Raw genomic sequence first — 87982 nt, forward strand, 5'->3', positions numbered from 1 at the left:
GGGTGCCGGGCGGGGAGCGCTGATCAGCGCTTCTCGAAGGCCCGGGGGCTCTCGGCGTGGTCCACGTCCCCCGGCTTCGGCTGCTTCGGCCACAGCGTGTAGCTCAGCGCGATGACGACGTTGATGCCGATCACGGCGAGCATCTTGGTCTGCCAGGCGCGCAGCGAGCTGACGTCACCGGAGTCGCCGACGTACCAGGTGGCCGCCTGGAGCAGGCCGATCGCGACGGCGGAGGCCAGCACCCAGCGGGCGGCCACCTTCCACTCGTGGACCGTGCGGGCCATGCCGTACTTCGGTGGCTTCACGGGCGGCGGGCCGCCCGCGAAGCGGTGGGCGAAGCGCTGGTCGACCCAGGTGATGGTGGAGTGGCCGAGACCCACCGAGTAGCCGATGTAGACGGCGGCCAGGCCGTGCTTCCAGTCGGCCTGCGCGCCGTTCTTCAGGTCGACGGCGGTGGCGATCAGCAGGACGAGTTCCAGTACGGGTTCCAGCAGGAGGACCGCCGCCCCCGTGCGCGGCATCCGGGCCAGGTAGCGCAGGCTCAGGCCGCCGGCCAACAGCACCCAGAAGCCCACCTCGCAGATGACGATCAGCGTGACGATCACGGATCTCTCCTTCCCTCACCTCCAGCCTCCCGGCGCCGACCGGCCATTTCTTCGTCGCCGGTGACGATCCACGACTGCATCCTTCGATGTAGCGCACGCCGTCTCGAAGCTCCCCGGAGCGGACGACCGCACAGCCTCCCACGTGCTGTGATGGATCCATGCCCGTCCGCCTGCCCCACCGCCCCGACCGCGAGGCCGTCCTCATCGCGGCCGCCGGGCTGATCGGCGGCCTCACCCTGTGGTTCCTCGGCCTGCGCAACAACCTCCCGCTGCTCGGGCTGCCCAAGTGGCTGACCCTCGTCGCGCTGGTCGTGATGTGCGGCGCCGAGCTGCTGCGGCGCAGCGCCCCGCTGACGGCGGTCGCGATCGGCACGCTCACCATCTGCCTCGACATCTGTACGGGCTCGCTCATCGCGACGATCGCCATGTACACGGACCTGGTGTACGCGGCGGTGCTGTACGGCAGACCGTCCGTCGCCTGGCGCATTCCGCGCGTCTGCGAGGTCCTCACCGCGCTGGCGACGCTGCTGGCCCTGGCGATCATCCGGGAGCCGGAGGGGCTGCTCGTCGGCTTCGGCTTCGGGGTGCTCCTGGTGGCCCCGGCCTGGACCGGGGTGGGCATCCGCCGGCACCGCGACGCGGCGCACGCGGCCCGGCTGGAGGCCGAGCGGACGACGCTGCTGGCCGAAATGGACCGCCGGCAGGCCGTCGGCGCCGAGCGCGCCCGGATGGCGCGCGAGCTGCACGACATGGTGGCGAACCACCTGTCGGCCATCGCGATCCACTCCACCGCGGCGCTCTCGATAGGCGACCCCAAGGCGTCCGAGGAGGCGCTCGGCGTCATCCGGGAGAACAGCGTTCAGGGGCTCGCCGAGATGCGCCGCCTCATCGGGCTGCTGCGGCAGGCGGGCGTCGAGGAGGAGCCCGCGGCCACGCCCCGGCTCGACGGCGTGGACGCGCTGCTCGCCCATGCCCGTACCGCCGTGCGCGACGAGCGCTTCCGCTTCGTCCTGTGCGACGAGCGGGGTCCGGGTCCGCTGCCGGCGCCGGTCGAGCTGGCGGCGTACCGCATTGTGCAGGAGTCGCTGACTAACGCCGTCAAGCACGCGGCGCCGGGCCCGGTCACCGTGCGGCTGGCGCGCTCCACCGGGAGCCCGCTGGTGGCCGAGGTGACCAGCGCGTTCGGCGCGGGCCCCATGCCACGCGCGCCCGGCTCGGGGGCGGGGCTGGTGGGCATGAGCGAGCGGGTGGCCCTGCTGGACGGGGAGTTCGAGGCGGGGCCGGTGGACGGCCCCGACGGCAAGCAATGGCGCGTACGGGCCGCACTGCCCGTACCGGAGGAAGGCAGAGGAACACCGTGACCACGACATCGCCCGCGCCCGGCCCCGGCACGCCGGAGGGGATCCGCGTCGTCGTCGCGGAGGACCAGGCGGCCGTCCGCTCCGGGCTGGTCCTCATCCTGCGCTCGGCGCCCGGCATCGAGGTGGTCGGGGAGGCCGCCGACGGCGAGGAGGCCGTGCGGCTGGCCCGCGAACTGCGGCCGGATGTGGTGCTGATGGACGTGCAGATGCCGCGCCTGGACGGTGTGTCGGCGACCCGGCGGGTCGTGGCGGAGCAGCTCGCCGACGTCCTGGTGCTGACCACCTTCGACCTCGACGAATATGTCTTCGGGGCGCTGCGCGCGGGAGCCTCGGGCTTCCTGCTCAAGGACAGCGACGCGGCCGACCTGATCGCGGCGGTACGAACGGTCGCGGGCGGCGAGGGCCTGATCTCCCCGGCGGTGACCCGCCGGCTGATCGCGGAGTTCGCCCGCCCCGCGCCCGTACGGTCGGCGAACGCTCCCGACCCCGCGATCCTGGACGCCCTCACCCGCCGTGAGCGCGAGGTGCTCACCTGCCTGGGCGAGGGGCTGTCGAACGCGGAGGTCGCCCGGCGGCTGAGCATGGCGGAGGCGACGGTCAAGACGCATGTCAGCCGGTTGCTGAGCAAACTGGAGCTGCGCAGCAGGGTGCAAGCGGCGGTGCTGGCCCAGGAGTTGGGTCTGGTCCAGACCTCTTGACCGTTGGTACGGACCTTTTTACTCTCCCCACCACGGCCCCGGTGCGGGTGTCCGGACAGCGCACGCGCACCGGGCGACACCCCCCACTCGAGGAGCACCCTTGAGAACAGGAACCTCACCAGGCACCGGACGCCACATATTCAGAGCCGTGGCGGCGCTCTCCGCGCTGCTGCTTCCGGCCGCCGCGCTGGTCGGCCTCGCCTCCCCCGCACCGGCCGCGCCCCGGGCCGCCTCCGCGACCGCCACCTTCGCCAAGACCTCCGACTGGGGCTCCGGCTTCCAGGCCGAGTGGACGGTCAGGAACACCGGCACCACCACGATCAACTCCTGGACCGTGGAGTGGGACTTCCCCGCCACGACCACGGTCGGCGCCTACTGGGACGCCTTGATCACCAGCTCGGGCTCGCACTACACGGCGAAGAACCGCGAGTACAACGGCACGATCGCGCCGGGCGCCGCCGTCACCTTCGGCTTCGTCGGCGCGGGCGACGGCGACCCGGCCGGCTGCAAGCTCGACGGCGGGCCCTGCGAGGGCTCCCCCGCCGACACCCCGCCCAGCGCCCCCGGCGCCCCCGCCTCCACCGGCGTGACCGCCGACAGCATCGGCCTGAGCTGGGCCGCGGCCACGGACGACAAGGGCGTCAAGAACTACGACGTGTACCGCGGTGAGACCGTCGTCGGCACGGTCTCCACCACCACGTTCACCGACACCGGCCTGACCGCCGACACCGCGTACACCTACAAGGTCGTCGCCCGGGACTCCGCCGGCCAGACCGGCCCCGCGAGCCCGGCCACCACCGTCCGTACGGGCACCGGCGACGGCACCGACAAGCCGCCGTCCGCCCCCGGCACCCCCAAGGCGACGACCATCACGGACACGTCCGTCGCCCTGACGTGGCCCGCCGCCACCGACGACAAGGGCATCAAGAACTACGACGTCCACCGCGGCACCGTGAAGGTCGCCACGGTCACCAAACCGGCCTACAACGACACCGGACTGACGGCCGGCACCGACTACACGTACACCGTCATCGCCCGGGACACCGCCGACCAGACCAGCAAGGCGAGCCCGCCGCTGACCGTACGCACCACCGGAGGCGGGACCGAGCCGACCGTCGACCGCGCCAAGGTCGGCTACTTCGTCCAGTGGGGCATCTACGGGCGCGGCTACACCGTGAAGTCCCTGGAGAACACGGGCGCCGCCGGCAAGCTCACCCACATCAACTACTCGTTCTCCAACATCGACCCCACCAACCTCACCTGTCTCAATGGCGTCACCAAGGCCACGACGCCCAACCCCCAGGACCCCAGCCAGGGTGACGGCGCGGGCGACGCCTGGGCCGACTACGAGAAGGGCTTCTCGGCGGGCGAGTCCGTCGACGGCGTCGGCGACACCTGGGACCAGCCGCTCGCCGGCAACTTCAACCAGCTCAAGAAGCTCAAGGCCAAGCACCCCAACCTCAAGATCAATATGTCGATCGGCGGCTGGACCTACAGCAAGTACTTCTCGGACGTCGCCCGCACCGACGCCTCCCGGCAGAAGTTCGTGAAGTCCTGCATCGACATGTACATCAAGGGCAACCTGCCGCCCACCGGCGGCCGCGGCGGCACGGGCGCCGCCGCCGGGATCTTCGACGGCTTCGACATCGACTGGGAGTGGCCCGGCTCCGAGGGCCACGCCGGAAACCACGTCTCCAAGGACGACAAGGCCAACAACACGCTGCTCTTCGCGGAATTCCGCAGGCAGCTGGACGCACTGAGCTCCACCACGGGCAGGAAGTACCTGCTCACCGCCTTCACCCCGGCCGACCCCGGCAAGATCGAGGCGGGCTGGGACATCACCACGAAGGACGGCACGCCCAGCGTGTTCGACTACATGGACTTCGCGAACGTCCAGGGCTACGACTTCCACGGCTCCGGCAGCGACAACAGCTGGGAACCCAACCGCACGGGCCACCAGGGCAATCTCCACGCCGACGCGCAGGACCCGTACACGACGAAGTTCAGCGTGGAGTCGACCGTCCAGGCGTACCTCGACGCGGGCGTCGACCCGCGCAAGGTCGTCCTCGGCCTCGCCTTCTACGGGCGCGGCTGGCAGCAGGTCGCGGACGGCGGCGCGCACGGCGAGTGGCAGAGCGCGGGCGGCGCGGCACCGGGCCAGTTCCCGGAGGAGGCGGGGACGCGTGGCTACGACAACCTGCTCGCGTCCGTACCGAATCTTGTCGTGTATCACGACGAGCAGTCGGTGGCGACCTACGGCTACACCGGTGCCGGTGGGCAGTGGTGGACCTTCGACGACGTCTGGTCCATCAACAAGAAGACCGCCTGGCTCAAGGAGAAGAAGCTGGGCGGCGTGATGATCTGGGAGATGTCGGGTGACAGTGGGACGCTGATGACCGCGGTCGACAACGGGCTCCGCTGACCACCCGCACGAAAAAGCCGGCCGGGCTCACAAAAGCCCGGCCGGCGTTCGAGGCCACAGAAAGCCAAGCCGCATTCACGCTCCCCCAGACTTCGTCCGGGGGACCCCCAACCAACGAGACACCCCATTTAAGCCACATTGACTCTCCCCCAGACTTCGTCCGGGGGGACCCCCAACCAACGAGACACCCCATTTAAGCCACATTGACTCGTTGCCCGGGCGGCGCCGCTTCCAGCCACGCCAGGAACCCCGTCAGAGCGTCCTCGCTCATCGCCAATTCCAGGCGCGTGCCCTGATGCGAACAGATCAGCACCACCGCGTCGGACAGCAGGGCCAGCTCCTCGTCCCCCAGCGGCGGACGCCGCTCCAGCACCTCGATGGAAGCGCGCTCCAGCAACCGGCGGGGCCGATACGCGTAGGAGAAGACCCGGAACCACTCGATCCGGTCACTGTTGTAGCGGGCGACGCCGTACACCCACCCCTTGCCGTCCGGGGCGGGGTCCTTCTCGGGCACATCCCACCGCAGACTGCAGTCGAACGTCCCGCCGGACCGCTGGATCAGCCGCCTGCGCAGCCCGAAGACGAAGAGTCCCACCAGCACCAGCAAGACGACGATGCCGCTCACGAGCAGAGCGAGGACCATCTCCACCGACCTCCTCGCATCATCTAGAGCAACCGCACCTGTATTGCCTCAGCCGCGAACCGCCCTGGAGTGGCTCCAGTGCGGTCCGCGGCTGAGGGACGATCTCTGTGGGTCGCGGGCTAGTGAACGCCCGTGACCGCACGCAGCCGGACATCCGCGCGACGCTCGGCGGCCGCGTCGGCCGCCGACTTCGCACGCTCCAGCGCACGCTCGGCGCGCTGGACATCGATCTCGTCGGCGAGCTCCGCGATCTCGGCGAGAAGCGAGAGCTTGTCGTCCGCGAACGAGATGAACCCACCGTGCACCGCGGCGACGACATTGCCATCGGCGGTCTTGATGGTCACCGGGCCGGACTCCAGCACACCGAGCAGCGGCTGGTGGCCGGGCATGACGCCGATGTCACCCGATGTGGTACGCGCGATGACCAGAGTGGCCTCGCCGGACCAGACGCTTCGGTCCGCCGCGACCAGCTCGACGTGCAGCTCAGCAGCCAACGTGGCTCCTCGGGTCTCCACCCGCCGGGTGCGGCGGGTGTTGGGTCAAAGAATAGGGGACGTGACGACCGGGGGCGGGAGCGCCCCGCCCCCGGTCGAAGAGCACGGGGCTCAGGAGACGCCCAGCTCCTTGGCGTTGGCCTTGAGGTCCTCGATGCCACCGCACATGAAGAACGCCTGCTCGGGGAAGTGGTCGTAGTCGCCGTCGCAGATCGCGTTGAACGCGGTGATCGACTCGTCGAGCGACACGTCCGAACCGTCCACGCCGGTGAACTGCTTCGCCACGTGGGTGTTCTGCGACAGGAAGCGCTCGACGCGACGGGCACGGTGGACAACGAGCTTGTCCTCCTCGCCCAGCTCGTCGATACCGAGGATCGCGATGATGTCCTGGAGGTCCTTGTACTTCTGCAGGATCGTCTTGACGCGCATGGCGCAGTCGTAGTGCTCCTGCGCGATGTAGCGCGGGTCCAGGATGCGGGACGTCGAGTCCAGCGGGTCGACCGCCGGGTAGATGCCCTTCTCCGAGATCGGGCGCGACAGAACGGTCGTCGCGTCCAGGTGGGCGAAGGTGGTCGCCGGGGCCGGGTCGGTCAGGTCGTCCGCGGGGACGTAGATCGCCTGCATCGACGTGATCGAGTGGCCACGGGTCGAGGTGATGCGCTCCTGGAGGAGGCCCATCTCGTCGGCCAGGTTCGGCTGGTAACCCACCGCGGACGGCATGCGGCCGAGCAGGGTGGACACCTCGGAACCGGCCTGGGTGTACCGGAAGATGTTGTCGATGAAGAAGAGGACGTCCTGCTTCTGCACATCGCGGAAGTACTCCGCCATGGTCAGACCGGCCAGGGCGACGCGCAGGCGGGTGCCCGGCGGCTCGTCCATCTGACCGAAGACGAGCGCCGTCTTGTCGATGACACCCGAGTCGGTCATTTCCTCGATGAGGTCGTTGCCCTCACGGGTGCGCTCACCGACACCGGCGAACACCGACACACCGTCGTGGTTGTTGGCCACGCGGTAGATCATTTCCTGGATCAGCACGGTCTTGCCGACACCGGCACCACCGAACAGACCGATCTTGCCGCCCTTGACGTACGGGGTCAGCAGGTCGATGACCTTGACGCCGGTCTCGAACATCTCGGTCTTGGACTCGAGCTGGTCGAAGCTGGGCGCCTTGCGGTGGATCGGCCAGCGCTCGGTGACCTCGGACTCGGCCTCGGGCTTGTTCAGGATCTCACCGAGGGTGTTGAACACCTTGCCCTTGGTGACGTCGCCGACGGGGACGGTGATGCCCGCGCCCGTGTCGGTGACGGCGGCCTGGCGGACCAGACCGTCGGTGGGCTGCATCGAGATGGCGCGGACCAGGCCCTCGCCCAGGTGCTGCGCGACCTCGAGGGTCAGCGTCTTGAGCTTGCCGTCCTCGGCCGGGTCGGCGACCTGGACGTGCAGCGCGTTGTAGATCTCCGGCATCGCGTCGACGGGGAACTCCACGTCGACGACCGGGCCGATGACCCGCGCGACGCGGCCGGTGGCCGTGGCGGTTTCAACAGTCGTGGTCATAGTGGTCAGTCACTCCCCGCGTTAGCGTCGGCCAGGGCACTGGAGCCACCGACGATCTCGCTGATTTCCTGGGTGATTTCGGCCTGGCGGGCCGCATTGGCAAGCCGCGACAGCGACTTGATGAGTTCGCCGGCGTTGTCGGTCGCCGACTTCATCGCGCGGCGGCGGGCGGCGTGCTCGGAAGCGGCCGACTGCAGCAGCGCGTTGTAGATCCGGCTCTCGACGTACCGCGGCAGCAGCGCGTCGAGGACGTCCTCGGCCGACGGCTCGAAGTCGAAGAGGGGAAGGATCTTGCCCTTCGTCTCCTCGGGCTCCTCCGCCTTCTCGAGGCTGAGCGGCAGCAGCCGCTTCTCGATCGGCGACTGCGTCATCATCGAGACGAACTCGGTGAAGACGATGTGCAGCTCGTCGACGCCGCCCTCGGCCGTGTCCAGCTGGACGGCCTCGATCAGCGGGCCCGCGACCTTCTTGGCGTCCGCGTAGGTCGGGCTGTCGGTGAAGCCGGTCCACGACTCCACCACCGGGCGCTCCCGGAAGCCGTAGTACGCCACGCCCTTGCGGCCGATGATGTACGTCACGACCTCCTTGCCCTCCGAGCGCAGGCGCTCGGTGAGGCGGTCCGCGGCCTTGATGGCGTTGGAGGAGTAGCCGCCGGCCAGACCGCGGTCGCTCGTGATGAGCAGGACCGCGGCCCGTACGGGGCTGTCGACCTCGGTGGTCAGGGCGTGCTTGGTGTTCGAGCCGGTCGCCACCGCCGTCACCGCGCGAGTGAGCTCACTCGCGTACGGCGTCGATGCCGCCACCTGGCGCTGCGCCTTGACGATGCGCGAGGCGGCGATCATCTCCATCGCCTTGGTGATCTTCTTGGTCGCGGTGACGGAGCGGATGCGACGCTTGTAGACCCGGAGCTGGGCTCCCATGGATCAGGTCCCTTCCGTCGTCGTCACTTCGCGGCCGTGGCGTCGTCACCGAGAAGCTTGCCGTCCGAGGTCTCGAACTGCTTCTTGAAGGTGGCGATGGCGTCGGCGAGCGCCTGGAGGGTGTCGTCGGACATCTTGCCGCCCTCGACAATGCTGTCCATCAGACCCTTGTGCTCACGGCCCAGGTAGTCGAGCATCTCGCGCTCGAAGCGCTGGATGTCCTCGACCGGGACGTCGTCCATCTTGCCGGTGGTACCGGCCCAGACGGAGACGACCTGGTTCTCGACCGAGTACGGGGCGTACTGGCCCTGCTTCAGCAGCTCGACCATGCGCTTGCCGCGCTCCAGCTGCGACTTCGAGGCCGCGTCCAGGTCGGAACCGAAGGCGGCGAACGCCTCCAGCTCGCGGTACTGGGCGAGGTCGACACGAAGGCGGCCGGAGACCTGCTTCATGGCCTTGTGCTGGGCGGAGCCACCGACACGCGAGACCGAGATACCGACGTTCAGCGCCGGGCGCTGGCCCGCGTTGAACAGGTCGGACTCCAGGAAGCACTGGCCGTCGGTGATGGAGATGACGTTGGTCGGGATGAACGCCGAGACGTCGTTGGCCTTCGTCTCGACGATCGGCAGACCGGTCATCGAACCGGCACCCATCTCGTCGGAGAGCTTGGCGCAGCGCTCCAGCAGACGCGAGTGCAGGTAGAAGACGTCACCCGGGTAGGCCTCACGGCCCGGCGGGCGGCGCAGCAGCAGGGACACGGCGCGGTAGGCGTCGGCCTGCTTCGAGAGGTCGTCGAAGACGATCAGGACGTGCTTGCCCTGGTACATCCAGTGCTGGCCGATGGCCGAGCCGGTGTACGGGGCGAGGTACTTGAAGCCGGCCGGGTCGGACGCGGGAGCGGCGACGATCGTCGTGTACTCCAGGGCGCCGGCCTCCTCCAGCGCACCGCGCACGGACGCGATGGTGGAGCCCTTCTGGCCGATGGCGACGTAGATGCAGCGGACCTGCTTCTTCGGGTCGCCGGAGCGCCAGTTGTCGCGCTGGTTGATGATCGTGTCGACGGCCAGCGCGGTCTTGCCGGTCTGGCGGTCGCCGATGATCAGCTGTCGCTGGCCACGGCCGATCGGCACCATCGCGTCGACGGCCTTGAGGCCGGTCTGCATCGGCTCGTGGACCGACTTGCGGACCATGACGCCGGGAGCCTGAAGCTCCAGCGCGCGGCGTCCTTCGGTCGCGATCTCGCCGAGGCCGTCGATCGGGTTGCCCAGCGGGTCGACGACGCGGCCGAGGTAGCCCTCGCCGACCGCGACGGAGAGCACCTCACCGGTGCGCTGCACCGGCTGGCCCTCCTCGATGCCGCTGAACTCGCCGAGGACGACCGCACCGATCTCGCGCTCCTCGAGGTTGAGGGCGAGACCGAGGGTTCCGTCCTCGAACTTCAGCAGCTCGTTCGCCATGGCCGAGGGAAGACCCTCGACCTTCGCGATGCCGTCGCCGGCAACGCTGACCGTACCGACCTCCTCGCGCGAGGCCGCGTCCGGCTTGTACGCCTGGACAAAGTTCTCCAGCGCGTCCCGGATCTCCTCCGGCCGGATCGTGAGCTCCGCCATCTGGGTTCCCTGCTCTCCTTGTTGGGCCCGAAGTATTTCTTCTCCGGGGGCCGGTTTCCGCAGCGGTCGTGCTGCGGGCCCCCGGAGGACACCGTCGGCCCAACTCGGGCCGTCAGTCATGCTCTTGAGTTGGTGGCTGGTCAGCCGGCCATCCGCCGGTCCGCCTCGGCGAGGCGGTCCGCGATGCTGCCGTTGATGACCTCGTCGCCGATCCGCACCTGGACACCACCGAGGATCTCGGGGTCCACGTCCAGGTTGAGGTGGACACGCCGCCCGTACAGCTTGGCGAGCGCGTCACCGAGGCGCTGCTTCTGGGCATCGCTCATCGGCACCGCGGACGTCACCACCGCGACCATCCGGTCCCGGCGGTCGGCGGCCAGCTTGGAGAGGGCGTTGAGCCCCGCTTCCAGGCTACGACCACGCGGCTGTGCCACCAGACGGACCACGAGCCGCTCGGTGACCGGGTTGGCCCGGCCGCCCAGCAGTTCGCGCACCAGACCGGCCTTGGCGGCCCGGTCGGCGACCTTGTCCGTCAGCGCGGACCGCAGGTCGGCGTTGGCACCGACGATCCGGCCGAAGCGGAACAGCTCGTCCTCGACGTCGTCCAGATCACCGGCGCGCTCGGCGGCGACCAGGTCGGCACTGGAGGCCAGCTCCTCGGCCGCGTCCACCAGGTCGCGCGAGCGCGACCAGCGGGAGCGGACCATGCCGGCCAGCAGGTCGGCGGCCTCGCCGCCCACCTGGCCACCGAACAGGCGCTGGGCCAGCTCGGCCTTGGCCTCGCCGCCCTGCGCCGGGTCGGTCAGGACCCGGCGCAGCGAGACCTCGCGGTCGAGCAGCGCGGTGACCGCGGCGAGGTCCTCGGCGAGCTTCGCCGCGTCCACGGACGTGTTGTCCGCCAGCGCGTCGAGGCGCTCACGTGCGGAGGCCAGTGCCTCCCGGCTCGCTCCGCTCATCGGGTCGCCTCGGCCTTCGTCGTGTCGGCCGCCTTGACCTCGAGCTCGTCGAGGAAGCGGTCGATGGCACGGCTCTGCCGGGCGGTGTCCGCGAGGGACTCACCGACGATCTTGCCGGCCAGGTCGGTGGCGAGCTTGCCCACGTCCTGGCGCAGCGTCGCCGAGGCGGCCTTGCGGTCGGCCTCGATCTGGGCGTGGCCGGCAGCGATGATCTCCTCGCGCTGACGCTGTCCCTCGGCGCGCATCTCGGCGATCACCGCGACGCCCTGCTCCTGCGCGTCCTGGCGCATGCGAGCGGCCTCGTGGCGGGCATCGGCGAGCTGGGCCCGGTAGTCCTCGAGCACCTGCTGAGCCTCGGCCTGGGCGGCCTCGGCCTTCTCCATGCCGCCTTCGATGGCCTCGCGACGCTCGTCCAGAGTCGTGTTGATCTTCGGGAGGAGCTTCTTGGCCAGGAAGAAGAAGACGATGGCGAAGGCGATCAGACCGATGACGAGCTCTGGGATCGGCGGGAGGAGGGGGTTTTCCAGCTCCCCCTCGTTCGCCATCATCAGGGCGTTCACATCAATGCCTTCCGTCGAAAACAGTGGTCGTCAGGCCGCGATCAGGCAGACGGGTAGACGAACGGCATGACCAGACCGATCAGGGCGAGCGCCTCACAGAAGGCGAAGCCGAGGATCTGGTTGGCGCGGATCAGGCCGGCGGCCTCGGGCTGGCGGGCCAGCGCCTGGGTGCCGTTACCGAAGACGATGCCGACGCCGACGCCGGGGCCGATCGCGGCGAGGCCGTAGCCGATCGAGCCGAGGTTGCCCTTGATCTCGACACCAGCGGCGATGGTCTGGAGAGCAGCAGACATGCTCGTTCTTCCTTCTCTTTCACGGACCGGTGGGGGTTGGCCACCGGACGATTGTTGGTCTGGGGAGCGGGGGTGCTCAGTGGTGCTCGGCGAGCGCGCCCTGGACGTAGTTGGTGGCCAGCAGCACGAAGACGTACGCCTGGACGGCCTGGATGAACAGCTCGAAGGCGGTCATCACGATGGTCATCACGAACGAGACACCGGCGTAGGCGATGCCGATGCCGTTCAGCAGGTACCAGCTGGCGATGGTGAACATCAGGATCAGCAGGTGACCGGCGAACATGTTGGCGAAGAGTCGGACCGCGTGGGTGAACGGCCGGACCAGCACGTTGGAGAAGAACTCCAGGGTCACGGCCAGCGGGAGGACGCCACCGAGCGACTTGTCATAGCCGGTGATGTTCTTCAGACCGCCGACGAAGCCGTGCTTCTTGAACGTCAGGTACATCCACAGGACGTAGACGATCAGGGCGAGAGCCGCCGGGAAGGCGATGATCGAGGTCACGGGGAACGCGGCGACCGGAATGATCGACCACAGGTTCATGATCCAGACGAAGAAGAACAGCGAGACCATGAAGGGGACGTACTTCTCGCCCTCCTTCTTGCCGAGCGCCTCGTAGACGATGCCGCGGCGTACGAAGTCGTAACCCGCCTCACCGACCATCTGGAGCTTGCCGGGAACGACCTTGGCCCGGCCGAACGCCGCCCAGAAGAAACCGATGATCAGGACCGTGCTGAGCACGGCCAGCAGCATCGGCTTGTTGAAGTCGAAGCCACCAATGCTGAAGATCGGTTCGAACAGGAACGAGTGGAGGCCTGGGGCTGGGAACCCGCACCCATCGAAGATGTGGCAATCGGTCTCGAAGGCGAGCATCTGGTCAGCACTCACCGCGAGCTCCTTCAGCGTGGCGCATAGGTACGGCAACCTCGTTGTGTCGGCGCGGCGCACAGCCGCGGAACGGCACTGGACTGGTCTTACGGATGGGGGGGCAGGTGATCGGCGCGGGGCCGGTCCGGGTATTCGGCATCAGCAGCATGGACTGCCGATTCCGTCCCGGGAAACTCGGGTGTTCAGCCGCCTGCGCCCACTGTGCCTCAGATGGCACCGGACGATAGCAGGTGAGCGCCGGCACCTTTATCGCGGCCCTACCGGTCACGACGGAGACCCGGCGGGCGCGGACTTCTTCGCCTCGGCGGATTCCGGTTCCACATAAAGGATCTTGGCCTTCATGTACGCGCGCGTCTGCGCCGCGGTCCACACGAGGACGGCGGCGAGCAGGGCGAAGGCGAAGGCCCGCGTGTTGAAGAGCGACGTGTCCCGGAAGACCGCGAGAACGACCGCGGAGATCAGGAACTGGGTCACATAGAGCACCAGACCCATGGCCTGGAACAAATGCGGGAAAGACCTGGCGGTGCGCTGGAGAACGTAGAGGCCCAGGGCCATGACGCCACCCGCGACCAACGTGCCGACGGCGGCGCCGACCGCGCCCTTGCCACCGGCGAGCACACCGCTGACGGCGACAGCGACGACACCGGCCACGGCTGTCGGGACGGCGCACTGCAGGAGTGTTCGGGCGTCGTTGGACTGCATGAAGGGTTTCTCCGGCGATCGGTCGGAAGCAACGATTCGTCGTGAACGAGCGTATCCCCGGGAGTGAGACATGACTCGCGACGAAGGGCCGCCGCACTACGGTCCTTCGGCTTCAGCACCGGGTTTCGTGAACGGTATCACAAACTATTTGATGAGGTCTTTACCTACATCGTGTGCTCGACGTCACACGGAAGGGTTAAGTGGCCGGTCATAGCACTGACGGAGCCTGTGGATCTCTGGTAGAGCCCGGCCCTCAGCGGGGGCTGCTGATCTTCCTGGGGTGGCTGAACCGGGAGCGGTCGCCGATGGCCGTCGCGCCGTGCAGACCCGCGGGCACCGGCTCGCGCCCGGCCTCCGCGTCGGCCGCTTCCTCCCCGCTCACGGCGGTCGCGCCGTGCAGGCCCGCCGTGCTCTCCCCGGTGGCGGCCGCCGGCACCGCCCGGCGGCGGCGGTAGCGCGGCGGTACGAACGCCTCGGCCCAGCGGGGCGCGCGCGGCTTGACGCGCGGCAGCAGCAGGAGCACCAGGCCGACCGCGCTCAGGGTGACGATCAGCAGCAGGATCCACACGCTCGCCGAGTGCACGGAGTAGGCCACGGTGCCGAAGCCGATGAGCGCCGACCAGAAGTACATGATCAGCACGGCCCGGCTGTGCGAGTGGCCGAGCTCCAGCAGCCGGTGGTGCAGGTGGCCGCGGTCCGCGGCGAAGGGCGACTGGCCGTTCCAGGTCCGCCGCACGATCGCCAGCAGCAGGTCGGCGACCGGCACCGCGATCACCGTGAGCGGGAGCAGCAGCGGGATGTAGACCGGCACCATCGTCTGCACGGCGTTCCGCTCGCCGCCGACCTGCTGGTAGAGCAGGTCGGGGTCGACCTGGCCGGTGATGGAGATCGCGCCCGCGGCCAGCACCAGGCCGATGAGCATCGAGCCGGAGTCGCCCATGAAGATCCGGGCGGGGTGCATGTTGTGCGGCAGGAAGCCCAGGCACATGCCCATCAGGACCGCCGCGAACAGCGTCGCGGGCGCGGCCGCCTCCACGTTGTGGCCGAACCAGAGCCGGTAGGCGTAGAGGAAGAACGCCGCGGCGGCGATGCACACCATGCCGGAGGCCAGGCCGTCCAGGCCGTCGACGAAGTTGACCGCGTTGATGGTGATCACGACCAGCGCGACGGTGAGCAGCGTGCCCTGCATGGAGGTCAGCGAGACCGTGCCGACGCCGGGCACCGGGATCCACAGGATGGTCAGGCCCTGGAGGACCATCACACCGGCGGCGATCATCTGGCCGCCGAGCTTCACCAGGGCGTCCACGCCCCACTTGTCGTCCAGGACGCCGAGGATCCAGATCAGGCCGGCGCCCGAGAGCAGCGCTCTGGGTTCGTTGCCCAGCTCGAAGACCTTGCCGAGGTTCGACAGATGGGCGGCCACCAGCAGCCCCGCGCACAGTCCGCCGAACATCGCGATGCCGCCGAGGCGGGGGGTGGGTTCGCGGTGGACGTCGCGCGCGCGGATCTCCGGCATGGCACCGGCCACGATCGCGAACTTCCGCACCGGCCCCGTCAGGAGATAGGTGACCGCGGCGGTGACGCACAACGTCAGCAGGTATTCACGCACGGGCTGCCCCAGGGTTCGCGCTGGCCATCACAGCCCCACACCATATTCGCGTCCGCCCCCGATCGGTGAATGCGGCCATGGACGCGGCTATAGACGATCCGCCGTCCCGCGATGGTTGCAGCTACCGGATGTGGGCGGGATAAGGAGGGAACCCGGCTGCCAGCTCGGCCACCGCCGCGCGCAGCCCGCCTCGGCCGTCGCCCCGCAGCGCGGCCCCCAGCAGCACCGCGATCCGGGCCATCTCCGCCTCGCGCATGCCCTGGGTGGTGACCGCCGCGGTGCCCAGGCGCAGGCCGTGGAGGGTGCGGCCGGTGCCGTGCGGCAGACCGCAGGTGTCCAGGGCGACACCGGAGGCCGCGAGCCTGCCGCGGGCCGTGACGGCGTCCAGGGCGAGCCCGGAGACGTCGGTGGTCATCATGTGGGTGTCGGTGCCGCCTGTGGTCACCACGAGGCCCTCAGCGGCCAGCGCGGCGGCAAGGACGCGGGCGTTGGCCACGACCTGGTGCGCGTACGCGGTGAAGGCCGGGGTGGCGGCCTCGCCGAAGGCCACGGCCTTGGCCGCGATGGTGTGCATCTGGGCGCCGCCCTGGGTGAACGGGAAGACCGCCCGGTCGACGCGGCCCGCCAGCTCGGCCCGGCACAGGATCAGCCCGCCGCGCGGTCCGCGCAGCACCTTGTGCGTGGTGGCGCACACCACATCGGCGTACGGGACGGGGCTGGGCGCCGCTCCCCCGGCGATCAGCCCTATCGGGTGGGCCACGTCCGCGATGAGGTAGGCGCCCGACTCGTCGGCGATGTCGCGGAAGGCGGCGTAGTCGGGGTGGCGGGAATAGGAGATCGAGCCGCAGACGATGGCCTTCGGCCGGTGCCTACGGGCCAGGGCGCGCACCTCGTCGTAGTCGATCAGCCCGGTGTCGCGGCGGACGCCGTAGCCGGCGAAGTCGAACCAGCGGCCGGAGAAGTTCGCCGGGGAGCCGTGGGTGAGGTGGCCGCCGTGCGGCAGGCCCATGGCGAGCACGGTGTCGCCGGGGCGCAGCAGGGCGGCGTAGGCGGCCAGCACGGCGGAGGAGCCGGAGTGCGGCTGGACGTTGGCGTGGTCGGCGCCGAAGAGGGCCTTGGCGCGGTCCGTGGCGATCCGCTCGGCGAGGTCGACGAGCTCGCAGCCGCCGTGGTGGCGGGCGCCGGGATAGCCCTCGGCGTACTTGTTGGCGAGCGGCGAGCCGAGGGCGGCGAGGACGGCGGGCGAGGTGAAGTTCTCGGCGGCGATGAGCTGGAGGCCGCTCGCCTGCCGCTCCGCCTCGCCGAGGAGGAGGCCGGCGAGCTCGGGGTCCTGGCGCAGCAGCGCCTCGAAGCCGTGTCCCCACACGGGCTCCGGCCGGCGCCGGTCCTCGGGGACGCTCTCGGGTGCGGCGGCGTCCCGGCGGGGCGCGGGGGTGACGGGGGTCGCGGACATCGCCGGCTCCGGGCTGTGGGACGGGTGCGATGGGCTCACCACCCAATGTAGGCCCCGGGCCGTACGGCCGCTGCTCAGGAGCGGGACGCCACTCCGGTGAGCGCGGTGAGGACCGGGTCGAGCGCCTGGTTGATCTCGTCGCCGATGGAGCGGAAGAAGGTGATGGGGGCGCCGTAGGGGTCGTGGACCTCGTCGGCCTCCGCGTTCGGCGCCAGCAGCCAGCCGCGCAGCGCGGCGGCGGCCTGCACCAGGGCGCGGGCGCGGTCGACGACCCCGCCGGCCGGTGCGGGGTCCGGGAGGGTCGTGGGGTCTATGGCCCGTACGAGCCGGGTGAACTCCTTGAGCGTGAAGGTGCGCAGGCCCGCGGAGTGGCCCATGGAGATGACCTGGGCGCGGTGGTCGCGGGTGGCGGTCAGGACCAGGTCGGCGCGGATGACGTGCTCGTCGAGGAGCTCCCGGCCGATGAATCCGTCCGGGTCGGCGCCGAGGTCGGCCAGGACGGTGGCGGCGTGCGCCTCCATGGGCGCGCCCTCGTGGCCCCAGGTGCCGGCGCTCTCCACCACCAGGCCGCCGGCGAAGGGGTCGCCGAGGCGGTCGGTGAGGGCATGGCGGGTCAGCCGCTCGGTGATGGGCGAGCGGCAGACGTTGCCGGTGCTGACGTGGAGGATGCGGAAGGTGTCGGTGGAACTGTCCGTGTCCGGTCCCGCTATGCCACGCCCCTGCGGGGCGATCAATTCGCCACCTCGAGGTCGGGCACTACCTCGCGGAGCTGCTCGGCGCTGATCGCACCGGCGCGCAGCAGGACGGGCCTCTTGCCGGTGACGTCCACGATGGAGGAGGGCACGTCGGCGGGGGTGGGGCCGCCGTCGAGGTAGACGGAGACGGAGTCGCCGAGCATCTCCTGGGCGGCGTCGCAGTCCTGCGGCGCCGGGTGGCCGGTGAGGTTGGCGCTGGAGACGGCCATCGGGCCGAACTCGGTGAGCAGCTCGATGGCGACCGGGTGCAGCGGCATCCGGACGGCGACGGTGCCGTGGGTCTCGCCCAGGTCCCAGGTCAGGGACGGCTGGTGGTTGGCCACGAGGGTGAGCCCGCCGGGCCAGAAGGCGTCGACGAGCTCCCACGCCTGCTCGGAGAAGTCCGTGACGAGGCCGTGCAGGGTGTTCGGGGAGCCGATCAGGACGGGCGTGGGCATGCCCCGGCCGCGGCCCTTGGCGGCCAGGAGGTCGCTGACGGCTTCGGGGCCGAAGGCGTCCGCGCCGATGCCGTAGACGGTGTCGGTGGGGAGCACGACCAGCTCACCGCGGCGCACCGCGGCGACGGCCTCGCGCAGACCGGTCTGGCGGTCGGTCGCGTCGCTGCAGTCGTATCGCCGTGCCATTAACGGACCTCCTCGTACAGGGCGAATGTCTGATGTGCCGTGCTCACGGCATCGCCTTTCGCGCGGTGGCGAAGCGGGGGCGATTGTTGAGGTCGGGGTGGTCGGCCGCGTCGGCCCAGCCCCGCTCCTCGGTGAAGATCCACGGCACCTGCCCGCCCTGGGTGTCGGCGTGCTCGATGACGACGACGCCGCCCGGGCGCAGCAGCCGGTGGGCGGTGCGCTCGATGCCGCGGATGGTGTCGAGGCCGTCCTCGCCGGAGAAGAGCGCCAGCTCGGGGTCGTGGTCGCGGGCCTCGGGCGCCACGTACTCCCACTCGGTCAGCGGGATGTACGGGGGGTTGCTGATCACCAGGTCGACCTGGCCGTCGAGCTCGGGGAGCGCGGTCAGGGCGTTGCCGTGGTGCAGGGTGACACGGGAGCCCTCGACGTTCTTGCGGGCCCAGCTCAGGGCGCCCTCGTCCAGCTCCACGGCGTGCACCCGGGAGCGGGGCACTTCCTGCGCGAGGGCCAGGGCGATGGCCCCGGAGCCGGTGCACAGGTCGACGATCAGGGGTTCGACGACGTCCATGGCCCGGACGGCGTCTATGGCCCAGCCGACGACCGACTCGGTCTCGGGGCGGGGCACGAAGACGCCGGGGCCGACCTGAAGTTCGAGGTAGCGGAAGAAGGCGCGGCCGGTGATGTGCTGGAGGGGTTCGCGGGCCTCGCGGCGGGCGATGGCCTCCCAGTAGCGGGCGTCGAAGTCGGCGTCCGGCACGTTGTGCAGCTCACCCCGCTTGACGCCGTGCACGAACGCGGCGAGCTCCTCCGCGTCGAAGCGCGGAGAAGGTACGCCGGCGTCGGCCAGCCGCTGGGTGGCTTGCGCCACCTCTGCGAGCAGCAGGTTCACGTTGATCCTCTCGCGCTTTCGTCACCACTGTCGTCCGTGATCGCCGGACCGGCCTGCTGGGGATCCGCCCGGCGATCGGGGACGGAGCCTACGGGTGTGCCGGTCAGTTGGCGGCGGCCAGCTTCGCCGCCGAGTCGGCGTCGACACACGCCTGGATCACCGGGTCCAGCTCGCCGTCGAGCACCTGGTCCAAGTTGTACGCCTTGAAGCCGACGCGGTGGTCCGAGATGCGGTTTTCCGGGAAGTTGTACGTCCGGATCTTCTCGGAGCGGTCGACGGTGCGGACCTGGCTGCGGCGGGCGTCCGCGGCGTTGCGCTCGGCCTCCTCCTGGGCGGCGGCGAGCAGCCGGGACCGCAGGATGCGCAGGGCCTGCTCCTTGTTCTGGAGCTGGCTCTTCTCGTTCTGGCAGGAGGCGACGATGCCGGTCGGCAGGTGGGTGATGCGGACCGCGGAGTCGGTGGTGTTGACGGACTGGCCGCCGGGGCCCGACGAGCGGTAGACGTCGATGCGCAGGTCGTTCTGGTGGATCTCGACGTCGATCTCCTCGGCCTCGGGCGTGACGAGCACGCCGGCGGCGGAGGTGTGGATCCGGCCCTGGGACTCGGTGGCGGGCACGCGCTGGACGCGGTGCACCCCGCCCTCGTACTTCAGCCGCGCCCAGACGCCCTGGCCGGGCTCGGTGGCGCCGTTGCCGCCCTTGGTCTTCACGGCGACCTGGACGTCCTTGTAGCCGCCCAGCTCGGACTCGGTGGCGTCGATGATCTCGGTCTTCCAGCCCACGCGCTCGGCGTAGCGCAGGTACATCCGCAGCAGGTCGCCGGCGAAGAGCGCCGACTCGTCGCCGCCGGCGCCCGCCTTGACCTCGAGGATCACGTCCTTGTCGTCACTGGGGTCGCGGGGCACGAGCAGCAGGCGCAGCTTCTCGGTGAGCGCCTCGCGCTCCTTCTCCAGGTCCTTGACCTCGGCGGCGAAGTCGGGGTCGTCGGCCGCGAACTCGCGCGCGGTCTCGATGTCGTCGCCGGTCTGCTTCCAGGAGCGGTACGTGCCGACGATCGGGGTCAGCTCGGCGTAGCGCTTGTTGAGCTTGCGGGCGTTGGCCTGATCCGCGTGTACGGCGGGGTCGGCGAGCCGCTTCTCGAGGTCGGCGTGCTCACCGATGAGTTCCTCGACTGCCTCGAACATCAAGTTTCCCTAGCTGGAAGTGACGGGCCTGCTGACGACAAAACGCCGGTCCGGTCGCCCCTCGCACGCGAAGGGCGACCGAGGACCGGCGCCTGCGGGTCGCTACTTCTTGGCGGACCCGGCGGTCTTGCCGAAGCGGGCCTCGAACCGCGCCACGCGGCCACCGGTGTCGAGGATCTTCTGCTTGCCCGTGTAGAACGGGTGGCACTCGGAGCAGACGTCGGCACGGATGGTGCCGTCCGCGACGGTGCTACGGGTGGTGAACGAGGCGCCACAGGTGCAGCTGACCTGCGTCTCGACGTACTCCGGGTGGATGTCGCGCTTCAAGGGGATCTCCTAGGTTCGGGAGAGCACCGGGTCGCAGAGGCGGGATTGCCTTGCGTGAACCGGGGCCGACGTACCAGTTTGCCAGGACTGGCCGTATCCCCCAAAACGAGAGGTGGCAGCCGGTTATTCCCGGGCCCGTCCGACGGTGGACGGACGGTGGACGGGCTACTTCACGACGTCGTCGGCGCCGGTCCTGCTGCCCGCGCCGTCCTTGATCGCGGACTCCGGGATCGGCTTGTCGTCGCGGAGCGCCGACCAGATCTGCCCGCTGGCCTCGGTCAGCGGGATCACCCGGTTGGGGTCCTGGGGGTCGTCGCCGACCGGCAGCGTCACCATGTGCATGTCCTCGGAGCCGATGCCCTTGAGGCCGCTGGTGAACGCGTACAGCTTGTCGACCGAGGCCAGCTCGCGGTCGGTGGTCAGCGCCTTGGTGGCGGTGTCGGCGAGCCCGTAGAGCTTGGTGGGGCTGGTGAACAGGCCGACCTGCTTGACCTGGTCCAGCAGGGCCTTGATGAACGCCTGCTGGAGCTTGATCCGGCCGAGGTCGCTGCCGTCGCCGACGCCGTGCCGGGTCCGTACGAGACCGAGGGACTGTTCGCCGTTGAGGGTGTGCTTGCCCGCGGGGAGGTCGAGGTGGCTCCACTTGTCGCGGATGGGCTTGGTGGTGGTGACCTCGACCCCGCCGAGCTTGTCGATCAGCTTCTGGAAGCCGGCGAAGTCGACCTCCAGGTAGTGATCCATCCGGATGTCGGTCATCGCCTCGACGGTCTTGACGGCGCAGGCCGCGCCCCCGACCGTGTACGCCTCGTTGAACTGCGCGTGCTTGACGGCCGGACTGACCTTGCCCTTCGGGGTCTTGCACTCGGGGCGGGCGACGATCGTGTCGCGGGGGATGCTCACGACGCTGGCCTGCTTGTGGCCCGCGTAGACGTGGACGATCATCGCGGTGTCGGAGCGGGAGCTGCCCTCGTCCCTGCCGTAGGCGCTGTTGGCGCCGGCCCGGGAGTCGGAGCCGAGGACGAGGATGTCCTGGGAGCCGTTGTCGACGTTGACGGGGCGGTTCTTGCCCAGGGCGGCGTTGATGTCGACGCTGTGGAGGTTGCCGTTGAACTTGAAGTAGAGGAATCCGGCCCCGGCTCCGCCGACGAGGACCACACCGGTGGCGGTCCAGGCGGCTATTCGCCAGCCCTTACGAGGGGGACGGGCCTTGCGGCGCCGGCCACCGGAGCCACGGACTCGGCGTCGGTGCGCTCCCGCCCGCTCGCTCTTGATCTCGTCAGCCATGCGTTCCTCTGTCCTCCGCTGGGTTATCGGCTACCCCCTGCCCGCTCGGTGCTCTCGGTGCCAGGCCGGTCTTCCGTCATCTGTCATGACGGGGAAGCCTGCGTCAGGGTTGCACAGGCCGTTATGAGGACCGTCTTAGAAATTTTCCGGACGGCGGGCCGGTTACGGATCTCCCCCGCCTGCCGTGACCTGCGCTTTCGGCCAACCGAAGGGGGCCGGTTCCGGCCAATTCCGAACGGCCGCGCTGTGGCGCACATCTCAAGAGGTCACGGGTCGGTAACGCAAAGCGCGGGGCCTCCCCGCCACGGCTGTGGCGGGGAGGCCCCGGTGGTGCGTGAGCGCCGCGCGGATCAGTCGTTGCCGTTGCCCGAGGAGGGCGTCGTCTTCGCGATCTGCATCAGGAACTCGGCGTTGGACTTCGTCTGCTTCATCTTGTCGAGAAGCAGCTCGATGGCCTGCTGCGAGTCGAGCGCGTGCAGCACCCGGCGGAGCTTCCAGACGATGCCCAACTCCTCGCCACCCAGGAGGATCTCCTCCTTGCGGGTGCCGGACGGGTCGACGTCGACGGCCGGGAAGATGCGCTTGTCGGCGAGCTTCCGGTCGAGCTTGAGCTCCATGTTGCCGGTGCCCTTGAACTCCTCGAAGATCACCTCGTCCATGCGCGAGCCGGTCTCGACGAGCGCGGTGGCCAGGATGGTCAGCGAGCCGCCGTCCTCGATGTTGCGCGCGGCGCCGAAGAACTTCTTCGGCGGGTAGAGCGCGGTCGAGTCGACACCACCGGACAGGATGCGGCCCGAGGCCGGGGCGGCCAGGTTGTAGGCGCGGCCCAGACGGGTGATCGAGTCCAGCAGGACGACCACGTCGTGACCCAGCTCGACGAGGCGCTTGGCGCGCTCGATGGCCAGCTCGGCGACGGTGGTGTGGTCCTCGGCCGGGCGGTCGAAGGTCGAGGAGATGACCTCGCCCTTGACCGACCGCTGCATGTCGGTGACCTCTTCCGGACGCTCGTCGACCAGGACGACCATCAGGTGGCACTCGGGGTTGTTGGTGGTGATCGCGTTGGCGATCGCCTGCATGATCATGGTCTTACCGGTCTTCGGCGGGGCCACGATCAGACCGCGCTGGCCCTTGCCGATGGGGGCGACCAGGTCGATGATGCGGGTCGTCAGCACGCCCGGGTCCGTCTCCAACCGCAGGCGGTCCTGCGGGTAGAGCGGGGTGAGCTTGCCGAACTCCGGGCGGCCACGGCCGGTTTCGGGCGCCATGCCGTTCACCGAGTCGAGGCGCACGAGGGCGTTGAACTTCTCGCGCCGCTCGCCGTCCTTCGGCTGCCGCACCGCGCCGGTGACGTGGTCACCCTTGCGCAGGCCGTTCTTACGGACCTGGGCGAGGGAGACGTAGACGTCGTTCGGGCCCGGGAGGTAGCCGGAGGTCCGGATGAACGCGTAGTTGTCGAGGATGTCCAGAATGCCCGCGACGGGGATCAGGACGTCGTCCTCGGAGACCTGCGGCTCGTTGCCGAAGCCGGCCTCGTCACGGCCACGACGGCCACGGCGGTCGCGGTAGCGGCCGCGGCGGCCGCGACGGCCGCCCTCGAAGTCGTCGTCGTCCTGCGGGCCGCCCTGGGGGCCGCCCTGCGGCGCGCCACGGCCGTCGCGCTGCTGACGGTTGCCGCCCTGCTGGCCGGCGTCGTCACCGCGGTTGCCACGGCGGTCACGGTCACGCTCACCGCGCTCACCGCGCTCGCCACGCTGGCCGCGCTCACCGCGGTCGCCACGCTCACCGCGGTCGCGCTCGCCGCGGTCGCGGCGGTCGGCCTTCTGGCCGCGCTCGGCGCGGTCCTGGCGGTCGGCGCCCTTGGCGCCCTTGCCCTCGGCGGTGTCCAGCGCGGTCTCGGCCTTGGCCTCGACCCGCTCCTCGGTCCGCACCTCGGCCTTGGCCTCGGCGGTGACCTCGGGGCTGCCGGTGGGCGCGGTGGCCCGACGGCGGCGGCGCTCGCCGGCCGGCAGCTCGTCACTGCTCGGCTGGCCCGGGATCTCGATCTGCTGCTGGGCAGCGGCCTTCTCGGCGGGCTTCTCGGCCTTCTCGGCCTTGTCCGCCTTGTCCACGGCCGCCTCACCCGTACGGGCCTTGGAGGTGGCGCGGCGCTTCGGCTTGGTCTCGGCGGCCTCGGCCGTCCCGTCGCTCTTGGCGGGCGCGGCGGAACCGCCGGCCTGCCGTTCCTTGATGACCTCGATCAGCTGGCCTTTGCGCATCCGCGCGGTGCCCTTGATGCCGAGGCTGGAGGCGAGCTGCTGGAGCTCCGCCAGGACCATGGCGTCGAGGCCCGTGCCCGAGCGTCGCCGCTTGGGGGCGGTGGCAGCACCGGTGGCAGGCGCGGCGGGAGCGTCCGTGGCGGGCGCGGAGGCATTGCCGGCGGCGCCGGCGTTCACGCCCATCAGATCGGTGGTGTCGCTCACGAAGGGGTCCTTCCCTGGAGCGGGCGTCGGCCTGTCTTGGCTCGGCGACCGGTTGTGCTGTCCGGCTGCGGTCTGGCTTTGCGGACCGGGCCGGGGCGGTGGTCCGCCGGTACGGCGGAAGAATCAGTTCATTGGTTCCGGCGTGAAGAAATGTGGTGAAGACATGACGTACCAACTTCACTCATGTCACCCACGCCGATTCCGGAGCGTGCTCGAATCTGCTCAGGCAGGCTGCTCAGGCAGTTTGGGAGGCTCCCGGAAGAAAAGCGGTCCCTGATCGGGACACAGAGCACCGAGCCGATGTGGCTTCGAGTGCAGACTTGAGGTTAACACTACCGGATCCCACAAACATTCCCCCTCTCCAAGACCGGCAACCGCTATTTTCCGCGGGGCCGGGGTCACCCCGGGCCCCGCGGCGATCAGGCGAGCGGCAGCACGCTCGTCCCCCCGGCGTCAAGGGCCAGCCGGTTGGCCGCCCACCCCTCTCCCGCCAGTCGTGCGACCTTGTCGGCCGCACCGTTCTCGACCAGTGCGAGGACCGTGGGGCCCGCACCGGAGATGACCGCGGGGACGCCGTCCGCGCGCAGTCGGTTGACCAGGGCCACGCTCTCCGGCATCGCCGGGGCGCGGTAGTCCTGGTGGAGCCGGTCCTCGGTGGCCGGCAGCAGCAGCTCGGGGCGCCTGGTCAGGGCCTCTACGAGCAGGGCCGCACGCCCGGCGTTGGCCGCCGCGTCCACATGGGGGACGCTGCGCGGCAGCAGCCCCCGGGCGGTCTCGGTCAGGACCGGCTTCGCGGGTACGAAGACCACCGGAACGATGGAATCCGCAGGGTTCATCCGAATGGCCCGCGCCACTCCGGACTCCATCCACGCCAGGGTGAAGCCGCCGAGCAGACAGGCCGCGACGTTGTCGGGGTGGCCCTCGATCTCCGTGGCGAGCTCCAGCAGCGCCGCGTCGTCGAGCTTCTCGGCCCCGCCTATGGTCACGGCGCGGGCGGCGACTATGCCCGCGCAGATGGCGGCGGAGGAGGAGCCGAGGCCCCGGCCGTGCGGGATGCGGTTGGCGCAGACGACCTCCAGGCCGCGCGGCTGGCCGCCGAGCAGGTCGAAAGCGGTGCGCAGGGCTCGTACGAGCAGGTGGTTCTCGTCACGCGGCAGGCTCTCGGCACCCTCACCCGCGATGTCGATGTGCAGGCCGGACTCGGCCACCCGGACGACGACGTCGTCGTACAGCCCCAGGGACAGGCCCAGGGCGTCGAAGCCCGGGCCGAGATTTGCGCTGGTCGCGGGGGTGCGCACGCGGACAGCGGCGGCGCGGAAGGCGGGACCGGCCATCGCTCGATGACTCTCCTTGGTGTGGCCTCGGTGGGGCGTGCAACGTCCGCAAGGGCCGCGACGGCGATGCCGCGTGGGGGGCGGCAGGGGTCTGCGACGGGGCGGAGTGAGTACAGCCTATCGAAGGAAGGTTCTGCGGCGACATAGGGCGCACGGGAGGCGCACGATGCGTGTCGCCTGCGGCGCGCCGGATATGTGGCGGCGTGGGGTGGATGTGCCGGTTACGGCGTGTCCACAATCTCCCCCAGCTACCGCTGGGAGGTGCCCCCGGACGGGCTGAATCCAGCCCGTCCGGCGATGGGACCGGGGTCCGGGGCGGAGCCCCGGGAACGTACCGTCAGACGAGGCCGAGCCGCTGCGCGGCAACCGCGGCGTCCACCGGGACGACGACCGGCTGCGGCGTGCCCGCCACCGCCCAGTCGGGGTCCTTCAGGCCGTTGCCGGTGACCGTGCAGACGATCCGCTGGCCCGGGTCGACCAGGCCCAGCTCCGCGGCCTTGAGCAGACCCGCGACGCTCGCCGCCGAGGCGGGCTCGACGAAGACGCCCTCCTGGGAGGCCAACAGCCGGTAGGCGGCCAGGATCTGTCGGTCGGTCACCTCGTCGATGAGACCGCCGGACTCGTCCCGCGCCTCCTCGGCGAACCGCCAGGACGCGGGGTTGCCGATGCGGATCGCGGTGGCGATGGTGTGCGGGTCCTTCACCGGCTCGCCGCGCACGATCGGCGCCGAACCGGACGCCTGGAAGCCCCACATGCGGGGCTTGCGGGTGGCGATCCCGTCGGTGGCGTACTCGCGGTAGCCGCGCCAGTAGGCGGTGATGTTGCCCGCGTTGCCGACCGGCAGGACGTGGATGTCGGGCGCGTCGCCGAGGGCGTCGACGATCTCGAAGGCCGCGGTCTTCTGGCCCTCGATGCGCACCGGGTTGACCGAGTTGACCAGCGCGACCGGGTACTGCTCGGACAGGCCGCGGGCCAGCGTGAGGCAGTCGTCGAAGTTGCCGTCGACCTGGAGGATGCGGGCGCCGTGGACCAGCGCCTGGCCCATCTTGCCGAGCGCGATCTTGCCCTGCGGCACCAGGACGGCGCAGACCATTCCGGCGCGTACGGCGTAGGCGGCGGCCGAGGCGGAGGTGTTGCCGGTGGAGGCGCAGATGACGGCCTTGGCGCCCTCCTCCTTCGCCCGGGTGATGGCCATCGTCATGCCGCGGTCCTTGAAGGACCCGGTGGGGTTGGCGCCCTCGACCTTGAGGTGCACCTCGCAGCCGGTGCGCTCGGAGAGCACCTGGGCGGGGACGAGCGGCGTGCCGCCCTCGCGCAGGGTGACGACGGGCGTGTCGGCCGTGACCGGCAGCCGGTCGCGGTACTCCTCGATGATGCCGCGCCACTGGTGGGTACGCGGCGCCTGGCGGCTGTTGTTGGCAGACATTGCTTTCGTAACTCCCCTTATTCGCCTTCGACGCGCATGATGCTCGCGACCCCGCGGACCGTGTCCAGACCCCGCAGCGCCTCGACGGTCGCCGAGAGGGCGGCGTCGGGGGCCCGGTGGGTGACCACGACGAGGGACGCCTTGCCGTCCTTGCCCGTCTGGCGGACGGTGTCGATGGAGACGTCGTGCTCGGCGAAGACGGTCGCGACCTGGGCCAGGACACCGGGCTTGTCGGCGACGTCGAGGCTGATGTGGTAGCGCGTGACCACCTCGCCCATCGGGCTGACCGGCAGGCGGGTGTAAGCGGACTCACCCGGTCCGGTGGACTCGGCGAGCTTGTTGCGGCAGACGGCCACCAGGTCGCCGAGGACCGCGGAGGCGGTCGGCGAGCCGCCCGCGCCGGGCCCGTAGAACATCAGCTGGCCGGCGGCCTCGGCCTCGACGAAGACGGCGTTGTACGCCTCGCGCACGGAGGCGAGCGGGTGGCTGAGCGGGATCATCGCGGGGTGCACCCGAGCGGTGACCGACTGCCCGTCCGCGGCGCGCTCGCAGATCGCCAGCAGCTTGATGGTGCAGCCCATCTGCTTCGCGGAAGCGAAGTCGGAGGCGGTGACCTCCGTCATGCCCTCGCGATAGACGTCATCGAGGCGTACGCGCGTGTGGAAGGCGATCCCGGCGAGGATCGCGGCCTTGGCGGCGGCGTCGAAGCCCTCGACGTCGGCGGTCGGGTCGGCCTCGGCGTAGCCCAGGGCGGTGGCCTCGTCGAGCGCCTCGGAGTAGCCGGCGCCGCTGGAGTCCATCTTGTCGAGGATGAAGTTGGTCGTGCCGTTGACGATGCCGAGCACCCGGTTGACCTTGTCACCGGCCAGGGACTCGCGCAGCGGCCGGACCAGCGGGATGGCGCCCGCGACGGCGGCCTCGTAGTACAGGTCGGCGCCGTGCTCCTCCGCCTTGGCGTGCAGGGCCGCGCCGTCGCCGGCGAGCAGGGCCTTGTTCGCGGAGACGACGCTCGCGCCGTGCTCGAAGGCGGTGGTGATCAGGGCGCGGGCCGGCTCGATGCCGCCGATGACCTCGACGACCACGTCGATGTCACCGCGTTTGACGAGCGCGGTGGCATCGGTGGTGATCAGCTCCTCCGGCACACCCGCCCGTACCCGGCCGGGCCGGCGGACGGCGATGCCCGCGAGCTCGACCGGCGCCCCGATGCGGGCCGTGAGGTCGGCGGCGTGCGTCGTCATGATGCGCGCCACCTCTGAGCCGACCACACCACAGCCCAGCAGCGCCACCTTCAGCGGACGCGTACGCATCATCCGACCCCTGCTCTTCATCGACACAGCCTCATACATCTTGGGTAGTGCACCAGTCTCACTCACCGAACGGGGGATTCCGCCCCCCGTCCAGTATCCGAGATCTATATTTCCGTATTTCCGTCGGCCGACGTGATTCCCGCGGGCCGACGCCGGGTCGGCCGGCCCGGAAGGGGCCGGCCGGCATCGCGTCCGTCAGCCGACGTCGAGCCGGAGAAGGTCCTCCTCCGTCTCGCGGCGGACGATCACCCGCGCCGCGCCGTCCCGCACCGCCACGACCGGCGGGCGCAGCGCGTGGTTGTAGTTGCTGGCCATGGAGCGGCAGTACGCGCCGGTCGCGGGCACGGCGAGCAGGTCGCCGGGCGCGATGTCGGCGGGCAGGAAGGCGTCGCGTACGACGATGTCGCCGGACTCACAGTGCTTGCCGACGACGCGGGAGAGCATCGGCTGGGCGGTGGACGTCCGGGAGGCCAGCGCGACGCTGTACTCGGCGTCGTAGAGCGCGGTGCGGATGTTGTCGGACATGCCGCCGTCCACGCTCACGTACGTCCGCAGGCCCGGCAGTTCCTTGACGGTGCCCACCTCGTACAGCGTGAAGGCCGTCGGCCCGACGATGGCGCGCCCCGGCTCCACGGAGATCCGCGGCACGGCGAGCCCGGCGGTCGCGCACTCGCGGGTGACGATGTCGCGCAGGGCCGTGGCGATCTCGCGCGGCTCGCGCGGGTCGTCGTCGGAGGTGTAGGCGATGCCGAGGCCGCCGCCGAGGTCGATCTCGGGCAGCTCGACGCCGTGCTCGTCGCGGATCTCCTTCAGCAGCCCGATGACGCGGTGGGCGGCGACCTCGAAGCCGGAGGTGTCGAAGATCTGCGAACCGATGTGGGAGTGGATGCCGATGAGCTCCAGCCCGTCGAGCTTGAGCGCGCGGCGGACGGCCTCGGCGGCCTGGCCGCCGGCGAGCGCGAGGCCGAACTTCTGGTCCTCGTGGGCGGTGGCGATGAACTCGTGGGTGTGCGCCTCGACGCCGACGGTCACCCGGATCTGTACGCGCTGCCGCTTGCCGAGCCGGTCGGCGATGTGCGCGACGCGGACGATCTCCTGGAAGGAGTCGAGGACGATCCGCCCGACGCCGGCCTCGACGGCGCGGGTGATCTCCTGGACCGACTTGTTGTTGCCGTGCAGCGCGATGCGCTCGGCGGGCATCCCGGCGGCGAGCGCGGTGGCCAGCTCGCCCTCGGAGCAGACGTCGAGGTTGAGCCCTTCCTCGTGCAGCCAGCGCACGACGGCGCGGGAGAGGAACGCCTTGCCGGCGTAGAAGACGTCGGCGTCCGCGCCGAACGCGTCGCGCCAGGCGCGGCAGCGGGCCCGGAAGTCGTCCTCGTCGAGGAAGTACGCGGGCGTCCCGAACTCCGCGGCGAGCTCGGTGACGCTGCGGCCGCCGACGGTGATCGTCCCGTCCTCGGCGCGGCCGACGGTACGGGCCCACACGTGCGGGTCGAGGGCGTTGAGGTCGGCGGGCGGGGCGGTGTAATGCCCCTCGGGAAGGACGTCGGCGTAGCGGGGCCCGGCGGGGTGGGCGGAGCGGCTCATGGTCTCTGAATCCCCTCAGAGGTGTGCGGGTGCGGTGATGCCGAGCTGGTGGAGGCCGTCTGCCAGCACCTTGCCCGCGGCCTCGGCGAGGGCCAGACGGGCGCGGTGAACGGCCAAGGGTTTCTCGTCACCGCGGGGCAGCGTGGGGCACGTGGCCGTCCAGCGGAGGAAGGCGTCGGCGAGACGTTCGAGGTGCCGGGCGAGGCGCTCGGGGGCGCGGGCGGCGGTGACGCGGGCGTGGTCGGCGAGGGCGGCGAGGAGCGCGGTGGCGTCCCCGTCGATCTCCCCGGCCTCGGACGCGAAGCCCAGGTCATGGGCGTTGCGGAGGAGCGCCTGGCTACGGGCGTGGGCGTAGCGGACGCGGAAGAGGGGGTTGCTCTCGCGCTGGACGAGCAGCTCGGCGCGGTCGAGGCCGGGCGGGCAGAGCAGGCTCCAGCGGGCGGCGTCGGGGCCGAGCCGGTGGAGGAGCTCGGGGGAGGGCGGGGGCAGCGGGAGGACGGGCGCGGGCGGACGCTCGCGGAGCAGTTCCCGCACCAGGTCTCTGGAGGGGTCGTCCAAGGTGATGTTGAGGAATCCGGGACCGGCGATGTCCACCCGGGCGATACCGGGCTCGGCGGCGAGCCGGCGGCGCAGCACCTCGGCGATCTCGGGGACGGGCCGGCCGGTGTCCTGGGCGACGCGCAGGGCGACGTTGGTGGCGTAGTCGCCACACCCGGGCCGGGGAGGGACCCGCACGGTGACCCGCTCCGGCACGACGGCGGGCAGCTCGGCCGCCTCGACGGCGCGGCGCACGGTGTGCAACACGGTGCGGGTGAGATCGGCGGGGGTCACAGGGTCAAGCCTAGGGGAGAAGGGGGGCGGCTCGGCGAACAGGTTTCACGAGCTGGGACGGCGGCGGCCGGGCCCGCACCCCTCTCCTGCTCTCCCCTACTCTCCCCCGAAGATGAACTCGACCCCGCGCACGGCCTCCACGTCCCCTGGGGCGGAGGCCCCGGGGGACGGGTCGTCGCCCTCTCCCTTGCACCGCCGCATCAGTCTCCGGACGAGCCGCACCATCTCGGTCGGCTCGAACGGCTTCGCCAGGAACGCGTCGACGCCGGCGGACCGGCCGCTGTCGACCTCGAGCTGGGTGCACGCGCTGATGATCGCGATCGGTATGTCACGGGTCCGCGCGTCGGCCCGCAGCCGCGCGGCCGTATGCAGCCCGTCGAGCCGGGGCATGACGACGTCCAGGGTCACCACGTCGGGACGTACGCGATGCACGATCTCCAGGCACTCGGCACCATCGGCCGCGGTCACGACCTCGAAACCTTCAAGTTCGAGGTTGACCCTGATCAGCTGCCGGATGACCTTGTTGTCGTCGACGACAAGGACCCGGCCGGACAAGCCAGGCACACCCCGAGAGTAAGCGCGCCCGCCACGCTGCGTCCGGGTTTTCCCCACTTCCACCCCGTGCGGGCGAGCTTTCCCCGACACCCCCCGGGACCCCCACGCCCTGCGCCACTCCCCCGACCCCACCACCAGCCCGAATACCGTTGCGGCGCACCCTTCCGGAGCTGGTAGTGTTCTACCCGTCACCGCGACAAGCGGCCGACACGCCCCCGTAGCTCAGGGGATAGAGCAACGGCCTCCGGAGCCGTGTGCGCAGGTTCGAATCCTGCCGGGGGCACTTCGCAGGAAGTGCCCGAAGACCCCGCCATCAGCGGTAACGCTGAGAGCGGGGTCTTGGCGTATGTGGGCTCCCCTGGCGGAGCGTTCCGTGTTCTTCGGGCGCCCATACCGCCTGGCCGCTCGCGGCTCGGCCCCCGCGGCCGCGGATCGTGGAAGCCGCGGGCCGACCGCTCGCGTCACCCCCTGCCGGGAGCACGCCGGCCAAGCCGCCCCGCCCCAGTTGCCTCACCCGTTACCCCTCCATCGATCGCTCGTGCGGGGTAGGGTGCCGCCGTCGGGGGCGGGCGTGTGTTCGTGGTTCGTCAAGTCTGGCCATGTGCTGCCTAATTGATTGAACGTCAATACAGGAAGTTGGCCGTCGTATGAGGTTCCGGCGGGGGGCCGGGGAGCGGGTTGATCCGCATCCTGCTCGGGATGATCTGCCGTTGCGGGCCGTGCTCGAGGATGCCTCGATGGGGCGGTGGGACGGGCCGCGGGATCTGCTCGCCGCGACCGGGCGGGACTGGGACCGGCGGATCTTCCGGCTCCAGGTGCTGGCGCGGGCCGGGGCGCGGTTGCGGTTCGCCGATACGTGGGTGCGGGCCGAGCCGCGGTCGGCGGACGCGTTGGCGCTGCTCGCGCATGTGCAGGCCCTGCGTTCCATGGTCAGCGGGGCGGGCGCCGGGCGCGGGGAGATGGAGCGGGCCTGGGCCACCTGTCTGGCCGTCGCCGACGCCGAGCCCGCCGACCCCTCCCCCTGGGTCGTCCTGCTCGCCCTCATCCGCGTCCACGCCCCGGGGCGGAAGGTCCTGCGGCAGGTCTGGGCCGAGGTGGTGCAGCGCGATCCGTACAACCGCGAGGCGCATCTGGAAGTCCTCACGTATCTCTTCTCGCGCAACCACGGCTCCGGCGCCGAGATGTACCACTGGGCCCAGGAGCGGGCCGACACCGCGCCCAAGGGGCAGCCCATCGCCGTGCTGCCGCTGGTGGCCCTCGCGGAGTCCCACCGGCACCGGATGGAGACCGAGGCCGGTACGTACGGGCTCAGCATCCACCCGTGGATCGACTGCCCGCACCTCGACCAGGTGCTGGACAGCTGGTGGCGCCACCGGCCCCCGCGCCCGCACGCCCAGTTCATGGACGACGCCAACTACCTCGCCCACGCCCTGTCGTTCGCCGGGCGGCACGCCGAGGCGTACGAGGTGTTCCAGGCCATCGGGCCGTACGCCTCCGATGTCCCCTGGTCCTACTGCGGGGACGCCCGGGAGATCTTCCTGCGGCATCGGGAGTGGGCCCTCCGGGCCGTCCGCCACAAGTGAAACCACACGTAAAAAACGAATACCGAACCGAGTACCGCCGCACATTCCCTTGCCGTCATCCCACGAGAAAGAGAATCGCGTGCCACTCGATGTCCCCGGCGTCTCCGACGAGGAGCGCCTCCAACAGCTCGGCTACACCCAGGTCCTGGCCCGGCGCATGTCCGGGTTCGCCAACTTCGCGGTGTCGTTCACCATCATCTCCGTCCTCTCCGGCTGCATGACGATGTACGGGTTCGGCATGCGCACCGGCGGGCCGGCGATGCTCACCTGGGGCTGGGTGGTCGTCGGCGCGATGACCCTGGTCGTGGGGCTGGCGATGGCGGAGGTGTGCTCCTCGTACCCGACCTCCGCGGGGCTGTACTTCTGGGCGCACCAGATGGCCCCGGAGCGGTCGCGGGCGGCGTGGGCCTGGTTCACCGGGTGGTTCAACGTGCTGGGGCAGGTCGCGGTGACCGCCGGGATCGACTTCGGGGCGGCGTCGTTCCTCAACGCCTATCTGGATCTCCAGTTCGGCTTCGCCGCCACCCCCGGCCACACCATCGCGCTCTTCGGCGCCGTGCTCGTGCTGCACGCCGTGCTGAACACCTTCGGCGTCCGACTGGTGGCGTTCCTGAACTCGGTGAGCGTGTGGTGGCACCTGATCGGTGTGGTGCTCATCGTCGGGGCCCTGCTCCTGGTGCCCGGCCACCACCAGTCCACGTCCTTCGTCTTCTCCCACTTCGTCAACGACACCGGCTGGAGCTCGGGGCTGTACGTGGGGCTGCTGTCGCTGCTGGTCGCGCAGTACACCTTCACCGGCTACGACGCCTCCGCGCACATGACCGAGGAGACGAACGACGCCGCCGTGGCCGGTCCGCGCGGGATCGTCCGGTCGATCTGGGTGTCGTGGATCGCGGGGTTCGTGCTGCTGGCGGGGCTGACGTACGCCATCCAGGACTGGACCGGCTCGGTCGGCACCGCGACGAACGTGCCCCCCGCGCAGATCTTCATGGACGCGCTCGGCGCCTCGGCCGGGAAACTGCTGCTGCTCGTCGTGATCGTCGCCCAGCTCTTCTGCGGGATGGCCTCGGTCACCGCCAACTCCCGGATGATCTACGCCTTCTCCCGCGACGGCGCACTGCCCTTCTCGCGCGTCTGGCACCGGATCAACCCGCAGACGCGCACGCCCACCAACGCCGTCTGGCTGGCCGCCGGCGGCGCGTTCGTCCTCGGCCTGCCCTACCTGATCAACTCCACGGCGTACGCGGCCGTCACCTCCATCGCCACGATCGGCCTCTACCTCGCCTACGCCGCCCCGACGCTGCTGCGGCTGCGCAAGGGCGACTCCTTCGAACGCGGGCCCTGGCACCTGGGGCGCTGGTCGAAGCCGATCGGGATCGTGGCCATCTCCTGGGTCGCGCTGATCACGGTGCTGTTCATGCTGCCGCAGTCCAGCCCCGTCACCGTGGACACGTTCAATTACGCGCCGATCGCCGTCGTGGCCGTGCTCGGCTTCGCCGGGGTCTGGTGGCTGGCCTCCGCCCGCCGCTGGTTCCTCAACCCCCACCACCCCCGTAACACCGCTCAGCTCCGGGAGCCCGCCGTCGCCGCGCCGGCCGACGAGATGTTCCGCTGGTAGAGCCATAGGGCCACGTGGTGGAGCCATGGAGCCACGCGGAAGGGCCCGCCCCCGGTGTTCGGGTGGCGGGCCCGTCGTAGCGCCTGGGTGTCAGATCTTCGGGTAGGCGAACGCGTAGCCCTGTTCCTTCATCCAGGGCAGCAGTTCCTCCAGGGCCGCCACGGTCTGGCCGCGGTTGCCGCCGCCGTCGTGGAAGAGGACCGTGGGGCCCTCCTTCAGTCCGCGTTTGACCGACTCGACGATGCGCGCCGAGCCGGGGTTCTGCCAGTCGTGGGTGTCGACGCTCCAGCCGAGCGGCCGCATCCCGTGGGAGGCCGCGACCTCCCGGCTGTACGGGGTGAACGCGCCGCCCGGAGCACGGTAGTACCGGACGTCGACGCCCGGGCCGGCCGCGTCCTGGATCATCTTCAGCGCGTCGAGCACCTGCTGCTTCTGGTAGGACTCGGAGCGCTTGTCCATGGCCGTGTTGTGGTCGACGGAGTGGTCGCAGAGCCGGTGCCCGGCCGCGACGACCTTCTTGACGAGGGCGGGGTACTCCTTCGCCCGGGAACCGATGACGCAGAAGGTGGCCTTGGCGTCGTTCTTCTTCAGTACGTCCAGCACCTTCTCCGTCCAGCCCGGCTCGGGACCGTCGTCGATGGTGAGGTTGACCACCTTGCCCGCGCTCTCGCTCTCGTGCGAGATCTCGGCGGATACGCGGGGCGGCGGGGTGCTGCTCCCGCCGGACGCCCCCGAGGGACCGGGCTCCGTAGCCCCCGGCTTCCCCTTGCCGTCACCGCCGCTCCGCCCCGCCTGTTGGTTCTGCCGTGGTGCCCCCGAGTCCTCCGTGGCCATGGCCACGCAACCCTGTATCGTCGCGACGAGTGCCAGAATCGATGCCGCCGCGATCGCGATACGCCGCCTACGGGTGGTCGATCGTGCCATGAACGTCCCCTCCCTCGATGAGAGTTGTCCGGGCCCCCGCGTAGCTATGCGCCCGCTCTCATGCGCACGTACTTCTGGGTGCACCCGAAGACGTCCATGACGAAGGGAAGGTTCCAAGGCGGCGCGAGACGTTCCGCGATACGTGACAGGTGTTGTTGATGGGGCGTCAGCCCACTCTCCGCCGCCCCCGTCGACCCTCCCGCCCCCACGCTCTCACCCCTCCCGGAGGCCCTCCTCGATCACCTCCGCCACCTCCGCCTTCCGTGCCGCCTCCTCCGCCGCGAAGCGCTCCGCGTCCAGCTTCTCGGCGGCTTCCTCGTCCTGGGCCATGAGCAGGTCGAGGCCGGCGTCGCCCAGCTCCAGGACGCCCATGTCGACGTACGCCCGCTGGAGGCGCTCGCCCCACAGGCCGATGTCCTTCACGCACGGGACGATGCGGCTGAACAGCAGCTTGCGGAAGAGCTGGAGGTACTCGGCGCCCTCGCTGAGCTCGGCGGCCTCGGCGGCGGGGATGCCGAAGTCGGTCAGCACCACCTCGCCGCGCAGCCGGTCGCGCATCAGGTAGCACCCCTCGATGACGAACTCCTCGCGCTCGCGCAGCTCCGCGTCGCTCAGCTCGCGGTAGTAGTCGCGCAGCGCCATGCGCCCGAAGGCGACGTGGCGGGCCTCGTCCTGCATGACGTACGCCAGGATCTGCCGGGGCAGCGGCTTGTCGGTGGTGTCGCGCAGCATGCCGAAGGCGGCCAGGGCGAGACCTTCGATGAGGACCTGCATACCGAGGTAGGGCATGTCCCAGCGGGAGTCGCGCAGGGTGTCGCCGAGCAGCGACTGGAGGTTGTCGTCGATCGGGTAGGTCAGCTGGATCTTCTCGCGCAGGAAGCGTTCGAAGATCTCGGTGTGCCGGGCCTCGTCCATGGTCTGGGTGGCGGAGTAGAACTTCGCGTCCAGGTCGGGTACGGACTCCACGATGCGGGCCGCGCAGACCATCGCGCCCTGTTCACCGTGGAGGAACTGGCTGAACTGCCAGGAGGCGAAGAGGCGGCGCAGCTCGCCCTTGTCGCGCTCGGACATCCGGTTCCAGTAGGGCGTGCCGTAGAGGGTGAGGTTCTCGTCGGGGACGCCGAGGGGGTCGTACGGGTCGACGGGCAGGTCCCAGTCGATGCGGGTGACGGCGTCCCACTGCTTGTCCTTGCCCTTTTGGTAGAGGGACAGCAGCCGGTCGCGGCCCTGGTCGTACTGCCAGCTGAAGCGGGCGGCGCCGGTGGCCGGTACCTCCCAGCCGCGCTCGGCGGGGTCGTGCTCACCGGGGTCGTGCGCGGAGAACGTGCGCGTCGTCATGACGCCTCCTGTCCCTCACTGTCCTGCATGTGCCGTTCGCGCCCTGACAGTTGGCAGGCTCACACGACGGTCGTCATCGGGTCAATGCGGGGGTACGGGTGTTCCCCCAGGGGATTGACGGGCTTGCTGACAAGTAGTCTCATAATCTCGTACCGCGGGTAACCCCATCAATGAGGTGTCCTCAGCCATGACCCCTGTGACCACCGAGAACGCCGGCACGGCCGGACTCCGGGACGCGCTCGGCCTGCTCAAGGACCGTGAGAAGGTCGCCGAGCGGCTGCTGGAGTCCTCGGCCAAGCACTCCTTCGACCCGGACACCGAGCTGGACTGGGACGCCCCGCTCGAAGAGGGCAAGTGGTTCTGGCCACCGGAGCTGCTCTCCCTCTACGACACCCCGCTGTGGCGGCGGATGACGGAGGAACAGCGCCTCGAACTGTCCCGCCACGAGGCCGCCTCGCTCGCCTCGCTCGGCATCTGGTTCGAGATCATCCTCATGCAGCTGCTGGTCCGGCACATCTACGACAAGCCCATGACCGGCGCGCACGTCCGCTACGCCCTCACCGAGATCGCCGACGAGTGCCGGCACTCGAAGATGTTCGCCCGGATGATCCACAAGTCCGACGCGCCGACGTACCCGGTCTCCGGCCTCCACCACAACCTCGCCCGCGTCCTCAAGACCGTCTCCACCACGCCCGGTTCCTTCGCCTGCACCCTCCTCGGCGAGGAGATCCTCGACTACATGCAGCGGCTGACCTTCCCGGACGAGCGGATCCAGCCCCTCGTCCGCGGCGTCACCCGCATCCACGTGGTGGAGGAGGCACGCCACGTGCGGTACGCGCGGGAGGAGCTGCGCCGTCAGATGGTGAACTGCCCGCGTTGGGAGAGAGGGCTCACCCGGCTCAGCGCCGGTGAGGCGGCCCGCGTCTTCTCCATCGCCTTCGTCAATCCGGCCGTCTACACGAACGTCGGCCTCGACCGCCGCGAGGCCGTGGCCCAGGTGAAGGCGAGCGGCCACCGCCGCGACGTGATGCAGGCGGGCGCCAAGCGGCTCACCGACTTCCTGGACGACATCGGGCTCATGCGGGGCGCGGGCCGGCGGCTGTGGCGCAGCTCCGGGCTGCTCGCCTGACCCGTCACCGCCCGTCCGAACCGGCCGTTCCGCACCGTGCCGGGTTGTCCCGCCTGTTTCCGGCCGGTCGCCGCCGGGCGGTTACGCTGCGGTGCATGAACGGCAGCGGAACGGCCCCGGCAGCACCGACTCCGTCCCCCCGCGCCGGCTACCGCAGGCTCGGCGTCGAGGAGCGCCGCACCCAGCTGATCGCCGCCGCGCTGACGCTCTTCGCGCACCGCGCCCCCGAGGAGATCTCCCTCGACGACGTCGCGGCCGCGGCCGCGGTGTCCCGGCCGCTGGTGTACCGCTATTTCCCCGGTGGCAAGCCCCAGCTCTACGAGGCCGCGCTGCGCAGCGCGGCCGACGACCTCCAGCTGTGCTTCGCCGAGCCGCAGACCGGCCCCCTCACCGGCCGGCTGTCCGCCGCCCTCGACCGCTATCTGGCCTTCGTCGACGAGCACGACGCCGGCTTCAGCGCGCTGCTCCAGGGCGGCAGCGTCGCCGAGACCTCCCGTACGGGCGCGATCGTGGACGAGGTGCGGCGGGCGGCCGCCGCGCAGATCCTCAAGCACCTGGGCGTGCCGGAGCCCCGGCCCCGGCTGCGGATGATGGTCCGTACGTGGATCACGGCCGTGGAGGCGGCGTCGCTGATCTGGCTGGACGAGGGCAAGCAGCCGCCGGTGGCCGAGCTGCGCGACTGGCTGGTCGACCACTTCACGGCCCTGCTCACCGCCACGGCGGCCGGTGACGAGCAGACCGCCGAGGCCGCCCGGGCGGCGCTCGCCCTGGAACCGGCGGACGGGCCGGTGGGGCGGCTGGCGCGGAGGGTGGCGCCGGTCGTGGCGGGAGCGGGGCACCTGCTGCGGGCCGAGGAGGCCGAGGACGCCGGTGAGGTCGGCACGCCCGCCGAGGCCGACGTGGCGATGGAGACGGGCCGGGCTACGGACGTGGACGCGGCCCGTATCTGACGGAGACTGGTGGGGTGAGAAGCGAAAATACGCCTTTTGAGGGCGGTCCCCTGGACGGGCGCGTACTGCCGGTACTCCTGGGCGTCACCGGACACCCCCCGAAGACCTACGAGGTCCCCGTGCCGGCCGAGTCCGGCGGGGCTCCCACCGTGCATGTCTACCGGCGGGTCCAGGCGGGCACGACCCGGCGGCTGGGGCTGCCGAGGGGCTGGAAGTACGTGTACGACCCGGAGGGCGCGCCGGGCGACGGCAGGCTCAAGTGGCCATGGACGCGTCCCGGGGCGTGACGCCCACGCGGAGGCGCGTGTCGGATAACGGGCGCCCCTCCGAACGGGTGATGAAAGACCACCCAAGGAGTGAGCGGATTAGGCGAATTCGCCCATACCCACTGCCATGAGCGCGACCGGCCGTGCCAGGATCCTCCGTGGGCAAACGATCACGTCACCACCCCGGAGGTGAGTCCGTGCCAGGACGGTTCGTGCGTTCTGTCCGCACGGCGGCGCTGGTGGCCGGCGCCGTGTCGCTCGTGCTGCCGGCGCCCCCGGCGTCGGCGGCCCCCGCCGACCCGCCCGACCAGCCCGTCAGCGCCCTCCTCGCCCGGCTCCAGGCCCTCTACCGCAAGGCCGAGGAGGCCACGGAGAGCTACAACGCGACCGAGGAGAAGCTCAAGAGACAGCGCGGCCGGGTCACCGAGATCGACCACGACCTCGCCGCCGCCCGGACCGCGCTCTCCGACAGCCGCGACGCCGCCGGTCGGCTCGCCCGCGAGCAGTACCAGGGCACCAGCGGCGTCCTCTCCCCCTCCATGGGCTTCCTGCTCAGCCGGGACCCCGAGCACGCCCTCGACCTCGGCCACCAGCTGAACCACGCGGCCGGTCAGCGCGCCGCGACGCTCGGCCGCCTCGCCGTCAACGTCAAGCGGCGCGAGGAGCTCGCCACCAAGGCGCGCGACGCCCTCACGGTGCGGGAGGCGCTCGCCGCCAAGCAGAAGAAGGAACGCGACGCCGTACGCAAGAGCCTGGCCCAGGTCGAGCGGATGCTGGCGTCCCTGAGCGGCGCACAACTCGCCGAGCTGTGGAAGCTGGAGCAGCGCTACATATCCCGGGCCCAGCGCGAGCTGCTCGACTCCGGCCGGCTCGGCGGCGCCGGCGCGCCCTCCGAGGCGGGCGGCAAGGCGCTGGCGTACGCGTACGAGCAGATAGGCAAGCCCTACGTCTGGGGCGCGGAGGGGCCGAACTCCTTCGACTGCTCCGGCCTCACCTCGCAGGCGTGGGCCCACGCGGGCGACGCCATCCCGCGCACGAGCCAGGAGCAGTGGAGGTCGCTGCCGAAGGTCCCCCTGAACCGGCTGCGCCCCGGTGACCTGGTCGTCTACTTCCAGGGCGCCACCCATGTGGCGCTCTACATCGGCAACGGCCTGGTCATCCAGGCACCCCGGCCGGGCGCGTATGTGAAGGTCTCGCCGATCGCGGCGAACCCGCTGCTGGGCGCCGTCCGCCCGGACGCGGGCCGGGCGCCGCAGCGCGGCTATGTGCCGCCGAGACTCCCGGACGGCGCCGCGGACGGCCCGGACACCGGCTACGGACCGGCGGCCGCGCCCACCAGGACATGAGCGCCGGCCCCGTCCCGCTCACCCCGCCGCCTCGGCCGCCACCTCCGCCAGATACGCGGCCGTCCGCTCCGGTTCGTAGAAGAAGCCCTCGAAGTCCGACGGGTCGTCGAAGCCGCGCGCCATGCGGTCGGCGATCGGCTGGAGGCCGGCGGCCGCGCCCATGAGCTCCATGACATGCGCGGCGGGCGGCGCGAGCATCGCGTTGGTCCATCGGGTGGTGTGCCGCGCCCGTTCCCAGTGGCGGTCGAAGGTCGTCGTCATCCACTCCTCGTCGAAGGGCAGCTCGCCGCGCTCGGTGATCGAGGCGAGGTAGGAAGCCGCGCACTTGGCGGCCGAGTTGGCGCCCTGGACGGTCAGCGGGTCGTCGGCGACGACGCTGTCGCCCATGCCGAGGACCAGGCCGCCCGACGGCAGCCGCCCCACCGGCCGGCGGACGGTGGGGGCGTAGCCGCCGGCGAGGGTGGCGCCCGCGTCGGTCAACTCGACATCGGTGGCGCGCGCGTACTCCCACGGCACGAACCGCTCCAGCAGCTCCAGCGTCGTCGCCAGGTGCTCGCTCGGGCTCCGCAGACCGGCGAAGACGTCGAGCGGCCCGCCGGGCACGCTCTCCCAGAAGAGGATGTCGGCGCGGCCGGACAGGGTGAGCGTCGGGACGACGAGGAACTCGCCGACGCCGGGCACGAGATTGCAGCGCACGGCCTCGGACTGCGGGTGCTCGGGGCGCGGCCCGAGCCCGTGCACATACGCCACCGCCAGGGCGCGCTGCGGTGTGGCGTACGGGGAGCGGGCGGGGTCCCGGCCGAAGAGCTCCGCGAGTTCGCCCTTGCCCGCCGCGACGAGCACGAGGTCGTAGCGGCTCACGAGGAAGTCCAGGTCGGAGACCGTCGCGCCGTGGATGACGAGCCGGCCGCCCCGGTCGGCGAAGGCGTCCAGCCAGCCGGCCAGCTTCAGCCGCTGGTCGACCGAGCGGGCGCAGCCGTCGAGCCGGCCCACCCAGTCGATCGCGCGGCGGCCGCCGTCCGGCCCGTCGGCCGGGCCGGCCACCGAGACGCCGACGCCCTCGATGCGCGGGGCGGCGCCGGCCCACTGGTCGAGGCCCAGGGCACGTTCGTGCCGCAGCGCCGTGGGAAAGAGGCACTGCGCGGACGTCACCCGGCCGGAACGTATCTCCTCGGAGGTGCGGTGCGACATCAGGGTCACGTCGTACCCCTGACCCTGGAGTCCGAGGGCGAGCTGGAGTCCGGCCTGGCCGGCTCCGACGATGAGGATGCGCCGCACGGGGCCGCTCCTCCTCCTGTAGGTCTCATCCGGGTGTGGCGTCGAGGGCCCGGCCGACGAGGATCAGCAGGGTGTCGACGACCGCGATGCGTCTGCGGGCGTCCATGGTCACGAGCGGCACCTGCCGGGGCAGGGAGAGCGCCTCGCGCACCTCTTCCCCTTCGTAGCGTTCGGTGCCCTCGAAGTGGTTCACGGCGACGATGTAGGGCAGGCCGGAGGTCTCGAAGTAGTCGAGCGCCGGGAAGCACTCCTCCAGCCGCCGGGTGTCGGCCATGACGACCGCGCCGATCGCGCCGCGGACGAGGTCGTCCCACATGAACCAGAATCGTTTCTGGCCAGGTGTGCCGAAGAGGTACAGCACGAGGTCGGCGTCGAGGGTGATCCGGCCGAAGTCCATGGCGACGGTGGTCGTCGCCTTCTCCGGGGTGGCGGAGACGTCGTCCACGGGCTCGGCCGCGGTCGTCATGACCGCCTCGGTCCGCAGCGGCGTGATCTCGGAGACGGCACCGACGAAGGTCGTCTTGCCGACGCCGAAGCCACCGGCCACGACGATCTTCGTGGCGTGCGGCGCGCGCATCGGGTCGGCCTGCCAGCCGTGGGCGCCGCCCTCGTCGTGGTCCGGGGCCGGCGCGTCGCACACGGCCAGGGCCGTCGTCTCGGTGCCGGTGTCAGAGCCTGTGGAGTCCACCTCGCACCCTTTCGAGGAGTGCCCGGTCGGGCCGGCCGGTGCCGTGCGCGGTGTCGAAGACGCGGATGCTGCCCTGGTCGGCCAGTTCGAGCAGCAGCAGCCGGGCCACGCCGAGCGGCATCTTCAGCAGCGCGGCGACCTCGGCGACCGTGCGCAGCCGACGGCACAGCTCCACGACGGCGCGTGCCTCGGGCATGACCTTCGCGGTGAGACCACCGGCGGCCGGGGCGCGCTTCTCGCCGCCCGCCGGCTCGGCGCCGGCGTCGGCCGCGGCCACGAAGGTCTCGACGAGCAGCACCCCGCGCCGGCGCGGGCGACTGCCGTTGACCGAGTACGGGCGGACGCGCGCCGGCTTGGGGCGGAGCGCGGCGCGGTTCATTCGACCGCCTCCGCCGTCTGGCGCAGCTCCCTGCGCAGGGAGGGGGTGAGGACGTGGCCGGCCCGGCCGACGAAGAGGGCCATGTGGTAGGCGACGACGCTCATGTCGCACTCGGGCGCGGCGTGCACGCCCAGCAGGGAGCCGTCGCTGATGGTCATCACGAAGAGGCTGCCCTCCTCCATCGCGACCATGGTCTGCTTGACGAAGCCGCCGTCCATCAGGCAGGCGGCGCCCGTCGTCAGGCTGCCCAGGCCGGCCACGATGGTGGCGAGGTCGCCGGTCGAGCCACGGGGTCCGGCGTGCCGGTCGGCGCCGGTGTACGGGGACCGTTCGGGGTCGGAGGAGAGCAGCAGCAGGCCGTCGGAGGAGACCACGGCCACCGACCGGATGCCGGGGACCTCCTCGACCAGACCGGACAACAGCCAGTGGAGATTGCGGGCTTCATGGCTCAGCCCGAACACGGCGGGGCCGGCGGGGGTGACGGGGGTCGCCCCCCGGGAAATCGCAGTCAACCGCGTGCCTCCTCGACAGTGCCGCCCGTGGCCGGCAACCCCGCTTGGTTCCGATCAGTGTCGCGTCCGGCCGCCTCCGCCTCGGCGGCCCGCCGTCCCTCGGTCGCGCCCCGCTGGAACCCCGACAGCTTGCGCCGCAGGGCCTCCGCGTCGACGCCCTTGCGCACCGGCGGCGGGGCGGGCGACTGCGGCACGGCCTTCGGTGTGCGCTTGGGCAGGCCGTTGCCGACGACCGCGCCGCCGGGCCGCGACGGGCGGGCGTGGCGGCCCACGGCGGAGCCCGGCGCGCCGGGCGGACCGGTGACCCGTATCGGGCTGCCGGAGGGCGGGTCGGCGGGATGTACGGGCGGGGGCGCGGGGATGGCCCGTACGTCGGCCGTGCGGCGCGGACGGCCCGGCAGGGCGTGGGAGTTGGCCTCGGCGATCGAGCCCGGCAGGTGGACCGGTGACGCCGCGGCGGCGCCGGGCACCGGCGGGGTGTCGGCGAGGCCGGTGACGGTCGGCGAGCCGTCCGCCAGGACCGGCAGGGGCAGGACGACGACCGCGGCGGTCCCGCCGGTCATCTGCTCGCGCAGCTGGACCCGCACCCCGTGGCGGCCGGCGAGCCGTGCGACCACGTACAGGCCGAGGCCGCGGCCCGGTTCGCCCTGCTGCTCGGGGTGGCCGCTCCGGTCGGTGCGACCCGGCGCGCCCGGGGCCGGCGGGCCCTCCGGGTCGGGGTCGGCCAGCAGGGCGTTGAGCTCCGCGAGCCGGTCGGTGGCGACGCCGATGCCCTCGTCCTGGACGGAGAGCACGATCTCGCCGCTCTCCAGCGCCCAGCCGGAGAGCTGCACATGGGAGTCGGCCGGGGAGAACGCCGTGGCGTTCTCCAGGAGTTCGGCGATCAGGTGGCTCACGTCGTCCGAGGCGTATCCGGCGAGGCGGGCGTGCGGCGGCAGGGACTGGATGCGCACCCTCTGATACCGCTCGATCTCGCCCGCGGACGCCCGCAGGACGTCCAGCAGCGGTACGGGGTCGACGCGGCCCGTGCCGCTCTCGGTGCCGGCGATGGCCAGGAGGTTCTCGCTGTTGCGGCGCATGCGGGTGGCGAGGTGGTCGAGCGTGAAGAGGGTCTCCAGGCGCTCGGGGTCGGTCTCGTGGGCCTCCAGGCCCTCGATGACGGCCAATTGCCGCTCGACCAGGCCGAGGGTGCGCATCGAGAGGCCGACGAGGAGGCCGTGCGACCGCCCGGCGCGGCCGTCCTCGGGCCCGGCCACCGGCTCGGCGAGCTCGTGGGCCAGCCGGTCGGTGAGCTCCTGGTGGCGGTCGCGCAACGCTTCGCGCTCCTCGGCGAGGATCTGCCGGGACGCCACGAGGCGGGTGCGCTCGCCTTCGAGGACGGCGATGCGCTCCTGCTGGCGGTGGGCGGTGTCCCGCAGGACGTTGACGGCGCGCACGATCTCGGCGATCTCGTCGTCGCGGCCGGTCAGGGAGACGGGCTGTTCCGACGCCGGGTCGGTGCAGACGCGGCGGGCGCCGAGCCGCAGCCTGTCGAGTGGCCGGGTGAGGGAGCGGCTCGTCCCGACGCCGACGCCGAGCGTGATCAGCAGGCACAGGGCGGTGGCCGCGCCGCGCAGCTCCACGTCCGTGCGGGCGTCCTCGCGCAGCCGCAGCAGGCGTCGCGCCTCGTCGGCCACGAGGACGGATTCGACGCCGCGCATCCGGTCGAGGCGGGCGGTGAGCTCGGCGCGTACGGGCTTGGCGGACTGCTCGGCGAGGTCGGCGGCGCTCGGCTGGGCGCGGGCGAGGCGGGCGAGGCGGCTCTCGGCGGCGGTGACCTCGGCTCCACCGACCCTCTCGGCGTAGGTGTCGCGGGCGTCGGCGCCGGCGAGCCGGCGGAAGTCGGCGAGGGCGTCCTGCTCGCGCAGGGCGGTGCGCTGGGCGGCGGCGGCGAGCTCGGACTGGCCGCCGTGCGCGGCGAGGGCGCCGAGGTAAAGGGCCCGGGTGGCGGACGCCTCCTCGACGGCGCGGCCCAGCGGCAGCAGGGCCGCCGGGCCGCCGCCGGCCGGGCCCGTGGTGACCGCCGGGCCCGCGGCGGTGTCGGCCGCGTCGTGCAGCGCCCGCACGGTGCCGGTGTAGGCGGTGAAGGCGGCCAGGGCGTCGCCGGTGCCGGTGAGGGCCTGGTCGCGCGTCTCGGGGACCGCGTCGAGCAGGCGGCGCACGGAGGCGGGCGCGGTGGAGCGGTACTCCTCGATCTGCCGGTCCACGCGGGCGCGTTGGTCCTCGGACAGGGCGGCCGCCGCGCCGCCGGAGCGGCCGGCCGCCACGTACCGCGTCAGGGCGTCGCGCTCGTCCGCGAGGGCGTGGGCGAGGCCGAGGGCCGGGCCGGCGTCCTCGGTGAGGGCCACGAGCCGCTGGGCGTCGGACAGTTCGCGGGTGGCGTCCACGACGCCGAGGGCACCCGCCCCGAGAACCGTGAGGGCGGTGACCGCGACCGAGGCGGTCAGCCGGTTACGTACGCGGGCGGTGCGCTCTCGCACCACCGTGGACCGCTGCTCTCGCTCGCCGCCCCCAAGCCGCTTCTTCCGCACCGGTGCTCTCAATCTTCTCTCGTCCCACCCCTGGTACTGATTTGACCCTTTCAGCACCTCTGCGGGGCAGGTGCCCTTCGACCACCCGGCCACTCGAAGGAGTGAACATCAATTTGAAATTGACCAACGACATATGCCATGGGTCGCATTCGGGCCGATCAGTACGTCACTTCAAGAACGCCGGGGCCGCCGTCAGGATGCGCGCCCGCACACGTAGATTTCCGACATCCGGCACACTGACCTCATGCGCATCGAACTCGCCACCCAACCGGGGGAACCGCACCACCCGAACGAGGACTTCGTGTCCGTGGCGCTGCCGGCCTCGGGCCGGGGTGGCGCGCTGGTCCTGCTGGACGGGGTGACCCCGCCACCCTCGGGCGACACGGGGTGTACGCACGGCGTTCCATGGTTCACCGCCCAGTTGGGCGGCGCGCTGCTCGAACTGGCCGCGTCCCGGCGCGATCTGACACTGGCGCGGTGCCTGTCCGAGGCCGTCTCGCGGACGGCATCGGCCCATCGCGACACCTGCGACCTCACCCACCGCCGCACCCCGCAGGCCACGGTCGTCGCGGCGCGCTGGGACGACGAGGTCGTGGAACACCTGGTGCTCTCCGACTCCGCCCTGCTCGTCGAGGGCCGGGACGGCACGGTCACGGCCGTCCTGGACGACCGCATCGACCGGCTGGCCGCGCTGGGCCCGGTCACGGACGCGCAGCGCAACGCGGAGGGCGGCTTCTTCACGGCCGCGGCGGATCCGGCGGTCGCCGGGCGCGCGGTGACGGGTGCGCTCGCGCGGGCGGAGGTACGGGCGCTGGCGGCGCTCACGGACGGGGCGGGGCGGTGGGTGGAGGTGTTCCGGGAGGGGGACTGGGGCGCGTGTTTCGCGGTGCTGGGCAAGGAGGGGCCGCGGGGGTTGATCGACCGGGTCCGCGAGCGAGAGACCGCCGCCGGGGCCGGCCGGGGGAAGCGGCACGACGACGCGGCGGTGGTTTACGCGGAGCTCTGACGGGCGGCCCTCTCGGGGCTCCGCCCCGGCCCCCGGTCCTCAATCGCCGGACGGGCTGATTTCGGCCCGCCCTGCGATCGAGCGCGAAGCGGTCCTAGCTCTCCGCGCTCACGTTCAGCTGGTGGAGCAGGCGGGCCAGTTCCGCGATCTCGCCGCGGTCCCAGTCCGCCAGCTTGCGTACGTACTGGGCCCGGCGGGCGTCGCGGACGCGGGTGAAGCGGGCGCGGCCCTCCTCCGTGATGCGGACCAGGGACGCGCGGCCGTCGGCCGGGTCCGGTTCGCGGGCGACGAGGCCGAGGTCGCACAGGGCGCGCAGCTGGCGGCTCATCGTGGCCTTGCCGACGCCGAAGTAGCCGGCGAGGTCGGTGGCGCGCTGCTGTCCGGCGTCCTCCAGCCGGACCAGCAGGCCGTAGGCCGCGGCCTCCAGCTCGGGGTGGACCGCGCGGGCCATCTCGCCCGAGGAGGCGCGGGCGCGGCGCAGGAAGACGGCCAACTCCCGTTCCAGGGAGAGATAGGCCTGGTCCATACCACTGCCGTCCTCGGCGCGCGGCCCGCTCCCCTCGGGGAACGCAGGTGTCGTCTCGTGCACGTCAGGGCCCTCTCCGGCTTTTCCGCTGCTGAAAACTTTCCTTCACGGCGGCCTGTCGCCGCAGCTCCGCCAGTATTTCGCAGGAGTAGACCAACGGCAGCACCGCGTCCCCCTGTGCCGGACGCGTCCGCCCCCGTAATTTTGGGTATGACATGGCCATACCAATGGCGTCATGTCCGGCTCGACGCTCCCCCACTCCCCCCATGAGCTCCACCCGCTTCACCCGCTTCACCCGCTCCACCCGTGTTCCCCCCTCACTCCCCCCACGAGTTCCTCCGGAGATCCCGCATGCCCGCGCTCAGACACCGCACGGCCCACCGCGTACCGTCCCCTTTACTCGTCCTGCTCTCCCTCCTCGCCGCGCTGGCTCTCCTCCTCACCCTGGCCGGCGCCGCCTCGGCGGGCGGCAAGCGGCCCGCGCACCCGGAGCGGGACTGGATGGGCTCCACCCTCCGGGCCCATGAGCGGCACGGCCCCGGGAACCCCGGTCCCATCCCGCCGCTGACCGCTTCCGTGGAGGGTGTGGACGTCAGCAGCCACAACGGCAACGTCCCCTGGTCGACCCTGTGGAACAGCGGCGTGCGGTTCGCGTACACCAAGGCCACCGAGGGGACGAGCTACACCAACCCCTACTTCGCCCAGCAGTACAACGGCTCGTTCAACGCCGGGATGATCCGCGGGGCGTACCACTTCGCGCTGCCGGACCATTCCAGCGGCGCCGAGCAGGCCGCCTACTTCGCCTCCCACGGCGGCGGCTGGTCCCGCGACGGCAAGACCCTGCCGGGCGTGCTCGACATGGAGTACAACCCGTACGGATCCACCTGTTACGGGATGAGCGCGGGCGCGCTGGTCGACTGGATCGGGGACTTCTTCACGACCTACCGGGCGCGCACCGGGCGGGACGCGGTGATCTACACCTCGACCACGTGGTGGAAGCGGTGCACCGGCAACTACGGCGGCTTCGGGGCCGTGCACCCGCTGTGGATACCGCGCTACGGCTCCTCCGTCGGCGAGCTCCCGGCCGGCTGGGGCTTCCACACCATCTGGCAGTACACCGACACCGGTCCGACCGTCGGCGACCACAACCGATTCAACGGCTCCTACAGCCGGCTGCAGGCGCTCGCCAACGGCTGACGCGCCCGCCACAAGGACAGGGCCCCCGACACATCGGCGCCGGGGGCCCTTCTCGCGTCCGCTGCCGTCAGCCGCAGGCGCCCGCCGGGCGGGTGCGCGTCACCAGGTCCGTGTAGCCGGTCGTGCCGTCGATCCACACCACCTGCTTGCCGCCGGCCGCCGCGGCCGAGGACTGCTCGCCGCGGTTGCAGGAGACCCTGGCCCGGCCCGAGCCGTCCGCCGCGAACTGCCACAGCTTGGGCATCGACTCATTGCGGTACTTCGTGTCCGGCAGGGCGGCGGTGACCGTCACCGCGCTCTCGGAGGCCGTGAGGTCGTAGGGGAAGAGCGCGCCCTCGCCGGTCTCCTTGCTGAGGTCGGTCACGCCCGTGCCGTCGAGGTTGGCGCGGCGCACCGCCATCTGGCCCGCGTCGCTGCCGACCTCGTCGACCAGCCAGAAGACGTGGGTGCCGTTGATGCCGGTCTGGCCGACGGCCTCGGGGCTGCTCTTCTGCCCCATCAGCGTCGTCTTGCCGGTCTTGAGGTCGAGCACCTCGGTGCCCATCACGTACTGGTCGCCCTGGGGGTAGAGCTTGGCGTACGCGATCCGGCCGCCGGAGAGCGACGGCAGGGCCGTCCCCAGTTCGTAGCGGCCGCCGTCCACCCAGGTCGGGTCCTTGTCGCCGGTGCGCAGATAGCCCACGTGACGGCTGCCGAGCTTGTCCATCGTCTCCAGGACGACGACGTCGCCCTCGACCCGCAGGCCGCTCACACCGGTGGTGCTGGTGTAGAGCTTCTTCGTCGGACCGCCCGCGAGCGGCCGGGACAGGACGTCCACGCTCGCCGGGCCGAACGCCGCCCACACCACGGTCTTGCCGTCGGTGGCCGGGTAGACGTGGAAGCGCCCGTCGTTGGGGCTGATCAGCTTGCGCTCGCCCTTGCCGTCCGTGCGGCCGGCCCAGACCGAGTACGGCTCGGAGCCGTCGTCGTTGGACTTCGACGCCACGTACCAGCCGCCGCCCGCGCCCACGCCCGTGTTGGCGGTGTTGAGCCTGGCGGAGAGCAGGTCGGTGTCGACGCCGAGGGCCTGCTCCCAGTTGGTGACGATGCCGTGGGCGTTGAAGGACCGCTTGACGACGTTCAGGTCCTTCGCCGACACCTTCAGCGCCTTGGCGGCGGCGATGACCGCGTCACGGCCCTCGGTGAAGCCGTCGAGCGGGGTCATGTACTCGGTCAGCGCCTTGTAGGCGATCCTGTCCGCGAGCGTCCGGCCGAGGTCCTCGCGGATGTCCCACAGGGCGCCGGAGAAGATCGTGGAGTTCAGGTGCACGCCGCCGTTGTCGGCGCCGAAGCCGACGCCCAGGAAGTTCTTGGAGGTCGTCGCGCCGTCGTTGAGGTTGCGGAAGGCGCACTCGGCCGGGGACTTCGTACGGCAGAGGTTCTCGCCGAGGAGGCCCGCCTTCGGGTCGTCCATGGCCATGCCGGCGGCGTCCGTGTCGATGGCGTTGCCGAAGTAGTCGGCGATCGCCTCGTTCAGGGCGCCGGACTGGCCGGCGTAGACGAGGTTGGCGGAGTGCTCGACGACACCGTGCGTCATCTCGTGGCCGACGACGTCGAGGTCGGCGGAGAGCGTCTTGTACTCGCTGTCGCCGCCGCCGTACACCATCTTGGTGCCGTCCCAGAAGGCGTTGACGTACGCGTCGCCGAACTCGGTCACGCCGACGAGGGAGTTGAGTGCCATGCCCCGGCCGTCCAGGCTGTTCCGGCCGTGGACCTTCTTGTAGTAGTCGAAGACCTTGCCCGCGGCCCAGTGCGCGTCGACCGCGCCGGCGTCGGTGGCGTCCTTGCCGAAGTTCGGGCCCGCCGAGCCGAACGTCCTGATGCCCTCCGGCCAGCGGCCGGACGCCTCGCTGACGTCCTTGCCGCGCGCGTCCCAGGTGGAGATGAGGTTCTTGCTGCTGTCCCACATCCGGGCGTAGTCGGTCATGACGTACTCGTTGCGGGCGGTGTCCTTGTACAGGCCCAGCTCCACGGTGGTGCCGTCGTACGTGACGCCCGACCCGGTGATGCCGGGGCTCACGTCACCGTCGGCCTTGCCCTTGGCGGCCTTCGCCGCGGCCTCGGAGGAGCTCCTGGCGGCCTTCTTGGCGTCGGGGGCCGCCCCGGACTTGCCGAAGGACTTGATGCCGCTGTACTGCAGGACCGGGAAGCCGGCCTTGGCGTCGATGTAGACCTCGCGCAGCACGGGCCGGCCGGTGGCCGGGTCGGTGCCGCGGACGGTGACGTGGTGGGTGAGCACACCGGCGCCCTTGGGCAGCACGACCAGGCCGCGCGAGGTGCCGGTCAGCGCCTGCGCGGCCTTCGACGCGACGCCCTGCTTCGCCGGGATGTCGCTCTTGTCGAGCCGGCTGCCGCCGATGTCGCGGAGGGTGGCGGTGACGGCCCGCTGGACGGCGAGCTCCGCGCCGATCTCGTCCTTCGTGTCGGCCTTCAGGCCGGTGAAGTACTTGCCGGAGGTGCCGGTGACGACCCGCTTGCCGTCCTTCTTCTCCATGCGGACGACGTACTGTCCGCCGAGGACGTCCACGCCGCGGTGCTTCTGCTGGAGCCGTACGGTCTCGCCCGTACCGGCGTTCACCGTCTGCACGGGCCTCAGGTCGCGCCCCGGGTCGGCGATGCGGTAGCGGCTCTGCTTACCGGCGAGGTGGCCGCGGGCGGCGTCGGCCGCGCTGCCGCCGGGCTGCGCGGCCTCCCGGATGCCGTCCACGAGGGCGGGGGTGGAAGTGCCCCGCCCCGGGATCACATCGGCGCCGCTCTTGGCGGGGCCGTCCGCCGCGTGCGCGGGCATCGCGGACACGACAAGGGCGGCGGCGCCCAACAGCGCCGCCGCCCCTGCTATTCCGTTTTTGGTGCCGGGTCTTCCTGAACGTGCTCTGGGCTTACGCAAGGTTCCCCCTCCGTACCTGCCGGAACATCTGTGGTCGGAGGTCATGCAAGCGGCGGGGCGGGAGGGGATCAATGGGGCGTCGTGGCCCATGGACGGCTTTCGGCCGAATGGGGCACGCGTTCAGTCGCGGAGGAAGTCCTCGGTGGCGAGGGTCAGGCCGACGACGGTGTCGGTGAGGTCGATGGGGTCACCGAACTTGATCGCCGGACCGCAGCGATAGGTGCCGTCCTTGGGCTCCGTGAAGAGCTGGCACCGGCCGACGTACGGATCCACGATGAGGTAGACGGGCACCTCTGCCAGGGCATAGGCATCCCTCTTCGGGCCGTAGTCGTTCCGCGCGGTCTCCTTGGAGATCACCTCGGCGATGAACTCGATGTCCCCGTACTGCCAGCGACCCTTCGCGTCCTTGACCGCCCCCTCCTTCAGCGCGACCACATCGCAGGCGAAGCCGTTCAGATGGCCGGGGAAGTCGATGCGGACGTCGGATTTGACGCGCCGCCTGGGGTACTTGGTTCGCAGCTGGTCGTAGATGTCAGCGATGATGTCCCAGTGGTTGTCCCGTTGCGGCGACTTGTAGATAGCCCCCTCGACGATCTCGACCTTGTAGCCCTCGGGGACGGGCATCCGCTCCAGCCTGTCGAACATCCCGTCCAGGCTGAGCTCGTCGCTGTCGGCCATCACTATCCTGTCGGTCAGTTAGATGGTCATCCTGCGCTCCTCCCCGCCGCACACGTTTGCGTGCAGCCGGGTAGTGCAACGATACGTACGCCAAACGGGCACGCGCCCGTACCGCGCCCGCGTGTTCACCCCAGCTTCGCCGCCGCGCTCCGTATCGCCTCGCGGATGCGGAAGTACGTACCGCACCGGCACACGTTGGCGATCGCGTCGATGTCGGCGTCCGTCGGGTTCTTCGTGCGCTTCAGGAGGGCGACGGCGGCCATGATCTGGCCGGGCTGGCAGTAGCCGCACTGGGCGACGTCCTGCTCCAGCCACGCCTCCTGGACGGGGTGCAGCCGGTCGCCGTCGGCGAGGCCCTCGATGGTCGTGACCTCACGGCCCGCCGCCTCCGCGACCGGCACGACGCACGGCCTGACGGCCTCGCCGTCCAGGTGGCTGGTGCACGCCTTGCAGACGTCGATCCCACAGCCGTACTTCGGGCCCCGGATGCCCAGCAGGTCGCGCAGCGCCCACAGCAGGGGCAGGTCGTCGGGGGCGTCGACGGTGACGGACCGGCCGTTGACGGTGAAGGTGTGCGAGGGCACGGAGGGGCTCCAGGGATTCAGCGCGGGAAGGGGGTGAAGTCGACGTCGAAGTTGACCGGAAAGCGCCGGGGGCGCGTGCCGGTGGCACGGGCGTACGCGTTGGCGATCGCCCCGACCGCGGCCGGGACCCCCAGTTCCCCGGCGCCGCCCGGCTCCCCGGCGGCCGGCATGACGAAGATCCGCACCTCCGGCGGGGAGTCCTTCTGGCGCGCGTAGTGGAACTGCGAGTAACTGCCCTCCAGCGGCAGCCCGTTGTCGATGTGCAGTCCGGCGCTGAGGGTCGTGGAGATGGCGTCCGTCAGGCCGCCGAGCAGCTGCGCCTCCAGCCCCCTCGGGTTGACCGGCCGCCCGACATCGGCCGCGATCAACGCCTTGGTGACGCGCGGGCGCTTGGGATCGGTCGCGTCGAGCTCGACGAGGCAGGCCGTACGGGACTTGTACTCCTCGTGGAAGCCGACGCCTTGCGCGTGCCCTGCGGGCATCGACCGGCCCCACCGGCCCTCGCTCGCGACCTTGTCGAGCACCGCGCGCTGCGACCGGTTCTTCAGGACCGCGCGGCGGAACTCCACCGGGTCCTGCCCGAGCGTCGCGGCCAGCTCGTCGACGAGGATCTCCTCCGCGCCGCGCGCGTTCGCCGAGTACACCGACCGCCAGGACGCGGTGGGCATCTTCAGCGGCACCTCGGTCAGGTGCTGGGTGGTGACGCCGAAGTGGTAGGGGCATTTGACGGTGGTGTGGAACAGCGTCTGGGCGAACGTGCCGTTGCCGATGCCGCCGGGCAGCTTGGTGACGGTCGCGGTGAGGATCTCGCCGAGGCCGTGCCGGAAGTCGGTCTCGACGGCGGCCACCCGGTGGTCGAAGCCGATCACGCGGCCCAGCGCGTAGGCGGCCCGGAGCCGGTGGTGGGTGGCGGGCCGCATCCGGCCGTGCCGGGTGTCGTCGATCCGCGACCACATCAACCGCACCGGCCGCCCGGCGGCCTTGGACACCCGGGCGGCCTCCAGCGCCGCGTCGAAGAACAGCCGCCGCCCGAACGAGCCGCCCGCCTGCACCACGTGGACGGTGACCTTGTCCACGGGCAGCCCCAGCTCCTTGGCGATCGTCTGCTGGGCGACGATCGGCGCCTTCAGCCCGGACCAGACCGTCGCCCTGTCGGAACGTACGTCCGCGACGGCCGAGTTGGTCTCCAGCGGCGCGTGGCTCACGAACGCGAAGTCGAACTCCGCGTCGAGGTGCCGGGTCAGAGGCGGCAGGTCCACCAGGGGTGCGGCCGCCGCCTTCAGCTTCGCGCGGATGTCGGCGTCGGAGAGGCCGTCGACGGTCCCGGCGCCCCAGGTCACGTCGAGGGCGTTCTTGGCGTTCAGGGCCTGACCGAAGGTCTCGGCCACGACTGCCACGCCGGTGGGTATCGCGACGACGTCGAGGACGCCGGGCATGGCCCGGACGGCGGCCTCGTTCCGTACCGCCCGCACCGTGCCGCCCAGGGTTGGCGGCCGGCGGACCATGCACGGCTTGGCGCCGGGCACGTCCAGGTCCAGGGTGTACCGCTGCCCGCCGGTGACCATCGCCCGGGCGTCGATACGGGAAGTGGGGGTGGAGACGAGGGTGTGCGCGGACTCCGGCTTGGGCCGGGCGGTGACCGCGCCGAGGTCCCGCGAGGCGGCCGCCGCGGCGAGGGAGGCGTACGAGGCACTGCGCCCGTCCGGCGCGACGACGGCACCCTCCCGCGTGCGCAGCCCGCCGTCCGCCACGCCCCACCGCCTGGCGGCGGCGCGCACCAGCCGCGCGCGGGCGGCGGCCGCGGTGTGCCGGACCGGGTCGTAGAGCGAGCGGATGGAGTTGGAGCTGCCGGTGAACTGTCCGAACAGCAACTCCGGGCGCGCGTCCTCCAGTTGGATCCTCACCTGCGCGAGGGGTATGTCCAGCTCCTCGGCGACCAGCATCGCCACGGCCGTGGTCAGGCCCTGGCCGACCTCTTCCCTCGGCAGCCGGAACGTCACCGAGCCGTCCTCGCCGACGGTCAGGACCAGCATGTGGGCGGTGGGCGCGCCGGCGAGGATCAGTACGTCGCCGAGGTCGACGAGGTCGGCGGTGGCCGGAAGGCCGGGCACGGGCGCCCCGGCGGCGACGGCCGGGGCGGCTTCCGCCGGGCCGAGGCCGGTGGCGACGGCGAGGGTCGGCGCCGCGACCAGGCAGGTGAGGAAGTCGCGCCTGCTGCGCTCCGCGTCCGCCATGAGTGCTCCGTCCTCGCCGGCCCGCCACCGACGCCGGACACCCCACTGATCATTACCAGTGGGTAGCCACGGGACAAGGGCCTGTCCGGCCACTCCCGCTCCTGGTGAGAGAGGTCCGGGCACGTTCCCCGCGAACGCCGGAGCCGGCGGCCCCCGGCCGCCGGCTCCGTCCCCGCGCCCCCGCCGCTACGCCGCGACCGGCACCTCCGCCGAGGTCGAGGCCGACGCCGGCTGGAGCGCCAGCTCCAGCACCTGGCGGACGTCCGACACCGGGTGGACGTCCAGCTTCGAGAGGACCTCCGCCGGCACGTCGTCCAGGTCCGGCTCGTTCCGCTTGGGGATGACGACCGTGGTGATCCCGGCGCGGTGGGCCGCCAGCAGCTTCTGCTTGACGCCGCCGATGGGCAGCACGCGGCCCGTCAGGGACACCTCGCCCGTCATGGCGACGTCCGGGCGGACCTGACGGCCGGACAGCAGGGAGGCCAGGGCCGTCGTCATCGTGACGCCCGCGCTCGGGCCGTCCTTGGGGACCGCGCCGGCCGGGACGTGCAGGTGGATGCCGCGCTCCTTGAAGTCGCCGACGGGCAGCTCCAGTTCGGCTCCGTGGGAGCGCAGGAAGGACAGCGCGATCTGCGCCGACTCCTTCATGACGTCGCCCAGCTGGCCGGTCAGGGTCAGGCCCGCGCCGCCCGTCTCCGGGTCGGCCAGCGACGCCTCGACGAAGAGCACGTCACCGCCCGCGCCCGTGACCGCGAGGCCCGTCGCCACGCCCGGCACCGACGTGCGGCGCTCGGCCGGGTCCTGCGCGGACTCGGGGGTGTGGTGCGGGCGGCCGATCAGCGCCCGCAGGTCGTCGGCGCCGAGGGTCACCGGCAGTTCGCGCTCGCCGAGTTCGTGCTGGGCGGCCACCTTGCGCAGCAGCCGGGCCAGGGCGCGCTCCAGGGTCCGTACGCCCGCTTCCCGGGTGTACTCGCCCGCGAGCTTGCGCAGGGACGCCTCCTCGACGACCACCTCGCCGCTCTCCAGGCCCGCGCGCTCCAGCTGCCGGGGCAGCAGGTGGTCGCGGGCGATGACGACCTTCTCGTCCTCGGTGTAGCCGTCGAGACGGACGAGTTCCATGCGGTCCAGGAGGGGTTCGGGGATCGACTCCAGGACGTTGGCCGTCGCGAGGAAGACCACGTCCGACAGGTCCAGCTCGACCTCCAGGTAGTGGTCCCGGAAGGTGTGGTTCTGCGCCGGGTCCAGGACCTCCAGCAGGGCCGCCGCCGGGTCGCCGCGGAAGTCGGAGCCGACCTTGTCGATCTCGTCGAGGAGGACGACCGGGTTCATCGAACCGGCCTCCTTGATCGCCCGTACGATCCGGCCGGGCAGCGCGCCCACGTAGGTGCGGCGGTGGCCGCGGATCTCGGCCTCGTCCCGGACGCCGCCGAGGGCGACCCGGACGAACTCGCGGCCCATGGCACGGGCCACCGACTCCCCCAGGGACGTCTTCCCGACACCGGGCGGGCCGACGAGCGCGAGCACCGCGCCCCCGCGCCGCCCGCCGACCACGCCCAGCCCCCGGTCGGCGCGCCGCTTGCGCACCGCCAGGTATTCGGTGATCCGTTCCTTGACGTCCGCCAGGCCCGCGTGGTCGGCGTCGAGCACGGTGCGGGCGCCGGGGATGTCGTACGCGTCCTCGGTGCGCTCGTTCCACGGCATCTCCAGGACCGTGTCGAGCCAGGTGCGGATCCAGCCGCTCTCGGGGCTCTGGTCGGAGGCGCGTTCGAGCTTGTCGACCTCCTTGAGGGCGGCTTCCCGCACCTTCCGGGGAAGGTCCGCGGCCTCGACGCGGGAGCGGTAGTCGTCGGTCTCGCTGTCGGGGTCGCCGTTGAGCTCGGCGAGCTCCTTGCGGACGGCCTCCAGCTGGCGGCGCAGGAGGAATTCGCGCTGCTGCTTGTCCACGCCTTCCTGGACGTCCTTGGCGATGGACTCGGCGACGTCCTGCTCGGCGAGGTGGTCGCCCAGCCACTTCACGGCGAGCTTGAGGCGGGCCACCGGGTCGGCGGTCTCCAGGAGCTCGACGCGCTGGGTGACGGTGAGGAAGGGCGAGTAGCCGGAGTTGTCGGCGAGCTGGGAGACGTCGTCGATCTGCTGGACGCGGTCCACGACCTGCCAGGCGCCGCGCTTGCGGAGCCAGCTGGTGGCCAGCGCCTTGTACTCCTTCATCAGCTCGGTGACGGCACCGGGGAGCGGGTCGGGCGCGGTGTCCTCGATGCGGGTGCCCTCGACCCACAGGGCGGCGCCGGGTCCGGTCGTACCGGCCCCGATCCGCACCCGGGCGAGCCCGCGGATGAGGGCGCCGGGGTCGCCGTCGGAGAGCCGTCCGACCTGCTCGACGCGACCGAGCGTGCCGGTCCCCGCATACGCGCCCTCGACCCGGGGCACAAGCAGCACCTGCGGCTTGTTGTCCCCGGTGGCGGCGGCCTGGGCGGCCTCGACCGCGGCCCGTACCTCGGCATCGGAGAGGTCCAGGGGGACCACCATGCCGGGCAGCACCACCTCGTCGTCGAGGGGCAGTACGGGCAGGGTGAGCGGTGTGGACGTGAAAGCCATGATCTCCCCTTCGGCAGGCAAGTTGAGCTACACCGACTCAATGCTTGTCCGCGTCCGGATGTTCCCCCGCCCGCGTTCGCTCTGAGCGATCACCGACGGGAGGGACAGGAGAGCGTCAGGCCGCGCCCGGAAACGCCTTCCGGTAGTCCGAGGGCGACACGCCGAAGTGCTGCGCGAAGTGGCGGCGCAGATTGGTCGCGGTACCCAGGCCGCTGCGCTCGCCGATCCGCTCGATGGACAGGTCGGTCGCCTCCAGCAGCGCCTGGGCGTGCGCGAGCCGCCTGCTCAGGAGCCACTTCAGCGGGGTGGTGCCGGTGGCCGCGTGCAGGCGCCGGAAGAAGGTGCGCGGGCTCATCCCGGCGCGCGCGGCCAGCTCCTCGACGGTCAGCGGCCGGTCGAGGTTCTCGGTGGCCCACTGGAGTACGGGCGCGAGCCCGTCGTCGCCGGCCGGGGGTACCGGCACCTCGACGAACTGCGCCTGGCCGCCGGGGCGGTGCGCGGGGACGACCAGGCGGCGGGCGAGCTGGTTGGCAACGTGCGCGCCCAGGTCGTGGCGGACCAGGTGCAGACACAGATCGAGCCCCGCGGTGACCCCGGCGCTGGTGAGGACATCGCCGTCGTCCACGTAGAGCACCGAGTCGTCCACGTCGACCTTCGGGTGGCGGCGGGCGAGCTCCTCGGTGTGCATCCAGTGGCACGTGGCCCGGCGGCCGTCGAGGATCCCCGCCTCGGCCAGCGCGAAGGCCCCGGCGCACAGGGAGACCATGCGGGCGCCGGAGTCGGCGGCGGCCCGCAGCGCGGTGAGCAGCTCCGGCGGCAGCTCCCGGCCGCCGTCGACGCACGCCTCCGGCACCGAGGGGACGATCACCGTGTCCGCGCCGGCCAGGCCCTCCAGGCCGTACGGGGTGCGCAGCCCGAAGCCGGTCGGGGACGGGTCCCCGGGCCCGCCCGCCGCGCACAACCGCAGGTCGTACCAGGGGTCGGCCAGGTCGAGGTGCGGGATGCCGAAGACCGTGCAGACGACCCCCAGCTCGTACAGGTCCCAGAACGGGACATCGTCGTCGATCACTGCCACGGCCACGGAACCAGCGCTCATGGCGGCCAGCCTATTGGCACGAATCGTTCGAGGCTCGGCAGTCCTGCCACTGTCGGGCCCCGCCGACCGGTGCGAGCGTGGTCCTCACTTGATCAACTTCCTGTGCGACAACGAGGAGCACCCATGACTGTCACCGTTCTCGGCCTCGGCCGGATGGGCACGGCCCTGGCCGGCGCCTTTCTGGCGGCCGGGCACCCGACCACCGTCTGGAACCGCTCGGCCGCCAAGGCCGACGCCCTCGTCGGGCGCGGAGCCGTCCGCGCGGGGTCGGCCCGCGAGGCCGTGGCGGCGAGCGAGCTGGTCGTGGTCTGTGTGACGACGTACGACGACGTCCACGCCGTCCTGGACCCGGCGGCCGACGCGCTGGCGGGCCGGACGCTGGTCAACCTGACCTCCGGGTCGCCCGAGCAGGCCCGCGAGACGGCCGCCTGGGCCGCCGGGCACGGCGCGGACTATCTGGACGGCGGGATCATGACGACCCCGCCCGGCATCGGGGACCCCGCCTTCATGCTGCTCTGCGCCGGCTCCCCGGCCGCCTTCGCCGCCCACCGGGCCACCCTGGCGAGCCTCGGGGACCCGGTGGACCTCGGCACCGACCCGGGCCTCGCGTCCCTGTACGACACGGCGCTGCTCGGCCTGATGTGGGCGGCCCTCGGCGGCTGGCTGCACGGCGTGGCGCTGACCGGCGCCGACCGGGTGGACGCGGCGGCGTTCACCCCGGTCGCCGTCCGCTGGCTGACGGCCGTCTCGGGGTTCATGAGCACGTACGCGCCCCAGATCGACGCGGGCCACTACCCCGGCGACGACGCCACCCTCGACATCCACCTCGCGACGATGGACCACCTCGTCCACGCCAGTGAGGCGCGCGGCCTGGACATGGAGCTGCCGGCGCTGTTCAAGAGGTTCACCGAGCGGGCGGTGGCGGCAGGCCACGGCGGGGACAGCTACGCGCGCCTGATCGAGGTCGTACGGAGCGGGGGCGGCGCGTGAGCCCCACCCCGAAGGAATGGTCCGCGCTGGTCACCGAGGCCGCCGGGCTCGGCACCGCCGCGCTCGCGGCGGGCGGGGAGCCCGACTGGTCGCGGCCCGCCGGTGACCTCGACTGGGCCTGTCACGCGACCCTCGACCACCTGGCCCTGGGCCTCGTCGGCTACGCCGGGCTGCTCACCGCCCGGCCCACCGACCGGTACATCGCGCTCTTCGCCTCGCTGGACCCCGAAGCGCCGCTCTCAGCGCGCCTGGAGGGCATCCGCATCGCTGCCGCGCTGCTCGCCGCCACCGTCCGCGGCGCGGACCCCGCCGACCGGGCCTGGCACCCGTGGGGGCACTCCGACGCGGCCGGCTTCGCCGCCATGGGTGTGGTCGAGACCGTCGTGCACACCCACGACATCGCGCGCGGTCTCGGGCTCGGCTGGAGCCCGCCCGACGAGCTGTGCGCGCCCGTCGTCGAGCGCCTCTTCCCCGGCGCCCCCACCGGACAGGCCCCCGCCGCCACTCTCCTGTGGTGCGCCGGCCGGGCCGCGCTGCCCGGGCACGAACGGCGTACGGAGTGGAGCTGGGACGGCGCCGTCCGCTGAAGCCTTCCCGGCCGCGCCCCGCCCGTCACCCCGTCCGTCGCGCAGGAGGGAGCGGCAGGCGATGCCGGTGAGCAGGGCGATCGGGTGGCCCCAGCTGGCGAGCGGGTCGGCGAACTCGATCAGATCCTGGGCGCACATCAGGCAGGCCAGGCCGAGGACGACCCCGCCCGCCCGGCGCGGCAGCAGGCCGGTCAGCGCGCCTATGCAGGCCATGACGCCGAAGCTGATGCCGTAGTCGAGGCGGTGCAGCGACGCCTCGGGCAGCCGGCCGGCGGCCACGGCGCCGGCCACCGGCAGCTCGGTGGCGAGGGTGGCCAGGACGTGGCCGAGGAGGAAGACGCCCGCGGTACGGGCGCCGCCGACCCGGCGCTCCAGGGCGCTGACGACGACGGCGAAGAGCACGCCGTACAGGGAGTACAGGCCGCCGGCGACCCACAGGGCGCTGGCGACGAGGACGACGAGCGGCTGCTCGGCGAGGTGGGCGGCATCGGTGCTGGAGTCGCGCAGGAGCTGGTCGACGGTCTCCCGCTCGCCGAGGTGGGTGTAGAGGGCGGTGGCCAGGAGGACCAGCCCGTAGACGAAGGCGAAGGGCGTGCCGGTGGGGGTGGGGAGCAGTCGCCAAGGCCGGGCGAGCCGGCCGCGGCCGCGGCGGCGCGGGTCTTCGCCGGGTGCCCGGTCATCGGTGGACCGCGCGTCGGCGGGGTCAACCACACTCACTCGGCCAAGCCCCTTTCCGGCGGGCTCCATCGGCTCTCCGGGCGGCGGAACCCCCCGCCCGTACTCGCAACATTAAGGTCCACGGAGGCCCGGCATTTCAACCTCCGGGCGTGACTCCCGTCACGACCCTCAACCCCGTTCCCGTCCGCTGCGTCCGCCGAGTAAACCGATCCCCGGAGGCTCCGCCATGACCACCCGAGATGTCCGGTTCGCAGCACCCGCCCCCGCGCCGGGCCACCCCGCCCCGCCCCTCACCCTGGACCGCCGCGACGGCCCGTACGGCGAGGTCGCGCTGCGCCGTCGGGGTGACATCTACGAGATCATCGCCAACGGCTGCTTCCTGATGGACACCTCCGACGGCCGGTCCGAGCGGCTGCTGATCGACGCGGCGCTCGCCGCCCTGCCCGCCGGGCGCCGGGGACCGTCCGTCCTGATCGGCGGGCTCGGCGTCGGCTTCTCCCTCGCCCGGGCGGCGGCCGAACCGCGCTGGGGCCGGATCACCGTCGTCGAGCGGGAGGCGGCGGTCATCGACTGGCACCGCGCGGGGCCGCTGGGCGCGTTCTCCGGTGCGGCGCTCGCCGACCCGCGCACGGAGGTCGTCCACGCCGACCTGGTCACCTACGTGCACACGGCCCCCGCGGCCCACGACGCGCTGTGCCTGGACATCGACAACGGGCCCGGCTGGACCGTCACCGAGGACAACGACGGCCTCTACTCCCCGGCCGGCCTCGCGGCGTGCCGGGCGCGGCTGACGCCGGGCGGCGTGCTGGCCGTGTGGTCCGCGCAACCGTCCGAGGACTTCGAGGAAGCCCTCCGGAATGCCGGGTTCGAAGGGGTAAGAACCGAAGAGATCACCGTTGCCCGGGGCGTCCCGGACGTCGTGCACCTCGCGCTCCGTGCCGCGTAGCCGTCCCCTGCCACCTGCCCGTACTCTGCTTGCCACACCTGCAGGACTGTAGAGAATCACGCTACGGGAAGACGCTAGGGGCGGGGCGCATGGAGCAGACACACATCGGCCCGAGCGGTGCCGCAAGCTCCGCCGGGGCCCAGCGACGGGTCCTCGTCGTCGAGGACGACCGGACCATCGTCGACGCCATCGCGGCCCGGCTGCGCGCCGAGGGGTTCCAGGTACGGACCGCCGGCGACGGCCCCTCGGCCGTCGACGCCGCCGACGCCTGGCAGCCGGACCTGCTGGTCCTGGATGTGATGCTGCCGGGCTTCGACGGCCTGGAGGTCTGCCGCCGGGTGCAGGCACAGCGCCCGGTGCCCGTCCTGATGCTGACGGCCCGCGACGACGAGACCGACATGCTGGTCGGGCTGGGCGTCGGCGCCGACGACTACATGACCAAACCCTTCTCCATGCGGGAGCTGGCGGCCCGGGTGCACGTACTGCTGCGGCGCGTGGAGCGGGCGGCGCTCGCCGCGCACACGCCGCGCACCGGCATCCTGCGCCTGGGCGAGCTGGAGATCGACCACGCCCAGCGGCGGGTGCGGGTGCGCGGCGACGACGTACACCTGACGCCGACCGAGTTCGACCTGCTGGTCTGTCTGGCGAACACCCCGCGCGCCGTCCTCTCCCGCGAGCAGCTGCTCGCCGAGGTGTGGGACTGGGCGGACGCCTCCGGCACCCGGACCGTGGACAGTCACATCAAGGCCCTGCGCCGGAAGATCGGTGCGGAGCGGATCCGTACGGTCCACGGTGTCGGGTACGCGCTGGAGACCCCGGCGGCATGAGCGGCGGCGGTACCGGCGGCGGGGCCGCCCGGGAGGACGGCGTCCAGGAGCGCCCCGTGGCCCCGGCGGGGCTGGGCGGCCGGGTCTGGGAGGCGCTGCGGCCCCTGGACCCCTACCGGTCGGTGAAGGCGGCGCTGGGCGCGCTGGTCATCGGCTCGGTGGTCATAACGACCTTCCTGGTCTTCGTCGCGATCCACTCCGCGACCGAGCTGCGCGTGATCACGGTCTTCTCGATCATCGCCTCGCTGCTGATAACCCAGTTCGTGGCCCACGGCCTGACCGCCCCGCTGGACGAGATGACCGACGTCACCCGGGCGATGGCGCAGGGCGACTACACCCGCCGGGTCGGGGCCGGGCGGCGCGACGAGTTCGGTGACCTGGCCAACGCCTTCAACCGGATGGCGGCCGACCTGGAGGCGGTGGACACCCACCGCAAGGAGCTGGTCGCCAACGTCTCGCACGAGCTGCGCACCCCCATCGCGGGGCTGCGGGCGGTGCTGGAGAACGTCGTGGACGGGGTCTCGGCCGCCGATCCGGAGACCATGCGCACCGCGCTGCGCCAGACCGAGCGGCTGGGCCGCCTGGTGGAGCAGCTGCTGGACCTGTCCCGGCTGGACAACGGCGTCGTGCCGCTGCACGCGCGCCGCTTCGAGGTGTGGCCGTATCTGGCGGGCGTGCTGAAGGAGGCCAGCATGGCCAACGGCTCCGGCTCCTCTCCGCACCGCCGCAAGGACGTCCATCTGCACCTGGACGTATCGCCGCCGGAGCTGACCGCGCACGCGGACGCGGAGCGCCTGCACCAGGTGGTGGCCAATCTGGTGGACAACGCCGTCAAGCACAGTCCGCCGCACGGCCGGGTCACCGTACGGGCGCGGCGGGGCGAGGGCGCCCAGTCGCTGGCCCTGGAGGTGCTGGACGAGGGTCCCGGCATCCCGGAGGCGGAGCGGCACCGGGTCTTCGAGCGCTTCAACCGGGGCGGCTCGGGCCAGGAGGGTCCGGGCAGCGACGGCGGTACGGGCCTGGGGCTGGCGATCGCCCGCTGGGCCGTCGATCTGCACGGCGGATCCATCGGAGTGGCCGAATCCCCCCGTGGCTGTCGCATACAGGTCACTCTTCCGGGCGGACCTCGTGATCACGTTTGACGTAGGGTCGGTGGCGGAAGCACGCATTCGAGGGAGTGCGGGGCACGCTCAAGCGAACCCTGATGGGCTCGGGAACAGCGAAACCTGGGGTGTTTCCCGCCAAGTCATGCCCCGAAACCCCTCCGCGAATGTGACTTGCGCGACGACTGGCCCGGGTGGCCTGCATCAACCCCACAGACAGGCGTAGCCTTTATTTCCGCTGTCCATCACCTTGTGAAGCGGAAGAGGGCGGTTGCCGCCGTGTCGCCACAGTCCCCCAACACCTCGAGCATCTCGACCGGCCAAGACGGGCAGGGCAAGAGCCCTGCGGACGTCTTCGGCTCCAATGAGTGGCTCGTCGACGAGATCTACCAGCAGTACCTCCAGGACCCGAACTCGGTCGACCGAGCCTGGTGGGACTTCTTCGCCGACTACAAGCCGGGCCAGACGGCGGCCGCGCCACCGGGTGCGCCCGCTCCTGCGCCCGCTCAGCCGGCCGCGGCTCCTGCCGCGCCGGTGACCGGCGGCGCAGCCGCCGGTGCGAGCGCGCCCGCGGCGCAGCAGGCGGCCCCGGCCGCCGCACCGCCGGCCGCGCCCGCCGCGCGCCAGGCGGCTCCGGCCGCCGCACCCGCGCCGGCCAAGGCTCCCGCCCCGGCGAAGCCCGCCGCCGCCAAGGCCGCCGAGCCGACGGAGCCCTCCGCCGGCCCGGAGTACGTGACGCTGCGCGGCCCCTCGGCCGCCGTCGCCAAGAACATGAACGCCTCGCTGGAGCTGCCGACGGCCACGTCCGTCCGCGCCGTCCCGGTGAAGCTGCTGTTCGACAACCGCATCGTCATCAACAACCACCTCAAGCGCGCACGTGGTGGCAAGGTCTCCTTCACGCACCTCATCGGCTTCGCCATGGTGCAGGCGCTGAAGCTGATGCCGTCGATGAACCACTCCTTCACGGAGAAGGACGGCAAGCCGACCCTCGTCAAGCCCGAGCACGTCAACCTCGGTCTGGCGATCGACCTGGTCAAGCCCAACGGCGACCGCCAGCTCGTGGTCGCGGGCATCAAGAAGGCCGAGACGCTCAACTTCTTCGAGTTCTGGCAGGCGTACGAGGACATCGTCCGCCGCGCCCGCGTCGGCAAGCTGACGATGGAGGACTTCACCGGGGTCACCGCCTCGCTGACGAACCCCGGCGGCATCGGCACCGTGCACTCCGTGCCGCGCCTGATGCCCGGCCAGGGCCTCATCCTCGGCGTCGGCGCCATGGACTACCCCGCCGAGTTCCAGGGCACCTCGCAGGACGCCCTGAACAAGCTGGGCATCTCCAAGGTCATGACGCTGACCTCGACGTACGACCACCGGGTGATCCAGGGCGCCGCCTCCGGCGAGTTCCTGCGGATCATGAGCCAGCTGCTGCTCGGCGAGAACGGTTTCTACGACGAGATCTTCCAGGCGCTGCGGATCCCGTACGAGCCCATCCGCTGGCTGCGCGACATCGACGTCTCCCACGACGACGACGTCACCAAGGCCGCCCGGGTCTTCGAGCTGATCCACTCCTACCGGGTCCGCGGCCACGTCATGGCCGACACCGACCCGCTGGAGTACCGCCAGCGCAAGCACCCCGACCTGGACATCACCGAGCACGGGCTCACGCTGTGGGACCTGGAGCGCGAGTTCGCCGTCGGCGGCTTCGCCGGCAAGTCGATGATGAAGCTGCGCGACATCCTGGGCGTGCTGCGCGACTCGTACTGCCGCACCACCGGCATCGAGTTCATGCACATCCAGGACCCCAAGCAGCGCAAGTGGATCCAGGACCGGGTCGAGCGCGGGCACTCCAAGCCGGAGCGCGAGGAGCAGCTGCGCATCCTGCGCCGGCTGAACGCCGCCGAGGCGTTCGAGACCTTCCTGCAGACGAAGTACGTCGGCCAGAAGCGCTTCTCCCTGGAGGGCGGCGAGTCCGTCATCCCGCTGCTCGACGCGGTGCTGGACGCGGCCGCCGAGTCGCGCCTGGACGAGGTCGTCATCGGCATGGCCCACCGCGGCCGCCTCAACGTGCTGGCCAACATCGTCGGCAAGTCGTACGCGCAGATCTTCCGCGAGTTCGAGGGCAACCTCGACCCGAAGTCGATGCACGGCTCCGGCGACGTGAAGTACCACCTGGGCGCCGAGGGCACCTTCACCGGCCTGGACGGCGAGCAGATCAACGTCTCGCTGGCCGCCAACCCCTCGCACCTGGAGACCGTCGACCCGGTCGTCGAGGGCATCGCGCGCGCCAAGCAGGACATCATCGGCAAGGCGGGCACGGACTTCACCGTCCTGCCGGTCCAGCTGCACGGCGACGCGGCCTTCGCGGGCCAGGGCGTCGTCGCGGAGACGCTGAACATGTCGCAGCTGCGCGGCTACCGCACCGGCGGCACCGTGCACATCGTCATCAACAACCAGGTCGGCTTCACCGCGCCGCCGGAGTCCTCGCGCTCGTCGATGTACTGCACCGACGTCGCCCGGATGATCGAGGCGCCGATCTTCCATGTGAACGGTGACGACCCGGAGGCCGTGGTCCGCGTCGCGCGGCTCGCCTTCGAGTTCCGTCAGGCGTTCAACAAGGACGTCGTCATCGACCTGATCTGCTACCGCCGCCGGGGTCACAACGAGGCCGACAACCCCTCGTTCACCCAGCCGCTGATGTACGACCTGATCGACAAGAAGCGCTCGGTGCGCAAGCTGTACACCGAGTCGCTGATCGGTCGCGGCGACATCACCCTGGAAGAGGCCGAGCAGGCCCTGCAGGACTACCAGGGCCAGCTGGAGAAGGTCTTCACCGAGGTCCGGGAGGCCACCGCCGCCCCGGCCGCGCCCGAGGTCCCGGCCGCGCAGGCCGAGTTCCCGGTGCCGGTGAACACCGCGATCTCCCAGGAGGTCGTCAAGCGGATCGCCGAGTCGCAGGTCAACCTCCCGGAGCACGTCACGGTGCACCCGCGCCTGCTGCCGCAGCTCCAGCGGCGCGCGGCCAGCGTCGAGGACGGCACCATCGACTGGGCCATGGGCGAGACCCTCGCCTTCGGCTCGCTGCTGATGGAGGGCACCCCGGTCCGGCTCGCCGGCCAGGACTCCCGCCGCGGCACCTTCGGCCAGCGGCACGCGGTGCTCGTCGACCGGCAGACCGGCGACGACTACACCCCGCTGATGTACCTCTCCGAGGACCAGGCGCGCTACAACGTCTACGACTCGCTGCTCAGCGAGTACGCGGCGATGGGCTTCGAGTACGGCTACTCCCTGGCCCGCCCGGACGCGCTGGTGCTGTGGGAGGCCCAGTTCGGTGACTTCGTCAACGGTGCCCAGAGCATCACCGACGAGTTCATCTCCTCCTCCGAGCAGAAGTGGGGCCAGACCTCCGGCGTCACGCTGCTGCTGCCGCACGGCTACGAGGGCCAGGGCCCGGACCACTCCTCGGCCCGGATCGAGCGCTTCCTCCAGCTCTGCGCGCAGAACAACATGACGGTCGCCATGCCGACCCTGCCGTCGAACTACTTCCACCTGCTGCGCTGGCAGGTCCACAACCCGCACCACAAGCCGCTGATCGTCTTCACCCCGAAGTCGATGCTGCGTCTGAAGGCCGCGGCGTCGAAGGCGGAGGAGTTCACCAGCGGCGCGTTCCGCCCGGTCATCGGGGACGAGACGGTCGACACCGCGGACGTCCGCAAGGTCGTCTTCTGCTCCGGCAAGGTCTACTACGACCTCATCGCCGAGCGGGCCAAGCGCGGGGCGAACGACACGGCGATCGTCCGCATCGAGCGGCTCTACCCGCTGCCGGGTGCGGAGCTCCAGGCCGAGTTCGCCAAGTACTCGGGCGCGGAGAAGTTCGTCTGGGCCCAGGAGGAGCCGGCGAACCAGGGTGCGTGGCCGTTCATCGCGCTCAACCTGATCGACCACCTGGACCTGGCTGTCGGCGCCGACATCCCGGCCCGGGAGCGGCTGCGCCGGGTCTCCCGGCCGCACTCCTCCTCCCCGGCGGTCGGCTCGGCCAAGCGCCACCAGGCGGAGCAGCAGGCCCTGGTCTCCGAGGTCTTCGACATCTGATCCCGCGGGTCCTGTGAAACGGGCCGGGCCCCCACCGCTACGGCGGTGGGGGCCCGGCCCTTTTCCGCGTTCAGACGGCGGCGACGCGCGGTGCCACCGGGGTCGGCCTCCGTCGGCGGATGGGGTGGGCGGTCCGCGAGATCAGCACGGCCGCCGAGCGGTCCGCCCTGGCGCGCGCCTCGACGGAGAGGGTGCGCACCTGCGGGAGGCCGGGGGGCAGCAGGGCCCCGTAGCCGGTGAAGCGGCGGGTTCCGCAGTGGTCGCAGCGCTGCTCGCCGCCGGAGACGGTCCAGCCGCCGGTGTGCGGGCAGTTGTGCATAAGGCGGCCGAGGGTCATGCGTTCAGCCTCGTCGTGGCGTGTGCGGCGATCCAGTGCGTACGGGCGGCAGCGGTGGCCCGGGACCTTTCGCCGTTCGGCGCCTCGCGCCAGGCGTCCTCCAGCGCGGCGCACTCGGCACACCCGCTCAGATACGGGCGGAGCCCGGCGGCGTTGCGCTCGTCGCGGGTGGCCAGGCGCAACGCGGTGGGGGGAACCTCCCACTCCGGCCCGCCGCCGGGCGCCCGGACCCGCACGCGGTCGCCCCTCTCCCCGATCACCTGGGCGATTCTGTTGTCGCGGGTGTCCATCACGTAGGCACCGTTCCGGTAGGTCATCGCGTTACGCCTTCCTGTCCTCGGGCTCACCAGGAAGGTATGGGCGTGCGGGACCGCGAACCAGGCACGGACCGTGGCAGTTACTGCTTGACGCCCAGGTGCTCGGCCATCTCGCGCATGTCCTGGGTCAGGGTGCGCTTCCGCGTCCGGAGGAGATCGGTCATGACGTATCGGGCCATCGGCTGGTGCTTCAACCAGTGTCCGGAGCTGCGCCGGAGCTGTTGCAGCTCAGCCAGTGCGTCCTGGTGGGAGCCGAGGGTGACATGGGCCTTGGCGACGTCGAGCCGGTGTCGGCCCCAGTTGGCCGGGCTGGGCTTCCCGTAGTGGTTCACAGCCTTCCGGCTGAGCAGGCCCTCGTCGGAGGAGCGCAGCACACCGTGTGCATCACCCATCAGCGACAAGTCCTCGACGACCTTGAGTTGAGCCGTAACGGGGCCGAACTGTCCCCAGTTCTCGCCGAAAGTGACGTGTTCCTTGTTCAGCGCGGTCCCAGCGGTACCGGCCATCCTGCGCGCCTCGCGGGTGACGTCCGGCCGGTTGTTGCGCACACTCGCCGACGCCACGCGGAGCCACAGCTCACCCCAGACGGACAGTTGTCCGGCTCCGGCACCGGAGAGGCGGGGTTCCACCGCCTCGGCGGTGGCAGCCGCTAGTGCTTCGCACTCGTCGAAGCGGTCCTGGCGCATGAGGAGCCAACACATGCCGACCACACCGCTTGCCGCCATGAGCTTCTCGCCGGTGCGGTCTGCGAGCCGGATGCTCTCGGCGAGCGCGTAATAGGCCATGTCGTACTGGCGTACCTGGGTGAGGTACTTGCCGGCCAGCAGCATCGCGTAGGCCCGTACGGTCAGCGCCCGCTGCTGCTCCTTACCTTCCAGCGCGGCGACGCTCGCTTCTGCGGACCGGAGAAGCCCTGGAAGCCTCCTCGCCACGGATCCGTACCGGTCCGCCTGGTAGAGCGCGTGGGTGTCCGTGATGTCTCTCCGCAGCGCTGGCAGGTCAGCGGCGTCCCCGGCCGTGGGCAGCGGAGCCGTTCCGATCCCGACCGGCGGCATCAACGCCTTCCGTAGCTCCACCAAATACCGGCGGTTCGCCTCGTCCCCCACGACCGGCTGCGGCGCCTCCGTCGCGAACAGCGCCGACGTTGTCACACCCAACACCCGCGCCAGCGCGTGCAACGTCTCGACGCGTGCGTCGCCGCCCTGCTCCAGCTTGCGCACGACGCCGACGGAGAGGCCCGACTCCTGGGCCAGGCCCTCCTGGCTGAGGCCGGCCGCACGGCGGAACTTGCGGATGTTGTCTGCCAACCCTGATGACATAGCCCTCACCATCCGTCCGCGACGAGGCTACGCCCACAGGGCGCCCCGCGCCGGACCCGTCAGCCGATGTACGGCTCGAAGTCCCAGTACGGGCGGGTCCGCTGGCGGGCGGAGAGGGCGTGCGGGTGCTGGGCGCCCAGGGTGCGGGTCAGCCGCTGGAGGGCGTCCTGCTCGACCTTGGACGCCTCCTCGTGCTCGCGCAGCGCCCGCAGGTCCGCGGCCAGGGCGACCTCGCAGGACAGGGTGAGGGGGTGGTCCTCGCCGAGGGCGTGGCGGGCCCGGCGCAGGGTGGCGCGGCTGAGCTCCAGGGCGCCCTCGATGCGGCCGTTGAAGTTGCGGCCTGCGGCGGCGTTGAGGGCGCAGCCCAGCACCCAGGGGTGCTCCTCCCCGAGGGTGGCGGCCAGTCCGGCGTAGGCGGCCTCGAACATGGTGAGCGCCTCGGCGCGTTCACCGGCGGCCTGGAGGACGAGCCCGGTGTTGGTGAGCATGCCGGTGGTGATGGGGTGGGCGGGGCCGAGCAGGGACCGGAAGCCGCTCTCGCCCTCGGTGATCAGCTCGCGGGCGTGGCCGAGGTCGCCGTGCTCGCGGGCGTGGTTGCCGTAGTCGACGACGAGGCCGATGGTGGCGTAGTGGCCCCGGCCGTGCACCTGCTCCATCTGTTCGAGCAGGCTGGCCATGGCCCCGCCGACGTCCTGGCCGGCGCCGGCCCGCCGTTCGCACAGGAGGAGGTTGTGGCGGGCGCGCAGGGTCTGGGGGTGCTGGGGGCCGAGGACCTGGAGGTGCAGCCGCATGCCGAGCTCCTGGCGGGCCAGGGCGTCGCGGTAGCGGCCCATCATCCGCAGGTCGCGGGCGCAGGCGATGCCGGAGACGAGGGTGGCGGCGTGCCGGGCGCGCAGCAGGGACTCGCGGCGGCGGAGGTTCTCCAGATCGGTGTCGTACGCCTCGGCGTAGCGGCCCAGCAGTCTGAGGCCCACACCGAGGTTGTGCTGGGCGTTGAGGGTGAAGTAGTCGGCGGGGCCGAGGAGTTCGCGGGCGCTTTCGAGGACCTCGCGCTGCATCTGGAGGGCCTCGGTGTACTGGCCGAGGTAGCGCTGGTCGGCGGCGAGACAGCTGGTGGCGGTCATCAGGGCGGTGGGGTCGGCGGCGGGCGTCGCGGCGCGCAGCCGTTCGAGCATGTCCCGGTCGAGTTCGTAGGCGGCGCGGAAGATTCCGTACGAGCGGAGGATGTTGCCCTGCTGGGCGGTGAGGTCGAGCATCCGCCGGTGCTCGGGCGGGAACAGCTCCGCCCAGTGCTCGCGCACCTGCTCGGCGAGGTCCATGCCGGTGCGGAACTCGCCGCTGCGGTGGCAGTAGCGCAGGCAGTTCAGGACGGTCTCCTGGACCCGCTCGTCGCGGCTGCCGAGGGCGCCGGAGGGTTCCAGGTGGGGCAGGAGCTCGGCGTAGCGGGGCCAGAGCCGGGAGTCCTGGGGGTTGCCGGGGTCGGCGGCGGCGAGCATGCGGCGTACGACGCGGCGGTGGGCCCGGCGCTCCTCCGGCGAGGTGAGGCGGGCGACGATGTCGTGGACGAGGCGGTGCATGTGCACCGACTCCTGCTCGGGGCCCGGTTCGCCGGGGATGGTGCCGCGGGTGTCGCGGGTGAAGACGGAGTAGTTGACCAGGGAGTCCAGGGCGCGGGTCCAGCTGGGCAGGTCGCTGGCGAGCCAGGTGAGGTTCTCGGGCAGCTGGTCGGCGGGGAGGTGGCGGACCAGGCCGATGGGGATGCGGCCGGGGGCGAAGGAGGTACACAGGGTCAGCAGCTCCACGGCGTGCGGCTGGGTCTCGCGGAGCCGGTTGATCAGTATCGACCAGGAGGTGAGGGAGGAGCGCGGTACGCCGTCGAAGTCGCCCTGGTCGGCGAGGCCGGAGAGCTCGCCGTCGCGGACCATGCGCAGATAGTCGGCGACGTCCATGTCGGACTCGCCGAGCCAGGCGGCGGCCTGGACCAGGGCGAGGGGGATGTCACCGAGCTCGGCCGCGACCTCGGCGGCCTCCTCGGCGGTGATCCGGGGGGCGCGGCGCATCAGATAGCCGGTGGATTCGTGGCGCTGGAAGCCGGGGACCTCCAGCGGGATGGCGCCGTTGGCGATCCAGCTGCGGTTGCGCGAGGTGATCAGGACGTGGCCGGGGCCCTCGGGCAGGAGGGTCTCGGCGCCCTCGATGTCGTCCCAGCCGTCGAAGATCAGCAGCCAGCGGCCGTGGGGTTCGCCGCGGCGCAGCGCCTCGTGGACGGCCCGGATGCGTTCGCCCGGCTCGGAGCCGCTGGCCAGGCCCAGCTCGGGGGCGAGTTCGCCCAGGCGTTCGCGCTGGGTGCCGCGCATGTCGGAGTTGACCCACCAGATGACGTCGTAGTCGGAGCTGAAGCGGTGGGCGTATTCGGCGGCGATCTGGGTCTTGCCGATGCCGGACATGCCGAGGAGGGCGCAGACGGCCGTGCCCTGCTCGGCGTCCATGAGGTGTTCCTGGAGGCTGTTGAGCAGGTCGTCGCGGCCGGTGAAGCGGCTGTCGCGGCGGGGCACCTCGCCCCAGACGGCCGGCGGGTCGTTGGGGTAGCGGGAGCCGGGGCCGGCGGGGAGGCTGCGGCGCGGCGGGCCGGTGGGCAGGCCGAGCCGGCCCAGGAGCCGGCGCTCGGCCTCCTGGGAGCCGATGCCCCACAGGTCGACGGGTTCCAGGACGGCGGTGGCGGGCAGCAAGGAGCGGTTGGTGAGGTTGACGGCGGCGAACCGCTCGGCGTTGGTGGCGACGATGCCGCGCAGGGCGTCGCTCCACTCGCCCCCGCGGCGCGGGCCCAGTTGGAAGAACCAGTCGCTCAGGACGAGCAGCAGCCGCCCGGAGGCCATCAGCAGATCGTCGAGCGCGGTCTCCAGGGGGACCTCACGGCGGGGGTCCCAGCGGTGGAGGGTGACGCGGTGGCCGTGGCTCTCCAGGCGGTGGGCGATCCAGGTCGCCCAGGGCCGGTGGAAACCGGCGAAGACGACGACGAAGTGCTCGCCGCCCTGACCCGGCCGGGCCTGCGCACCGGTTCGTTCGCTCATGCGCACGTCTCCCTCATCGCTTCGCACCCGCGGCGGCCGGGCGGCCCGACGCAGCGGCAAGATTACCGTACGTCACCACGTGGTGACGTACCGCCAATGGTGGCAGGCTCCCCGGCGGGTGGCACGAGACTCGCGAGGTGGCTGCGCATCCCTCTCGCGAACTCCCTTCCGGCGGAGGTCAGTTCACTGGATTCAAGCAGGATGGGCAGGGCTTCCGCGACCTGTCGGCGGTAGGAATCGGCGCGGATACGGGCGTCCCGGCGCTCCCCGGGCGGCAGGGCGGCGCCGGTGGCGGCCCGTACCCAGAAGTCGGCCAGCGCGAGGTGGGCGTAGGTGCCCTGGAGGACGCCGGCGAGCGGGCGCGGGTCCGGGCGCCAGGCCACCCGGTAGGTGGCGTGGGGGTGGGCGTGGTGCAGCGGCAGGAGGTCGTGCAGGACGGAGAGCTTGCTGTGCTGGGTCTCGTGGACGAGCACGGCGGCCAGGTCGGCGGCGGTGTCCGGCAAGGTGGTGAGCACGGCGCCGGGTGCCGCCCGGAAGGTGGCGCTGACCTTCGGCACGTACGCCCCGCCGTGGGGGCCCGGGGTGAGCGGCACCAGGCAGCGGACGAGGGCGGCGGCCTCGGCGGCGCGCGGCGGGTCGAGGGCGCGCAGCAGGGCCAGGGCGGACCGCCAGCGCCTGGCCCAGGGCTGGTGGCGGGTCTCGGCGCGGGGGGCGGGCTGGAGGCCGGCGCGGCCTATGCCCTCGGGCGGGGCGCGGTAGGGGTCGAGGTCGTCCAGCCGGGCCGGGGCGCCGGTGCCGCCGGGCAGGCGCCGCAGGCCGTGCCAGCCGGGGCCGGTGCCGGAGATCCGGCCGCCGGCGAGCAGCAGGACGGGCCCGGCGCGGTGGCCCTCGGCGGTCAGGCGCGCGGTGCGGGATCCGGCGGTGAGCCGCGCCGCGGGGGCCCGGACGGTGTACGAGCCGGTGCCGGGGAGGGTGACACGGCCGTCGTGGGCGGGGAGGGTGACGGTGAAGCCGCCGCCGGCCCGGAGGGCGGCGACGGCGGCGACGGCGGCGAACTGCCCCAGGCCGCGGACGAAGGCGGGGTCGTCGGCAGCCAGGGTGCGGACCAGCCAGTTGCCGACGGCGGGGTAGTCGAGGGTGTCGCGCACGGCGCGGGGGTCGCGGGCCTCGGCGTGCTCCAGCAGCCGCCAGTGCCTCTCGAAGAGTTCGCGGTCGCGGGCGGGCAGGGCGTCGGGGCCGCGGTCCAGGCGGGTCAGCAGGGACTTGAGGAGCACCAGCCGGCGGCTGTGCAGTCCGCGCAGGAGCAGCGTGAGGTCGTCGGGGTCGGAGCGGGTGCGGGCCAGACGTGCCAGGGCCGCCGGCCGTACGCGCTCCACGGTCATCTCCGCTTCCCCGCTTCCACCCGCCGATGTTGTCCGGATCCCACCCCCCGTGATCCGGTTCACGTCGCGTCGGTCACCAGTCCACCGGTCTCGCCGCTCGAATACCAGGTCTCCGCGAGCTCTTCGGTGCGGTGCAGCGCGAACGCCGCCGCGGCGGTGAGGCCGGGGCCGTCCAGGAGGCGCAGGGTCCGCAGGTCGACGCCGCCGATGTCGGGCAGTGGCGGCGCCTGCGCCATGCTGTCCGCCGGGTCCGTCGGCGTGGCGTGCGTGTGCTTCGGCACTCTCTTCTCCTCCCTGCCGCCTTCCGCCGGTAGCGGCCCCCACGGCTGCACGGTTCTTCCCGGGGGCCGGGAAGCGGAAACCCGTTCGGGCGGCCTTCCGGTCATGTGTCGGCCAGCCGGGCGACGCTCTCCCGCGTCGCCCGGACCTCCTCCCACGGGACGGCCGCGAGGCGGGCGGTGAGGTGGCGCCACTGGGCGGCGGCCTCGCGGTAGGCGGCCAGGGCCGCCCGGGGCCGGCCCATGCGTTCCAGGACCTCGCCGTGGCGGTGGGCGGCGCGGGCGGCGAGCACGGAGCCCGGCTCATCGCCCGGGACGCGGCGGGCCTCGTCCAGGGCGGCGGTGAAGGCGGCGGCCGCGTCGGCCAGGGGCACGGTGGCCGACCGCTCGTGGAGGGTGAGCCGCGCGCCGCCGAGCTCCAGCCACGCCTCGGCGCGGGCGGCGGGGCCGGGGGCGCGGCGGGCCGCCTGTTCGAGCAGGTGGCAGCTCTCGTAGAGGTCGGGCGGGAAGCCCTGGCGGTGGAAGCGCAGGACGAGGGCGCGGCCGAGGAGCAGCTGGATGCGCGGGTGGCCGGGTGTCCGGCCGGGGCTGATGGCGAACGCCTCGCGCAGGACCGCCTCGGCGCGGGCGAGCGCGGCGGGGTCGTCCTGGGCGCGGTGGAGCAGCGACTCCCCCCACTCGGTGAGGAGTTCGCAGCGCCGGGTGCTGTAGGCGCCGGTGAGGTCGACGGCCGCCGCGTACGCCTCGTCGGCCTCCGCCCGGTCGCCCGCGGCGGCACGGGCGCGGGCGAGCTCGGTGAGGCGGCGCAGGCGCAGCGGGGCGTCGGCTGCGAGGGCGGCGGCGCGGTCGAGGGCGGCGAGGACGTCGGCGGTGGGGGCGGCGGACAGGCGCAGCGCCGTGGCGAGGTCGAGGAGCGCGGCGCAGCGCCGGCCGTCGGGCGCGTCGTCCGCGTCCAGCAGGGCGCAGGCGGCGCGGAGTTCGGCGGCCGCCTCGGTGGCGCGGGGCAGCGGGTCGGGGTCGGTCCCGGCGAGGGCGAGGAGGACGCGGCCCAGGCGCAGCCGGCGGATGGGGTGGTCGGCGGGCAGGGCGCGCAGGGTGCGGTCGGCCGCCAGGAGGTGTTCGTGGTCGCCGTCGGTCTGCCACCGGGCGTGCTGGGCGGCGGCCAGTTCCAGGCCGGCGTCGGTGTGCCGGGCGCTGCCGGGGGCGCTGTGCTCCTGGGCCTCGGTGAGCAGGGCGACGGCCTCCGTCAGGGTCCGCTGCCGGGTGGCCGGCTCGTGGCGTACGGCCTCGGTGCCGGCGAGGGCGCGCAGCACCGCGCCGAGGACGAGGCGGGCGCGTACCGCTTCGGCCGTGTCGGGCTGCTGGAGGGGCGCGGCGGCGGCCGGTTCGGTGAGGGCGCGGGCCTGGTGGAGGAGGGTGGGGTCGCCCTGGGCGTGCCACAGCCGCAGCAGCCGCTCGGCCTCGGCGAGGGGGCCGGTGGTGCCCGTCGCCGTGCTCGGGACGGGCACGGGTTGGTACCAGCGCACGACGCGGGCGGGCACCTCGGCGAAGATCTCGGGTTCGGGCCCGTCCGCGGGCAGCCCGTCCGGCTCCCACGCGCCGGTCTCGGCCGCGTCGGCGCGGCCGGAGAGGCGGGCGACGGCGAGCGCGGAGAAGTTGCGGGCGCCCTTGCCGAAGTGCCGCTCGACGAACTCCGAGCAGTGCTTGAGGACGAGGGCGGCGGCGCTCTGGTCCAGGGAGCGCAGCAGCAGTTCCCGTACGCCGTCGGCGAATTCGTACCAGTGCTCCGCGGCGGTGTCGGGCGCGCCCTCGGGCACGGGGCCGGGCAGCCGCCACAGGAGGCCGCTCAGCAGCACCTCGGCCAGTTCCATCGGGCCGGTGTCGGGCAGCATCGCCCGCTGCACGAGCTGCATCACCGGCAGGGTCAGGGGGACGGCGGCCAGGTGCACGGCGAGGCGGAGGGCGCCGGGCGAGGCGCTGGCGCGGAAGGCCCTGAGCAGGTCCTCGGCGCTCGCCGCCGCCTCGGCGGGCGCGGCCGGGCGGGCGGCGGGGTGGCCGGGCAGTACCCAGCCGGCGGCGCCGTGCACGGTGGTGCGGCCGGTGCCGGCCAGCAGGCGGGCCCAGGAGCCGAGCGCCTCCCTGGCGGGCAGCAGGACCGGCACGGGCAGCGCCCCGCGGCCCGGCCGGGGGCCGTAGCCGTCGGGGGTGAAGCCGAGCCGGGCACCGGCGGCGGGATCGCGTACGAGCAGCCCGGCGTCGGCGGGCAGCGCGGTGCGCGACCACAGGCGCGGCGGCAGGGGTTGGACGACGGCCAGCGGCGCGGTCAGCGACCAGTGGTGGAGCAGCCGCTGGGCCCGTCCCTCCTGCCACAGGGGTCCTACGCAATCGCTGATGACGAGGGTCAGGCAGCGGCCGGTGGGGTCGCGGAACTGGTCGGCGGGGCGCGGGAGGTGGGCACGGCCGGGCACCACGGAGGTGCCGATGAGGGCGGTGCCGTCGTCGGCGCGGTGCAGATAGCGCACCTGGACGTCACGGAAGACGCCCAACTGGGCGCAGGTCTGGCGCAGTTCCTCCACCATCCGCTCCCAGACCACCATGGACGGGGAGACGTCCATCAGCAGCTGCATGGCGGCCGGCCGGGCCTCGCCGCGGCGGTATCGGGGGTTCAGGACGCCGGTGCGGGCCGCCTGGTCGGCGGTGGCGTCCTCGTCGAGGGGGCCGCGGGGCGGTGCGGCGAGCGAGCGGTAGCCGCGCAGGGGCCGCAGGGCGCGCTGGAGGTCGAGGAGGCCCGGCAGGGACGCGGCCATGGGCACCCGTATCGGGAACGCCCTCGTCTCCCGCGCCCCCGAGGGCGACCGCCGGCCGCCCTCGGCGTACAGCGCGACCGGCCCGGACCGCTCGGCGTGGCGCACCGCCGTCCGGGCCGCGTCCGGGGCGTCGGGGACCACGGCCCCGGACGACCCGTCCCGGGCCGGCGGGCGTAACGGCTCGGGGCGCGCCTCCTCGGCCCGTTCGTCCGCGGGGTCAGCCGCTTCCGGGGTGACCCATTGGGCCAGCCAGACGGCGTCGGCGATCTCCTCGGGCGTGAGCTCCCACGTCGCGGCCCGCAGCCGGGCGATCAGTTGCCCCAGCCGCTGCTCGGGGGGCGCCGTCATACCTCATCACCTCGGACGGTCCAGTGGCTGCATGAGCATGTCGGCGAGCCGTTCGCGGGTGACCCGCTCGGCGCGGGGGGCGTGCTGGGTGAGGAAGAGGGCGTTGAGCAGTTGGTCGGCGGCGATGACCTCCCCGGGCTCGCGGTCCAGGAACCGCTGGATGAGCGCCTCGCCCTCGGTCACGGCCTCGTCCCCGAGGTGGGCCCTGACCATGGCGGTCAGCTGCTCCTCGCCCGGCGCCTCCAGGTCGAGCTGGATGCAGCGGCGCAACAGGGCGGCGGGGAAGTCGCGTTCGCCGTTGGAGGTGAGGACGATCAGCGGGAAGGTCGTGCAGCGCACCCGGCCGCCACGGATCACGGCCCGGCCGCCGTCGTCGGTGAGGACCTCCACCTCGGGCTCGCGGTCGGCGATGCGCTCCAGCTCCAGCAGCGTGAACTCGCCCTCCTCCAGGGCGTTGAGCAGGTCGTTGGGCAGGTCGAGGTCGCCCTTGTCGAGCTCGTCGACGAGCAGCACCCGGGGCCGGTCGGCGGGCAGCAGCGCCGTGCCGAGGGGGCCGAGGCGCACGTACGAGCCGATGGAGTGCCGTCCGCCCTCGTCCCCGGCCCCGCCCGCCCGTTCCAGCTGGACGTCCTGGAGCCGGGCGATGGCGTCGTAGTGGTAGAGGCCGTCGCGCAGGGTGGAGCGGCTGACGATGGGCCAGCGCAGCACCCGGCCCAGGCCCAGCTCGTGGGCGACGGCGTGGGCCAGGGTGGATTTGCCGGTGCCGGGGTTGCCGGTGACCAGCAGCGGGCGGCGGAGGTAGAGGGCGGCGTTGACGGCCTCCACCTCGTCGGGGCGCGGGTGGTGGTTGGCCACGAGCCGGCGCAGCACGCCGAGCCGGCGGGCGGCGCTGGGGTCGGTGTCGGCGCCCGCGTCGGGCCCGGACGCGGCGAAGTCCCGCCAGGGCGGGGGCGGCGGCAGGCGCCGTATCCCGTCGTGCGGCAGGCCGGCTCCCCGGTAGATGCGCCAATCGTTCACACTGGGCTCCTCATAGCTGGTGCTGACACCTTGAGGGCTGCTGTGCCCGGGTACCCCACGCTCTGCGACGGCAACGGTCTCCGGTCGACCGTACCGGCACGGCACCCTCCTGCCGAGTCCATCCGCCGCTCCCTGGCACGTACTTGACGTGTCGTCGACGGCGGCCTCACGGGCGGACGCCGGGTGCGCGCAGGGCCGCGTCGGGCAGGGGCGGGTGGTCGGGTGAGTCGAAGAGCAGGGCAATCGACCGCGCCCACAGGACGTCGGGGTCGGGGTGGTCGGGGTCGTCGCAGCGGATCCGGAGGCTGCGGATGCGCCGGTGGAGGCCGGCCGCGGTGCCGGCCTGGCTCACCAGACGTGACACGTGCTGATGAAAGTCGACGCAATCCGTATGCCCGGTGGCGCATCTGCGCCAGATCACGACGGCGTGCCCGGCGGCCAGCGCGGCCTCCATCGCCGTGGCGCCGGGCCCGCCGGCGACCGGTCCGCAGTAGACGGGCACGGCGGTGTCCTCGGCGTCCGACAGCCGGTCGTAGGCGGCGTGCCCGCTCTCCCGGCCGGGCCCGTCGTGGCCGCCGCGCGCGGGGACCTCGCGGCGCAGCGGCACGGCGGTCAGCGGGCCGCGGGAGGTGCCGCTCCAGCGCCGCCACCACTCGGGGATGGCCGGGTGGTCGCGGCGCCGCCGGTCGCGCAGCACGACCACGCGGCGCTGGCCGATCGGCAGGGTGTCGGGGTCGAGGAGCGGGGTGCCGTCCTCGGCGGTGCCGGGCGGGGAGAGCCGCCAGGTGTCCAGCGGCTCGTCGAACAGCTCGCGCGGCAGGACCACTTCGACCGCCGCCAGGTGCTCGCCGACGTCGCCCTGGCGCACGGCCTCGGCGATCGGCTCCAGCAGCGTCTCGCGCAGCCGTGCCCGCGGCACCCCGCGGTCGTCGCAGCGCAGGGTGACGAGGTCGTCCTCGCGGAGCAGCTTGACCCGCCAGGGGTAGCTGTCGCCGTACAGCAGGGGGTCTATCTCGACGAGGACGTCGGCGCGGGCCCGGACGGCGGGCACGGCCGGCTCGACCTTGCGGCGCTCGGGCTTGCGCAGCTCGACCGTGCCCGCCGGGGCGAGCGGGCCGGTCGCGCACGGCTCGCCGGGGCCGTCGGCGCCACCGTGCAGGATCTGGTGGATCTCCTCGCGGATGACCGGCTGGAGCGGCTCCTCGCGCCCGGTGAGCCAGCAGCTCAGCTCCCGCAGCGGCTTCTCGTCCTCCGGCCGCCCCGCCCGGCTGACGGCCGCCGCGACCCGCGCCGCGTACAGCAGCACCGCCTCCAGCTCCAGGTCGCGCTCCGGGGCCCGGCCCTCGCCGTCGCGCAGGTCGTAGAGCAGGCCGACCCCTTCGCGCCAGGTGCGCGGGTCGTGCTCGGTCCCCGGCTGGTACGGGTCCTGGATCACGCGGCGCTTGACCGCGTCGACCAGGGCCATGACCTCGCCGGGGGTGGCGGGCTGGGTCAGCTCGGCGAGCCGGGCGAAGAGGTGGGTGCGCAGGACGGGCGAGAAGGCGCCCGCGCCGGGCGACCGCAGCGCGTGCTGGACGCCGGTCCAGCTGCCGCCGGTGCCGACCGTGCGGTAGCGGCGCAGGTGGTGCAGGTCGTGGGCGGCGACCAGCGCGTGCAGCCGGTCCCGGCCGTGCCGGTCGTTGGCCACCCGGCGCAGGGCGGTGACCGGCACCGCGAGACCGGCCGTGTCCTGGCCGCGCCCCTTGCACACCCCGATGACGGCGCCGCGCGCCACGTCCACGACGGGCCCGCCCGAGGAGCCGGCCACGGGGATCTCGCCGCGCAGCAGCATGGCGCTGCCGTCGCTGCCGTCGCTTCCCGTCGCCGTGCCGAGGCCGAAGCGCGGGGCCAGCTCGCCCATCTCCCGCGACCAGCCGTGCAGGCTGATCCGGGCGGGCACGACGGCCGAACGGTCGCTGAGCCACAGGCACTCGGCGTCGTCGGCGCCCGCGACCTCCACCAGCGCCAGGTCGGGCAGGCCCCAGCGGCGCGGCGGGTGGTCGGGGTCCTCGGGCGTCGGCAGGGCGAGGGCCACGCGGCCGGGCACGGTGCGCTCCCGCCAGTCCGTGATGTCGATGGCCGTACCGCCTCCGAGCACGCCACCACCCCCGTTCCCCACCACGTGGGCGCAGGTCAGGACCCATCCGGGAGCGATGAAGAAGCCACTGCCCCAGAACCGGTCGCCGCTGAGGTCATACCCTCCGCCGGGCGCGGAGATGCGCACGAGGGCACGGCGTACGGTCCCGTCCAGGGCGCTCAAGGAGCGCCGGGGGTGCCGGCGGGCCCGGGGGCGACCGGCGGGGGCGCCCCGCGCTCCCCCTCCGACCAGGTCAGCGACACCGTGATCGACGCCTTGCCGGAGCCGTCGGCGAGCAGGCTGATGACCTGCCCCGACTTGGCGGACAGCTCGATGCCGAACTCGACCTTCACCTCCTGCGGTGCCGCCGCCGCGAATCCGCTCCGCAGCGAGCCCACGACGCCCCGTACGACGTCGGAGAGGCCGCCGGCCATGTCCGCGACGCGGCGGGCCGCACCGGCGGCGCTGGAGTCCTCGTATCCCCCGCCGCCCGCGGGCCCCGTCAGTTCCTGCGCTTCCGAGATCCGCGCCCAGACGACCGTGCCGTCGTCGAGGCGGACCCGGGTGATCCCGTCGGCCACGCGCCACCCCCCTGCTCCCCGCGCTTGCGCGTTGATGCAGCAGGCTAGTCCTCGGGCCGGACGGGCGCGAGAGGCTGTGGCCAAGGGCCCGCATATCCTGGGTGGGTATGTCCGGCACACGCCGACTGTCCGGGCCATCGGCATGGCCGGTGCCCTGGAATACGCCCGACTACCCCTGACGGAGAGCACGTTGTACTTCACCGACCGCGGCATCGAGGAGCTGGAGAACCGGCGAGGCGAGGAGGAGGTGACGCTCGGCTGGGTGGCCGAGCAGCTGCGCACCTTCGTCGACCTGAACCCGGACTTCGAGGTGCCGGTGGAGCGGCTGGCGACGTGGCTGGCCCGCCTGGACGACGAGGACGACGACGCGTAACCGACGGCGCGGGCGGTACGGCGACGGGCTCACCCGGCGCGTGCCGCGGCCCCTCGGCCGCGCGGGACCGCCACCCGGGTGACGCGCGAGGTCATCGACGGCCGGGGCGGCGCGGGTTCTTGGTCTCCGCGCCGTGGGCGAAGCCGCCCGCGTCGTCGGCGTCGCGCTGCGGTCCGCCCTGCTTCTCCAGCCGTGGCAGGACGCGGCGGAGGTCGTCCAGGAGCAGGTCGGCCAGGTCGTGGCTGAAGCCGTTGCGCACCACGACGCGCAGCACCGCCAGGTCGGTGCGGTTGGCGGGGAAGGTGTAGGCGGGCACCTGCCAGCCCCGCTCGCGCAGGGCGGCCGAGACGTCGAAGACGGTGTACCGCTCGACGCCGTCGCGCATCCGGAACGCGAAGACCGGGAGCTGGCCGCCGTCGGTGATCAGCTCGAACGGGCCCAGTTTCGCGATCTCGGCGGCGAGGCGGGTGGCGACGTCGCGGCACGTCTGCTGCACCCGCCGATAACCGTCGAAGCCCAGGCGGAGGAAGTTGTAGTACTGGGCGATGACCTGGGCGCCGGGGCGGGAGAAGTTCAGGGCGAAGGTGGGCATGTCGCCGCCGAGGTAGTTGACGTGGAAGACGAGCTCCTCCGGCAGCGCCTCGGCGTCCCGCCACAGGGCCCAGCCGACGCCGGGCATCACCAGGCCGTATTTGTGCCCCGAGGTGTTGATCGACGCCACCCGCGGCAGCCGGAAGTCCCACACGAGGTCGGGGTCGACGAAGGGGGCGATCATCGCCCCGGAGGCCCCGTCCACATGGATCGGCACGTCCAGGCCGGTCCGGGACTGGAGCGCGTCGAGGGCGGCGGCGATCTCGGCGACGGGCTCGTAGCTGCCGTCGAACGTGGAACCGAGGACGGCCACCACGCCGATGGTGTTCTCGTCGCAGAGCTCCGCCGCCGCCTCGGGGCTGAGGTGGTACCGGTCGCCCTCCATGGGGACGTAGCGCGGCTCGACCTCGAAGTAGTCGGCGAACTTCTCCCAGCAGATCTGGACGTTGATGCCCATCACGATGTTGGGCCGGTCGACCGGCTTTCCCTCCGCGCGGCGCCGCCGCTGCCAGCGGCGCTTGAGCGCCAGGCCGCCGAGCATCGACGCCTCGCTCGACCCGGTGGTCGAACACCCCACCGCCCGGTGGGGGTCCTCGGCGTGCCACAGCCCGGCGAGCATCCGCACGCACCGCGTCTCCAGCTCGGCGGTCCGCGGGTACTCATCCTTGTCGATCATGTTCTTCTGGGCGCATTCGGACATCAGCCGCAGCGCCTGCGGCTCCGCCCAGGTGGAGACGAACGTCGCCAGGTTCAGCCGCGCGTTGCCGTCGAGCATCAGCTCGTCGTGCACGATCTGGTAGGCGGTGTCCGGCCGCATCTCCCCCTCCGGCAGGGCGTAGCGCGGTACCCGCAGGGGCTCCCTGCTGAAGACCGGGTTGACGTCCAGATCCTGGCGGGTACGGCCGTGCGGACGCGGGTGCTGCGACGACATGGTGCGGGTCCTCTCCTGGCTGGTCCTGTCTGGTTCCGGCTTGTCCTGTCTGGTTTCCGGCTTGTCCTGACCGGACCGACCCATGCGCGGCGGCCCCGGAGGAATGTCAGAGTTCTCGCCAGCGCGCCATCGCGAAGGAGAACAGCCCGAACAGCATCAGCCCCACCGCTACCACGGACAGGAGCCACGGGCCCGCCGGCGTCGCGGCGAAGGTGCGGAGCGTGTCGTCCAGGCCCTTGGCCTGTCCCGGGTCGTAGGCGACGGCCGCCTGGACGGCGAAACCGCCCGCCGCGGCGAACACGAGCCCCCGGCTGCACCCGCCGCCGACGCCCAGGACGTCCAGCGCCCTGTCGGTGGCCCGGGACAGCCGGCCCGGCAGGTGCTTGCGGTAGGTGCGCATGGCCGCCCTGACGGTGATCACGACGCCGACGACCACCACGGCACAGCCCACCCCGGCCACCAGCCATTGTCCGGCGGGCCAGCCCAGCACCCGGGCGGTGGCGTCCCGTGAGCGCTCGTCCGTCGAGCCGGCGCCGCTGCCCCGCTCGCCGGCCGCGAAGGCGAGCACGGATCCGGCGACGACGGAGTAGAAGACGAAGCGGCCGGCCGACAGCAGGCGCTTGGTGGCCTTGCCGCCGTCGGGGCCCGCCGCGCCGAAGACCGTCTCCGACAGTCGCCACAGCGCCATGCCGACCAGCCCGATGCCCACCGCCCAGACCAGCGCCCGGCCGAACGGCTGCTCGGCGAGGGTCTGCACCGCTCCGCCCCGGTCGGCCTCCCCCTGCTCGTCGGAGAGGGCGATGCGCAGCGCCAGTGTCCCGATGAGGAGGTAGATCACTCCGCGCGCCACCAGCCCCGCACGCGCCGCGGCGACCGTCCCGGCTCCGCGCGCCGCTCGCGCCTCGCCTCTTCCCGGCCGCCATCTCATACGCATCGTGCCGCCCTTCGCGTCGGCTCCCCGTCCGCCCGGGGGAGATCCGGTCCACCGCCGGTGGAGGCGGGTGCCGGTATATCCGCCTACCCACCCCGCGCGACGGCACCACCACGGTGTGGGAGGAACCCATCGGGGCAGACGCTTGAACGATCTTGCATCGACCGAACGGTCTCGCACCGACAGCCGAGGGGGGACGACGACAGTGGCCGGACCAGGGCGCCGAGCGCGGACGCACCGCTCGTACGCATTCCACCTCCGACAGCTGACGCTCTGCGTCGGCCTGATCGTCATCGTCCTCTGCGGAGTGGGCATCACCTTGAGGACCATGGCCCGGGAGGCGGGCGGACATCCCGTCGAGGTCGCGGTCCTGGGCCTGTCGGCCCTGGCGGCCTCCACCGCCGTGATCCGTTGGTTCCGCACGCGTGCCGTGGGCCGTTCGGCGGTCCCGCCCCTCCCCACGGCCGACTACGAGGCGATGGACGCCGACGAGTTCGAGGAGGCGGTGGCGGCGCTGTGCCGACGCGACGGCTGCCTGGACGTCCACGCCGTCGGCGGGGCGGGAGACCTGGGGGCCGATGTCGTGGCCACCACGCCCGACGGGCGGCGCGTCGTCATCCAGTGCAAGCGCTACGGCGCGACGCACAAGGTCGGTTCGCAGGACCTCCAGCGCTTCGGCGGTACGTGCTTCAGCGTGCACGGCGCCCACGTCGCGGTGGTGGTCACCACGAGCGGGTTCACCGAGCCCGCCGCCGACTACGCCGCCCATTGCGGCATCCGCTGCGTCGACGGGGAGGAACTCACCGCCTGGGCCTCCGGTACGGGGCCGAGCCCCTGGGCGGAGCACCCGGCCGAGCCGATGCCCACGTGATGACGGCCGGGCCGCGTGCGCCGGACGCCCCTCGGCGAAGTCCCGCTACACGCGCTCGCGCCACCAGTCGTAGGCGAGCGTGAGCACGCCGTCCGCGACGAGCACCGCGCCCGCCCCCGCCCAGCCCCGGCGGCCGGCGCGCCGTGCGCAGAGGGTCACGGCGAGCCCCGCGGCGACCTCGACCGCGCCCAGGGCGCGGGCCCTGGGGCCGCGGGTCCAGGCGCCGAGCGCGCCGCGCTCGGCGGCGTCGAGCCCCGACCGCACCGCCTCGCGCCAGCCCGGCCAGTCGACCGCCTCGGCCGAGGGCAGCACCCCGGCGGCCGCGCGCAGCCGGGCCGCGCTCACACCGGGCGCCAGGCCCGGCGGCAGCGTCAGGCCGGTGCGGGTGAGGACCGCGATGAGGCCGAGCACCCGGGCGGCGGCACCGGCGTCGGAGTCCGGGCGCATGAGCTCGTCGAGCGCGGCGCCGTCGAGCACCGGGTCGAGGCCGAGCCGGGAGCGCAGGGCGCCCATGGCCGCCTCGTCACCGGCCGGGGTGCCGTCGGCGAGCCACGCGTAACTGACCGTACGGCGGAAGCCCGCCGCCACCACGAAGCCGGCGCCGCCCGCGTCCCACCACAGGCCCACGACGGGCCAGGGCTCGGCCACGGCCAGGGCGTGCGCCCAGCCGGCCGTCGCCTCGGAGAGGTGGGTGCCCTCGGAGCGCCAGGAGTCCTCGCCGGGGATCAGCGCGCTCCACCCCTTCCCGGCCGGGACCAGGAGCAGCGGTTCGTTCAGGAGCTGCGCGGAGGGACGCACGCGGTCGGGCTCGGCCCGGCAGAGCAGCACGACCCCGGCCGCGCGACTGTGATCAGTAGCGGACATGCGTCAACGCTATGCCAACCGGCGGCCTCTTGACTTCACCCAACCGCGATATATCGTGTTCACCGTAAGACGCGATAGGTTGCGTTTATCCCGCACCCTCAGCTCGTACCTTTCAGGGAGGCCCGGCATGCCGGTGCAGTCGGAGTGGTCACTGTCCGAGCCACGGAAGCTCACCTTCGAGGGGCCGGTCACGGCGCTCGCCGTGCAGATCGTCAGCGGCGAGATCAACATCGTGGGCACCGACTCCGGGCCCGCCGCCCTGGAGCTCTCGGAGATCGACGGCCCGCCCCTGATCGTCACCCACGAGGCGGGCACCCTCACCGTCACCTACGAGGACCTGCCCTGGAAGAACTTCCTCAAGTGGGCCGCCCGCAAGAAGTGGAACCGCACCGCCACCGTCACGCTCACCGTGCCGACCGCCACCCGCGTCGAGGTCGGCGCGGTCAACGCGAGCACCGTCGTCTCCGGCGTCGCCGGCCCCACGGACGTCCGGGGCGTCTCCGGTGAGACCACCCTCGTCGGACTCACCGGCGAGGTCCGCGCCGAGACCGTCACCGGGCGGACGGAGGCCCAGGCCCTCGGCGGCACCCTGCGCTTCAACTCCGTCTCCGGCGACCTCACGCTCATCGAGACCGCGGGCGACACCGTCAAGGCCGACTCGGTGAGCGGCAACATCGTCGTCGACCTCGCCGGCCCGGCCGCGGCGAAGGCCCCCGGGCTCGCGCTCGGCACCGTCTCCGGCGACATCGCCGTCCGGCTGCCGCACCACGCCGATGTGGCGGTGGACGCGACCACCACCATCGGGCCGTTCTCCTGCGCGTTCGAGGAACTGCGCGTCCACGGCGCGCTCGGCGGCCGGCGGATCACGGGCCGGCTCGGCGCCGGCAGCGGCACACTCAAGGTCACCACCGTCTCCGGCGCGGTCGCGCTGCTGCACCGCCCGGAGACCGAGGGAGAGGTTCTCTGATGCCCCCCGTCTTCGCGCACGGCCGGCTGCGGCTGTACCTGCTCAAGCTCCTCGACGAGACGCCGCGCCACGGCTACGAGATCATCCGCCTGCTGGAGGAACGCTTCCGGGGGCTGTACGCACCATCCGCCGGCACGGTCTATCCCCGGCTGGCCAAGCTGGAGGCCGAGGGCCTGGTCACGCACGCCACGGAGGGCGGCCGCAAGGTCTACTCCATCACCGAGGCCGGCCGCGCCGAACTCGCCGACCGCCAGGGCGAGCTGGCCGAACTCGAACTGGACATCCGCGAGTCCGTCTCCACGCTCGCCGCGGACATCCGCGAGGACGTCCGCGGCGCGGCGGGCGACCTGCGCCGCGAGATGCGGGAGGCCGCGCGCCGGGCGGCACCCCCCACGGAGGGCTCCGCCGCGGCCTTCGAGGGGGCGAAGGAGGAGTTCAAGCGCGCCAAGGAACAGTGGAAGGAACAGGCCCGCCGAGCGAAGGAGGAAAGCCGCCGCGCCCGCCGGGACGCGCAGACCGCGCGCCGGGCGGCCAAGGAGGCGGGTGCGCCTCCCGCTCCGGGTTCGCCCGTTCCGGAGTGGGCCGAGGCCCCCGACCCCATGTCCAAGAACCCGGCCCGCGACCTGGATCGCCTTCTGGACCGCTTCCGCGACGACATTCGCGACACGGCGCGGGACCACGGTGTGACGGAAGATCAATTGGCTGCGGCCCGGGGTCACTTGGCGGATGCGGCGATCCGCATCCAGGCTCTGCTGAGGCCTCCGGCGCCGTGACGGTCCGCTGCGGTGTCCGCTGCGGTGTCCGCTGCGCGGGGCGGTGTCCGCTGCGCGGGGCGGTGTCCGCTGCGCGGGGCTTGTGGCTGGTCGGGGTCGGGCCTGCGGGGGTGGTGTGTCGGGCTGCTTCGCTTTACGCCCG

General features: G+C 72.3%; 74 protein-coding genes, 1 tRNA gene and 1 pseudogene. 22 read left to right on the forward strand and 54 right to left on the reverse strand.

Features of this window, described 5'->3' with window-relative positions; all coding sequences use genetic code 11:
• Positions 1-23 precede the first annotated feature (23 nt).
• On the reverse strand, positions 24-605 hold the full coding sequence (locus tag ACZ303_RS10830) for a hypothetical protein (RefSeq protein WP_467337302.1): 582 nt from the start codon (positions 603-605) through the stop codon (positions 24-26).
• A gap of 158 nt (positions 606-763) precedes the next feature.
• Between ACZ303_RS10830 and ACZ303_RS10835 the strand changes: the two genes are divergently transcribed.
• From ACZ303_RS10835 to ACZ303_RS10845, 3 genes are all read left to right on the forward strand, one after another.
• Positions 764-1966 (forward strand): sensor histidine kinase, encoded by a 1203-nt coding sequence (locus ACZ303_RS10835; protein WP_467337304.1) that lies wholly within the window; start codon positions 764-766, stop codon positions 1964-1966.
• Positions 1963-2664 carry a response regulator gene (locus ACZ303_RS10840; protein WP_467337306.1) on the forward strand — a complete coding sequence of 234 codons (702 nt, stop codon included), beginning with the start codon at positions 1963-1965 and terminating at the stop codon, positions 2662-2664. Before ACZ303_RS10835 ends, ACZ303_RS10840 begins: the two co-directional genes overlap by 4 nt.
• A gap of 148 nt (positions 2665-2812) precedes the next feature.
• Entirely contained in the window at positions 2813-5086 is a 2274-nt protein-coding gene (locus ACZ303_RS10845) for a glycosyl hydrolase family 18 protein (RefSeq protein ID WP_467337308.1), read from the forward strand.
• Positions 5087-5279: 193 nt separating this feature from the next.
• On the opposite strand, the gene ACZ303_RS10850 is transcribed toward ACZ303_RS10845, so the two are convergent.
• The 25 genes from ACZ303_RS10850 to ACZ303_RS10970 form a co-directional block, all read right to left on the reverse strand.
• On the reverse strand, positions 5280-5729 hold the full coding sequence (locus tag ACZ303_RS10850) for a DUF2550 domain-containing protein (RefSeq protein WP_467337474.1): 450 nt from the start codon (positions 5727-5729) through the stop codon (positions 5280-5282).
• Between the two features lie 119 nt (positions 5730-5848).
• Positions 5849-6223, reverse strand: coding sequence for a F0F1 ATP synthase subunit epsilon (locus ACZ303_RS10855; RefSeq protein WP_467337310.1), 375 nt, complete (start codon positions 6221-6223; stop codon positions 5849-5851).
• Between the two features lie 111 nt (positions 6224-6334).
• Positions 6335-7777: a F0F1 ATP synthase subunit beta gene (atpD, locus tag ACZ303_RS10860; RefSeq protein ID WP_467337312.1), complete on the reverse strand. Its 1443-nt coding sequence runs from the start codon at positions 7775-7777 to the stop codon at positions 6335-6337.
• Positions 7778-7782: 5 nt separating this feature from the next.
• Positions 7783-8697 carry a F0F1 ATP synthase subunit gamma gene (locus ACZ303_RS10865; protein WP_467337314.1) on the reverse strand — a complete coding sequence of 305 codons (915 nt, stop codon included), beginning with the start codon at positions 8695-8697 and terminating at the stop codon, positions 7783-7785.
• A gap of 23 nt (positions 8698-8720) precedes the next feature.
• Positions 8721-10307 (reverse strand): F0F1 ATP synthase subunit alpha, encoded by a 1587-nt coding sequence (gene atpA, locus ACZ303_RS10870; RefSeq protein WP_467337316.1) that lies wholly within the window; start codon positions 10305-10307, stop codon positions 8721-8723.
• A 140-nt stretch (positions 10308-10447) separates the two neighbouring features.
• Positions 10448-11263, reverse strand: coding sequence for a F0F1 ATP synthase subunit delta (locus ACZ303_RS10875; protein WP_467337318.1), 816 nt, complete (start codon positions 11261-11263; stop codon positions 10448-10450).
• Complete coding sequence (locus ACZ303_RS10880; RefSeq protein ID WP_467337476.1) at positions 11260-11811, reverse strand: F0F1 ATP synthase subunit B; 552 nt, start codon at positions 11809-11811, stop codon at positions 11260-11262. The genes ACZ303_RS10875 and ACZ303_RS10880 overlap by 4 nt, the downstream gene beginning before the upstream one ends.
• A 53-nt stretch (positions 11812-11864) precedes the next feature.
• Complete coding sequence (gene atpE, locus ACZ303_RS10885) at positions 11865-12116, reverse strand: ATP synthase F0 subunit C (RefSeq protein ID WP_087926250.1); 252 nt, start codon at positions 12114-12116, stop codon at positions 11865-11867.
• Between the two features lie 76 nt (positions 12117-12192).
• Positions 12193-12987, reverse strand: coding sequence for a F0F1 ATP synthase subunit A (gene atpB, locus ACZ303_RS10890; protein ID WP_467337478.1), 795 nt, complete (start codon positions 12985-12987; stop codon positions 12193-12195).
• A gap of 279 nt (positions 12988-13266) precedes the next feature.
• Entirely contained in the window at positions 13267-13704 is a 438-nt protein-coding gene (locus ACZ303_RS10895; protein ID WP_467337321.1) for a hypothetical protein, read from the reverse strand.
• Between the two features lie 253 nt (positions 13705-13957).
• On the reverse strand, positions 13958-15325 hold the full coding sequence (locus tag ACZ303_RS10900; protein ID WP_467337480.1) for an MraY family glycosyltransferase: 1368 nt from the start codon (positions 15323-15325) through the stop codon (positions 13958-13960).
• 109 nt (positions 15326-15434) lie between these two features.
• Entirely contained in the window at positions 15435-16766 is a 1332-nt protein-coding gene (locus tag ACZ303_RS10905) for a serine hydroxymethyltransferase (RefSeq protein ID WP_467337323.1), read from the reverse strand.
• A 74-nt stretch (positions 16767-16840) separates the two neighbouring features.
• Complete coding sequence (locus tag ACZ303_RS10910; RefSeq protein ID WP_467337325.1) at positions 16841-17500, reverse strand: arsenate reductase/protein-tyrosine-phosphatase family protein; 660 nt, start codon at positions 17498-17500, stop codon at positions 16841-16843.
• The gene (locus ACZ303_RS10915; RefSeq protein ID WP_467337327.1) at positions 17497-18144 is read right to left on the reverse strand and encodes an L-threonylcarbamoyladenylate synthase; all 648 of its coding nucleotides are present in this window, start codon (positions 18142-18144) and stop codon (positions 17497-17499) included. Before ACZ303_RS10915 ends, ACZ303_RS10910 begins: the two co-directional genes overlap by 4 nt.
• A gap of 43 nt (positions 18145-18187) precedes the next feature.
• Positions 18188-19033: a peptide chain release factor N(5)-glutamine methyltransferase gene (gene prmC / locus ACZ303_RS10920; RefSeq protein ID WP_467337329.1), complete on the reverse strand. Its 846-nt coding sequence runs from the start codon at positions 19031-19033 to the stop codon at positions 18188-18190.
• 103 nt (positions 19034-19136) lie between these two features.
• Positions 19137-20216, reverse strand: a complete 1080-nt coding sequence (prfA, locus tag ACZ303_RS10925; RefSeq protein WP_467337331.1) for a peptide chain release factor 1 — start codon at positions 20214-20216, stop codon at positions 19137-19139.
• Between the two features lie 102 nt (positions 20217-20318).
• On the reverse strand, positions 20319-20543 hold the full coding sequence (gene rpmE, locus ACZ303_RS10930; RefSeq protein WP_086573283.1) for a 50S ribosomal protein L31: 225 nt from the start codon (positions 20541-20543) through the stop codon (positions 20319-20321).
• A 165-nt stretch (positions 20544-20708) separates the two neighbouring features.
• The gene (locus tag ACZ303_RS10935) at positions 20709-21827 is read right to left on the reverse strand and encodes an LCP family protein (RefSeq protein WP_467337334.1); all 1119 of its coding nucleotides are present in this window, start codon (positions 21825-21827) and stop codon (positions 20709-20711) included.
• A gap of 350 nt (positions 21828-22177) precedes the next feature.
• A complete protein-coding gene (gene rho / locus ACZ303_RS10940) occupies positions 22178-24286 on the reverse strand; it encodes a transcription termination factor Rho (RefSeq protein ID WP_467337336.1) in 2109 nt (702 codons plus the stop codon).
• Between the two features lie 419 nt (positions 24287-24705).
• Positions 24706-25620 (reverse strand): homoserine kinase, encoded by a 915-nt coding sequence (thrB, locus tag ACZ303_RS10945; protein WP_467337338.1) that lies wholly within the window; start codon positions 25618-25620, stop codon positions 24706-24708.
• Positions 25621-25957: 337 nt separating this feature from the next.
• On the reverse strand, positions 25958-27046 hold the full coding sequence (gene thrC / locus ACZ303_RS10950) for a threonine synthase (protein WP_467337340.1): 1089 nt from the start codon (positions 27044-27046) through the stop codon (positions 25958-25960).
• A gap of 17 nt (positions 27047-27063) precedes the next feature.
• Positions 27064-28356 (reverse strand): homoserine dehydrogenase, encoded by a 1293-nt coding sequence (locus ACZ303_RS10955; RefSeq protein WP_467337482.1) that lies wholly within the window; start codon positions 28354-28356, stop codon positions 27064-27066.
• 192 nt (positions 28357-28548) lie between these two features.
• A complete protein-coding gene (lysA, locus tag ACZ303_RS10960) occupies positions 28549-29940 on the reverse strand; it encodes a diaminopimelate decarboxylase (protein ID WP_467337342.1) in 1392 nt (463 codons plus the stop codon).
• Between the two features lie 15 nt (positions 29941-29955).
• Positions 29956-30771: an ArgS-related anticodon-binding protein NrtL gene (nrtL, locus tag ACZ303_RS10965; protein WP_467337344.1), complete on the reverse strand. Its 816-nt coding sequence runs from the start codon at positions 30769-30771 to the stop codon at positions 29956-29958.
• A gap of 96 nt (positions 30772-30867) precedes the next feature.
• Complete coding sequence (locus ACZ303_RS10970; protein ID WP_467337484.1) at positions 30868-31326, reverse strand: response regulator; 459 nt, start codon at positions 31324-31326, stop codon at positions 30868-30870.
• Between the two features lie 211 nt (positions 31327-31537).
• On the opposite strand from ACZ303_RS10970, the gene ACZ303_RS10975 reads away from it, so the two are divergent.
• From ACZ303_RS10975 to ACZ303_RS10985, 3 genes are all read left to right on the forward strand, one after another.
• Positions 31538-31609 (forward strand) — tRNA-Arg (locus ACZ303_RS10975).
• A gap of 454 nt (positions 31610-32063) precedes the next feature.
• Positions 32064-32909, forward strand: coding sequence for a hypothetical protein (locus tag ACZ303_RS10980; RefSeq protein ID WP_467337346.1), 846 nt, complete (start codon positions 32064-32066; stop codon positions 32907-32909).
• A gap of 79 nt (positions 32910-32988) precedes the next feature.
• Positions 32989-34527 (forward strand): amino acid permease, encoded by a 1539-nt coding sequence (locus ACZ303_RS10985; protein ID WP_467337348.1) that lies wholly within the window; start codon positions 32989-32991, stop codon positions 34525-34527.
• 90 nt (positions 34528-34617) lie between these two features.
• Here the strand turns inward: ACZ303_RS10985 and ACZ303_RS10990 are convergent, their stop codons facing one another.
• Positions 34618-35451, reverse strand: a complete 834-nt coding sequence (locus ACZ303_RS10990; RefSeq protein WP_467337350.1) for a polysaccharide deacetylase family protein — start codon at positions 35449-35451, stop codon at positions 34618-34620.
• Between the two features lie 213 nt (positions 35452-35664).
• Positions 35665-36789, reverse strand: a complete 1125-nt coding sequence (locus ACZ303_RS10995) for a ferritin-like domain-containing protein (RefSeq protein ID WP_467337352.1) — start codon at positions 36787-36789, stop codon at positions 35665-35667.
• 187 nt (positions 36790-36976) lie between these two features.
• On the opposite strand from ACZ303_RS10995, the gene ACZ303_RS11000 reads away from it, so the two are divergent.
• The 4 genes from ACZ303_RS11000 to ACZ303_RS11015 all read left to right on the forward strand — a co-directional run bounded on the left by ACZ303_RS11000 (position 36977) and on the right by ACZ303_RS11015 (position 40480).
• Positions 36977-37918: an AurF N-oxygenase family protein gene (locus tag ACZ303_RS11000; protein WP_467337354.1), complete on the forward strand. Its 942-nt coding sequence runs from the start codon at positions 36977-36979 to the stop codon at positions 37916-37918.
• Positions 37919-38013: 95 nt separating this feature from the next.
• Positions 38014-38868, forward strand: coding sequence for a TetR/AcrR family transcriptional regulator (locus ACZ303_RS11005; protein ID WP_467337356.1), 855 nt, complete (start codon positions 38014-38016; stop codon positions 38866-38868).
• A gap of 14 nt (positions 38869-38882) precedes the next feature.
• Positions 38883-39155, forward strand: a complete 273-nt coding sequence (locus ACZ303_RS11010) for a hypothetical protein (protein ID WP_467337358.1) — start codon at positions 38883-38885, stop codon at positions 39153-39155.
• Positions 39156-39346: 191 nt separating this feature from the next.
• Positions 39347-40480, forward strand: coding sequence for a C40 family peptidase (locus ACZ303_RS11015; RefSeq protein ID WP_467337360.1), 1134 nt, complete (start codon positions 39347-39349; stop codon positions 40478-40480).
• 18 nt (positions 40481-40498) lie between these two features.
• Here the strand turns inward: ACZ303_RS11015 and ACZ303_RS11020 are convergent, their stop codons facing one another.
• From ACZ303_RS11020 to ACZ303_RS11040, 5 genes are all read right to left on the reverse strand, one after another.
• A complete protein-coding gene (locus tag ACZ303_RS11020) occupies positions 40499-41758 on the reverse strand; it encodes a styrene monooxygenase/indole monooxygenase family protein (RefSeq protein ID WP_467337362.1) in 1260 nt (419 codons plus the stop codon).
• Positions 41759-41783: 25 nt separating this feature from the next.
• Positions 41784-42335 (reverse strand): GTP-binding protein, encoded by a 552-nt coding sequence (locus ACZ303_RS11025; RefSeq protein ID WP_467337486.1) that lies wholly within the window; start codon positions 42333-42335, stop codon positions 41784-41786.
• Positions 42336-42426: 91 nt separating this feature from the next.
• Complete coding sequence (locus tag ACZ303_RS11030) at positions 42427-42825, reverse strand: DUF742 domain-containing protein (protein WP_467337364.1); 399 nt, start codon at positions 42823-42825, stop codon at positions 42427-42429.
• On the reverse strand, positions 42822-43337 hold the full coding sequence (locus ACZ303_RS11035; protein ID WP_467337366.1) for a roadblock/LC7 domain-containing protein: 516 nt from the start codon (positions 43335-43337) through the stop codon (positions 42822-42824). The genes ACZ303_RS11030 and ACZ303_RS11035 overlap by 4 nt, the downstream gene beginning before the upstream one ends.
• Positions 43334-45856: a sensor histidine kinase gene (locus ACZ303_RS11040; RefSeq protein WP_467337368.1), complete on the reverse strand. Its 2523-nt coding sequence runs from the start codon at positions 45854-45856 to the stop codon at positions 43334-43336. The genes ACZ303_RS11035 and ACZ303_RS11040 overlap by 4 nt, the downstream gene beginning before the upstream one ends.
• Before the next feature lie 295 nt (positions 45857-46151).
• Between ACZ303_RS11040 and ACZ303_RS11045 the strand changes: the two genes are divergently transcribed.
• The gene (locus ACZ303_RS11045) at positions 46152-46913 is read left to right on the forward strand and encodes a protein phosphatase 2C domain-containing protein (RefSeq protein WP_467337370.1); all 762 of its coding nucleotides are present in this window, start codon (positions 46152-46154) and stop codon (positions 46911-46913) included.
• 94 nt (positions 46914-47007) lie between these two features.
• On the opposite strand, the gene ACZ303_RS11050 is transcribed toward ACZ303_RS11045, so the two are convergent.
• Positions 47008-47439, reverse strand: coding sequence for a MarR family winged helix-turn-helix transcriptional regulator (locus ACZ303_RS11050; RefSeq protein WP_467337488.1), 432 nt, complete (start codon positions 47437-47439; stop codon positions 47008-47010).
• 351 nt (positions 47440-47790) lie between these two features.
• On the opposite strand from ACZ303_RS11050, the gene ACZ303_RS11055 reads away from it, so the two are divergent.
• The gene (locus ACZ303_RS11055) at positions 47791-48636 is read left to right on the forward strand and encodes a lysozyme (protein WP_467337372.1); all 846 of its coding nucleotides are present in this window, start codon (positions 47791-47793) and stop codon (positions 48634-48636) included.
• Positions 48637-48703: 67 nt separating this feature from the next.
• Here the strand turns inward: ACZ303_RS11055 and ACZ303_RS11060 are convergent, their stop codons facing one another.
• The 6 genes from ACZ303_RS11060 to ACZ303_RS11085 form a co-directional block, all read right to left on the reverse strand.
• The gene (locus tag ACZ303_RS11060) at positions 48704-51463 is read right to left on the reverse strand and encodes a M4 family metallopeptidase (protein WP_467337374.1); all 2760 of its coding nucleotides are present in this window, start codon (positions 51461-51463) and stop codon (positions 48704-48706) included.
• Positions 51464-51682: 219 nt separating this feature from the next.
• Positions 51683-52240 carry a Uma2 family endonuclease gene (locus ACZ303_RS11065; RefSeq protein ID WP_467337376.1) on the reverse strand — a complete coding sequence of 186 codons (558 nt, stop codon included), beginning with the start codon at positions 52238-52240 and terminating at the stop codon, positions 51683-51685.
• Between the two features lie 125 nt (positions 52241-52365).
• On the reverse strand, positions 52366-52824 hold the full coding sequence (locus ACZ303_RS11070) for a (2Fe-2S)-binding protein (RefSeq protein WP_467337378.1): 459 nt from the start codon (positions 52822-52824) through the stop codon (positions 52366-52368).
• Between the two features lie 17 nt (positions 52825-52841).
• Positions 52842-55058 carry a xanthine dehydrogenase family protein molybdopterin-binding subunit gene (locus ACZ303_RS11075; RefSeq protein WP_467337380.1) on the reverse strand — a complete coding sequence of 739 codons (2217 nt, stop codon included), beginning with the start codon at positions 55056-55058 and terminating at the stop codon, positions 52842-52844.
• A gap of 186 nt (positions 55059-55244) precedes the next feature.
• Positions 55245-57653, reverse strand: a complete 2409-nt coding sequence (gene lon, locus ACZ303_RS11080; protein WP_467337382.1) for an endopeptidase La — start codon at positions 57651-57653, stop codon at positions 55245-55247.
• A 115-nt stretch (positions 57654-57768) separates the two neighbouring features.
• Positions 57769-58749, reverse strand: coding sequence for a GlxA family transcriptional regulator (locus ACZ303_RS11085; RefSeq protein ID WP_467337384.1), 981 nt, complete (start codon positions 58747-58749; stop codon positions 57769-57771).
• Positions 58750-58872: 123 nt separating this feature from the next.
• Here ACZ303_RS11085 and ACZ303_RS11090 point away from each other — a divergent pair, with 123 nt between their 5' ends.
• Positions 58873-59739, forward strand: coding sequence for an NAD(P)-dependent oxidoreductase (locus tag ACZ303_RS11090; RefSeq protein WP_467337386.1), 867 nt, complete (start codon positions 58873-58875; stop codon positions 59737-59739).
• Positions 59736-60083: pseudogene (locus ACZ303_RS11095) on the forward strand (maleylpyruvate isomerase N-terminal domain-containing protein); the annotation flags it as partial. The gene ACZ303_RS11090 and the pseudogene ACZ303_RS11095, both read left to right, overlap by 4 nt.
• Here the strand turns inward: ACZ303_RS11095 and ACZ303_RS11100 are convergent.
• Positions 59979-61073 carry a rhomboid-like protein gene (locus ACZ303_RS11100; RefSeq protein WP_467337388.1) on the reverse strand — a complete coding sequence of 365 codons (1095 nt, stop codon included), beginning with the start codon at positions 61071-61073 and terminating at the stop codon, positions 59979-59981. The pseudogene ACZ303_RS11095 and the gene ACZ303_RS11100 sit on opposite strands and share 105 nt — an antisense overlap.
• Before the next feature lie 157 nt (positions 61074-61230).
• On the opposite strand from ACZ303_RS11100, the gene ACZ303_RS11105 reads away from it, so the two are divergent.
• From ACZ303_RS11105 to ACZ303_RS11120, 4 genes are all read left to right on the forward strand, one after another.
• The gene (locus ACZ303_RS11105; RefSeq protein ID WP_467337390.1) at positions 61231-61950 is read left to right on the forward strand and encodes a spermidine synthase; all 720 of its coding nucleotides are present in this window, start codon (positions 61231-61233) and stop codon (positions 61948-61950) included.
• An 89-nt stretch (positions 61951-62039) separates the two neighbouring features.
• Positions 62040-62777 carry a response regulator transcription factor gene (locus ACZ303_RS11110; protein ID WP_467337392.1) on the forward strand — a complete coding sequence of 246 codons (738 nt, stop codon included), beginning with the start codon at positions 62040-62042 and terminating at the stop codon, positions 62775-62777.
• On the forward strand, positions 62774-63919 hold the full coding sequence (locus ACZ303_RS11115; RefSeq protein ID WP_467337394.1) for a HAMP domain-containing sensor histidine kinase: 1146 nt from the start codon (positions 62774-62776) through the stop codon (positions 63917-63919). The genes ACZ303_RS11110 and ACZ303_RS11115 overlap by 4 nt, the downstream gene beginning before the upstream one ends.
• A 240-nt stretch (positions 63920-64159) precedes the next feature.
• The gene (locus ACZ303_RS11120) at positions 64160-67966 is read left to right on the forward strand and encodes a multifunctional oxoglutarate decarboxylase/oxoglutarate dehydrogenase thiamine pyrophosphate-binding subunit/dihydrolipoyllysine-residue succinyltransferase subunit (RefSeq protein WP_467337396.1); all 3807 of its coding nucleotides are present in this window, start codon (positions 64160-64162) and stop codon (positions 67964-67966) included.
• A 70-nt stretch (positions 67967-68036) separates the two neighbouring features.
• Here the strand turns inward: ACZ303_RS11120 and ACZ303_RS11125 are convergent, their stop codons facing one another.
• The 10 genes from ACZ303_RS11125 to ACZ303_RS11170 all read right to left on the reverse strand — a co-directional run bounded on the left by ACZ303_RS11125 (position 68037) and on the right by ACZ303_RS11170 (position 81539).
• Complete coding sequence (locus ACZ303_RS11125; RefSeq protein WP_467337398.1) at positions 68037-68303, reverse strand: DUF6255 family natural product biosynthesis protein; 267 nt, start codon at positions 68301-68303, stop codon at positions 68037-68039.
• On the reverse strand, positions 68300-68620 hold the full coding sequence (locus tag ACZ303_RS11130) for a hypothetical protein (RefSeq protein ID WP_467337400.1): 321 nt from the start codon (positions 68618-68620) through the stop codon (positions 68300-68302). The genes ACZ303_RS11125 and ACZ303_RS11130 overlap by 4 nt, the downstream gene beginning before the upstream one ends.
• Positions 68621-68700: 80 nt before the next feature.
• Positions 68701-69927, reverse strand: coding sequence for a helix-turn-helix domain-containing protein (locus ACZ303_RS11135; RefSeq protein WP_467337402.1), 1227 nt, complete (start codon positions 69925-69927; stop codon positions 68701-68703).
• 71 nt (positions 69928-69998) lie between these two features.
• Positions 69999-73010, reverse strand: coding sequence for an FxSxx-COOH system tetratricopeptide repeat protein (fxsT, locus tag ACZ303_RS11140; RefSeq protein WP_467337404.1), 3012 nt, complete (start codon positions 73008-73010; stop codon positions 69999-70001).
• A 62-nt stretch (positions 73011-73072) separates the two neighbouring features.
• Complete coding sequence (locus ACZ303_RS11145) at positions 73073-74392, reverse strand: aKG-HExxH-type peptide beta-hydroxylase (protein WP_467337406.1); 1320 nt, start codon at positions 74390-74392, stop codon at positions 73073-73075.
• Positions 74393-74451: 59 nt separating this feature from the next.
• Positions 74452-74673, reverse strand: coding sequence for a hypothetical protein (locus ACZ303_RS11150; protein ID WP_467337408.1), 222 nt, complete (start codon positions 74671-74673; stop codon positions 74452-74454).
• 101 nt (positions 74674-74774) lie between these two features.
• Positions 74775-77825 carry an SAV_2336 N-terminal domain-related protein gene (locus ACZ303_RS11155; RefSeq protein WP_467337410.1) on the reverse strand — a complete coding sequence of 1017 codons (3051 nt, stop codon included), beginning with the start codon at positions 77823-77825 and terminating at the stop codon, positions 74775-74777.
• 6 nt (positions 77826-77831) lie between these two features.
• Positions 77832-78842 carry an AAA family ATPase gene (locus ACZ303_RS11160; protein WP_467337412.1) on the reverse strand — a complete coding sequence of 337 codons (1011 nt, stop codon included), beginning with the start codon at positions 78840-78842 and terminating at the stop codon, positions 77832-77834.
• A 166-nt stretch (positions 78843-79008) separates the two neighbouring features.
• Complete coding sequence (locus ACZ303_RS11165; RefSeq protein ID WP_467337414.1) at positions 79009-81105, reverse strand: VMAP-C domain-containing protein; 2097 nt, start codon at positions 81103-81105, stop codon at positions 79009-79011.
• Between the two features lie 32 nt (positions 81106-81137).
• Positions 81138-81539 (reverse strand): CU044_2847 family protein, encoded by a 402-nt coding sequence (locus ACZ303_RS11170; RefSeq protein WP_467337416.1) that lies wholly within the window; start codon positions 81537-81539, stop codon positions 81138-81140.
• A 190-nt stretch (positions 81540-81729) separates the two neighbouring features.
• On the opposite strand from ACZ303_RS11170, the gene ACZ303_RS11175 reads away from it, so the two are divergent.
• The gene (locus ACZ303_RS11175) at positions 81730-81912 is read left to right on the forward strand and encodes a DUF6104 family protein (protein ID WP_467337418.1); all 183 of its coding nucleotides are present in this window, start codon (positions 81730-81732) and stop codon (positions 81910-81912) included.
• A 91-nt stretch (positions 81913-82003) separates the two neighbouring features.
• On the opposite strand, the gene ACZ303_RS11180 is transcribed toward ACZ303_RS11175, so the two are convergent.
• Entirely contained in the window at positions 82004-83434 is a 1431-nt protein-coding gene (locus tag ACZ303_RS11180; protein ID WP_467337420.1) for a glutamate decarboxylase, read from the reverse strand.
• Positions 83435-83540: 106 nt separating this feature from the next.
• Positions 83541-84368: a DUF1206 domain-containing protein gene (locus ACZ303_RS11185; protein ID WP_467337422.1), complete on the reverse strand. Its 828-nt coding sequence runs from the start codon at positions 84366-84368 to the stop codon at positions 83541-83543.
• Between the two features lie 202 nt (positions 84369-84570).
• Between ACZ303_RS11185 and ACZ303_RS11190 the strand changes: the two genes are divergently transcribed.
• Positions 84571-85236: a restriction endonuclease gene (locus ACZ303_RS11190; RefSeq protein ID WP_467337424.1), complete on the forward strand. Its 666-nt coding sequence runs from the start codon at positions 84571-84573 to the stop codon at positions 85234-85236.
• A 45-nt stretch (positions 85237-85281) separates the two neighbouring features.
• Here ACZ303_RS11190 and ACZ303_RS11195 read toward each other — a convergent pair whose 3' ends face one another.
• Entirely contained in the window at positions 85282-86100 is an 819-nt protein-coding gene (locus tag ACZ303_RS11195; protein ID WP_467337426.1) for a hypothetical protein, read from the reverse strand.
• A 127-nt stretch (positions 86101-86227) separates the two neighbouring features.
• Between ACZ303_RS11195 and ACZ303_RS11200 the strand changes: the two genes are divergently transcribed.
• Complete coding sequence (locus tag ACZ303_RS11200; protein WP_467337428.1) at positions 86228-87067, forward strand: DUF4097 family beta strand repeat-containing protein; 840 nt, start codon at positions 86228-86230, stop codon at positions 87065-87067.
• Positions 87067-87840: a PadR family transcriptional regulator gene (locus ACZ303_RS11205; protein WP_467337431.1), complete on the forward strand. Its 774-nt coding sequence runs from the start codon at positions 87067-87069 to the stop codon at positions 87838-87840. The genes ACZ303_RS11200 and ACZ303_RS11205 overlap by 1 nt, the downstream gene beginning before the upstream one ends.
• Positions 87841-87982: the final 142 nt, after the last annotated feature.

It is taken from the genome of Streptomyces sp. NPDC023527, assembly GCF_055560115.1.

Coding starts and splice junctions, on each gene's coding strand:
- ACZ303_RS11045 (WP_467337370.1), top strand. CDS start 46,152: ATGCGCATCGAACTCGCCACCCAACCGGGGGAACCGCACCACCCGAAC.
- ACZ303_RS10955 (WP_467337482.1), bottom strand. CDS start 28,356: ATGATGCGTACGCGTCCGCTGAAGGTGGCGCTGCTGGGCTGTGGTGTG.
- ACZ303_RS11155 (WP_467337410.1), bottom strand. CDS start 77,825: ATGACGGCGCCCCCCGAGCAGCGGCTGGGGCAACTGATCGCCCGGCTG.
- prfA (WP_467337331.1), bottom strand. CDS start 20,216: ATGTTCGAGGCAGTCGAGGAACTCATCGGTGAGCACGCCGACCTCGAG.
- lysA (WP_467337342.1), bottom strand. CDS start 29,940: ATGAGCCGCTCCGCCCACCCCGCCGGGCCCCGCTACGCCGACGTCCTT.
- ACZ303_RS11000 (WP_467337354.1), top strand. CDS start 36,977: ATGACCCCTGTGACCACCGAGAACGCCGGCACGGCCGGACTCCGGGAC.
- ACZ303_RS11025 (WP_467337486.1), bottom strand. CDS start 42,335: ATGCGCGCGCCGCACGCCACGAAGATCGTCGTGGCCGGTGGCTTCGGC.
- thrB (WP_467337338.1), bottom strand. CDS start 25,620: ATGGCCGGTCCCGCCTTCCGCGCCGCCGCTGTCCGCGTGCGCACCCCC.
- ACZ303_RS11205 (WP_467337431.1), top strand. CDS start 87,067: ATGCCCCCCGTCTTCGCGCACGGCCGGCTGCGGCTGTACCTGCTCAAG.
- fxsT (WP_467337404.1), bottom strand. CDS start 73,010: ATGAGCGAACGAACCGGTGCGCAGGCCCGGCCGGGTCAGGGCGGCGAG.
- ACZ303_RS11050 (WP_467337488.1), bottom strand. CDS start 47,439: ATGGACCAGGCCTATCTCTCCCTGGAACGGGAGTTGGCCGTCTTCCTG.
- ACZ303_RS10935 (WP_467337334.1), bottom strand. CDS start 21,827: ATGGCTGACGAGATCAAGAGCGAGCGGGCGGGAGCGCACCGACGCCGA.
- atpB (WP_467337478.1), bottom strand. CDS start 12,987: ATGCTCGCCTTCGAGACCGATTGCCACATCTTCGATGGGTGCGGGTTC.
- ACZ303_RS10980 (WP_467337346.1), top strand. CDS start 32,064: ATGGGGCGGTGGGACGGGCCGCGGGATCTGCTCGCCGCGACCGGGCGG.
- ACZ303_RS11060 (WP_467337374.1), bottom strand. CDS start 51,463: ATGCCCGCGCACGCGGCGGACGGCCCCGCCAAGAGCGGCGCCGATGTG.
- ACZ303_RS11115 (WP_467337394.1), top strand. CDS start 62,774: ATGAGCGGCGGCGGTACCGGCGGCGGGGCCGCCCGGGAGGACGGCGTC.
- ACZ303_RS11200 (WP_467337428.1), top strand. CDS start 86,228: ATGCCGGTGCAGTCGGAGTGGTCACTGTCCGAGCCACGGAAGCTCACC.
- ACZ303_RS11085 (WP_467337384.1), bottom strand. CDS start 58,749: ATGAGCGCTGGTTCCGTGGCCGTGGCAGTGATCGACGACGATGTCCCG.
- ACZ303_RS10915 (WP_467337327.1), bottom strand. CDS start 18,144: ATGGCACGGCGATACGACTGCAGCGACGCGACCGACCGCCAGACCGGT.
- ACZ303_RS11100 (WP_467337388.1), bottom strand. CDS start 61,073: ATGGAGCCCGCCGGAAAGGGGCTTGGCCGAGTGAGTGTGGTTGACCCC.
- ACZ303_RS10875 (WP_467337318.1), bottom strand. CDS start 11,263: ATGAGCGGAGCGAGCCGGGAGGCACTGGCCTCCGCACGTGAGCGCCTC.
- ACZ303_RS11130 (WP_467337400.1), bottom strand. CDS start 68,620: ATGACCTACCGGAACGGTGCCTACGTGATGGACACCCGCGACAACAGA.
- ACZ303_RS11030 (WP_467337364.1), bottom strand. CDS start 42,825: ATGAACCGCGCCGCGCTCCGCCCCAAGCCGGCGCGCGTCCGCCCGTAC.
- ACZ303_RS11005 (WP_467337356.1), top strand. CDS start 38,014: ATGAACGGCAGCGGAACGGCCCCGGCAGCACCGACTCCGTCCCCCCGC.
- ACZ303_RS11110 (WP_467337392.1), top strand. CDS start 62,040: ATGGAGCAGACACACATCGGCCCGAGCGGTGCCGCAAGCTCCGCCGGG.
- atpE (WP_087926250.1), bottom strand. CDS start 12,116: ATGTCTGCTGCTCTCCAGACCATCGCCGCTGGTGTCGAGATCAAGGGC.
- atpD (WP_467337312.1), bottom strand. CDS start 7,777: ATGACCACGACTGTTGAAACCGCCACGGCCACCGGCCGCGTCGCGCGG.
- lon (WP_467337382.1), bottom strand. CDS start 57,653: ATGGCTTTCACGTCCACACCGCTCACCCTGCCCGTACTGCCCCTCGAC.
- ACZ303_RS11145 (WP_467337406.1), bottom strand. CDS start 74,392: ATGACCGTGGAGCGCGTACGGCCGGCGGCCCTGGCACGTCTGGCCCGC.
- ACZ303_RS10850 (WP_467337474.1), bottom strand. CDS start 5,729: ATGGTCCTCGCTCTGCTCGTGAGCGGCATCGTCGTCTTGCTGGTGCTG.
- ACZ303_RS10865 (WP_467337314.1), bottom strand. CDS start 8,697: ATGGGAGCCCAGCTCCGGGTCTACAAGCGTCGCATCCGCTCCGTCACC.
- ACZ303_RS11055 (WP_467337372.1), top strand. CDS start 47,791: ATGCCCGCGCTCAGACACCGCACGGCCCACCGCGTACCGTCCCCTTTA.
- ACZ303_RS11180 (WP_467337420.1), bottom strand. CDS start 83,434: ATGTCGTCGCAGCACCCGCGTCCGCACGGCCGTACCCGCCAGGATCTG.
- ACZ303_RS11185 (WP_467337422.1), bottom strand. CDS start 84,368: ATGCGTATGAGATGGCGGCCGGGAAGAGGCGAGGCGCGAGCGGCGCGC.
- atpA (WP_467337316.1), bottom strand. CDS start 10,307: ATGGCGGAGCTCACGATCCGGCCGGAGGAGATCCGGGACGCGCTGGAG.
- ACZ303_RS11195 (WP_467337426.1), bottom strand. CDS start 86,100: ATGTCCGCTACTGATCACAGTCGCGCGGCCGGGGTCGTGCTGCTCTGC.
- ACZ303_RS10995 (WP_467337352.1), bottom strand. CDS start 36,789: ATGACGACGCGCACGTTCTCCGCGCACGACCCCGGTGAGCACGACCCC.
- ACZ303_RS11075 (WP_467337380.1), bottom strand. CDS start 55,058: ATGGCGGACGCGGAGCGCAGCAGGCGCGACTTCCTCACCTGCCTGGTC.
- ACZ303_RS10835 (WP_467337304.1), top strand. CDS start 764: ATGCCCGTCCGCCTGCCCCACCGCCCCGACCGCGAGGCCGTCCTCATC.
- ACZ303_RS10880 (WP_467337476.1), bottom strand. CDS start 11,811: ATGATGGCGAACGAGGGGGAGCTGGAAAACCCCCTCCTCCCGCCGATC.
- ACZ303_RS10990 (WP_467337350.1), bottom strand. CDS start 35,451: ATGGCACGATCGACCACCCGTAGGCGGCGTATCGCGATCGCGGCGGCA.
- ACZ303_RS11065 (WP_467337376.1), bottom strand. CDS start 52,240: ATGGCCGACAGCGACGAGCTCAGCCTGGACGGGATGTTCGACAGGCTG.
- ACZ303_RS10905 (WP_467337323.1), bottom strand. CDS start 16,766: ATGTCCGCGACCCCCGTCACCCCCGCGCCCCGCCGGGACGCCGCCGCA.
- ACZ303_RS11090 (WP_467337386.1), top strand. CDS start 58,873: ATGACTGTCACCGTTCTCGGCCTCGGCCGGATGGGCACGGCCCTGGCC.
- ACZ303_RS10895 (WP_467337321.1), bottom strand. CDS start 13,704: ATGCAGTCCAACGACGCCCGAACACTCCTGCAGTGCGCCGTCCCGACA.
- thrC (WP_467337340.1), bottom strand. CDS start 27,046: ATGTCTGCCAACAACAGCCGCCAGGCGCCGCGTACCCACCAGTGGCGC.
- ACZ303_RS11105 (WP_467337390.1), top strand. CDS start 61,231: ATGACCACCCGAGATGTCCGGTTCGCAGCACCCGCCCCCGCGCCGGGC.
- ACZ303_RS11125 (WP_467337398.1), bottom strand. CDS start 68,303: ATGACCCTCGGCCGCCTTATGCACAACTGCCCGCACACCGGCGGCTGG.